Origin of the sequence: Neobacillus niacini, from assembly GCF_023715785.1 — a bacterium.
GTDB classification, from domain to species: domain Bacteria; phylum Bacillota; class Bacilli; order Bacillales; family Cytobacillaceae; genus Neobacillus; species Neobacillus niacini_E.
In genome coordinates this window covers 112,858-207,917 of sequence record NZ_JAMBOX010000009.1, presented here as the reverse complement: position 1 = coordinate 207,917, position 95,060 = coordinate 112,858, and the positions used below count along the sequence as shown (strand labels likewise).

Below are 95,060 nucleotides of genomic sequence, written 5' to 3'. Positions count from 1 at the left end.
CATACAATTTTACAATGAAAAACGACTACAAAAAAGACTAAACGGCCTCAGTCCCTTAGAATACAGGGCTAAAGCCGCCTAGTTCCGTTTTATTATTTCCACTGTCTACTTGACAGGGGGCAGTTCATTTTTTTAACAGATCCGCGGGAACATAGTCCCGGTTAATCGGGTTAATAACCGTTTAGAACCTAAAGGTGTTTCCAGTAACAACTGCCCTTTGCCCTTCCCAACAATGGTGCCGATGATAGCAGCGTCCTCCCCCTCAGGAAATTCCCGCAAGATATCAAGTACTTTCTCTTTTTCACCATCAGCAACGACAATAATGGCTTTTCCTTCGTTTGCAAGATAGAGTGGGTCAAATCCCAACAGGTCACAGGCGCCATGGACCTCTTGCTTCACTGGCAAACTCGTTTCATTGATTTTCATCGTCACATGAAAATCTTCAGCGATTTCCACCAAAGTGGTAGCAAGGCCACCCCGTGTTGGGTCACGCATAATCCGGACACCATCGGTTTGTTTGAGAACTTCCCACAACATTTTATTAAGTGAAGCGCAATCACTATCAATAGGGGCGGAAATCCCGAGTTCCTCCCTGGCGACTAACACAGCTACACCATGGTCTCCAATCGTCCCTGTCACGATGATAGCATCCCCCACCTCAAACCCTAGTGTACAGCCAATATTAGATTCATAGATTCCGATTCCGGTAGTATTGATATAAACACCGTCGGCACTGCCGCGTTCGACTACTTTTGTATCACCGGCAATAATCGCCACACCGGTTTTCCGTGCTTCATCGGCCATGTCCGCAACAATTTGCTTTAAATCAGAAACCGGGAAGCCTTCTTCAATTACGAATCCACAGGTAAGAAAGGCAGGCTTGGCTCCGCTTACAGCCAAATCATTTACAGTGCCGGCAACTGCGAGCTTCCCAATCGAGCCGCCGGGAAAAAATATCGGCTTGATGACAAAAGAATCTGTTGAGACGGCAATCCGCTTGGTGGGTAATTTAATTTCCGCAGCATCAAACATGGCAACTTTATTATCGCCAAAAGCTTCTACGAATAAATCGCGAATCAGGCGATGACTAAATTCCCCGCCGTCACCATGGGCTAAACTGATAAACTTTTCCATCAAAAGCTCTCCCTCATGTACTGATAATATGCCGCACAGCTTCCTTCCGCCGAAACCATGCATGGGCCGATCGGGTTCATCGGTTGGCAGGCTTTTCCGAACAATGGACATTGTGTCGGCAAGATTAAGCCGCGAATGACTTCCCCGCAGCGGCACTTTGTTTTTCGTGGTTTCCCAACTACAACATGAAACCTTTTTTTGGCGTTATACCGGTCATATTCAGGTTTTAAATCCAAACCGCTTTTCGGAATCACGCCAATTCCGCGCCATGCCTCGTCTGCTTCGGTCAAATATTTTTCCAGCCATTGATGGGTAACCCGGTTGCCGGTTTTGCTAACGACTGCAGGATGGTTGTTTTCAATCGCAACTTTTCCGGATAAAGCCAAATCAATTAATTTATAAATCCCAGACAACAATTCAGCCGGTTCGAAGCCGGTAATCACACCAGAGATATTGTATTCATCGACTAGATATTGATAGGAATCTTCCCCCAGCACTATCGAAACATGGCCTGGGAGCAGGAATCCGTCCAAATTCACTTCCCCAGCTTCCAGCAGGTAACGAAGCGCTGGCTCGACCAGTTTTGTTGTCATCCAAATTGAAAAGTTCTCTATACCGCGCCGTTCCGCCTCCCCAACCATTAGTGTCAATATCGGGATGGTGGTTTCAAAGCCGACTCCAAGGAAAATAACCTCTTTATCGGGGTTTTCCTCCGCCACTTTAACAGCATCGACCGGTGAATATAAAACGCGAATATCCTTCCCGGCAATCTTTGCATCCAGCAATGTTTTGGCCGATCCGGGCACTCGCATCATATCGCCAAACGTACAGATAATCTGATTCTCTCCTTCTGTAAGGGCAATCATTGCATCAATCGAACGCTGGTCCGTGACGCAGACAGGGCAGCCTGGCCCTGAAATCAAGTTTACATCCTCTTTTAGCAGCTGTTTCACGCCAGTGCGAGCAAGTGCCATTGTGTGGGAACCGCAAACCTCCATAAAGGCGGGCTTGCGGCCATATTTTCGCTGAAACTCTTTTGCTTTCCCAATGACAGCTTCGGCAAGTGGCCTGCATATTTCTGGATTACTAGACTGTTTCAGAATTTCGAGCATGAACGAGTTTCCTCCATTCTTCCACACTTTGTTTCGCGTATGTTTCATCAACAATACTCATCGCTTGACCGGCATGAACAATCACATAGTCACCCAGTTCCACTTCAGGAACAAAAATCGTTCCTACCGTTGTTCGTGAGCCCATTACATCAACAATCGCATTGTATTCATGCTTTTCAATTACTTTTGCGGGGACACCGACACACATAATTCCACCCTCCTTTTCGCTGCTGCAATGGCCAATTGGCCGTAAGACAGGCCGCCATCATTACACGGGACTTTTTCGGGGAGATATACTTTAAATGCATGATTCCTTAATTCCTCACTGATTCGTTTTCGTAAATACCGGTTATGAAAGCTCCCGCCAGATAGGACAACAGTTCTTTGAAAGTCTGGACGCTGTTCATGAACCAGTTTCAATGCTGCAACAATTGCCTGGACAACGGTTTCATGAAATCTTCCGCTAACCTCGGCTTTATCGATACCTGCCAAAATCGCCAATGAAATTTCCCTTAGCATTTTAGAAAAATCAATTCTTATATACTCTTCATCTATCAATCGGAATGGATACGGTTCGTACACAATCGTTTCATCGACAAGCTGGGCTAGATGGATGGCCGCCTCGCCGTCATAGCTTGAAATCCTAGTCACGCCACAAATGGCGCTAACCGCATCAAAAAGCCTGCCGCATGTTCCGGCATAAACAGTATTAATGTTTTTCTCAATCATTGCTTTTAAAATATTAATCTCGTGAGACTTCTCCGGGAAAATGGCATTTGCCAATTTAACGCCCTCATCACCATGAAGCGCCATCAGCATAGCCGCTGCATTGCGCCATGGTTCACGGATGCACCTTTCATTACCCGGCAACGGGGTGTACTGTAAATGAGCAACACGTTCAAACTCCGCACTATCGCCATGGAAAATTTCAAAGCCCCAAACATTGCCGTCAAGGCCATAGCCGGTACCGTCCAGAATAATCCCGTAAGCTTTCCCAGAAATCCTATGTTCATCAAGAACCGCCGCCATATGGGCATGATGATGCTGAACCTCAACCACCTCGGCAAACCAATAATCCCTCGCCAAAGTCTGCACCTGATAGCCCGGATGCGCATCAATTACAGCAGTCCGCCGAGGAGTATCGACCCACTTCAATAGATGCTCCAATTCCTGTCCGTAATGCTCGATCGTCTCCACATTTTCCAAATCCCCAATATGAGGCCCTACAAAAATTTGCTGGTTTCTCCCGATTGTAAATGTCGTTTTTTGCTGGCCGCCAAACGCCACGATTCCCGAAACATCGACAGTTGTCGAAAATGGGTCAGGAACATAGCCACGCGACCTTCGTAGGAAATCAAGCTTGCCATCATTGAGCTGAACCACCGAGTCATCCACAGGATGAAGAATCTCACGGTTATGTACGAGATAGTAATCGGCGATGCCCTCCAAATATTGCACGGCCATATCATCCTTATATAAAATCGGCAATCCTGAAGGATTGGCACTTGTCATAATCAGACAAGGAAGCTCCTGGTCGGCAAATAATAAATGATGCAATGGTGTATATGGCAGCATGACGCCAATCGTGCTCATTCCAGGCGCCACCTTTTCAGCCAAACCATAATCGCTGCTTTTCTTAAGGATTACGATAGGAGATTCAGGGCTGGACAACAATTCCCTTTCATCCTCACTTATTTCGCAAAACTCCAATGCAGCTTTTATAGAGGCAGCCATAACCGCCAGCGGCCGCATTGGCCGGTTCTTACGCGTCCTTAATTTAATGACAGCGTGTTCATTTTTGGCATCGCAAGCAAGGTGATAGCCGCCAATTCCCTTTATGGCGATGATTTTTCCTGCTTTTAATAGTTCGATTGTATCGGCAATCGGATTCTCCGAATCTAGCTGCCCACCGCTCCCATCGAGCAAACCCACCTTTGGACCGCATTTCGGGCAGGCGATTGGCTGGGCATGATGCCTTCGGTTTGTTGGGTCCTCGTATTCCTTGCGGCAATCATCGCACATCGGAAAGTCTTTCATTGACGTATATGGGCGGTCATATGGCAATGCCTCAATAATTGTATATCTCGGACCGCATTGGGTGCAGTTGATAAACGGATATTGATAGCGAAAATCGTCCGGGTCATTCATTTCCCTCAGACAATCGTCGCATACTGCCGAATCAATCGGAATCACTAGCATCGATGTCCCGCTCCGCTCACTCGGAATAATCGTAAAGTTACTGCGATCTTGAATTTCCGTTTCTTCAATCGTTATTTGATTTATTTTCGAAAGTCTCGGTGCCTTAGTCCTCAAATCTTGATTAAATAATTCAATGGACTTTCGGGAGCCTTCCAAATAAATCTTGACCCCATCCATGTTATTTTGCACGGTTCCCTCCAGCTGATGAAGGTCCGCAAGCTGAAACACAAATGGGCGAAACCCGACGCCCTGGACCCTGCCTTGCACCGTAACCCTTACTGCTGTACGCATTTTGCATAAGCTCCTTCAATCCAGAAAAACCATTCATGAAGTCCTTCCCGTGTTCGTGCTGAAACCGGGATAAGCGTTGACTCCGGATTTATCTCCATTAAGTCCTGTCTCGCCTCTTCGACACTGAAATCCAAATATGGCAGCAGATCAATTTTATTTAACAGGACAAGTTCGGTTCTCATAAACATTTGCGGATATTTCGGGATTTTATCATTGCCCTCAGGAACACTAAGAACCGCCACTTTATGGTTTTGACCAAGGTCGTAGCCTGACGGGCAGACCAAGTTGCCGACATTCTCGATAAAGAGGATGTCAATTTCTTCGAAGTCAAATTCTCCAAGCGCAGCTGCAACCATTCGGGCATCAAGGTGACAGCCGCCATGGGTGTTAATCTGGACCGCCTTTGCGCCCATTGCCCTGATGCGATCAGCATCCTTTTCCGTCGCCAAATCACCTTCAATAACGGCGATGCGGTATTTTCCGGAAAGTACCCTGACTGTTTCCTCCAGCAATGTAGTCTTTCCGGCACCAGGCGAACTCATCAAATTGATGACCAATGTCTTTGTCGTTTGAAACAAATCACGGTTGAATTCAGCCGCCCTATTGTTATTGGTTAACACGTCCGTTCTTAATGTTACTTTCATTACCGATTACTCCCTTCATATGATAGAACTTGGAACGTTTCTCCTGCCAGCACCTTGCCAGAGGGGATGTTGCAACTCGGACAAAGGGCAATTTTTTGCTCCGGCCGATATTCCGAATCGCATAACACACACTTTGCTTTTGCCTCTTCAAGGTGGATGACAAGTTCTGCCGTTTCAGAAAAAATATGCGGATTTTGATCCCGGAAAATATCAAATGCCATTTTTAAAGCATCCGGCATGGCATTGGCGATATCCCCGACAATCAATTCAATCTTTTCAATTTTCCCTAACCCGTTTACGGCAGCATCTTCTTGAACCAGTTGGATGATATCCCCCATTAATGACATTTCATGCATGTTCATCACCTACTTCTTAAACTTGGTTAATCCAATTAAATATTGATGGTCCTTTACTTTAATGGGCAGTGATTCAAGTTTTAGGTCCCCGGTACTCGTCTTAAAATTAAATTCCTTTTGGCAATTCAAACATTTCCCGCTCAGGTTCAAAGATGTCAGGATAATAATCGCGGAGCATTCTGGGCACACCCCGCTCCTCGCTTGAATGTTTGATTCTTGACGGGAGATTACGATCGGTTTTCCAGCAAAAAACTTCATTTCCAGGTCTGAATAAAGCTCACTTACGTTCATCAAGGGTACCCAGGTGATTCCCAATGCCCTGTCCGCTGCTTCTTCCACCGTTTCCAAGTCATCAGCCAGAAATGGTTCATAGGCCAATTTGACGGTGGAAAACAGGCTCCTGGCCATCTCTTTTAGGAAGTCCCCGCGTTTCATGGTACCGTACTCCAGGCTTTTACTTGATTAATGACAGCGTGCGCAAGTTCACCAAGTCTTGCCTGGTTCGTTTCCGTCAACCCGATTCCCAACTCAAGCGAGGTTGGCTGCATGCCATACATGACAATTTGGTTCGGGTATTGCTCCCGCAATTTTGCCGCAAGCAAGACTTCCTGGAACCCCATCTGGTGAATGGACATCTTGATGCCAAAGTACGCAGGGATTTCATTGCCCTCCAGCCTAATAATGGAACCCCCTGGTTTGCCGGCATTGATCGCATCAATAATAATCAGGTTTTCGGCGTCCTCCACAGGGCCAAGCAGCTTCATTCCATCTGTCAATCCTTCAACGATTTCAATATTTTCATAGTCTTTTAAGGCAGTTTCTAAAATCGGCAGAAGATAGATGCCAACACCTTCATCTGAAAATAATGTGTTGCCAATTCCTAAAATGGTAATTTTATCCGTATTCATCTGCATGCTCCGATCTATAAATTTGACCCTAAATTATTCCTACTTTTATGCTATCACTCTGATAAGGTAATAACTGTGAATAATTTTTAAACCTTTTTTGAAAAAATCAAAAAAATTTCACATTTAAATGGAAACAGCTAAAAAGAAATTGGAGCATCCATTATCCTATTCCTCGACCGGAAAAGGATAATGGCGTACTCCAATTCGCTTTATACACATTACTTATGTTTTTTTTCACCAACTGCCTTCTTTGGTTCAGTTTTATAGCCAGTAAACATGGATGAGATGGAACCGCAGCGTTCAAGGTAATCATCACGGAAGGCCAAGTAAACATGCAGCACGATAAACAACATGAAGGCCCACGCAGTCCAATGATGCCATGAACGGCTCAGGTAGCTGTCCCCGAAAATATATGGAACCCATGCAAACATCTTAGCCCATACTGTTTCCTTTTGCGGCTCAAAATACATATAGAAACCGGTCAGGATCACAATCAAGGATCCAAGATAGTTGAAAATCCAATAGCTTAAATATGCGAGCGGATTATGGCCCACAAAGTGCGGCTTTTTATTTGGCAAGAACAAATAAAACTTAATCGTTTCCCAGGTATCCTTCCAGAATACCCAGCGCAACGGGTTAAATTTAGAAAACTTGTTTCCCATAAAGCACCAATACATCCGATAGATAAAGGATGCTGTAAACACAAACGCGGTAAAGAAGTGAATGTATCTAGTCCAGCCCATTAGGTTTGAATAATAGGCTTCTTCCGGAATTCCCGCTCCGGCAAAAGGTTTTCCAATATAAATACCTGTTAACATCAAAATCACGATGCATACTGCATTAACCCAATGGTAAATTCTTATCGGCAATTCCCACACATAGGCCTTCACATCATTTTCCATAGTGGTATATTTGATTGGCTCTTCCGGGTGGTAGGAACTCTCGCTGTTTAAAACTGTAGGTTTCGGTAAGGTTCCCGGAGGCTGGGTCGGTAATTTAGGCGCACCCATTTGTCTCCCCCCTAACCTAAACGGATTTCGGTCATTTTATTAGTTTCCAAATCAGTCAAATGAACGGCACAAGCAAGGCATGGGTCGAAAGAATGGATAATCCGCATAATTTCAAGCGGCTGATCCTTGTCAAGCATCGGAGTTCCTTTTAATGCTGCTTCATAAGCGCCGATTTTATTTTTGTGATCCCTTGGTGATGCATTCCAAGTTGTCGGTACCACCGCCTGATAGTTTTTGGTTTTACCGTTTTCGATATCAATCCAGTGTCCCAGCGCTCCCCTTGGCGCTTCCATCCAGCCAACACCCTTGGTGCGCTCCGGCCATGTGCTCGGCTCCCATTTGCTTCTGTCAAACGTAACTTGATTGCCGTTCTTGATATTTTTCAATAACAAATCCATATCATTGCGCAGCCATCCAGAAATAAGCACGGTTTCAAGTCCGCGCGCCACAGTTCTGCCAAGTGCGGACTGCAATGCAGAAATTGGCAGATTCAGCTTTTGCAAAGTTTCATCAACAATGCTGACAATCTCTTCTTTTCCTGAGGCATAGCCAACAATCATCCTCGCTAATGGTCCGGTTTCCATTGGATGTTCCTTCCAGCGCGGCGCTTTTAACCAACTGTATTTATTTTCGGTATCCAATTGTTTATAAGGTGCTTTCGGTCCGGTATAATTAAATTCTGTCTCGCCAACAAATGGATGCTTTCCTTTTCCGGTTTCTTTGCCATCATAGGTGTACCAGGAATGGTCGATAAATTCCTGTACATGCTTAGGATCTTTAAGATCGACTTCCAATACTTCGTTAAGATTTCCGTTTAACACTACACCTCTTGGCATCCGATACAGCTTGTAATCGTAAATATCGCCGGTCGAGAAATCGCCATAGCAAAGATAATTATTCAAGCCGCCGCCATATGTCCAATCCTTATAATAGGAGCCGATGGCGAGTAAATCAGGAATATAAACCTGGTTCACAAATTCTCTAGCCTGATCAATGATTCGCGAGACATGCATAAGCCGTTCAGCATGGATTCCATTATCGCTATTGATATCAAGCGGCGTTGCCATCCCCCCGACAACATAATGCGGATGAGGGTTTTTGCCGCCGAAGATAGTATGGATTTTGACAATTTCCTTTTGCCAATCCAAAGCTTCAAGATAGTGGGCCACAGCAAGCAAGTTTACTTCCGGTGGCAGCTTATAGGCTTTATGTCCCCAATAGCCATTTGCGAAAATCCCCAACTGGCCACTTTCAATCAGTTTCTTGACCTTATTTTGTACATCAGTGAAGTAACCTGGGGATGATTTTGGCCAACTTGAGATGGATTGGGCAATCCTTGATGTTTCTGCAGGATCCGCCTGCGTCGCACTGACGACATCGACCCAGTCCAAAGCATGCAAATGATAAAAATGAACAACATGGTCATGGACAAACTGAGCTTCGTTCATTATGTCTCGAATTAAATGAGCGTTTCTAGGAATCTTGATTTTTAGTGCATCTTCTACAGCCCTAATCGAGGTTAAAGCATGTGTTGTCGTACATACACCGCAAATGCGCTGTACGAAAGCCCAAACATCCCGAGGGTCACGGTCCTTTACAATCAGTTCCAAGCCTCGGACAGAAGTGCCGGAACTATATGCTCCCTTAATGATACCGTTTTCATCAACATCCACTTCGACACGCAGGTGGCCTTCAATTCTAGTAATCGGATCGACAACTATACGTTCACTCATTCTTCGTCACCTCGTTTATCATCAAGCTTTCTTTTGACTACCGTTCCGGCCGCATGAACGGCAACACCAGCAGTGGCAAGTCCGACAACAGCCATACCGACCGCGTCAGGATTCATGGTTGTCTGCGTACCAGGGATTTTCGCCCTTCTAGTGAAGAATGGCCCGTTATCCCAGAAATCTTTTTCCGAGCAGCCAATACAAGGATTTCCAGACTGAATCGGGTAGCTGACTCCACCATTCCAGCGCATTTCCGCACAAGAGTTATAGGTAGTCGGTCCTTTGCAGCCGACTTTGTATAAACAATATCCCTGTTTTGCCCCCTCATCATCGAAGGATTCAACAAATAACCCTGCATCGAAATAAGCGCGGCGGTTACATTTATCGTGAATTCGGTGGCGATAAAAAGCCTTCGGGCGGCCAAATTGATCTAATTCCGGCAGTTTTCCAAATGTAATAATGTGAGCAATGACACCCGTCATAACCTCGGCAATTGGCGGACAGCCAGGTACAAGGATAATTGGAGTATCTTTTACAAAGCTAGTGACTGGCTTGGCACCGGTCGGATTAGGATGGGCAGCCGCAATGCCTCCCCATGATGAACAAGATCCATAAGCAACTATAGCCATTGCACCAGCGGCCATTTCTTTGAAAGTTTCTTTTGCTGATATCCCTCCAACCGAAAGGAAAGCATCATCATCAGGGATACTGCCCTCAACAGCCAGGACGTATTTGCCTTTGTAATCCTTTAAGACCTGTTTCATGGCCGCTTCTGCCTGATGGCCGGATGGTGCAGAAAGCACCTCTGAATATTCTAGTGAAATCATTTCCAGCAGTACACTCTCCGTCTTTGGCTGTGACGAACGAATAAAGGATTCCGAGCAGCCCGTGCAATCCTGAAATTGCAGCCATACTACAGGTACCCTGGTTTTTGTTTCCATGGCTTTTACAACCTCGTCTGACTGTGTGAATTCTAGCCCAAGCGTTGCGGCTAGTGCGGTACACATTTTCAGGAAGTCACGACGGCTAAAACCATGGTCGATTGCGGCTTCATAAACTGTTTTATGTCTTTTCATCCGCTACCCCTCCACATTATTAAAAATAGGAAAAAACTTGATTTCAAGGCAATTGTAGTATACTTTAGGACTTTCGTCTTAATTTTTCAAAAAAATACACAAATCCTTCTTAACTGCATTCTTAACATATTCTTAATTAGAATCATGAAAATCTTGGAAACTGTCCATCCCATAAAATTAGACTTATACATCAATTTGGTATAAAAAAGACCTTAAGACTTCTTAAGGACTTAGGGTGTTGAGAAACTCTCGAAAACCTTTATTATATTTATTATCTTTAACAATTGATTGCGTTAATTTGTTTTAATATTATTTAGAAATAGACTATTCGACATATCTGTTGATTTGCGCTCCAGGCACTTCGCTTTCCGCGGGCGTGCCTGGGAGCCTCCTCGGCGCAAGCGCCTGTGGGGTCTCCCCCTGCCCCGTACTCCCGCAGGAGTCTTCGTGCCTTCCGCGCAAATCAACAGGTGTTATTAATTCAACGAGTAACTCAACTAATTATTATTAAAAACAAGTGGATCCTGTTCCGCATTATTCTACGATTAGTTGGAGCCCTAAACAATCGCTTTACTAATATCTTTCAAGATATTTTTGATGAAATTGTTCTTCATGTATTGAATCACAAAATGGTTGGTGGGTGTTTATTATTTACTGATTCAACTCATTTAAAGTCAAACGCCAATAAACATAGTTTACAGAGGAAGAAATAGAAGCAGAGATTCGAAAATATTTTTTGAAGCTTAATAATATAGCTATAGAATAGGAAACAATTAAATCGCTTATCAATACCATGTGGAGAGCTATATAAATTTAGAAAAAAATTGAACGAATCATCGGGGACTCGTGAAGAGCTGCACGGGCTTCTCTACTGCCAGTTACGAGGGATAAAAATGCGAGTGAACATGCTCTTCTAACCGCAGCTTGCCAGAACATGAAAAAGATTGCGAAATACTTATTCATACTGAAAAAGGTGTGTTGCAATTCTTTAGGTTGATTATCTCCTGTTGATTGGAGCGGAAGGTGCGAAGACTCCTGCGGGAGTACGGGACTGGGGAGACCCCGCAGGCACGGAACGTGCCGAGGAGGCTCCCCGAACTGCCCGCGGAAAGCGAAGCACCTGAAGCGGAAATCAACAGGCTCATTACCAGGGGCAATTTTTAATAAAATCGGCAATTGAAATTCCGATAAAATAAAAATTGCCGAGAAAAATACCTTTCTCGACAATCTGAGACCTTGAGGCATCTTCCTCAAGGTCTTTTTTTATACTTCTACCAATTCATTTTCTTGTTCTTTTTTTAATTTCTTCCGATAGACGAATTTTGATAAATTAATGCTGATTTCATATAAAAGCAATAGTGGCATTGTGACTACAAAGTCTGACATAAAGTCAGGTGGGGTGATGACAACCGCGATTAAGACCAACACAAAATATGCGTATTTGCGAACTCTGGCCAAAACAAACGGGTTAATAATCCCAATTGAAGTTAAAAACATGACTACAACCGGCAATTCGAACAGCACACCAAATGGCAATGTCATATTCATAATGAAATTGAAATACCGTTCAGCAGTAAAGTTGGTAACAAACATATCTTGCCCCATGCTGATCAAAAACTTGAGAACCATCGGAAAGATGGCAAAGTAGCCAAAAGCAAGCCCTCCAATAAATAGCAGAAACAGTGCCGGAATATAGGATAAGGTGATCTTTCTCTCAAGCGGTTTTAATGCGGGTTTGACGAACAGCCAGATTTGCAAAGCAAGAACCGGGATTGTACCGGCAATCGCAACAACGCCGGCAAGCATGAAATAAATCCACATGATATCGCTTGGACCAAGCACCAAAAGCTTGGTGTCACCGACAAACCATTTATAGATATCACCCACGTAAATAAAACCAACGATAAAAAAGACTACAAAAGCAAGAGCTGAAATGATAATTCTTTTCCGTAATTCCTCTAAGTGGTCAACCAATTGCAATTCTTTATCTTCCATGTATTTCCCCTGCCAACTCGTAAATTACTACGTTTTCTCACATTCATATAGGTGAAAAACCGAGAAGAAAAGGTGCAAGACATGAAATCTTACACCTATTTGCTCAATTTTTCCTTTTCTTCTTTGATGTCCTCGATTACATCATCGGTAAGTTCACGCGTTGATTTTTTAAATTCCTTCAAAGTTTGGCCGAAGGCGCGTCCGATTTCAGGCAATTTTTTTGGTCCAAAAATGATAAGGGCAAGTGTTAAAATCAAGATTAATCCTGGAACTCCAATATTTGAAAACATACTGTCCATCCCCTTCAAATTTAATTGTTTCTACTACGATTATAGTATTGAAATATCAATTTGGGATAATTATTTGAAATAATTCATAGTAAATTCACATATCCAATAAAAATTTGGTTACTGTGATATTTGGCATTTCCAATTTCATGCTCTATTAAATTTAACAATATCCCTTGTGTAAGTCAATGTAGATTATCAAATTAAATTTTTAAAATATTTTGACAACTAATACATTTTTGCATATAATTGGAACATTAGAACCATTATTAAGGAATTTCTTAAGGATAAGGATGTGAGTTGGATGGAATTTTTTCTATGCAGTTTTGATGGGGCCTTGCCGGTTGAGGTAACACTAGATGATGACAACGGAAGATACACCATTCGGAAAAGCGATCGCAGTGGAGAATACTTTAATAGCCCAAAAGAATTAATAACCTGGATTAAAGCACATTTCCATGAGGAAGAATTTTGCCATCCACACGAATTCCGAGGCATGCTTGCGAAATTGGCAGAGTACGAATTGAATGGAGTTAACTGGTAAACAAAGAAGCACCAGCGTCGCTGTGCTTCTTTGTTTATTACGGCTTTGCATTTGTGCGCTGGTAAATTCTGAATTCATAATGATACGGGTTTTTTTCATCCTTCATTCCCTGTTCGCAGGAAATGAGTTCCCAGTCATGTTCAGGATATTCAGGGAAAAACGTATCCCCATCAAATTTTTCATGAATCAAAGTAATATATAGCCGATCAGCATAAACGAAGGTTGCTTTAAAAATTTCCGCCCCGCCAATAACAAAGATTTCATCATTTTGTTTTTTACAGTAGTTGATAAAGTCTTCTACAGAATGGACAACGGTACATCCCTCCGATTGGAAATCCGGCTGCCGGGTTATAATGATATTTTCTCTCCCAGGGAGTACACGTCCAATCGATTCATGAGTTTTCCGACCCATTGCGATCGGGTGTCCCATCGTCACCCGTTTGAAAAACTTTAAATCCTCAGGCAGATGCCATGGCAGCTGATTATTTTTACCGATGACGCGATTTTCATCCATGGCCACTATAAACGAAATCATACGCTTACGACTCCTTTAATATGTGGATGCGGGTCGTAATTTTCCAATGTAAAATCTTCAAATTGGTAGGAGAAAATGTCTTTTACATCCGGGTTGATTGTTAATGTTGGCAACTTCCGCGGTTCCCTTGTTAACTGCAGCTTGACTTGCTCGATGTGGTTTTGATAAATATGGACATCCCCAAAAGTATGGATGAATTCTCCAGGCTTCAATCCGCAAACCTGGGAAATCATCATAGTAAGCAGCGCATAGGATGCAATGTTAAACGGAACCCCAAGAAAAACATCAGCCGAGCGTTGGTAAAGCTGGCAGGATAATTTGCCGTCAGCTACATAAAATTGGAACATGCAATGGCATGGCGGCAGTGCCATTTTGTCAATTTCGGCCACATTCCAGGCGTTGACGAGCAGCCTGCGTGAATTTGGATTTGTTTTAATTTGCTGGACCAATTCGCTGATTTGATCCACAGTGTTTCCGTCCGCACCTGTCCAGGAGCGCCATTGATGGCCATAAATCGGTCCAAGTTCACCGTTGTCATCGGCCCACTCATTCCAAATCCGAACACCATTTTCCTGAAGGTAGCGGACATTCGTATCACCGTTTAAGAACCATAACAATTCATAAATAATTGATTTTAGATGCAGCTTTTTGGTCGTCACCAGGGGAAATCCTTCCTCCAAATCAAACCTCATTTGATAGCCAAATGTGCTGATGGTGCCCGTTCCGGTCCGATCACCTTTAACGGTGCCATTTTCCAATACGTGCTTGCATAAGTCTAAATATTGTTTCAAAATCCACACTCCTCTATCTTCCATTCATATTATCCTATTTTAAGTTACTCAAGGCTCTTTATCAATTCAAAAGTTAGCGGAGCTTTGACATGTAATAGATTCCTAGTTTCTTGGGATAAATAATACATTGCAAAAGCTTCCGCAAAATATTCCTCCGGATAAAGAAAATAGCTGTTCCCAGGGAACAATTGATGATGTTCTTTTTCCCAGATTTCGTGGAATAACTGTTTTTCACTGATATTATCATATATATAATGGTCAATTGAGTGCGCCATTTCATGCAATTCCAGGTTGATGGTGCCGTGTCCCCTACCTTTTTCACTTGCGCCGATTTTGACTAATACGACCTTCCCACCGCCGATGCCGGGGACGTCATCCCAGGTAGCGTTATTTTGATAGCCTCTGGGGGTTATTCCTTTTAAATGACTGGCGGTTCGATTATCGGTGAGCTTGCCGGTAAACATCTTTAGGGTGATTCCTTGATCATGTATTTTAGCCAAAAGGGAATCTGGCAATTTACTGATTCTATTAATAATCCCAGCTGCCTCGTTTTGATTAAAGGCTTGTTTGGGCAGGATGACTATTTGCTTCACGCTAGTGGATATGTTGTTGTTAATCGTATGGGAAAGCCGCGAACTTTTTGGAAAGTCAGCAAGCCTGATACCATCAATGGATGCTTGTGAAGTGGTAATCGAAATTAGGGACAAGCTGAGAATCAAAAATGCGATAAACCATTTACGCATGCTATCCCCCCATAAAAAAGTATATTAATAGAATTATAGCATGGTAAAACAATCGAGGGATTTGTATATAACAGGAAAGTCTGGATATCATTACAAAAGCCGCCTAGAAAGGCGGCTTCTCTAATCAATCCTAAACTTGCAATCCAAAATTGCGGCATAGGGCGGCAAGTCCACCGGCGAACCCGCTGCCAACGGCATTGAACTTCCAATCGCCGTTATGGCGGTAAAGCTCGCAAATCACTACCGCGGTTTCAACAGAAAAGTCCTCACCAAGGTCAAACCTTAAAATCTCTCGTCCAGTTTCTTCATCGACAACCCGGACAAACGCATTGCTGACTTGGCCAAAATTTTGGTTCCTTGCCTCTGCATCATGGATTGTCACGGTGATCGCAATCCGATGGATATGTGATGGAACTTTGCTGAAATCAATTTTGATTTGTTCATCGTCTCCGTCACCTTCACCGGTACGGTTATCTCCGGTATGCTCAACCGCACCTGAAGGATCCTTCAAATTATTATAAAAAACGAAATCCAAATCGTTTACTACCTGACTATTGGCATCGGTCAAGAATGCCGAAGCATCCAGGTCAAAGTCGAAACCGCCATGATACCGGTTTGTGTCCCAGCCCAGCCCGACGATTGCTTTGGTTAGACCTGGGTTTGTTTTCGTTAAATCAATTCTTTGCCCTTTTGATAAGTTAATCCCCATTCGTATCACCTCATACTAATCGATTAGCTATAAGAACGAACTACTTCACTTAAGCCTGACGCATTGTTCCCAGTTCCAATTGCCGCAAACTTCCATTCATTGTTGTGGCGATAAAGCTCTCCAGTAATTAAACATGTTTTTCCACTGTAGTCATCCGATAAATTATAATGAATTAATTCCTGATGATTGCTTGGATTTACCACCCTGATAAAGGCATTACGAATCATGCCGAAATGCTGCTTGCGCTTAACGCAATCATAAATATTTACGACGAAAACAAGCTTTTGAATATTAGCAGGGACCCTATTTAAATCAATGATAATTTGCTCGTCGTCACCATCGCCATCACCGGTCAAGTTATCACCTGTGTGCTGGACACTTCCGTCGGCACTTCGTAAATTGCCAAAATAAATGACATCTTTATTATTTTGCAGGCGGTCATTTGCTCCCAGCATGATGACCGAGGCATCACAGTCGATATTGGCCCCGCCGCCGCCGCCAAACAGAGAACCGAAGAAACCACCGCCGCCTGAGCTTTGAACAGGATCCCAACCTAAGCCTACCACAATTTTTGAAAGTCCTGGATTTCCTTTTGTCAGATCAACACGCTGGCCTTTTGTCAGATTAATTGCCATTATTCTTCACCTCATCAAAATAATATTAGTATTGCTGTTTAAGTTGCTTAAAGTTTTCCTGAAGCTGTTCCAAACGCCTTGTACCTTCTTGGCGCAGGCGTTTGTTTTCATCTTCGATTGCCTTTGTTTCCTGCATGCCTTTGATGATGATATTCCATGATTCTTCGATTGTTTCAATTTTAATGCTTGGCCCGCCGGCGAGTCTGGCGATATCCGCACTTTGCTGTGAAATATTTTGCGCATTTCTGAGCAGCATTTCATTGGTACGGCGGTCGAGCTCGCTCATCGAATCGGCCACAAGCTTTTGCCTTTTGGCGGCAACAGCCTGAATCAAGCCATTTTTAAAAATAGGGATGGTCGTCACAAAGGCGGAATTGATTTTCCCAATCAGCTTCGTGTTTCCTCGCTGCAGCATTCTGATTTGTGGTGCTGTTTGCAACGAGACCATTTTCGCCATTTCCAAATCGTAAATCCGTTGCTCCAATAACTCAATCGCATTGCGCAGCGAATCGAGCTGCATTGAAGCGAGCTGGTCGCCAGAAGCGGCTTTTGCTTCTAGTTGCGGGAGTTGGTTATTTTTCAAATCCTCTACCTTCAATTCCCCGGCAACTACGTATTTTTCAAGGGTTAGGTAGTACTGATAGTTTTGCTCATACATGGACTCCAGGATATTGGTGGAATCGACCATTTCCTGCCGGTATTTGGAAATCTCCACATAGACCTTGTCGATTTCCCCACCCATTGTTTGATATTTGCCAAACAGCTTTTCAACCATTTTCTCGCCTTTTTTAAACAGCTTGCTGAACAGGCCGCCTGATGACTTTTGAAAGTCCTTTGGATCAAATTTATCCATAATTTTTCCAAGCTGCTTTAAAAGCTCCCCGGAATCCTCTACCTTGGTTGAACGCATATTCCCGAGGATTTGATCGGAAAACCTGGAGATTTGCTCTGCCGGTTCCTTCCCAAACTCTAAAACCTGAATTTGATCCCGTTCATCAATTGACCGGGCCAGATTTTGAATTTCCGGTTCCTTTCTTAATGCAAACTTAATGTCAGATACTTTTGTTTCTGTCAGCAAGTCTTCCGCAGGCTGAGGCGTTAAACCACTGGATGAATTTGGTGATAAGTTCACTGGTTAATCTCCCCTTAAATTTTTTAAGATTCCTTGAAAAAGCCCTTTTTTAAAAATGGACACGGAAGGTTCCTTATATTCCAAATCAAAGACTACATCCTCAAGCCAATGAATATCAAATAATTGCTCATGTAAATAATTTTCAATATCGTTATGGCCGGTCGGATTGTACACAATAAGATCAATCCCAAACTGATTCAGCAGGAGCAGCAGCGCTGCATCCGATCTCGTAAGCATGCCCGTTTTTTCATTGTTAAAAATAATTAGCTTTGGCACCTGCTGTGAATAATCGAATTTCTCCAATAACTGAATCACTTTCTTCGGCATAAATATGGCCTGGGTAAATAAATAAATCTTTACCTCTTCCATGGTCTCCATCGGCAACGGCTTTAAACCCGGTTTGTCACAAATGGCCCTGACCGCATTGGCAATCCCTTTTTGCAGGCCCGACGGTAAAAACGAATAGGGCCAATAGTGTGCCGACAGGACTTTGTCAGGATTAATTAATCCGTCTTTACCCAGCGCATTCCGATAATGGAATCGGAAGTCACTGTTGCTTGGTATGGTAAATGGAAGCTGTCGGACCAATAAACTTTCCTCTTGCTCGTCAAGTGAATGCAGGCGTTCCCAATATTCCTTGCGATTTCTGCTGACGCCCTGGATTTTGGCAAACACGGATGGAATTTTGACCTGTCCGTTACCCACTGCAAAATCAGGACGAATCATCGCAATTTCTTTCGAGATGATAAACAATTCATCATAGGTTGTTTTTAATGTAATCGAAGAAGGGGTATAATCCCTTAACTGCCAAGGTTTATAGAGGCCTGAACCCTCCTGGTTTAAGATTGTTTCAATTTCTTTGGAGGCCCGGTATGCAACCGTTGTTTTCCTGCTCCGCTTCTCTTTTGGGAACGATTCGGGCGGAAGCAATTTCGGATATTGATGAACGAATGCCCCGTCTACCACCATCCCGGCCAAAATATCCTTACCCTCAGGATGAAAAATAACGATGTCACAGCCAAGATTAATTAAATAAAATAAAAAGTACTGGTGGCTTCTTTTAAAGTCGCCATACCATAAAAATTTGGGCATCTCCCGCTCTGGGTCGGCAATATCAAGCAGTGGCTGCAAATGGTTGATCGACCACTTGATTAAATCAACAAGAATCCGCCTTAATTCTTGATTTTTTAAGCCGCCGTTTTCCTGGCTCGAGTATAGTTCAAGGGTTGCAATCATCGCTTCCCTAAGTTTGCGATGTAGAGCAGGAACTGGTGATTTTAGCAGCAGCTTTTCTCCTTCTAAAAAAGCGGTAAAGCGATTTACTGACAGATTCTGCTCCTGGTTTATATTCAATACCCTTTGAATTGATTGAAACAATGCATTTTCAATCGATTTATCGAGCGTATCCGCACTTAATAAATGGAGCTTCCATTGCTTCTCCGCAATATAATCAAATAACTGATTATAATATTCATCCGTGTCAATGGGAACTCCGAGGAATTCCGCAATTACTTGACTGATTTCAATTGTCCCCTTTTCTATTGAAAAGTCAGGCCGTTCCGGAAGCGGCTTTTGCAGCATTCCAAGCCAATTTTCATAAGAGAGGGACCTTAACGGGCGGATGTTTAATTGATTTAATGATGGATTCATTTCATAATCCCCCCTACTAAAGCAAAACATGGATTCAAAGATAGCAGATTATGTAAGGTTCCTTATCATCATATCATAGTTGGCTTAATGGTTCATTTGTTTATACGAGTCCAGCAAAAAAATGTTTCACATTAAGCTGAATTTTCACCATTTTCACCTTTATTCTTGTCCCTACATAGTATTGAGTACTGATAATAAAGTAGGTGACCAATTTGCGTTTTTTATATAAACGTCCCCGAAGCGATGCGATACAGGAAGAACTGGATACATTAATGGAGGTCATGGCTTCCGAGATGTTTATTTATCTTGATTTATTTGTATTCAGTTTGATTTTTACCCTTTTTCTTTCCCCTGTCCTAAAATCACTGGCCTTGTCTTGTCTTTTCCTTACAGCCTGTTTCAGCTTATTTTCATGCATTTATTATTTTCTGGTCAGTCGGTTCTTCGGAAAGGATTAGCTTTTTAGACATACTAGATTTAGAAATTGCTTTAGAATTTCTTCACTGGCTGCTGCTCCGCTGCTTTTCGTGAGGATAAAGTCCTTACCTTCCGATAGGTTGGCAAGCTCGCCATGGTTGGGGACAAATCGATGTTGGCAGTGCTGCAAAAAGTCCCAATCGAGAATAGAATCCCCCGCTCCAGCAATCATTTTCATGCCTTCGCGATTGCTAATAAACTCAAGTGCCATGCCCTTGCTGACCGCTTTCGGGATAAAGTACAACTTCCTGCCTTGCAGGGACATTCTCCAGCCTGAACGGAATACTAATTCCTGAAGGTAAGTCCTGTCATTAACAAGTGGCAGAGATTCCAAAATATAATAGAAAAAATACCCTCCGGCCTGCTTTAATTGGCCGGTTATCTGGATTTCATTCCTTTCCAGAATCGACAGTAATTCTTCTTGTGAGACAGATTCCCGCTTCATTTTTTCGGCAATCAGCTCCGTCCAATCATTCAGTTGTTCCCCCTTGTATAAAATCACGGCACCATTGGCAGTAATCGCGTAGGGGAAACATTCCCTATCTTCAAATATAACAAACCGGTTGAACTGCTCAGTGATCCTCGTGGTAACAGGGATAAATAAACCGCTTTGAGCTACCTCTCGTAATGCATTGTAAGCACCCTCTGGCATATACGACACCCAGCGGCCATCTTTTTGTTCCACCGGTTTAAGTCTTATTGTCTCATTTTCGCCTAACTCAAGGATTGCCCGTTCTGAATAGACAATCGTCCTGTCAAGGTCAGATGCAAATATCATGACTGATTCCCCTTGACTGATTTAATAATGCCGCAGCAAAGATAGGTAAGGTCCGGATAATCGACTACCTCTACCCCTTTTTCTTTTGCAAGCATAAGAATGTGCTGAACATATGGACTTGACGAGTCTCGCATTAAAATTTTCCAAGGAACTCTTCTCAGCAAAACCCGGGTGGTTTCGCCTACACCTGGTTTAATGAAATTCGAATGATCAATTGCAAATCGAGCTTGAATTCGCTTCACATCTTCCATTCCGGTAAATCCAGCTGTCAGCTGCTCGTAATTTTTTTGCAACGCAATTTCTTCTGCCTTTTTGAAGATGGAGGGAAATTCATTCGCAATGATGTCGATAAAATCATTCGAGACATCTTCATCAATCAGATGCCGGTAAAACTTGGCGCCGTGGAAATCATCACTATTTATATATGCCTTATTTAAAACAGTTCGGCTTACAAGGCCCGAAACAGTTGAATTTAAGCAGGCACTAGGTATCAAAAAGTCTTCTCTCGTTCCAAACAGGGTTGTGCAGCGGCCCGGGTCGGCGATGACTGCCAGAGTATCATCCAGATTTCCCCCATGTTTTCGTTGATAATCTCGACACGCCTTGGTTAACTCCAGCGAAATGGCCCCTTTTCCTGTCCAGCCGTCAATAAACTGGATGTTTCCGTCCGGGTGCTCACTTTTAATATAATGAATGGCATTTTCGTCAATTCCCCTGTCACGAATAATAGAAATACTATAATGTGGCAGGGAAACCCCATATTTCATCGTTAAATACCGCTTAATCAGAATGCCCACCGGCGTGCCAGCTCGGGCAAGTGACACAAGAACCGTGTCTTTCCCCTTTATATGATAAATTTGCTCAGCGACAACTCCGATCGATGCCGCCACTTTTTGTTTATATTGATGCAAGGTTTTCCAAAACAAATCAATGTATTCTGCAGGAGGCTGATATTCAATTGGCAGCGTCTCGCTGTAATGGCCCCCGGATTGCATTTGGAGCTCTCGATTGGCGGCGGAATCCTCCAGATTGACCTCGCTTAAATCCTTTAGCAGAAATAGTACATCCTGTTCTTGATAGGTTCCGATTTTTGCAGGTTTGTTCCTTGTTTGCCGCATGTGTTCTCACCTTTCAATTCGAAAAAAAGACAAGCTTTACCGAATTCAATTGTAATTTTTTCAATTCATTTAACATTAGCTCTAGAGCGTCAGCCTCTGGTTCTCTCTCAAAAAACAAAAATATCTCATCATAGCAGCCTGGCGGGATATTATAAACATTATGGGATATTTGCAAGTCTTCCGGATTCGGAAAGCTAATCCCGTAGCGCGCTCCATAGTCTTCTCGATTTTCAACATAAATTGGACTTCTCGTCGTTGATTGATAGAATACCCCGCTCCCCATGGCAGCGGCAATTTTCATTGGCAGATACATAAACTCCCCAGTCCCAAGACAAAGGGTTCTATCTCCGGACCTTCTTGATTTTAATAGATTGGCTGCTTCCCATGCCTGTTGATGGAGCGATTTATTTTCGCTGCTGTTTAAACCAAATCTTCCGGTTTCTTTTATAAAAGGCACTTGATTCAATGGATTTTCCGAAATAAAAGACGTTGTATGAAATAGGGGTGATAGGGATATGGCTTCGACATTCAGCTCCCCTTGTTCATTGGTATCATTTGTCTCGGAATGGTCCTTGATTTCTTTTAGCTGCTTGATGTGAACATTTCCCGCTAATAAACTGACAGTATGTATCGTGATTCCGAGTTCTTCTTCAAGCCGTGAAAATTCTTGGCGATTGGCATTGGAACGCCAATCCAGAATGGAAACAACCGTGTAGTCCGTCCTAGGAAAGCTTGCATGAATCGATTGGATGATATTAAGCGCCGTTTTCCCCGTTGTCATTTCATCATCTACCAAAATAATCTCCCGATCATTTTGAATCATTTCTAATGGTATATAACATCGATGGGAGGTGGCATGTGAATGCTCTTCCTCAAAGGTAACCTCAGGTGCATGGGAATCAATTTCCTCCCGGGTGGTATGGAAAAAGTCCGCCTGATGAAAGCAATCGAAAAAAGCGTGGCCCAGAGCCGTTGCCGTTTCGGCAAAGCCAATCACGACCGGATTGATTACCCCAGGAATAAACGGGCCAACCTGATCTGGCTCGTCCTGCAAAAAGGAATGGATCAGCCTTTCCCTTTCTGTTGCTCCTCCCCCCTTTACCGACTCCAAATATCGTGCGGCTAACAAAGCTGCAGTCAGGAGTCCTTTATTAGGGTGAATCGGCAGATGTTTGCCAAGCACTTTGCTGACAAACAAAAATGAGCGCTTTTTATTTATTCTCGCCGCCATTGTAAATAAATCCTCCATTGGCAGCCCGTACGGATTCTCCAAAACTTCCATCTCCGCCTCAATCGCGTCAAGAATACGAAACGTAGACTTCTTTTTTAATAAGGTCAATGTTTGTGAATTCTTCATGTAACACCCCGAAAAGCTTTGATTTAAAAATCGTTTTTTGTGCCCAATAATAATGGGGCTTAATTTCGTTCATTTTATTGGCAAAATCGCTTTTAACGACCCCGATATTCCCAGTTGCTGCGTTTACGATATTGATGGCATCAATATATTCCTCATAGGAAACAACATTTAGGGCCTGAACCACTTTAATATGTGAAGGATGAATAATTGTCTTTCCCGTAATGCCATTAGCAATATCCAGCATCGTTTCCTCGATTAACCCATCGAGGTGGTCATCAATCAGTTTTCTGCGCCATTTAATGCCTTCATCCCCATAGCGTTCCCGAAATGGAGTTGCCCTGAGTTGCGGCTTTAACACCCTGTCTTTGGCGGAAAAATACTCCCAGACCGGACCCGATACGACATAGGGGCTTTCATGTCTCCCAAAAACATTGATAATATCAGAAATACAGTCTCTTAAAACGGCAATATCGTAAACGGTTGTATCGGCACTGCGGCGAATTCCATACAAGCCGCTAAAATCGGTGGCCCCTATGCGGATATTAAGGATATGATCCCTAGAGCAGTCGGCTATTTTTTTGATGCCCAACAATTCTTCCATTCTCGTTTCCTTATGGATGATTTTGGGAGATTCAAGTATCGGCATCGCATAGAAAGGATGCTGTTCGGTATGTATTTGCTGCACCTGTTTCAGAATTTCCGCGCCGCTTTCAGATGAAAACTTGGGAATTACCACTCCGGTGAGGAGTTTGGATGCTTCTCCCATCCGGTCTATCAATCTGGCAAACTGCTCAAGGCTGCGAATTCTTATAAACATCAGCGGCAAATCGGCCGTTGTAATAAACCCCTTATCATGCTCGACAAACAATTTTAACAGCTCATCAACGAGCAAGCCTTCCGCATGTGGCACCTGATGGTCACCGACAGCGTCCTCAAGGTCGATAACAAGTGAGGTTAATCCGGCATGCTTCTTTGACAGAATTTCTTGATGGATATTCGGGCGGGTTGCCGGCATATAGAGGGTTGCGCCCAAACCGAAAGCCAAAAGCTCCCGTTCGGTATATTTCGTGAACTCTTGCGGTTTTTGATAGAAAAACTGTTCAATCTCATCTTCATGAAAATATGTAAAAAACCTCATTTTTCGAACCCCTCAGTCAGGTAAAAAATAAGGGAGACAACTCGCGTCAGCCCCCTTTTTAGCTAGATTATGATTGTTGTCCTTTGCCGGCTTCCTTCTTTTTGTTCATAAAGTGAACGACAAACGTTACCGCAAAGGTAATTAATAAGATGATAAAGAAGGTAGTATGCTCTACATGAATTCCGATTTGAGGGATAGCAAGAAGCATTTTCAGAGCAATTAAGAGAATTAATATATAGGCAGTTGTTTCAAGCTCCGGTACACGGTCAATTAGCTTCAAAAACACACCTGCAATTCCCCGCATCATTAAGACACCGAGCATTCCCCCTAATAATAGTACCCAGACTTGTTCACTTACACCAAAGGCAGCCAGGACGCTGTCAACGGAAAAAGCAATATCCATTAACTCAACCGCTGCAACCGTTCCCCAGAAGGTACCAAATAACCTGATAAGCAATCCACCTTTATTGATTCCGTGTTCTTCCTCATCTTCCGCTTGTGATTCGTTACGTTTATCGATAAAGTACTTAATGGACAGCCAAGCAAGATACCCTGCTCCTATTAGCTTGACCCACCAAAGCTTAATGAGGAAAACACCGACGCCAATCGCGATAAAACGAAATATATATGCACCTAATAATCCATAAAATAATGCCTTTTTCCGCTGTTTTTCCGGCAAATGCTTAACCATAACCGCCAGAACCAAGGCGTTGTCGGCTGAAAGCAGCCCTTCAAGAATAACAAGCGTACCAATAAGTCCCCAAGAAACCGGGTCTGTTAATACCTCACCCCACATTTCCCAATTAAAAAATTGTGCATACGTATCAATAATTCCCTGTAAAACCGACATTAAAAAAATTCCTCCTGGATGTATCACGAATTTTTGTAAAAAGACCCAGCGAGCGCTGGGTCTCTTGAATTATCTACTATTATCCAACCTGCAAACCGAAGTCTGTAGCGAGTGCCGCCAAACCGCCTTGGTAGCCGCTGCCGATGGCACTGAATTTCCATTCGCCATTATGACGATACAATTCTCCAACAACGATTGCTGTCTCAATGGAGAAATCTTCCCCTAAGTCATAACGAATCAGTTCTTCCCCGGATGCATCATTGAAAATACGGGCATAAGCGTTAGACACCTGTCCGAAATTCTGATTTCTGCTAGCCGCATCATGAATCGTAATCGTAAATGCGATGCGCTGGATATTGGCAGGAACTGCTGACAAGTCAATCTTTACTTGCTCGTCATCTCCATCACCGGCACCAGTACGGTTGTCTCCAGTATGTACGACAGAGCCATTTCCACCCTGAGGATTGTTGTAGAAAACAAAATCTGTTTCACTTGTAACTTTTCCATTTTCGCCTAATAAGAACACTGAAGCATCTAGGTCAAAGTCATGACCGCCGTCATATTTATTTGTGTCCCAGCCAAGACCGACAACTACCTTAGTCAATCCTGGATTTGTTTTTGTTAAATCAACTTTTTGTCCTTTTGATAAACTTATTGCCATGTTCATTCCTCCTAATTTGGTAATAGTCTATTTACGAGTTTTTCATAAAAAGGTTTCACAAATAAAAGATTTTTTTATTTGGTGATTATTGGCATCAACTCATCCAGTTTGGCGGAGTATTTTTATCCCAATAAATTGACCCGAGATCATGGTGGGATTGAAACTCATCATGATAGGTATGATAATGGAAATTAAACCAGTATCCTGCTTGTGGCGGATTGTCGCGTCTTACATGGAATCGTAAAATATCTTTCCCTGTTAATCGGTTTTTTATATGAAAAATTTTCTCAGAAACGCCAGCGCCGGGAAATTCTGTTATGGCCAAATTTTTCAGGTCATTCTCCGGGAAAAGGGCTGCAGTTTCTGCAATCGCCATTTCTATTTTTGGCAAGATTACATCCCTAAATTCGTTTTCAATCACCGGCTTTATTTTACTGCCAAACTTTTGATAGGATTGGAGTTCTGCGGAAGTGATCATTTCCCTTACAAACTCTTCTCTATCAAACTCTGATTCTTCTAAGTATTCATGGACCTGCGTGAAGCCGTTCTCAGACGATGGAACTTCAAGGACATCACGTTCAGCCGGCCCTTCGGCATTAACAGCATTTAAGAGCTGGGTAGGAGTTACCAGTCCAAACGTTAAAACTGAAATTAAAACAAACAGTGACTTACGCGCCCAACTTTTCACTCACAGCTCACCTCACTTCGACCGACTTTATATTTTAACGCCTATACAAAATGTATTATACTCCTTTTTTTGTAAAATTGGAAAATACAGTTTCCAATTTTCCTGCTATTTTTCAATAAAACCAAAATGAAATTTGGCATTTTTTCTGACTGATACCTTAAATCCGAATTTTTCAAAACGGTCGCTTTTATAATGGTCCTTTAAGACAACCCGTGATTTCGTGACCCTTAAGGCCTCCATAATCAGCGCATCGTCAAATTCATCGTTAATGGCAAATTTCGTTAAGCCCCTGATTCCAAAAGATTCTCGAATATTTTCATCAAACATCGGGTCAAAGTATACGCAGTCGTACGAGGCATCAGGCAGGCTTTTTAAAAATTGAAATGCCGGAGCGCGAACAACCTCAATCCGCTCCCTCGCCTCCTTCATTTCGGAAAAACCAGGGTCCCATGTGCACAGGCCTTCTTGGACAATATAAGCCACATATTTTTGCCCTTCAATTCCTATAACTTGTCCACTCTTCCCGGTTAAAAAGCTGGCCACAATGGCATCGCCGGCCAGTCCAAGGGTACAGTCGAGGATTTTTTTCCCTTTTGACAGCTGCGCTGCTTGTGCAAAAGGGTCATGTTCCCCTCGCAATAGCCGCTTTATGCGGAACATGGCAGAGTTGGGATGAAAGAAAAATGGTTCTGTCTCGCCTTTTTTATATAATTCCAGCCGCTCTTTTCCAACTACTAGACAATCGCTGTCGCAATCATGCTGCAGCAGATGAATTGATTTTTTTCTTCTAGGAACATACATGACATCAAGGGCATCCGCTATTCCTTTTGCTTTATCAATCATGTATTGATTGGTGCGTCCTCCGGTTGTCACAAACATCGTATCAATCCATTCCTATTTGCCAAAAAAGGACGACTGATCATCGTCCTTTCTGTCAGCAATATTTTTCGATTGCACCAAGCACATTTTGCATGACGGTTTCCATCGGCATGCCTTCGATGTCGTGGCGCGGAATAAAGTGAACCACCTTTTTATCTTTTACAAGGGCCATCGACGGCGATGATGGCTCGATTCCTTCAAAGTATTCGCGCATTTTGGCGGTCGCTTCCTTGTCCTGTCCGGCGAAGACAGTTACCAAATAGTCCGGTTTCTTGCCGCTGTTCTGAACTGCCTGTGTCACCGCGGGACGGGCCAAACCGGCAGCGCAGCCACAAACGGAATTGACGACAACAAGTGTAGTCCCATCTGCAGTTTCCATAAATTTCTCTACTTCCTCTGCTGTGGTAAGTTCTGCAAAGCCTGCTCTTGTCAGTTCAGCGCGCATCGGCTGAATGATTTGTTTCATATATTCTTCATACGCATTTGACATATTTTCCAACACTCCATTCTTTATTCCTTTTCTGTTTTCCTCGCTTCTGTCATTTGTTTCCAGACAGAACCTTTTGCCTCTTCGCCGCCTTCGATTCGTTCAATCGCCATTTTGATTTGCATGCTGACCTCGAATTCAGGGTCATTTTCCACTGCCCTCAATGCAGGAAGCGCCCGTTCGCCGCCAACTTCGTAGAGAAACATGGCTGCCCGCCAGCGCACCAATTTGCTTGGATCTTTTAACGCCTTGGCCATCTCGTCCTGGGCTTCAGGGAATCCAAGATCTGACAAGCAATCTCCTGCGGTTCTGCGGACTGTCACCGTCTTGTCATTCAGCGCTTTATACAACAGCGGCAATACGAATTTATCCTCAATCATTCCCAAATAAACAGTCGCTAATCTGCGAATGGATGGCTTTTCATCTGAAAGGGCCTTTTCCAGTACAGGCAAATCTTCCATTTCCGGGTCATCCATTTGCTCGAGGAGCTGATAACGGATTTGCCAGTCAGGATTTTGCAAATCTTCCAATGTGACCTTTTTTCGAGGCCGTTTTTGCTTTAGCTCGGATGTAGAATCAGGTGTTTGCGCCTTTTGGACCAGTTCGTCAAGCCGTTCCATCGGATAAGCGGCAATTAATTCCTCTACTACCTCCGGGCCGACTTGATCCATATCGCCGTAGCGAACCCCTTTATTATCCCATTTCCGCAGCAAAATATAGTTATCTTCTTGAAGCTGTGCTTTTTCTCTAGCTTTTAAAAAATACTCCGGCATCCCGAACCTTTTTTCAGTAGTTCCATCGGTTAATTTTACTTGAAGTGGAATCCCTTTGAACATCTGGACCTCCACTTTTATCTCGCCGAAGTGGTCGTTGATGGCTGTTCCGGTCTGTTCCATCCCTTGTGCCTTCTCGCCGAATGCCTGACGGACCTGTGGCAGCAATTCCTTCCAGTCATACTTGGCGTTTCGTTCGACGGCCAGAAAATCAGCAACATGGTAAACGCCCTTGATGCCCTCAATTTGCAGTATGGCTTGAATTACTGCGGGTGCTCCCGATGCTGTTTCTTTTTTATAATTATGGCTTTTTCCCATTGGCAGCTCTTGGTCAAGATTGATTTTCATTGTATTTGGGCTTGGCGTCGGTTCGATAGACTTAATTTTCATCTTACTCACCTTATTCTCATAATATTCTTTTTACAAGTTTAACATAATGGATAAGGTTCATTCATGTATGATGCTTTACATACTTTCGGCTAGTTCTGCGAGGTATTCCCAGCGTTCCATTAAGTATTCAAGCTTTTCGTTAAGCTCTGCCTCTTTTTTCATTAATTCTTGTAATTTAGTGAAATCACTGCCGGCCGTCGCCATTTCGGCTGACACTTCTTCAAGTGCCGCTTCTGTCTCGGCGATGATGTCATCAATTTCTTCCCATTCTTTCGTCTCTTTAAAGGTCATTTTTTTCCTTTTTTCCTTTTCCGGAGCTTTCGCAACAGGCTTTGGAGCGGCAGTTGTTTTTTGCGCTTCCTGGGCAGCCTCTTTTTCTAAATACTCGCTGTAATTCCCATAGAAGTAATCAATAATCCCTTCTCCCTGGAGCACCAGCAGCTGTTCGGCCACTTTATCGAGAAAATAGCGGTCGTGAGAAACAGTAATCACAACACCAGGAAATTCTTCCAGATAGTCTTCCAGCACTGTCAAGGTCTGGGTGTCCAAATCATTGGTTGGCTCGTCGAGCAGCAGGACATTTGGTGCCGTCATCAATATTTTTAACAAATACAAGCGGCGTTTTTCTCCTCCCGACAGTTTACGGATTGGGGTGCCGTGGGTATAGGACGGAAACAAGAAGCGCTCGAGCATTTGTGCGGCAGATATCGTTTTACCATCAGAGGTCTCGACAATTTGCGCCGTTTCCTTGATATATTCAATCATCCGCTTGTTCTCGTCCATATCCTCGCCTTCCTGGGTATAGTAGGCAATTTTCACGGTTTGCCCCATGATAAACTCCCCTTCATCAATCGGAATTCGTTTGGCAAGGATATTCAATAATGTTGATTTACCCGTCCCGTTCTTACCAATGATGCCAATTCGATCGCCTGGTTTAACCAGTAAATCAAAATGGTTAAGAATTGTTTTCGAGCCGTAACGTTTGGATCCGTTCTTTAGCTCAAACACCTGCTTACCGAGCCGGCTGCCGTTTAAGGAGATATCCAGCTTTTCACCCGAAGGTTTACCGCTAGAAAGTTTATCATCCAACTCATCAAAACGTTGAATTCTCGCCTTTTGCTTAGTAGATCTGGCCTTAGCACCGCGACGAATCCATTCAAGCTCTCTTCTAAACAGATTTTTTTGCTTTTCATAAGTGGCCGCTTCATTCTCTTCACGAATTGCTTTTGATTCCAAGAAGGCAGCATAATTGCCTTTATAGCTGTAAAGATTGCCGCCGTCCAATTCAAACATGCGGTTTGTGACTCGGTCCAAAAAGTAACGATCGTGGGTGACAAGCAAAATCGAGCCTTGATATCTGCTCAAATAATCCTCAAGCCACTTCACCGTATCAAAATCAAGATGGTTGGTCGGCTCATCTAAAATCAACAAATCGGGTTCGGCAATTAAAACCTGGGCCAAGGCAACCCTTTTCTTTTGCCCGCCGGACATATAGCCAACCCTTTGGCTAAAATCTTCAATCCCCAATTTGGTAAGGATCGACTTTGCGTTAGTGCTGGCATCCCAGCCATCGATAGCATCCATTTGTTTTTGCATGCGGAAAAGGTTGTCTTGGATTCTGGTATCGTTGGGAGCAGCATTCAATTCTAATAAGGTATTTTCATATTCCCGCATCAATTTTAAGATCGGGGCATCGCCGTGAAACACTTGCTCCAATACCGTTTTATCAGAAGCGAAATCAGGCTGCTGCGGCAAGTAGGATATGGTATAATCCTTTCCGGAAATAACCGCCCCATCATCCGGCTGGTCGATTCCAGCAACAATCTTTAATAAGGATGATTTTCCAGTACCATTAACACCGATCAGTCCCACCCGCTCTTTTTCGGCAATTGTAAAGGAAATCTGTTGAAATAATTGTTTTTCGCCGTATGTTTTTGAAACATTTTCTACTGTCAACATTTTCATGACTCTTGACCATTCCATTCCCGATAAAATTGTGCTAAAAATGTCTCCATCATTCGATGACGCTCTTCGGCCATAACTTTGGCGGTCTCTGTATTTAACAAATCTTTCAATTTTAACAATTTTTCATAAAAATGATGGATGCTGCTAGATTTGCCTTTGCGATATTCTTCGAGATTCATGTCTGTTCTTACTTGAATCGCGGGATTATAGATTTGCTGGCCCTTTTTACCTCCATAGGCGAAAGCCCTGGCAATCCCAATCGCGCCAATCGCATCAAGCCGATCCGAATCCTGGACGATTTTCGCCTCAATCGAAGTAAGTTCTGCACCCTTTCCGCCTTTATAGGAAATCGTATTGATGATTTCTTTTATATGGTGTTTGTCACCATCAGTGAGTTGTAGGGTATGTAAAAAAAGATCGAGTTTTTGCTCCCCTTTTTCCACACTGTCATTTAGCTTTTCATCAGGGATATCGTGAAGCAGCGCTGCCATCTCGATAATGAACGGATCGCCGGTTCTTTCCTGTTTAGATATATATATAGCATTCTTGCGGACACGGTCCACATGGAACCAATCATGTCCGGTAGAATCTTCACTCAGTTCATTCTGTACAAAAGTTTCTGTTTTTTTAATGATTATTTCCTTCATTTCTATGCACCTGCCTCATACCTTGCTATTTTATCATGAAAAGCAACAGGAAATGAAAAATAACCCCGAAATTCATCGAGGTTATTGAAATCTTCTTATTTTAGACCGTTAAACCAGCTGATCCCAAGGGTATTTTCACCAGCATGGACACCAATTACAGCACCTAAAGGGGCGCAATACACCTTTAGCTCAGGATACTTTTCCTGCAGCTCCCGCTTCCAATCAGATGTATGCTCTTCATGGAGCCCATAAAGCAAATAAACTTCTTTAAACTGATGTTTTTCATAGTCCTGTTTAAAGTAATCGAGAATTTTTTCCTTTGCTTTCTTCTCGCTGCGTACCTTTTCTTTTACAAACAACGCACCATTATCAAACGAAATAATCGGCTTTACATTCAGCATGCTTCCAAGGAAAAATTGCAGCCCAGACATTCTTCCGCCGCGATGCAACTGTTCAAGGCTTCCGACAAGAACATAAGTCTCATTTGTAAGTTTAAGCGCTTCTAATTCTTTGACGACTGAATCCAAAGGTCGTCCGTTAGTCAATAACTCCATTCCCTTTTTCAACAGCGCTGACATTGGCATGGTAAGGATGTTTGAATCAACGATGGTAACTGGGATTTCTACCAGCTTGGCGGCCTGTTCAGCGGATGAAACGGTTCCGCTTAACTTTCCTGAGAGAAGGACGGCAACAATTTGATCGTAATCCTTAGATAGCTGTTCAAATAATGATTGAAAGGCACCAACTGATGGTTGTGAAGTCTTTGGAGCCTGTTTCAATTCTTTTAATTTTCCAAACAATTGTTGGGGGGTAAGGTCAATCCCGTCAGCAAATTCCTCCCCATCTAAAATAACCGATAATGGAACACTATATAAATCCGGGTGATTTCTTAACTCTACGTCCAAATAAGCTGTGCTATCTGTAACCCAAGCGGTTTTTACCACCGGTCATCTCCCCTTGTAATTTTAATTAGTACCTACTACTAATAGTAACTGTAATTTTTGAACTTGTAAATATCATAAAAGCCCAAAAAAAGAAACCAGTTATTTAACTGGCTCCTTTTGCAGCAATGTTTCAATATCTTTTGCAAGATCGCTCGGTTTGGTGGTCGGCGCGTATCGCTTAACCACTTTTCCGTCACGGTCAACCAAAAATTTGGTAAAATTCCACTTAACCGTATTTAGGCCTAAAACTCCGGGGGTTTGTTTTCTCAAATAAACAAATAACGGATGGGCATAGACGCCATTTACATCCACCTTGGCAAACATGGGAAATGTTACACCAAAATTTAATTCACAAAAGGTTTTAATTTCGGCTTCTTCCCCTGGTTCTTGGCCCATAAATTGATTGCATGGAAATCCTAGAACACTAAACCCTTGATCTTTATAAGTTTCAAACAGTCCCTGCAATTCCTTATATTGTGGTGTAAAACCGCACTTGCTGGCAGTATTGACGATGAGTAGTACAGTTCCCTCGTATGCTTTTAAAGATATTTCCTCACCATCAATTGTCTTGGCCTTAAATTTGTAAACAGACATCTGCTCCCCCCTATTCTCTGCCGTAAATATACTCCTGCAATCGCTGTAATGTGATTATCAAAAAATCAACCATTTCAACGATATCCTCCAATTGTTCCTCACCAATCAGCCGGTCGAACTCGACCGTGACAACATTCCTGATTTGATTCGGCTTGGCTAATGGATTATATTCGACAACTTGGGTGATTTTCCTTGTCTCTCCCCAGATCTCAGTGAAAATGGCTTCAATATCCTGGTAAACCTTGACTTCATCTCCATGTTCCAAAAAGAATTGCAGTCTGATAAAACAGCCGGGAAGCCGCCCCGCCTGGGAGCTGGCTAGCAACTCCGCCGCCAGATTTTCAAGCCCCGATTCCAGTTCGAGCTTTGCAGTCACTGACGGGCCACTTATTTCGGGCAGTGTCAAGAAAATATTAAAGAAGCGGGACATTTTTGCAAGGTTTATTATATCGTTCCGGTCTGTTATCACAATCTTCCCGGCACTGTCACGGTCATAAAAGGAACCTTCGATAACGACTTTCATATTATCGAAAGCAGTTGGATCAAACATGAACGCAGTCGACTCCTTTAGAAAAGTCCGATGGCATTGCCGTTTTCGTCAACATCCATATTTAAGGCCGCCGGTTTTTTTGGCAGACCGGGCATGGTCATGACTTCCCCAGTCAATGCGACAATAAAGCCCGCACCGATTGACGGTTTAAATTCCCTTACCGTAATGGTGAAGTCCTTCGGTCTGCCAAGCTTGGCAGGATCATCTGAAAATGAATATTGTGTTTTCGCCATACAAACGGCTAACTCTGACCACCCAAATTTCTCAAAATCAAGTAATTGTTTTCTAGCCTTTGCCGAAAACTCCACATCCCGGCCGCCATAAACCTTTTGCACGATCTTTCTAATTTTGTTTTCGATCGGATCAGACAATTCATATAATGGGTGGAAATTATTTTCCTCTTTTTCGATAACCTCAAGCAGTCTTTGAGCGAGTTCAAGACCGCCTTCGCCGCCTTTTTCCCAAACCTCTGTTAAAGCGGCGGAAACGCCTTCGCAATCGCACCAATCCAATAACGTTTGAACCTCAAGGTCTGTGTCGGTAATAAATTTATTGATCGCCACCACAACCGGTAAGCCAAAGCTTTTGATTGTTTCAATATGCTTTTGCAAGTTGGCAAAACCGAGGGTTAATGCCTGAATATTCTCTTTTGCCAGCTCGTTTTTTGGCAATCCGCCATGCATTTTCAAGGCCCGGATTGTCGCGACGACCACAACCGCTTCCGGTTTGATTCCGGCACTTCTTGATTTAATATGCAAGAATTTCTCGGCACCCAAATCAGCGCCAAATCCAGCCTCGGTAATGACATAATCGGCTAATTTTGAGGCAGCAACCGTTGCAATGACGCTATTGCAGCCATGGGCAATGTTGGCAAACGGGCCGCCATGGATAAGAGCTGGTGTATGTTCAATCGTTTGAACAAGGTTCGGTTTAACCGCATCCTTTAATAATAAGGTTAATGCTCCTTCTACCCCTAAATCCCCTACGGTTACCGGCTCTTTGTTATAATTATAGGCCACTACGATTCGGGATAAGCGCATTTTTAAATCTTTAATATCAGATGCCAGGCATAATACAGCCATGATTTCTGATGCGACCGTAATATCGAATCCATCTTCACGCGGTACACCCTGCAATGGGCCGCCAAGACCAATGACAACTTTCCGAAGAGCGCGGTCATTTAAATCAACTGCCCGCTTCCAAACAATCCGGCGCTGGTCTATTTTTAGCTCATTCCCTTGTTGGAGATGGTTATCGAGCAATGCGGCCAAGGCGTTGTTTGCGGTTGTTATGGCATGCAGGTCTCCGGTAAAGTGAAGATTTATATCTTCCATCGGCAATACCTGTGAATATCCGCCGCCGGTCGCCCCACCCTTAATTCCCATTGTCGGTCCCAAGGAAGGCTCACGCATGGCAATCATCGCCTTTTTGCCAAGCCGGTTAAATGCGTCCCCCAATCCCACTGTAACAGTTGACTTGCCTTCTCCGGCCGGAGTTGGGCTGATTGCCGTTACAAGAATTATTTTTCCGCTTTGTTTAGTCTTTAGCTTGCCAAGTGCTTCTGTAGAAAGCTTGGCCTTAAACTTGCCAAAAAGTTCGAGATCGTCCTCTGTTAATCCAATCTTGGCTGCTATCTCGGCGATAGGCTTCATTTTGGATGCTTGGGCAATTTCAATGTCAGACTTTACATTCGTTTCCATTACCACGTAAATCCCCCACATTCTGCAGAATTTCTTAATGCTACATTTATTTTATCAGAAGAGCGTTTACATTCCGATAAATTTTTGTGAACAAATATTATCTTTTCTAAATTTCAAATAATGCTTATAATATAAATATTGAATTTTTAACAACAGCTCATAAATTTTATGCACTGTTAATGTACGAATGTTATATAGAGTAATATTCATAAGGAAGGGGAGAAGGCAAATGCCGATTAACATTCCTAAACAATTACCTGCACGAGAAATTCTTGAACAGGAAAATATCTTTATTATGGACGATGAACGTGCCGTCAGCCAGGATATCCGTCCATTAAATATCCTGATTTTAAACTTGATGCCCGAAAAAGAAAAGGCGGAAACGCAGCTTTTAAGGCTTCTAGGCAACTCGCCGCTGCAGGTGAATGTGAAATTTCTAAAAACGATTTCATATGAGTCGACACACACAAGCAAACAACATCTTGAACAATTTTACACAACCTTCTCCGAGGTGAAACACCAAAAGTTTGATGGCATGATTATTACCGGTGCCCCTGTTGAGCTATTGGAATTTGAACAGGTAAAGTATTGGGCTGAATTAATGGAAATTATGGATTGGACTGTAGGAAACATTACCTCCACACTACATATTTGCTGGGGGGCTCAGGCAGCCCTATTCCATCACTACGGGATACGGAAATTTGAGCTATCCCAGAAATGCTCAGGCATCTATTCCCATCGGATTTTTGACCAGGGTGATATATTATTACGAGGGTTCGATGATCAATTTTATGCACCGCATTCCCGCTATACAGACGTTTCAATTGAAGCCATCAAAAACCACCCACAATTGAAGCTGCTTGCCGCTTCAGAGGATGCCGGAGCATTGCTGATTTCTTCCCGTGACCGGAAGCATGTCATGATCACTGGGCATTTGGAATATGAATCCGATACATTAGCACAGGAATATGAGCGCGATGTCAATAAAGGGCTGGAGATTCACGTACCAGTAAACTACTTTCCTAATAATGACCCGACACAGCCGCCGATTAATCGCTGGCGGTCTCATGGGCATCTTTTCTTTACCAATTGGCTTAATTATTATGTTTACCAAGAAACTCCTTATTTATGGGGGTAAGAAAAACAGAACCTGCCGGCTTGGCAGGTTTTTTCGTCTCCTTGTTTATTTTTCAAGAATTTAGAAAGAATAAGAGGGCAAAGGAGGCATTCTCTTGGAAACAATTGTTGCACTGCATCGTAATCATTTTGGGGATATTATCAGTTTTGTGACTTCGGAAGGAAGGGTTATTTCCTACCAAAAGGCGATAGTCGAAGCAGAAAATGGGGTTATTGCTGGGGTTCAAACATATTTGGATACAAATGGACATGTTTCGTTAATGCCAGAACAAGATCAAAGCTTTGACTATTTTCCAAATCCATTCTAAAAGCACCTGGAAACAATATTCCAGGTGCTTTCTATTTACTCTTCTCCAGCTCGTTTTTGAATTTCTAATAGTGCTTCAATACGTTGGTCATCTTCTTCAAAAAATTGAACAAGATCTCCGATTCGATCAATCGAATCCCAGCTTAAGTGATGCTCGATTCCTTCGACATCATTATAAATATTTTCATCCTTAACACCGATAATTTTCAGGAATTGTTCCAGTAAATCATGTCTGAAAACAAGACGTTTGCCAATTTTCTTCCCTTTTGCAGTTAACACTAGTCCGCGATATTTTTCATAGACTAAATATTCGTCTTTATCAAGCTTTTGAACCATTTTTGTAACTGAGGAGGGATGTACGGATAGCGCCTCGGCTATATCGGAAACCCGAGCGTATCCTTTTTCTTCAATTAAAATATATATTTGTTCGATATAATCTTCCATGCTAGGTGTTGGCATCCAATACCCTCCAAATGTCCATCATCATAAAAAGTTTACTATATAACAAAATGAGTGACAAGGACGTTTGTCGCTTTCCATTCATTTCGTCATTTTGCTGGTTCTTTTTCACAATCTTAATATAACGTTGCACCCACTATTAACTATGGAAATATTTTCAGAAAGGCACACCTTGCCAATAAGGCGGTGTGAGCAGAGCTAGGCTAAAATTTATTCTGTTCTAAATTCATTATAGACACTTTCACTTATCTAGTGTGATTCGCTTTTGCGACGCTCCACCCCTTCACCAAACAAGAATTTCAAGTTATGTTCCTTTTCATCTAAATAAAGCCTGGCATTAAATGTTCTGTCTTTGTTGGTAAAGCCTTCAATGAGCTCTGTTTTACCATCAGAAAGCAGCAGTTTTATATTTTTCTGGGTAATTGTTTTACCGAGAATTTTTTTTGAAATGGTAAAATTGCATTTATTATTCTGGTAATTGCTGCAGCCATAAAAATTTCCTTTGTCTACGATCGAACCATCACATTTTTTGCACGGCCCGAGTTTAGCCGGGGCCCGTCTCTGCCTCCGCTGTTTGCCGGGGGTAAAATTTTCGCTGACCTCCTTGGAAAAGACCCAAGTTGCTGACTGACCGACACTGGAGGTGATTAAGTGATGGACCATCTTTTTCGTCTGTTCCATAAATTGCTTCGGTGACGCCTGACCTTCGGAAATTTCTTTCAGCTTCTGCTCCCATTTTGCGGTCATTTCCGGCGAGGCGAGGATTTCCTTTCCGATTGCCTCAATCAAAATTTTGGCCTTTGCGGTGGCATAGACCAAATTCTTCTTTACATCGATATACGCGCGGTCCTTAAGCATCGTGATAATTCCTGCCCGAGTTGCCTCGGTGCCGAGACCTTCCGTTTTTGCCAATACCTTTTCTAGTTCTTTATCTTCAATATGTTTCCCGGCCGTTTTCATCAGCGTAATTAACTGGCCCTCCGTGTAGCGCTTCGGCGGCTGGGTTTGGCTTTCCTTGACGTCAACCTTCGCCGTTTTTCCCTGCTCTCCCTTTGCGAGCGTTGGGAGCGACGGATCATCATCCTGATCCCTTTGATTAATGACTTTTCTCCAGCCTTCTGCAATTTGCACTTTTCCTTTTGAGATAAACATCGCCCGTCCATCCACTAAAGTTGTCACATTCGTATATTCAAATACGGCTTTGTCATAATGAGCAGCCAGCAAGCTTTTTACAATTAAATCGTATAATATTCGCTCGTCAGCGCTTAACCGTTCGACATTCGGGATTTGTTCAGTCGGGATGATCGCATAGTGGTCAGTCACCTTTTTCTCGTTGACGTATCTTTTGTTGTCCGCAATGGAAGGAATAGGCAGGGGGAAATATCCTGCATAGTCTTGTAACTGACTTAACTTCCCCAAAATATCAGGGAAATTGCCGGCCTCTTCTTTCGTTACATAGCGGGAATCCGAACGGGGATAGGAGACGTAGCCTTTTTGATAAAGCTGCTGCAGCACGTCCAATGTCTTTTTTGGCGAAAATTTAAAACGTTTATTGGCATCGGCCTGTAGGGCAGACAAGTTATACAATAACGGCGGCAGGAATTCCTTCCGTTCACATTGGACCTCGCTCACTTCAGCGGGTTTTTCACGGCAAAAGGCAGCCACTTTCTCTGCCAGCTCTTTTGTATTGACCCTCGTTTCCCCATCATTCTGCCATTTCCCGCTATATTTTTTTCCATTTACAAGGAACTGGGCAATGACCTCCCAAAACGGTTCCGGTTTAAAGTTTTCTATCTCCAATTCGCGCTTTACAATTAACGCCAGGGTGGGAGTTTGAACTCTGCCGACCGAAAAAACATCGGCAAAACCTTGTTTTTTTAGGAGAAGGCTGTATAGTCGGGAAGCATTCATTCCAACAACCCAATCAGCGCAGGCTCGTGTGTAGGCTTCAAAATAAAGGTTGCGTGTATCCGATTCATCAAGCACCTTTTTAAAGCCTTCTCTGATTGAATTTGGGGTTAATGAAGAAATCCACAATCGTTTCATCGGTTTTCGGCAATTCGTTAACCTTAAGATATTGCGGATAATCAGTTCACCTTCCCTCCCGGCATCTCCTGCATGGATAATTTCCGTCACTTGCGGGTCGGTTACCAATTTTTTAATAACCGCAAATTGCTTGGCCTTATCCTTGGTCACCTCATATTCAAAGTGCTCCGGGATGATCGGCATGTTGTCCAATGACCATTTTTTCCATTCCTGTTGGTATTTTTCCGGCTGGACCAATTGGCATATATGGCCGATTGCCCAAGTGACAAAAGCACCGTCCGGAAACAGTTCATTCGGAAAGACCTCGATAAAGCCATTCTGGCGTTTGTGTTTAAATATGGATGCCAAGGTTGAACCTTGGTCCGGTTTTTCGGCAATAATTAATTTCACAAAAAGCAGCTCCTTTTTCCCTGCCTTTATTTTAACACTCCAAATCTATTATACATAAATACTTATGAAAACGGCCGGTCCAATTTATAGAGGCGGCGATATCGCTCCTCGGTTTCCAAGAGGTTATGATGGCTTCCTTGCATCGTAATGGTTCCCCGTTCTAAAAAGAGTACTTTGTCCATTTTTTCGACTCCGGCCAGATGGTGGGTTACCCAGAGAATTGTTTTTCCACTAAGTGTTTTAAGCATAGTGGCTAACAACCTTTTTTCTGTTAATGGGTCGAGGCCGACAGTAGGCTCGTCCAAAATTACAATTGGCGTATCTTGCAGCAAAATGCGGGCAAGGGCAATTCGCTGGCGTTCACCGCCAGAAAAGCGTTGACCTGTTTCCTCCATTAGCGTCTCATAGCCGTTTGGTAAATTAGCAATTATTTCGTCTAAATCGACCATGCGGCCTACTTCTTGCACTTCCTCAATAGTGGCATCAGGTTTGCCTAAACGGATGTTATTAATAACCGTTGTATTAAATAAATAAGGTTTCTGGTTTAGAACACCAACCCAGTTTGCAATAGATTCTATTCTACATGGATGGAGGCCACTAATTTTTACCTCTCCTGAAGACGGAGAGAGTGAGCCAAGGATTAAATGTAATAATGTTGATTTTCCGGAGCCACTCCTGCCAAGAATCGCCACCTTTTCACCCTGGTTAATGGACAAAGTAATCTCGTTTAACAATTGTTCACCAGGGCTATACCCGAATGACAAGCGTTCCATTTCAATCGAAATGGATTGCTGCTGTGCCGAAGGTTTTTCAGTGCCGACTTCTTTCTCAGGTGGTTTCTCCCGTTCAATCGCTTCAAGCCGCCTCAAGGAATCCTGATAGGCAGGCAGTTCACTTACACCTCCGGCAATCGGCAAAAACGATTCCAAAACCGTGAGTAGCGAAAGACCAAGCGCAGCGATTAAAACGGGCGCAATTCTCCCCTCGGCAGTCAATTTCCCTGCCCAGGCAACGGTAAGGATGACCATTCCCCCGAGAACAAACTGGTTTAGTACATCCCGGCCATTCGTAAACGCCAATTTCTGCCGCTCCAGTTTATAGGATTCTTGTTCTTGCTTTTGGTATTCTTCAGTGAACAAAAAATATTTGCCGCTAAAAATCCAATCGCTTATCCCCATTACCGTATCGGTAAGCTTGTCATACAGGCCGTTTTTCAGTCTTTTTAATCGTTCATTTCGAGCTTTCATGTAGAGTAACGAAAAAAGTGGCCCCACAAATAAAAGTAAACCAATCATCATCGCTCCTATGATGGCAAATGGAATCGAGAACCACCCCATCCAGATAATAAGGCCTGCATAAACGAAAATGGAAACAACCGATGGAAGGAAGGTCTTCAAGTAAAAATCCAGTAGATGTTCAATGTCACTGGCAAGAAGTCCCAGCATTTCACCAGTGCGAAACCGCGAGCGATGGAGGAAAGCCTGGGGTTCGGCAACCTTATATAGCCTTATGCGCATTTGTGAGAGGATCTTTAAAACAAGCGAATGGCCGGACAGTTTTTCCACATAACTGAACACGGCCCTGCCAATCCCAAATGTCCGTACACCGACAATTGGCACATAAACCATCAAGATGGATTCTGGACGGGTTGCGGCTTTGGAAATTAAATAGCCGGAAGTAAACATAAGGCCTGTACCCAGAAGGATGGTCAGGGTCCCAAGAATAATTGAAAGAACGAAAAACCTGCTGTATTGACAGATATAGGCAATAATCCAATTTTCCCTGTCCATTTACACTTCTCCTTCCTGTGCTTTGACAAGCTGATAATACACAGATTTATTGGCCAACAGCTGTTCATGGTCACCACTCTCGACAATCCGTCCATGTTCTAGGACGATGATTTCATCCATATCCCTCATCCAATGGAGGCGATGGGTCGCAAGAAAAACCAGCTTACCTTTAAAAAAGTCGAGCATTTTTTCCTTCAATTCCAATTCCGTTTCAATATCCAAGTGGGCTGTCGGTTCATCCAGCATGATGATTGAACGTTTTCCCAAAAAAGATCGCGCAAGAGCAATTCGCTGTTCCTGACCACCGCTTAAATGCCGCCCGCCATCACCGATCATTGTGGCCAAACCTTCCGGCAGTGATTCAATAACGTCTAGCAGCCCGGCGTACCTTGCCGCCTCGTAAACTTCATTTGCTTGAGCATCAGGATGATAAAAACGGATATTATTTAATACAGTATCATGGAAAATATAGGGATGCTGCGGAATATAACTAAGCTGTCGCTGCCAGCTTTTAGCAGCCAGCGTTTCCACTCTCTGCTGGTTGATCTGGATATTCCCTGATTCCTGCTTTAAAAAGCCGCTTAGCACATCGATTAACGTTGATTTTCCTGCACCGCTTGCACCAATTATCCCAATTGTTTTGGCCCCCGTTACATTTAGTTCAATATCCTCCAAGGCTGTTGCATAATCATCATATTGAACTGATAAGCCCTTTATCGTGAAATTTGTTGAGGAATCCCAAACTGGAACAAGAGTGTCTAATTCCTGAAAGGTTTCCCGCTCCAATAGTTCCATGATCTTCTTCCCGGCATTTCTTCCATCAAGGGTGGCGTGATAGTCCGAACCTAATTCCCTAATCGGCACGAAAAATTCAGGCGCCAAAATCAGAATGGTTAAGGCAGGGTGGAGATACATGTCCCCATTTATTAAATCCAGGCCTAAAAACACGGCAACGGTGGCAATCGATAGCATGGTAAAAAAGTCCAGCGCAAAAGAAGATAAAAACGCTATTTTGAGGGAAGCTAGTGTTGCTTTGCGGTACTGTTCACTTACATATGCAATCTTGTTTACATGACTTTTGGCGAGTCCCAAATATTTTAACGTTTCCAGACCCCTTAATGAATCGACAAAATGATTAGATAAAAGATGGTATGATTCATATTGGCGGTCTGCCTTTGTTTTTGCAGCCAGCCCAAGAAGAATCATAAAGATGACCAAGAGCGGCAACGCGAGGGTCAGAATGACAGCAGATCGGGCATTTAAGGACAATATAAAAATCATGATGGCCATTGGAATAAGCGCCATATTCAGCAGTTTTACCAGACTTAGTTCGAGGTAATGGCGATATTTAGTAATCCCTTCGATTACCAATGTTACTGTCTGCCCGGAACCTTCTTTTTTGACAAACCGCGGCCCTAATCGGAACAATTTTTCCAATAAAGCAGCATGGAGAGTTTCACTTGCATAAGCAGCAAAATGAAAGGCGATATGTTTTTTCCAAACAGCAGCTCCTTGACGAATGGTCAGTGCAAGAAAAAAGATAGCCAATTCTCTTGCAGTACGATGAAAAGAATCTCCTCCAAAAAGAGAGGAGATTGCCGCGGCCAAATAAAAGGCCTGGGTCATAATCATACTCGCTTGAATGACGGTTAAGGCGGCCAATTTGGCAAGGACCGCCCTAATCCCTTTCACTTTAAATAAAGCTTTATCCATTAGTAAGTCAAATGCTCCTTATCGGTTACTCGTTTACGGAACACATAATAGCTCCAAATCGTATAGCCCAAAACAAATGGCAGTATGGTTAAGGCAACAATCGTCATGATCTTCAAGGAATAATTCCCGCTGGCAGCATTGTACACGGTTAAATCAAAAGCCGTGTCGATCGAGCTAATCATAACCCGCGGGAAAAGCCCGACAAAAATGGCTGTTACGGTAAACGCCAAGCCAAGGCCGGTCATTGAAAAGGCCAAGCCTTCACGTTTTTGCCTATTAAACATGTAGGACAATCCATAGGCAGCGACAATCAATACAACCAGGATCAACTCTGGAACGAGCCGCACCTCAAAAATATCGGTCATCAGCCAGGAAAGTCCGACGAAAATAACTAAGGCTCCCAACACCGTCCAGACAACCTTTTTGGCCAATACCGCCGCCCGCTGTCTAAGCACACCGTCGGTTTTTAATGTAAGAAAATGCAAACCATGCAAGAAGCACAATAAAGTAACCGTAACTCCGCCCCAAAGTGAATACACATTTATAAAATCAAAGAATCCCGGTGTCATGTTCATGTCTTGCCCAATCGGCATTCCTTTCAACATGCTAGTAAACAGGACCCCAAGCAAAAACGGCGGGAATAAACTGCTAATAAAAATAACCCAGTCCCAAATTTCGGTCCACTTAGGGTCATCCACTTTACGCCGGAATTCAAAAGAGACGCCGCGGCCAATTAAACAAAGCAATACGGCCAAAAGCGGCAGGTAATAACCGCTGAACATGGTTGCATACCAATGCGGGAAGGCCGCAAAAATGGCCCCGCCTCCTGTCAGCAGCCACACCTCATTGGCATCCCAAAACGGGCCGATTGTATTGACCATCACCGTCCGTTCCGTCTGATTTTTTGCCAGAAGACGTGTCGACATCCCCACTCCAAAATCAAAGCCCTCTAGAAAGAAAAATCCTATGAAAACCAAGGCGATTAAGATAAACCATAGTTCGCTCAATTCCATCTTAGGCACCTACCTTAAATGGATCTGTCGGATTTTTCAATGCAAGTGCATCTTTGGCATCCGGACCCTTTTTAATTTCCCGAACCATTAAATACACCATAACAATTAATAGAATCGAAAACACGAGTAGATACATAATGGTCGAAAATAAAATCATTCCCGCGGAAACGTTAGGGGAAACGGCATCGGCCGTAGTAATCAAGCCAAATACCGACCATGGCTGGCGCCCGACCTCTGTCATTATCCATCCGGCTGTATTAGCCAAAAACGGGAAGGCGATTGCCAGAATCATCCACTTCATGAATATCGGGCTCGTTTCGAGACGTCCTTTTCTCCAGAGAAACATGCCGACGATGGGCAGGATCATCATTGCCACGCCAAAACCGATCATTAACCTGAAACTCCAATAAGTGGTTTTTACCGGCGGGATATAGCTCGTTCCTTCACCGACGACAGTATAATATTTTTCGGTATATTCCTGTTGCAGTGTTTCCATCCCTTTCAGGCTGCCCTCAAATTTCGAATAGGATAAAAAGCTTAAGGCATACGGAATATTAACTTCAAACTGATTTTCATGATTCTCTGTATCAATCCAGGCAAACATGGACCATGGAGCAGGGTCCGGGGTATCCTTCCAGATCCCTTCTGCGGCTGCCATTTTCATCGGCTGTGTATTAACGAGGTACTGTGCCTGTGTATGACCGGTGAGAGCGACACCGATACTGCCGATCAATCCAAAAATCAAGGCCATTTTTAACGATTTCTTATAAAAAGCGATACTCGTTTTTCTGAGAAGATTATAAGCGCTTATCCCGGCCACAAAGAAAGCGGCCGTACAGATGGCCCCGGTAATAACGTGTGGGAATTCGACGAGCAATTGTCCATTGGTGACAAGAGCCAGAAAATCATTCATTTCCGCGCGTCCATTCTTTATCGCAAACCCGACCGGAACCTGCATAAATGAGTTGGCGGATAGGATCCAAAGAGCGGATAATGTGGTCCCAAGGGTTACAAGCCAGATACATGCGAGATGGAGTTTCTTTGACAGTCGGTCCCAGCCAAATATCCATAGCCCGATAAAAGTTGATTCCATGAAAAAGGCGAGCAGCGCTTCAATAGCCAACGGCGCTCCAAAAACACCCCCGACAAATCTGGAATATTCCGACCAGTTCATTCCGAATTGAAATTCCTGGATGATCCCTGTAACGATCCCGACAGCAAAATTTATCAGAAACAAATGTCCCCAAAACTTTGCCATTTTTTTGTAGAGTTCCTGTTTTTTAACGACGTACAGCGTTTGCATGATCGCAACCATTAGGACAAGGCCAATTGACAGCGGAACAAAGAAAAAGTGAAAAATGGTTGTGGCCGCAAATTGGATTCTTGCCAATAAAACCGGATCCACTTTTAACACCCCTTTTAATTTATTTTTATAATGCATAAAACATTGCTCACGTTTTCACATATAAACATTATGTATTATTATTTTAGAATCATTTTAATCTCAACCTAATTTTACCAAACAAAGTAGGGCAACCTTGAAAGCTTTTTGTCAATTTTGTTACAATTATCAAAAAAAAACCGGGGTGCAGACTGCATTCCCGGTTTCTATCCTTTATTTAAAGCTGTTTCAATATTGGTTTTTGTTATACCAATTCTCTTCCGCAACAATGTTTGAAACAGTCAGGATTAGTGATGGAATTCGTTCGACATCAAATACAATGGCACCAATTTTTTGCGTGAACATAATAAAGGCGCTGCCATGCGGGAATTTCGCAAGATTCTCTCCAATATGCAGCAACGACAGTAAAATTGCCTGTTTTTCTGCTTCATCAATAGCTAATTTGGGAGAGAACTTTAAAATCCATTCTCCGCCATCGATTGAAAAACGAAACAAACGGCTCCACCTCAACATGAAAAAGGATATTAATTAAACATATGAGGGAAAGGTATTTTTATGTAGGCTAATTTTAATTTTTTCGAAAAAAATCACCTTGTATAATGCCTTCTGAATGCTGAAAAAAACCTTTTCGGCGTTCCTTGACTGTCCAAAGGCATTATTGTATATTTAAAGCATCATGTAATCGAATACATTAGCAATTCCGCTAAAACTTTCATTACATGACAAATATTTATCTTTGACACCAACAACAGGTGTTCTGAAAGGCTTAGGAGGAAGAAGTACATGCAAAATGGTAAAGTAAAATGGTTCAACAATGAAAAAGGCTTCGGATTTATCGAAGTTGAAGGCGGAGACGATGTATTCGTACATTTCAGCGCAATCCAAGGCGACGGGTACAAGTCTTTGGAAGAAGGTCAAGAAGTTTCTTTCGAAATCGTTGAAGGCAACCGTGGACCTCAAGCAGCAAATGTTGTAAAACTTTAATCTACTAATAAAAAATCAAGGCTGACAGCATGTCAGCCTTTTTTTGTTCTACTATTGCAGTTTTTTTCCATAATGTTGTATTTCTTCCCCTATGGTACATTGAGTAATACAAAACCGGTGTGCCGTTCTTCGGCCCTGGTCCTTTTTAATTTGCCGGTGTAAAAAGCAGCCCTCACAGTATTGATTCATAAGGCGTTCTACCTGTGTAAACAGTTCTTTTCTTGCCATATCCTTTTCCAGTTATTCTGCACCCCGTTCCTTATAGAATGATCGTTTTGGCAAATATCTCCTTTCCCTCCAGCGCCTGGGTTGCAAGTTTATCCGCTTCCCTATTATCCTTACGCGGGATTACGGTGTATTTAGGGTGAATATCCAGTGCTTTGATTTTTTCTTCAATACGGTCAAGCCAGCGATTTAATACATCTTCATAACACGGCCATTCTCCTTCTAACTGTTTTAACACCACTTGTGAATCACCCTTAAATTCACATGATAAATGACTTACCCCTAAATCCTCCAAAAGATTTAATGCATAATATAATGCGGCATATTCGGCCTCGTTATTTGTCTCCAGTTCATCAAAACGCTCATTGGCGCGAAGCCGGTATTTCTTCTTGCCCTGGTTGAAAAAGATAACAGCTCCAAGCCCGGCCTGATTAGTTTCCTTTTGAAAGCCACCATCAAAATAGACAATAATATCATGAGGGTCTTCCTCAATTTCTGCCAGCAGCTTTTTCATTTCCTTTAATATCCACGAGGTACCTTTTTCATCATAAAAATACAAATCACTTACCTTACCGGCTGCCTCAAGCTCTTCCCCCATTTGCAAGGCAGTTTCCCCAGTAACCCAATCGGCAGAACATTGAACCCTTTCATTATTTTTTAATTTATATTTCCATTCCAATCTATATTTCATCATTAGTCAGCCTTTCAAAGTTTTTCACGGATAGCTATATATATTATTCCCTTGAATGACATATTCCTTTCTGTTTTTTAAGAAAGACAAAAGAAAATGGCAAAAAATAGGACCCCCTAATGGTTTAGGGAGTCTTCATTTAAATGGCAAGCAATCGATTTTCCTTTACAAACCTTATTGCGTCTTTTCTAGTTTTGAGTTGATGCTTTGTAAATGTTTCAAGCAATGAAACATAAAAGCTGCCGTCAAAGGTTTTCTGTGCTTTTAAGGTCAGCTCAATTGCCGTTTTAATCAGTTCATCGTCAGCACTTGTATAGTGTTTCCCAAAGTAAATGAACCCGATTGCATCCTCTTGAAATAAAAAACCTTTCCCTCTCAAGTTATGCAAATAATCCTCTAACGTCAGCACTGAATTGTCAACCCTCTCCAAACTTTCGTTAAACATCCCTCTAAAATTTTAACTTAAATTTCGACAATTTTCTATCTTTTTTTGTGCATAGATGGCCAATAATACCAATAGCAATGCCAAGGATTGCACCGCCCAGCACTTCTTCCGGTTCATGTCCAAGCAGTTCCTTCAGCTTCTTTGGCGATTTTTCCTTGAATTCCAGTGATTCTTCCTTGTGCACCTTTTCCATTAACTCGTTCATTGAATTGACTTTCAAAGTCAGCTCACCAGTCTGCCTTCTGACTCCCTGGGCATCATACATGACAATTAACCCGTAAATGAGGGATAAGGCAAAGTCGACTGTCGGAAGCCCTCGTCTTAAGGCAATATAAGTGGTTAATGTAGATACACCAGCCGAATGGGAGCTTGGCATTCCGCCAGTTCCAAAGAACAATTCCGGCCGCCATTCCTTCTTCTTTATATAGTGAATGGGAATCTTTAGTCCCTGAGCCAGCCCAATGCTTAACAGGGCTAAATATACACCTTTGTTCATAGCATCACCCCTGTCCTTATTGTTCAAAAAGTTGAGTTTTATTATGCGGGCAGGAAATACTACCATTGTGGGAGGTGAGCATTATGAGCAATAAAGGCAGTGGAGCAAATAATCGCGGTACGAAAGCACCTGGCGTCAATCCGCAAGGATATGGGCAGGATGCCGAATTTTCCGAAGCACCAAAGAGCAAGCTGGAAAATCGCGCAAAAAAATCCAATACAAAAATTTAAAATAAATGAAAAGGGGTGCCTCATGAGAGACCACCCTTTTCTATGATATAAACGCTTCCTCAAGCGGCAAAAGGCGATGAACGCCCCTAAGTTCCAGTTCCTGCAATTTGCTTAACGCCTTTTCTTTTGCAATACGAAGACCGGCCTCTTCCAGTTTGCAGGTTACAGGGACATCACATTTTATTTCAGCTAGTCTGCGCGATAAATGAAGCATGTCCAAGTCCTGTTCGATTTTCGTTTTATGAGATTTGGACAGCTGATCGAGATTGGAAATAATCCCCTCAACATGCTCAAATTGCTTTAGGAGCTTTAACGCTGTTTTTTCACCGATTCCTTTGACTCCTGGATAATTGTCGCTTGTGTCCCCCATCAACGCCTTTAAATCAATCATCTGCCGCGGTGTAATTCCTTTTTCCTCAATGAATGTTTCCGGTGTATGGACAAGGTAATTTCCATAGCCTTTCTTAAGCAGGATGACTGAAACTCTGTCATCAAGAAGTTGGAGGATATCCTGATCTCCTGTCAGGATCGACACATCTGAATGCTCTTTTGCCTGATTGGCAATTGTACCAATGCAGTCATCCGCTTCAAACCCTTCCAAGCCGATATTAGGAATATCAAAGGATTCAACCACTTCCTTCACTAGATCAAATTGCGGAATCAACTCTACCGGGGCTTCGCCACGGTTCCCTTTATAATCGGGAAACAGTTCGGTCCGAAAGGTTTTGCTGCCCATATCCCAACAAACCGCAAGATGAGTAGGCTTAAATGTCGATACTGCAGTAAACATATGTTTAATAAAACCATGGATGCCGTTGGTCGGAATCCCTTTTGAATTTATCATAAACTGCCCTGTTACAGCCGTTGCATAAAAAGCGCGGAATAATAGAGCCATACCATCAACAAGCATTAATGAAGGTCTTTTGTTTGTCATTTGGAGCCCTCCCAAAAGTGTTTTTCGACAACACGATTCCCATTATAACACATTTTGGCCCCAATTTACTCCACTTTATTTTCCGGATAGGAGATCCAGTCACTGAAACTGCCTGGGTAGAGCTTGACATTTTTGTATCCGGCCTCCTTTAAGGTAAGAAAGTTAGGTGTGGCCGTCACTCCAGAACCGCAATAAACAATGATTTCTTGTTTGAGACTGATATCTGAAAACCGTTCTTTTTGTTCCGAAACCGACCTATATTCACCGGCGGAAAGCCCCAGCATCCATGGCTTATTGACTGCACCAGGAATATGCCCTGCTTTCTTATCAATCGGTTCTTCAATACCAAGGTAGCGCTTTTCTTCACGAGAGTCGATCAGTACAACATCTTCTCTTTGTCTAAGTGCGGCCTGCTTCACCTCGTCGACAGAAGCGACTATATCAGGCTTAAGGCTAATCGTGAATTCAGTCTTTTGATAGGAAGGAACTTCTGTTGTGATCGGGAAACCGGACGCTGTCCACTGAGTAAACCCACCATTAAGAACAAATACCTTTTCATGGCCCAAATAGTGGAGCAGCCACCAAAAACGAGCCGCAAACGCACCTTCGCCTCCATCGTAGGCAACAACAGTCTTCGTTTCATCAATCCCGGCGGCTTCAAGCTTGGTAATAAACTCATCATGGTCCGGGAGCGGGTGGCGCCCTCCATGCTCGCTCACCGGACTTGATAAATCTTTTTCCAAATCAAAAAACACAGCCCCCGGCAAATGTCCCGCCAAATATTCCTTCTGTCCTTTTTTTGAATCGGCCAAGGAAAAACGACAATCGGCAATAATAACGGTCTCATCATCTAAATGAGTCTTGAGCCATTGTTTATCCACTACATACTTCATCAAAAACTCCCCCAAACCAGGCAATTAGTTTTCAAGCTGACGAGAAACTTCCAGTAACATGTCAAGCGATACGCCGCCTCCCAAAGCCGCAAAAAGACTGAAATAAAAATCATCGCCTTCCGCCTTCATGTGCTCTACCAGCTGGTCAAAGTCTTTATTTAACTGTTCATCATAATGACGCTTAAGCCGTTCGCCCTCGAGCTTCAGATAGTCATCTGCAGGTGTTGTTAACACACGGTACAACTCCTCATTCATCAACTGCTTTTCATTTTTTTCAAAGAAAGCTTTAGGGTTTTTAAAATAGGATTTTGCCTTTGTAAAAAGCTGTTGCTCAAGCTCGACAAACGCCAGCGGGAAATCAATTTCCCCACCCGCTCCTCTTTCATAATTTGAAAAAGATAAGTCTTGGTTGATTTCATTTAATGACCGAGTAAGGGCTGCTTGATAATCGGCGAGCAGCTTATCGATAAATCGATCGATCCTGACGGTAGTTGCCCGCATTTCCTGGGCAAAATCAAACCCGAGACTTTCCAGAAATTCATCAAGGGCCGCCTGCAAAGCTTTCTTTAAATTGCGGCCATCGTCCCTCAGTGAGGATGGATTAAAGGCCTCCTTAAAGAAATCATTAAAGCGCAAGAAAACTCTTTGCTTGATGTAATAGATGAGTTCATCGGCTTCTTGGAAAAGCCGGGTCTTTAATGGCTCGACAGTTTGATTGGCAAACAAATCCTGAATGAGCCCTTTCTGTTTTTCCAACTCCAAACGCTTTTGTTCTTTTACGCTTTTATCTTCCTGTGAATTTTGAATTAGTTTCTTTACTAATAACCTTACCCGTTCAAGTTCCGTTTCCGCGGCCGCTATTGCCATTTCAGTCAGGTCATTGGCAATGAACCGGTAAAAAGCTTGTTCAAATCGGGGCAGCCCGGATTCTTGACCATCAAGCTTGTTTGTTTTTTCCTGCAAGCCGAGCAGGCTTGACAATGGAAATAAATGCGGGTTGCGGATGCCATATTGGATTAGCTGCCCCGAGACATAATCGAGGACTGAATGTTTTTCCTCTTCATCTTCCGCAAGGTCAATCGCATTGATAATAAAAAACATTTTATCCATTTGGAATGATTCCTTCACGCGGCCCAGTTGAATCAGGAATTCGCGGTCGGCTTTGGAAAACGCATGATTGTAATAAGTGACAAACAGAATCGCATCAGAGTTTTTAATATAATCAAACGCAACGCCGGTGTGACGGGCATTGATTGAATCTGCCCCAGGCGTATCGACAAGAGTAATCCCTTTTTTGGTTAACTCGCAATCATAATAAAGCTCAATCCATTCAACAAAACAAGACTTTTCTTCGTGAGCAACAAACTCATGAAATTCCTTCAAGTCGGTTGATTTAACGGTTCCAAGCTGATTGGCAAACCTGCCGCAGCCCCGATTAAAAGCCTGTAAAAAGGCATAATGGGTTTTCTCGAGCACTCCCTCCTGACCTTGTTCAAGCATAATCTTGTCAATTTGCTTAGCAGCTTCGGCAAAATCATTGGCATGAGAATCAAATACCTTAAGCGAACGGTTTAGATCGTCAAGCATCGCTTGTTTTTCCTTGAATTTGACAAGGACAGTGCCGTGCTGATATTCCTTAGTGACCGGCTTTATTTTATTGATTGCCGCAGTCGTGGGATTTGGCGAAACCGGCAATACCTTCTCGCCGATAAGCGCATTGGCAAATGACGACTTCCCGGCACTAAAGGCTCCGAAAAGCGCCACGGTAAATCCTTTATTTTCTAATCTTTCCGCTTTCTCAACCAATTCCAAGCCGAGCTTATGAAATCCTGGCAGCCCCTTTACTAGTCCTGAAGCGTGTCGGAGCCTGTCTACTGTCTGCATTAAATGCCCCACTGCACCATTGGAATGATCGTCCTCATGTTCATCAGGAAGATAAGCTGGGACTGCAGTTACTGTATTTACCATTCTTTTGTTAATACTAGTACTAACGTCCTTATTGGTGTCAGGCACCAATTGAGATTTTATTACATCAAACTCTTCTTCCCCTGCTATAAACAGCGGGTGGTGCATATCTGCCAGGCCGCCTTCCTGATTAAGCAGATCTTCGATTACTTGTTGGTTATTAGCAATGGCTTCTTTATATTTTTGCAGTTCGGCCAATGCGGTTACATATCTGCCCAATTTGCGATATTCTTCCTCATATCGCTCGCTCTGTTTGGTTGCTTGTTCCTTTAAGGCAGCTACATACATCGCTTTTATTTCGGCCAGAGAATTTCTTGCGATTCGCTTGATTTCATTCGCAACGTCATCAGTATAATGAAGGAGGTATTCACCGGAAAGCAAGGCACCCGATTTTACCACTTTTGTTAGTACATCCTTGGAAACAGGGATTGAATAGGATTGGGCTGCTAGAAGCAGCTCTCCTTCATCAAGCTCGCGCTCCTTTAACGTCCGAAGCAGAAACTCACGAATATGCCACTCAAGCTGTGATTTTGTTTTTTCCCGAATATCTTGATGAAAGCTTTCAAGCCTTGCGTTTCGTTCTTCCTCCGTCTTTTGTTTGGAAAATAGGAAACCGACTTTAAACCCCGGCTGACATGATTCCAAATATCGTTCTGCCAATTCTCTTGTCCCAAATGGCATTAGGTAAGCATTTTTTAACAGTTGGGCAACTTCGAAATCAAAGGTTTTTTCCTGCTCTTCTGTTCCCGCTCTCAAAATCTGCAACTTATTTGTAATCCTAGTATAGGAATCAAGCAGTTCAGATTTCTCCTCATCGGATAATTCATCCAGGATGGTTTCGGATGGCAATAATCGCTCCGCTTCCAGTTTTTCCACTTGGTCAAGATGATCTTGGGTAAGCTTTTTCAATGAATGAAATACTGATGGGATGATCAATTGATCCTTTGAGGCAAGCTTATCGGCAATAAATCTCTTTAACTCACCAAATTGGTTGTAGCGGTGGTCTTCATGCCTCAAGGATGTATAAAAGATACCTGCCGGTTTTACCCCCCATGAAGCGAATGACTCCGTGACACTATTTTGAAAATCTTGAAAACGCAATTCTTCTTCCTTATGTTTATCAATTTGGTTAATAACCAAGTAAACATCTTTTCCAGCCTGGGTCAGTTCTTTGGTGAACAGAAAATTCAGCTCAGCCTGAACATGGTTATAATCCATTACATAAAAAATCAAATCCGCAAGATGAATCGCTGATTCTGTTGCAATTCGATGGGCATCATCAGCTGAATCAATCCCCGGCGTATCCATGATCACCGTATTCGGAGGCAAATGCGAATCACTGTGACTGATCTCAATTTCTTCGATTTTGTCGCCGTCCTTGCAATAGTTCTTGACTAACTCATAATCATAAGGGGCTAAATAAAGCCGCGGTTTATCGTTTTTAAAAAACACTTTTGCATAATCGTCGCCACTCTTGACTTTAACCAGGTTGGCACTGGTCGGAATCGGGCTTGATGGCAATAATTTCTCCCCAATCACCTGATTGATCATGGTTGATTTGCCTGCTGAGAAATGGCCGCAAAAAGCGATGGCAAATTCGCGGTTTTCCAGTTTTTTTGCAAGCTGTTTCAGTTTTGCCGCGTTTTGCTCATCCTCATGGCCAATAAAATAGTCATATAATGAAACGATTTTTTGCTTTAAGGTCTCAATCGTTTCCTGTCGATTTGCTGTTTTTACCATTAAATAAATTCCCCTTAGCATCGTATTAATAGTTTTATTTTATACGATAATTCAAACATTTCCTATCTTGACACACTTTAAAAAGACAAAAAAGCCAGGGAGGTTAATCCCTGGCTTTAGATTATTATTAATTAGCAACATTTTTTAATACGTGTTTCATGACAAACGCATAAATGATTATTGTCCCGGCAACAAAAGCATATGCCATATGTAACACCATCCTTGTTGAGAATGATTTTCATCTTAAGCAAATAATAACATGGTTGAGAACTATTTTCAACGGGGCTCAAGAAATTGTCATAATTATTTAACAACCTTGGGAATTAACCTTGGGCAGTCCTGGAAAGCATGATTATATTCGGTAACACTTCCTAGTGCCTGCTCTTCCCTTGGAATGCGAATCGCTAACATAATGAAGTTAAGTATCGTAAACAGAACAGCCGTAAAGTAAGCATTATAGAGGATTGGGATCACGATTATTTCAAGCGAAACAACCAGATAGTTTGGATGCTTGATATATCGGTAGGGCCCCTTTCGAATCACAGAGGCATTCGGCAGGACAATTATTTTTGTATTCCAAAATCGGCCGAGCGATTGAATAACCCAAATTCTAAAAATTTGGGTTAAAACAAAAACAGTTAATAGAATTGGCCAGATTGGTGATAACCCATGTTTAAATAGCAGTTTCTCAAGGAAAAAACTGATTAAAAACAACATATGCATGAGGACGATAAATCGATAGTGAATCGCCCCTATTTCAATTGCACCCTGCCGCTTCATCCAGTGTTCATTCCTTTTTGCAATAACAAGTTCAACAATTCTCTGAAGTACGATAAAACCGAACAGATATGAAAAAGTAAGATAGTCGCTCATTCAAACCACCTCAATAACAAAAGCTCCGAACTAAATCCTGGACCAAGCGCCGTACAAAGCCCGTAAGAGCCCGGAGATATATCCAATTCCATCACACGCCTTAACACATAAAGAATCGTCGCTGATGACATATTGCCGAACTGTTTTAACACCTCTGAAGAGATTTCGGTCATGGCCTCCGGGATGTCTAAAGCCTTCCGGTAGGCATCCAATACTTTTTTACCGCCGGGATGGGCGATTAAGTAATCCATTTTTTCTAAATCAAGCCGCTTTTCGGCTAAAAATGAGGTAATGACCGGCTTAAGCCAATTTCGAATTATTTGCGGAATGTCTCTTGAAAACACCACAAACAACCCGTCATTTTTGACATCCCAGCCCATTACATCGAGTGAATCCGGCATAAGGGTCGATTCAGTTGCAATAATCGACGGGAATGTTGTTTTTTTGCGATAATTATCTATGTCGCTCGAATCACCGCATAACAAGGCACAAGCAATCCCGTCAGCAAACAGGGACGTCCCGATTAAGTTACTTTTTGAGCGGTCATTCCGCTGAAATGTCAAACTGCAAAGTTCAACAGACAATACCAGCACCTTAGCCTTTGGAAACGCCAAACAATACTCTGCAGCTCTTGATAATCCGGCAGCACCCCCAGCGCAGCCCAGCCCCCAGATGGGGATCCGTTTTGTATGCGGATTGAATGGCAATCGGTTCATAATTCTCGCTTCAATGCTAGGTGTAGCAATACCTGTTGTCGTAATAAAAAAGATGGCATCAATTTCGTCATAAGGAACTGTTTTTTTAAGAAACAGGCTATCATTCAAACATTTTGTGATTGCCTCCTTGCCAAGGGTGACAGCCGCCTCGACAATGGCAGCATTCTTTTCCTCAAATGAATGTTCATCCCCATACCAATCAATCTCTTTTACAAAGTGCCGTTTTTCAATTTGGCCGTTGGGAAAAGCCTGCAATAATCGCTCTATATCCTTAAAAGATTTGGCAAACAGTTTTCTAGCAAATTCACATACCTGCTCCTGTCTAATTTCAAATGGTGGAAGTACCTCTGCAACGGAAATAATTGAAGGCATTGTCATTCTCCTAAAAACACAAGGTACAGATATTTTTACCAATTACCGGATAAATATTCCAACCCATTAGGGCAAAAAAAGCTTCCCCAATCTGGAGAAGCAAACGTTTTGAAGGTTGTTGTTGCTGTGCTTCTTTATTATAGCGTGAATATTGTCTCCCTTCATTACGAAAACATTTCCAATTACAGATCATCAAAGAACTGGAAAGGCGATATGATTACTTTTCAGGCTGTTTTTGAACCTCAATATGAATTTTATTGCCTGCCAAACTGCCACATACTTTGCATGGCTCTTTTTTGTTATATAAAAGGCGGCATTGTTCACAATAATATTTCTCCATTTCCCCCACCGCTTTCTAAAAATAATAAATCGTTTGTTTTATCATATTTCCTTTATTTTTAAATGGTGACGAGCGACGGGGCATTGTTATTTTTGTTTGTGAAGAATTTATCAATTACATAAATCACACATTTGAGATGATTGTTCACACTTTATTCACAATTACAAAATGTTATTTGTGATTTAAATCACTGTTACACCAAGTTTTTACCATTAACATAGTAGTTATCTAAGGAATGAACATTTTGTGAACTCTTAAATTTCATATTTTTAATTCACAATTGTTTTGTATTATGAAAGAGAACTTATTAATTTTCTTCAAAAATTTGAAAGGGGTGTAAGGGGATGGCGAAGGCGGAACTAAAGGCAAAACAACACACACAGGTTGAAGACAGTTCCTCTTTAAAGGGGACATTGGCATCCGTTTTCTTGTTGGGACTTTTTATTATCGTTTCATGGGTAAGTGTCTACTACTTATTTGTAGATCGTTTTTAATTTTTGAAGGGGGAAAACATTATGCATATGCATAAATTTGAAAAAATCTGGCTGATTTTCGGTATCAGCTGCCTGGTCATTTTCCTGACAGTCGTTGGCGTCAGTGCCTTCTATATGGGAAACAAGCCGCCAAGCTGTTTGACAACCATCGACCCTGAAAAGGTCGATCAAACAAAACCGTTCGATAAACCAGGACTGCATAAAGTGGAAGGTAAAGAATGGGATTATGAATTGGTTTATGTAGCATCTGCATTCTCTTATCAACCGGCCCAAGTGGAAGTTCCTCTTGGAGCAAAGGTTAAGGTCATGGCAACGACAAAAGACGTTATTCACGGCTTTGAGGTAGCCGGAACCAATATTAATATGATGCTTGAACCCGGATATATCAGCGAGTATACCACTACATTTGATAAAGCTGGCGAATACTTAATAGTTTGTAATGAATACTGTGGTACTGGACACCACTTAATGTTCTCGAAGATTGAGGTGGTTAAATAATGATTAGCAGCGCAGCAGCAAAAGTAAAGGTTGACCCGCGTGATGCCAAGCTTTCAATGGCACACTTTTTCGTTGCCTTTGGCGCCCTCGCAATTGGCGGTTTGATGGGACTTCTTCAAACCCTTGTCCGCTCCGGAAAGTTTGAGCTGCCATGGGGAATTGGCTATTATCAAATTCTTACTGCTCATGGTGTATTAATGGGTCTTGTCTTAACAACTTTCTTCATTATGGGCTTTCAATACGCCGCGGTTTCAAGAACTGCAGGCACTCATTCACCCGCAGCAAGACGGACGGGCTGGATTGGCTTTTGGTTAATGACTCTTGGTACGTTAATGGCTGGCGTCATGATTTTATTAAATGAAGCATCAGTTCTTTATACATTTTATGCACCGCTTCAGGCGCACTGGATTTTTTATTTAGGATTGACATTTGTCGTTGTCGGCAGCTGGGTTGACGGTGCCGCCCAAATCATGACGTATGCAAAATGGCGAAAGAACAACCCTGGACAGCCAAGCCCGCTGTTAAGCTTTATGGCTGTGATTAACACGGTCATGTGGATTGTGGCAACATTGGGTGTTGCAGCTACTGTATTATTCCAGTTGTTGCCTTGGTCTTTGGGACTTGTAGATACTGTTGATGTTCTTGTAAGCCGGACTTTATTCTGGTATTTTGGACACCCATTGGTTTATTTCTGGTTACTTCCAGCATATATGTGCTGGTATGCAGTCATTCCCAAAATTATCGGTGGAAAAATTTTCTCGGATTCATTGGCCCGTTTATCGTTTATCTTATTCCTGCTCTTCTCGATTCCGGTTGGGTTCCACCACCAGTTAACAGAGCCAGGGATTGATCCGGCATGGAAATTTCTCCAAGTCATTTTAACGTTTATGGTTATTATACCATCATTAATGACTGCTTTCTCTTTATTCGCTACATTTGAAAGATATGGCCGCTCTAAAGGTGCAACTGGCCTTTTCGGTTGGCTAAGGGTTCTGCCTTGGGGAGATGCCCGCTTCATCGTGCCATTTATCGGGATGGCTTCGTTTATTCCTGCTGGTGCAGGCGGAATCATCAATGCTTCTAACCAAATGGACCAGGTAGTTCATAATACAATTTGGGTAACCGGGCACTTCCATTTAACAGCGGCAACTTCTGTTGTGTTAACGTTCTTTGGAATTTCCTACTGGCTGGTACCGCACTTAACAGGACGAAAACTAACAAAAGCAATGAATAAGCTAGGCATCATTCAAGCTTGGGTATGGTTTATCGGCATGGCATTCATGTCAGGAGCGATGCACTTCCAAGGACTGTTGGGCGGTCCAAGACGTTCTGCGTTTTCAACTTACGGGGATTCTCAGCAGGCACTGGATTGGATTCCATATCAAATCGCTCAAGCAGTCGGCGGAACCATCCTATTCATTGGCATCATTTTAGTTCTCGTGATCTTTATCAACCTTGCATTCTTTGCACCTAAAGGCGAGGAAGAATTCCCTGTTGGCGAGGCTGAAAATCTGCAAGAAAAAGCACCTATGGTATTTGAAAACTGGAAATTATGGCTTGGCATTGCTGCTGCCTTAATACTATTTGCTTACACCATTCCATTTATCGATATCATTCAAAACGCACCGCCTGGATCAAAAGGATTTAAAACTTGGTAGGAAGAAAAGTGAAAAACTCCATATACAATAAAAAGGGCTTCAATCAAACTCGATTGAAGCCCTTTTTGTTTTTGGAATGTTAATAACCGTTACGGCCAGCAGGATTAGAATAGAGCCAATGGCTTGGATTATACCAAAGCTTTCTTTATAAAGAAACACACTCAAGATGGTAGCAACGATCGGTTCCACAGTGGCAATCACTGCCGCTTTGCTCGATTCAATTTTTTCAAGTCCTTTTGTATACAATAAAAAGGCGATAACAGTAGGAAAGAGCCCCAATCCGACACCGTAGACCAGGACATCACCGGTAAATAATCCAGGTCCTTTTTTCCATAATCCAGTGATCGGCAGCAGTGTAATGGCCGCAACTAAAAACGTGTAGAAGGTCACTGTAAATGGCGGATATTTTGCCAAGGCGAATTTCCCAAAAATACTATATAAGGCATAGCCAAATCCTGCACCAAGCCCGGTAGCAATTCCGATTGCACTAAGGGAGGAGGTATCCGTCTGACTGACACCGGCAATCAAGATGCATCCGAGGATTGTCCCAACCACCGATACTAGCTTTACCTTAGTCAACTTTTCTTTCAGAAAAAGAAACGACAAAACCGCAACAAATGCCGGTGATGTATACAATAGTATAACAGCCAGCGATAAATTCATTGTGCTTACTGCGGTAAAGTAGCACCAATTAAATAAAACGATGCTGAAAATACCAGTTCCAATAAACAGCCTGATATCTTTATAGCTGATTTTCAATTGCGATCGATCATGAATCAAACCGATTACTCCCAGTATAATTGCCGCGGTTACCACCCTAATGGTGACAATCTCCATCGATGTAAAGCCGATATCAGCTAATTTCCGAACATAAATGGCAATAATCCCCCATAACGCTGCACTAATGGTAATAAAAATAACTGGCATAAGCTTATTCAATTTAATTGATAAACCTTTCGATATTTTTCATAAAGGTAATCGATTAAGTATTTGGCATTCAGCCCTTCGCCAGTAACATCCCGGATAATTTCAAGCGGTTTTTTCAGCTTTCCGTATTGATGAACATTGCTTGTCAACCATTCTTTTATCGGAAGTAAATCGCCAGCCTCCAACAGTTGGTCAAAATTTGGCAGGTCTTTTAACATAGCATGCTTAAATTGCGCGGCATACATATAACCTAAGGCATAGGAAGGGAAGTAACCAAAGCTCGCTCCCGCCCAGTGCACGTCCTGAAGCACACCCTCAGCATCATGATCGGGACGGATTCCTAAATATTCTTCATACATTTCGTTCCAAATCGCCGGAAGATCAGCTACCGCAATTTCGTCATTAAACAGCCTTTTCTCGATTTCATAGCGGATCATGATATGAAGCGAGTATGTTAATTCATCCGCCTCAATCCGGATAAGAGACGGTTTTGACTCATTAATGGCCCGGTAAAAATCTGCGATTCCCACACGATCAAACTGGCCGCTTGCATATTGTTTCAATAATCCATAGTTTTGTTTCCAAAATGACAGGCTTCTCCCAACCATATTCTCATAAAATAATGATTGCGATTCATGAATTCCCATCGATGTTCCATCACAGAGCGGCGTGCCAATCAGCTTTTTGGAAATGTTCTGTTCATACAATGCATGGCCGCCTTCATGTATGGTACCGAAAACGGCTGTCCGAAAATCGTGTTCATCATACCTGGTTGTCACCCTTACGTCACCAGGATTCAAACCGATTGCAAAAGGATGAACTGTTTCATCCAGTCTGCCGGCATTAAAGTTATATCCCATTTGTTCTAGGATCTTCAAGCTGAATTCGCGCTGCTTTTCCTTTGAAAATGGTTTGAATAGAAACTCGGTTTGCGGATTATAGACAGATTCCGAAATCTGCTTTACCAAAGGAACGATCTTATCTCTTAACTCTCCAAAAACCCGGTCCAATACATCTACAGTTACTCCTGGTTCATACATGTCCAACAAAACATCATAACTATTTTTTACGTGGTCGGCTCCCCAGTACTGGATAAATTTCTTTGTATAGTCCACGAGTTTTTCTAGATACGGCTTAAACAGATTGAAATCCGCCTTGTCTTTTGCCTCTTCCCAAACGATTTCCGCCTTTGATTGCAGCACAACAAATTCCTTATATTCTTCAGCAGGTATCTTTTTATTACGTTCATATTCCTTTTTGCATTCTTCCAGTGTCTTTTTCGAGATATCGGGTAGTTCCGCTTTTGACAAATTGGCTATGTATGCAGCCATCTCTTCAGATGTTGACATTTTAAATACTTCTGAGGATAGCATTCCGATCACTTCAGAGCGCTGGTCCACGCCCTGCTTTGGTGCGCCTGTCCGTAAATCCCAATAAATTAACCCGAGCGCCTCATGATATGCCCTCATCTTCCTTACATAATCCAAAAACTCTTTTTCAAGTTGTGCAACATTCATGGCATTTCCCCCTTTTTATACGATTAAATTTTATCATATTTTTCTGACAAAGGATTATAAAAAAACAACAGAACCCTTGGACTGGTGTAAAATATCCTTAAAAGATTCTTCTTCATACACCAAGTGCGTCCAGTCACATGCCAAGCATGATTTTATTCATAGCTCTACATCCAGGGAGGGAAATACAATGAGAGAATTGGTCGGTTCCTGCACACGCTGTAACAAAGAAATTTATTGCCTAGACGGGTTCTTTAATGGGGTCATTACAGAAGAAAAACAATTCTATTGCTTTGATTGTGATGAGAAAATATCAGAAGAGGAAGAAACTCCGCAAAGCTAAGCCTTGCGGAGTTTTTATTTGTGTTTTTAACTAAATTGTCACAGTGAGAATTATTTTCAATGAAATGGTCTCAACTATGATGAGCGTCACATATTCGCCGGGATTCCACTGTTACAATGTAACTAAATAAATCTTTGGAAGAGGCGAATGATAATGGAACAGAAAATGATTGAGCTGGATGTCCGTGAGGATTTGAAAAATAAAATGGAACCTTTTCAAAAAATTATGGAGGCAGTAAAGCAATGTAATAAGAATGATATTTTTATTCTTCATGCTCCGTTTAAGCCGACCCCGTTATTTGCTGTATTAAAAGTAAAAGGCTTTACCCATGAGGAAGAAGAATTAGAGAAAAAGCATTGGAAAAAGTGTTGAACATTTTAAACAAGAATTAGAAAAATATATAGATTACTACAATACCAAACGTATTAAGGAAAAATTAAAAGGCATGAGTCCTGTACAATACCGAGCTCATGCCTTGGAGGCAGCCTAATGAAATAAACCGTTTAACATTTTGGGGTCACTTCAATTGTGGCGAGTTTTCTTATTGTAATGGTTTTGTTGGCAGAACATCAATAATTTTATCCATAATAATGGAATCAAGCTCTTTATCAATTAGGATATGGACGCTGCCTCGATCGGTTTCAGTTCTGATTAACCGGCCCACACCTTGACGCAAGCGAAGGAGCATGTATGGCAGGTCGACTTTGCTAAACGGATCGACCGATGCCTCCCTTTTAGCAGTAAAGACGGGGTCATTGGGTGGAAATGGGAGAGAATAAATTATGACATTTTCCAACGATCTTCCCGGTATATCAAGCCCCTCCCAAAGATTAACGGAACATAACACTGCCTGTTCATCGCTCTGAAATTTCGCCACAAGCGTGCTAATCTCCTCATACCCCTCAAAATAAACCGGATAGGGAAACGTTTCCTTTTCCATTAGTTTTCCCTTCGCATCGATCATTTCCGCTTTATTGTTAAATAAAATTAGGGCTCGTCCCTCTGACTCGCGGATTTTTTCGATAATATATTCAAGTTTGCTATTGTCGTCACCTTGCGTAAATAAAGCCAGGAAAATGTTCATATTAGCATCATAGTCAAACGGCGAGGCAACCGAAAATGCAAGGAACTCAGTGATTCCAAGACTTCCGGCAATATAATCAAACGACTTCTCATTCGACATCGTCGCCGACGAGAAAATATACGGCCTTGCTTGGGAGAACACCTCTTCCCTCATGACATCTTCGACCATTCGCGGCATGATGACAAGCGTCCGTTCATTACCTGCACTCTCCAACCAGGTAATCCCGTTTATTTCTTGAAGAAACAGCGATAGAGAATAGGTTATTTGCTCAAGAAATTCCTCAACGATTTTCAAATCGTATTCGTTAATGACGTAAAGTTCACTCTCGAATACAAGCTCTTCCTCTAACTCCTGCAAGGTTGAAAGTAATTTTCGGCCTGTTTTTGCAACCAAAGGATGTTTTCTGATTGCTTGTTTATCTGACCCTTGTGCCGGTGAAGAAAATTGTGAAACCGCATCAAAAAATGTATCATTTTCCATTAATGCCTGTTCAATCGTATTCAATGTTTTCTCGCGAACATCATTTTCCATCAATCTCGTCAGCAGTGTCTCCAAGGTATAATCAGTAAAGCGATAGGTTAGCGCCTTCTGGGCAGCAAACTCTAGCAGGTGCCCTTCGTCAAAAACGACGGAGGAGTGCTCAGGCAATAGCGGGAGTTGGCCCTCCCGCTTCCTTGATTCTCTTGTCCAAATATACTCCATATAGAAATCATGGGAACAAATAATCAGGTCCCGCGCATGCCGGTAGTATTCCCTGTTTAGTGTCAAGGCGCACCGGTGCCGCTTTTCACAGGAAAAGCAATCCTGCAGTGAATCCCAGCTTAATTTATTCCATTTTTCATCGGAAAGTGAAGGATACTCCTTGCGGTCGCCATATTTTTCAAACTTCTGCATCGAGTTGACCGAGTGGACAAATTGAGGCAATGATTCATAGATAGTTAGGGCTTCTTCAAATAGATCACCACCCTGGGCAAGGTCGAGTTTTTTCAAACATAAATACTGGTCCTGCGATTTTGCCAGACGAACATCAATATTAAGGCCCAATATGTGTTCTAATTTGGCAAGGTCACCTTCTTTTTTTACTAGCTGTTCAATTAATGTTTCATCTGCACAGGCGATAACGGCTGGGCGATTCGTATAACGCGCATACATGATAGAATAGAGCAGGTAAACAATTGTTTTTCCGGTGCCGACGCCTGCCTCTGCAAACATCACCTTTTTTTGCTTAAATGCTTTTTCCAACTGGAACGCCATATAAATCTGTTCATCCCGGAGTTCGAAACCGGCTTCAGGCAGAATATCATAAAATACATCGCCAATCCATTCGCTTAATTTATCATAGAATGATTCGGTTTTTGAAACCGTAAAAGGCATTTGGTTTTGCATCTAATCTAATCCCTCCGAAAAAAAGAAAGCGTCCATTGACGCTGACATTAAGCTTTTTCTATATTGCCGTTAGTTGAGCGGGGCGGCTTTTTTCCCCAATATTGATAATAATCCGTTTTAATAAAACCATTAAACAGTTTTCTTTTCTTCGTAGCAGGTTTGCCGTAAAACTGCTCAAACTCCTCATGGGAAGTCAGGATATAAATCGACCATGTATCCAGCTTGTTAAACGCTTGTCCCATGTCCCGGTACATTTGCTCAACAGCCGGTTTGTCACCGAGCCGCTCGCCATACGGGGGATTTCCGACAATCACGCCATATTCCTTGGTGGTGGAAATATCCTTGACTTGCATCTGCTTAAACTGGATTAGGTCGCCAAAACCGGCTTCAAACGAATTTTCCTGAGCGATTTTCACCATGCGGTGATCGATATCAGATCCGGTTATATCAAGGGGCTGATCGTAATTGGCCACATCTTCGGCCTCCGTACGAACTTCGTCCCAAACTTTTTCCGGGATCCATTTCCATTGTTCTGAGACAAATTCCCGGTTAAAACCCGGAGCAATATTCTGGCCAATCATCGCTGCTTCAATGGGAATCGTGCCGGAACCGCAGAATGGATCGATAAACGGCTTGTCCGGGCGCCAGTTCGTCAGCATTATTAAGGCGGCAGCTAATGTTTCCTTTAATGGGGCTTCCCCCTGAGCGGCCCGGTAGCCGCGTTTATGAAGGCCGGTGCCGCTGGCATCGATGGTTATGGTCGCCACATCCTTCAATAATGCAACCTCAATGCGGTATAGCGCCCCATTCTCCTCAAACCACGTGTTTCGCTTGTAATGCTTCTTCATCCGTTCGACAACCGCTTTTTTCACGATTGCCTGGCAGTCGGAAACACTAAAGAGCTTCGACTTTACCGACTTTCCAATTACCGGGAATTCGGCATCCTCAGGCAAATAGTTTTCCCATGGCAATGCTTTGGTCTTTTCAAATAATTCATCGAAGGTATAAGCCTTAAATTCACCGACCTTGATTTTGATTCGGTCGGCCGTGCGAAGCCATAAATTGCTTTTTGCGATGGCGTATTCATCTCCGTTATAGGTAACCCGGCCATTCTCAACTTGACAATCATAGCCCAATGCCCTGACCTCTTGCGCAACCAACGCTTCAAGCCCCATTGCGGCCGTAGCGATCATTTGATATTTTCCCATTATTTCACCCTTAAACTTTATCGATTTACGTGACAGTACCATTATTGGCTAAAAATCCTGTTGGAATTCAATTAGTTATGTATACAAATAAAAAGCCCTCCTGTTGAGGAGAGCTGTATCATCTCTAACTACCCATTAATAACGTTCTATAAGCCATGTTCTGTACCAAGGTACTTCAAACGACATAGACTGTCTCGTACCAAGGCGGCAATCATCTATCTACAGATTCAAAGGTGAATCTGTCCTTCTCCTCGTTCAGTTCCTAAGAGAAAGTGCCCCTACCATAATTTGGGTTTCTCGCTCGTGGGGTTTACCCGTTCCACCCTTTCCATTTCTGGAAAGGCTACGTCACTGTGGCACTTTTACAGGTACTCATACCATATCCTTGCTGGACTTAGGTATTTTCCCGGCCGTCAACCGGACGTACGTCCGGCTGCCCTGGCTTATGAATTCACCAGGCACGAACACTACAGGCATCGCAGCCTGTGCGAGCATGGACTTTCCTCTACAATTCGCTAACGCTCCTTGCAGCGATTACCCGAACGTCATTAACGATACTTTCTTATTATATGCATATTCCTCCGACATTTCAATGTTTTTAACAGGAAATGGAGGAATACAATGTCATTCGTAAAGCTTATTGCCAAATACGTGCTTTTCAAGATTGGATAGACGCTTTAAGATATCAAAGTTTGTTGTCCCTGCAGGCTGGGCCACCGGCTGCCTCTTTGTCGCTTCTTCAAGCTGTTTGCGCAGTCTGAGGTTTTCTTGTTGCAGGTCTTCTATTTCCTGATGGAAGGTTCCATAATCTTTAATAATTAAATCCAAAAATTTATCAACATCTTCTTGCTTATAACCGCGTACTCCAGTTTTAAACTCTTTTTCCAATATGTCCTTTGCTGTTAATTTCACTTTGTCTGACAGCATTTCAATCACCTCAAGTTTCGGCCAATCATTACCTATTATTTTTCCAAAAATACGTTCGTTTGTCAATTTTCAATTCTCTGAAGGGCAAGCAAGCCCCTTTACATTATATTGGCAATCCAATAAAAAATGCTTACATATAAAAGTCGGTTTGTTTTAGCTGCTCCTCTTCAACAATCATCTGCAGGTCGTAAAAGGTAATTAATTCGATTTGATATGGATTATTATTTTGATATTGCAGTGCCAATTCATAAAGATATTTGGGACTGCCTTCTTTTTCGTGGTCGTACAAAAGCACCAAGCCATCTGACTTATCAATAAAAAACTGATTTTTCAAACGAAATTGCCATGGCTTTTCATAGCCTTTTTTTGTGACGGAATCGATGAAATCAGCCTGGGCAAGGATAGATTGATACCATTCCTTGTTTGTTTCGTTCCAGGAAGAATCCTGATCCAGAAATGGAGTGATAACAGCAAGCTTCAATTCCGGAAACTCCAGCTGGAGGTCAAACACAACCTCTGCGGCCCACAGCTCAACACCCAGTTGACCGCTAATCAACACCCACTCCAGGCCTTCTTCCACGAGGGGCAGCAATGCTTTTTTAATTGCGGCTTTTATGTAGAATACAGAAGGATGATCATGTTTAAAAATCCCCAGTTCAAATGGTTTATACCCAGAGATTGCCAGTACTTTCATCAAGGAAGTTCTCCTTTAAGAAAAATTTTAAAAAAGGACAAACACTTTTATATTTACAGCATAGTATAAAGTAGAAAAAAAACAAGGGCTTGACAGCCCTTGTAAAAGTTCAATTAAGGTCTGGGACCCATGAATGGTCCTGGGCCGAACCCTGGTGCACCCGGGCCAAAGCCTGGCGCCATATTTGGCATCATATTTGGCATTGCATTTGGCAACGCATTGGCTGCCGGCATCATGGCAGGCATCATTGCGGGCATTACTGCGGTCGGCGCACATGGATTACAGCAGTTAATATGCTGGTTGCATACCTCCTCACAGCATGAGGCAGTTTGCGGACAATAATGCTTATGCTCAAACATATGGTGGTTCACAGTAGTCGTATGAACCGGATGAATATGCGGCACTACCGTCGTTGAAAAAGTATGGTTCACATACTCCTGAGTTGGATGAATCACCGGTGGGGCAAAATTGGTTCCTAGATACATCTTATGCTCTCCCTTCAAGTCATATTTTGTTTACATTAACAGCCTATGAAAAGAGAGAAACTCTTGTACTAATGAAAACACCTATTTTTATGATAAATCCGAAAATACGGACCATTGTTCCTTACAACATGGAATAAAAGCTGTCTTTTAAGCTTGTGAAAACAACAGCAGTCAAACAAACAACGACAAAAAATAAAAATAAAATCGCCTTATACATTTTACCCACTCCATAATGTTTTTGAGTCATTTTGTACTCAACACAATTAAAGATTGTACCTTGTTTATGGGTGGATAACAATATGGAATTGCCAAGTAAATTGTGAACATTTTGTTACAAGGGTATTTTTCATTCTATATTTCGAGATTGCTTACGTTTCAGTCTCGCCAATCTAAATTGAAACTGCTCTACCGCCGGATCATCCGGACTGATTTTCTTACTTCCCTCCATGATTTCCAGGGCTCTCATGCAATAGTCCATCGCCAGTTTAAAATCCTTCAGCCGGTGCTCATGGATTTTTGCAAGCTCCAGACAAGCCTCCAAGGCAATTTGCTCATCTTCGATATCGGCAGCCTCCAAAAATAAAATTCGCGCCTGTTCCCAATCACGATTTTTTTTATGCTGATAAGCAAGGGTCAGCTTTGCCAGGCAAGAGGCAGAATCTGTCCCAGTTGTCAGCTTGCCCAGTACCTTTTCCGCTTGCTTATTTTCCCCGATAGCCGCATACCAGCGGCCAACTTCAAAAGTCTCCATCCTAGACTGCTTCCTGTCAATGCCGCATAGCTGAAAAGTAAGGTGTGTATACAAGGTAATGAGTGACAAGATATCCAGTTCATTATGCTTTAGGATGCCGAGAATGCCTTCGGGCTCTTTGCGTTCAATAAAATCGAAATAAATCATCGGCGCCAAAAATCCAGGGATATCATCGACTCTTTCCACACCTAGAACTTCCTTTTCGACAATGGCCAATTTCAAGCGCTCCAGCTTATGCTTCCACAATCTTCTCGCCGCATGGAACAAATCAAAATGGCCAAATGCTGGCAGCTTTGGGACATGCTCTCTTACCAGAGTATGTCTTGTCTTCACCTGAGGCCAGTCAAACGCTTTGCCGTTATAGGTAACCAATGTTTTATAATTGATTTTTTCCAAAAAGCTTTGGTATAAAGCGATTTCAGCTCCGGGATGCGGGAGAAGGTGCTGCCGCAATATCAGCTGGTCTTCATTCACACTCGCATATCCCAGCAAAAAAATCGTGTTGCCTACACCAGAGCCAAGACCGGTTGTCTCAGTATCAAAAAAGAACAATTCGTCGGCAGCATAGCCTTTTGCCGACAGCGGATGGCCGAACCCCTTGTCGTTCCAAATTTTGACTGCCTCAAGAAATTCTCCAAACCGATAATGGCCATGCTCATGGGAGAGCGGGAATTTCACTTCCCTAATTAGGCAGTAATCCTCGTCAAGAAAATAAGGGTAAACATTTTCTTGTTCCCACTTTTCCTTAAAAGGCACCTCAATTGTTGTGCTTCCCGGACCTGACGGCGGACTTGCCGCCGACTGGCTTCCGCCCGAGATATGTGGTTTTAACCGATTTAATTTATTTCTTAACGACATTTATTGCACTTCCCCGTTCAATCAAGACCTTTGTAAAAAGGAATCAATAATTTTGATTGCATCCTGTTTCGCTGTCTCGCTTACCGTGTCGGTCCCGATACAGGATGGGCACCCCGATTCACAGCGGCAGCGCCCAATCATTTGTTTTGCTTCCATGAATACCTCAGTCATACCGGAATGAATTTTTTCACTCAAGCCGATGCCGCCTGGATACCGATCGTAAAAAAAGATTGTCGGTTTTTCGTTATGGTCTGCCTTCACCTGCGGAATGACATGAATATCCTGCGGGTCGGCCATAACGAATAATGGCCCAATCGCCCCTAAAGCATGCGCTGCCCCGATGAGCCCTTGTTCAAGCCTGTCTTGGCCCAGCTCAGCAAAAGATTTATTCAGTGAGATCCAGGCGGCATTCGTATGAAGCTCCTCCTCAGGCAGGTGAATCGGACCCGAGCCGATGTTTTCATGGGTTTCAAATTTGATTTTTTTGAAGATGGTCGCCATTGCCCTGACACTGACATCGCCGTAGCCGATTTCGGCCTCCTCCAGAGGCTTCAGCCTGTCAACCTCTAATACTTTAAGCTGGACGGCCAGATTGGCATCAGTGAAATAATCGACATCCACTTCCCTGACGAATGCCTTCTTCTCCTCCCAATCGAGCTTCTCGACCTGATATTGTGTCCCTTGATGCAAGTAGATCGCTTCTTCATGGAGCAGCGTCATGGCCGAAAAGCGATCCATTTCCCCAATAACCTTTACATTGGCCACATCCGTCTGATCAACAATAATCACGTTTTCCTGGGAGGCAGAGCGCAAGCTGATATTATGGGCCGGGAATGAATCGTTCATCCAATACCACTTATCTCCGTTACGGTATAGGATCCTTTCCTCTGATAAATATTCCAGCAGTTCTTCCGTCCCGACTTGGCCAAATTGTTCACCTGCTTTAAACGGCAACTCATAAGCGGCACATTTCATATGATCAATTAAAATGATCAGGTTATCAGGATTAATGCGGGCTGTTTCCGGACTTTTATTGAAGAAGTAGTCAGGATGCTGAATGATATATTGATCCAGCGGACTTGAACTGGCAACCATAATAATCAGGGCTTCGCCATGCCGTCTGCCAGCTCTTCCTGCCTGCTGCCAGGCACTTGAAATCGTTCCTGGATATCCGGTCATAATACAAACCTGCAATTGCCCAATATCGACGCCTAATTCCAAGGCATTTGTGCTGACGACCCCGTATATTTCTCCTGAGCGCAATCCTTTCTCGATTTTTCTACGTTCTGTCGGCAAGTAGCCGCCGCGGTATCCCATAATCGATTTTGGCCCCAATTGGCGCTTTACCAATTCTTGCAGATAGGTAAGAATGATCTCGACTCTTACCCTGCTCCTGGCAAAAACAATCGTTTGGATTTTATTTTTCAACAGTTCACCAGCAATTTTGCGGACCTCAAGTGTAGCGCTTCTTCGAATATTTAATGGTTTATTAACGATTGGCGGATTATAAAACAGGAAATGCTTCGTTCCGCTTGGTGCCCCGTTATTATCAATCAGCGCCATCCGCTCCTCCGTCAGGTTTTCCGCCAGTTCCAGCGGATTGGCGATCGTGGCTGATGTGCATATGAAAACGGGGTTACTGCCGTAATAGCGGCAAATTCGCTTCAGTCTGCGAATCACATTGGCGACGTGGCTGCCAAACACACCGCGGTAAGTGTGAAGCTCATCAATTACGACAAATTTAAGATTTTCAAACAAGGACACCCACTTCGTATGATGCGGCAGAATCCCTGAATGGAGCATATCTGGGTTGGTGATGACTACATGGCCAGCCTTTCTCACGCGCTGACGGATATTAGCCGGGGTATCGCCATCATATGTATAGCTGTTTATATCAACCCCTGCCGCTTGGATGATTTCATTGATTTCACTTTTTTGGTCCTGGGCCAGCGCTTTTGTTGGGAACATATATAACGCCCGTGAATTTGGATTTAATAGAATCGATTGGAGCACGGGTAGATTGTAGCATAATGTCTTCCCGGAAGCAGTCGGGGTTACAGCCACAATGCTCTTTCCGCCCATAACTTTTTCATATGCGGCTTGCTGATGGGTGTAAAGCGCTTCAATCCCTTTACTTGAAATAGCTTGAATTAAAGCCGGGTGCAACCCCTCCGGCAATGGCACTGTTTGTGCTTCCCGCTCCGGTATCGTATTCCAGGCCACTATATTATCTTTAAAATCTTCGTTTATTTTCAACTCATCTAGTATATCCTGTAGACTTTTTTTCAGTTTCATCCTCTCACCTCATTATCTCTATTGTAGCGAATGAACGTTCGGATAAAAAGATAAAAACACCACTAAATACGAAATTCAACAAGAAAATTATTTCCTGCAATGGAAGGTGTCTCCGTTTTTAACGATAAATACAGTTAGGAAAGAGAATAAACTATTTCCCTATTTTTTGATACAATAGAATTGGTATTATTAATAGTTGAAGGTGATTAAATGAAAATTGAGGAGATAAAAAAAGTTCTTTCAAACTTTACCCTCTTCCGTGATTTGAATGACGCGGAACTGTTAAAAGTGACCGAAATTGCGATTGCACGTGAATGGAAGAAAAACAGTCTGGTTTTCCTTCAAGGGGACCCAATGGAAAACGTCTATTTTATTTATGATGGTAAAATAAAGATTTATAAAAGCGACGTGAACGGCAAAGAACAAATTGTGGCGATCATGAAAAAAGGCGAAATGTTTCCTCATGTCGGCTTTTTCCGTAAAGGTGATTATCCCGCTTATGCAGAGGTGCTTGAGCCGTCAACCTTGATTGCTGTACCGATTTCCCAATTTGAAAACGTACTGATTGAAAATCCAGAGCTTTGCATAAAGGTATTTAAGGTGCTTGGTGAAAAGATTGTCGACCTGCAAAACCGTCTCGAAGAACAAATTCTTAATAATACGTACGAACAAATTGTCAAGCTGTTAATCCGCCTTGCCCAAAAACATGGTACAGAACAGGAAGATGGAACAATCCTGTTAAAATCAGAATTTACCAATAAGGATCTTGCCAATATGATTGGGACGACAAGAGAAACGATCAGCCGGACGCTGACCAAGATGAAGAAGGATGAACTAGTCGAGGTCGATGACGATGGAAATATGATTCTCGATGTGGAAATTTTGATGGAAGAGATTAATTTCATATAAGCCTGAAACCGCAGTGTTATGTCCTGCGGTTTTTTATTGCGGAAATTATGTGCTTCAAGGTCACCCACCTAGGTCTATTTGCATATGATATCCTGTGAAAATTTCGAATGGGAGGGTATTGCCGTGTCATCTAATCTTCCGAGTGATAAGAATAATCCAAAACATTCCGTTCCAGAGCCATTTGGTGACTTAATGCGATCAATGAATGAGTTTTTTAACGAAAAACCAATTAAAGGATTTTTACAATCCATTGATGAATTCTTCAAAACACCATTTCCCTTTGAAGCGGCGGGATTTCATGTCGATATACAGGAAAAAGACAAGGAATATCTTGTTTCTGCCGAACTCCCGGGTGTAAAGAAGGACCAAATTCGCTTAAATGTCACGGGAAATTACTTAACCATTTCTTTGGAAAACTATGAACTCGAAACTGCGGAAGAAGAACGGAGCCGCAGCTATCGGCGCAGGTTTGTCCGCCAGCAGTCATCAAGAACCATTTCACTGCCGCATGCCATTAACGAAAAAAACATCAAAGCATCCTACCGGGATGGCTTATTACAAGTGAGAATCCCGCGTGAAACAGGAAAAATAATTGAAATTGAAGAGTAAAATTAAAAAGACGGCCAAATCGGCCGTCTTCTTTTATGCTTTAAATATGCCGCCGAAACCTTTGACTAGTGAAGTCACCTGTGTAACAGCATTGGCCATTTGGCCGGCCGTATTGATCATTTTATTAAAATCTACCGAACCGTCCTGTGACTTAAAGGAATTTAAAATCGACTGCATTCCCCCGGGTTGCTTGGGAATAAAACTCTGCTTAGGATAAGGGTTCATAATTGGATATCCATTTATAGGCATGTAAGGATATGGCATTATATCTTCCTTCGGCTGTAACGGGTTATGGAATAACGACTGCGATTCCTTTTGCGGAAAGTATTGATTAGGATACAAACCTTGTGATCCAGGCTGCATTTGCTGGGCATATCCCTGTGGATAGTAACCCCCATGCGATACAGGGTTCCAGCCATGACTTTGCGACATGGTTTGATAAGGCAAAGGTTGATTGCGAACGAAAAACGACTGATTCGATTGGGGGCCAAGCGGACTTTGACCCATGAATTGACCCGGATATCCATTATGAAAGTGATGTCTTGGTCCTAATTTACCAATCACGGGCAAACATCTCCTCCGTATTTATCTCTGTAACACAGTATGAACCAAGGCGATGAAAGGTGAGTAGCAGAAGCTGACTACAATTGTCAAAATGACGGGGATTTTGTCTGAAGTTTAAATTTTTTAAAAACTAAGGAATCGTTTTCATTCGTGTTACGATAGAAAAAACGATGAAGGAGGACTTTAAAAATGGACATCCGCGAACTAAAAAGTAGATTTAATCAATCCAGAGATTACAGTACAGATGACGTTAACGCACTAATGGATTTTGTAAAGAAGGCCTATATTTACAACGAAATAAGTATTATCGATTATCGCAATCTAGTTCGTGAACTCGAAAAGCTGGGCGCGGTAGTGCCAGAAGAACCAATACACTCCCTCATCGAAATACAGGATTAACGCCAAAAAGAGATGCCGCTATGCATCTCTTAGATTGTCGAGAAAGGGTCTTTTTCTCGACAATTTTTTAGTTTATCGGTATTTGAATTGCCGATTTTATTTTAAAATTGCCCCTGCTAATCGCCTTGTCATTTTCCCAAGACACGTCATAAGAAGCGCTCTTATAACGCGTTCGCTTTGATTTTTTCCTTAGACACGTCATAAGAAGCGTTCTTATAACGCGTTTCCTTTGATTTCTTCCTTAGACACGTCATAAGAGGCGTCCTTATAACGCGTTCGCTCTGATTTTTTCCCAAGACACGTCATAAGAAGCGCTCTTATAACGCGTTCGCTTTGATTTTTTCCCCAGACACGTCATAAGAAGCGTTCTTATAACGCGTTTCCTTTGGTTTCTTCCACAAACACGATATAAGAGGCGCTCTTATAACGCGTTCGCTTTGATTTTTTCCTTAGACACGTCATAAGAAGCGCTCTTATAACGCGTTCGCTCTGATTTTTTCCCAAGACACGTCATAAAAAGCGCTCTTATAACGCGTTCGCTTTGATTTTTTCCCCAGACACGTCATAAGAAGCGTTCTTATAACGCGTTTCCTTTGATTTCTTCCACAAACACGTCATAAGAGGCGTCTTTATAACGCGTTCGCTTTGATTTTTTCCTCAGACACGTCATAAGAAGCGCTCTTATAACGCGTTCGCTTTGATTTTTTCCCCAGACACGTCATAAGAAGCGCTCTTATAACGCGTTCGCTTTGATTTTTTCCCCTGGCACGTCATAAAAAGCGTTCTTATAACGCGTTTCCTTTGATTTCTTCCACAAACACGTTATAAGAGGCGTACTTATAACGCGTTCGCTTTGATTTTTTCCCCTGGCACGTCATAAAAAGCGTTCTTATAACGCGTTTGCTTTGATTTTTTCCATAAACACGTCATAAGAAGCGCTCTTATAACGCGTTCGCTTTGATTTTTTCCTCAGATATGTCATAAGAGGCTAATAAGGCTGGCGAGAAGTTTCTCGACAGCCTGAGAGATGCCGCTATGCATCTCTTTTCTTTTTTTCTAATTCTGTCAATACCTCAGCAAGGAAAAACTCAACGGTCCGCTGTGAATTTAAAAATCTTGTTTTACTGGTTTGACCAAAGAATGCCTGAACAGAAAGCTGTTCAATATGGCTGGCGGTCGTGTCTATTTGCTTTAGATGAATATGCTTGGGCGAGACTTTCGACAGCCATTGCCTCATCAGCTTTTGCCATTCATCGCTACTATCCTTCACTTCATTTACAAATGGTTTAATGGTCTTTTCAAAATCTTGTTTCTCTCCTGTTTCTCTCGCTTCTTGGTAGTATTGCAAAAAAAGACGATTATATCGGAATAGACTTTCTGTAAGGTAAATTAACCGCTCTAACATTTAACTTTTCTGCCCCCAATGAGATGGAATCGATGATTTTTTCTAAATGTACCATCTTTTGATTCATGTCAGCAATCTTTTCTTGCTGTTCCCGGTCTAAATCCATGCCAAGGTCGGAAAATGACACTTCTAAAGCCATGTCCAATTCCTCTAATTGATCATAGATTCTTGTAAGCTGTGTTATCAGCTGGTCTTTTTCTGTTAACGGTCTGGTCATTTAAATAATGCCTCCCTCACGAATTCTTATAGGTATAGTTCTCTCTTCATCACTTGCTTCCTGCCTGCTTGACAAAACTAGAAGCTATTCGTCAAAGAAAGTGCGTTTTTGGCATTCCCGAATGTCCAATTCGACATTCACACATCGCATAAAAATGCCAGACTCGTACAAGCTATAATTGGAGGTGTGTTCAACATGGCTAATAATAAAAAACAAAACAAAAAGCAAACTGCACAGCCAGATGCTGAGAACAGAACTGGTTATGGCGATAAAAAACTTGAAGGACCTAATCGTCCCGCAGAATGAACCGGGAAAAAGCAAGGAGACAAATTCTCCTTGCTTTTTTACTGCCATGGTCTTAAGTGAAATACTTTTTTTAGTGCGAGTACTAACTGCAGTTGGTCTGATTTTTCCATATACCAATCAGTTAAATGAATTGGGTGCTTATGCTTTGCAGGCAAGTGCAGCCATACAGGGGAAACAACTCGCTGTTTGCTCCAATCCTTATGCTCATGCTGATGATGGGAAATGACAGGAAAGGCCATTCTTAAAAAAGGTGTTTCCCCATCTGTCCTGACTTTAAAATATTGCTCGTAATCAAGTCTTGAACCAGTATGAACGGTTTTCTCGGCAAATTCAAAAAAATATGGAAATAACCGGGGATGAAATAAAATGGATGCCAATCTCTTGCCCAAATTAATTCTTTTTGAAAGGAAACGAAAACCGTTTACACTGGCTCCATAAACCTCCCCGCCACAGGTAGGAAACAAGACGACACTAAAATGAAGCCAGTCCTGAAAGTTAAAAATGAGGGAACGAAACACTTTATTTCTATATACAGGATGGTCGATAACTGGAGTTTGTATCACATTTTGCTCATTAATGATCAATGCTGTCGTGAGACGGTTGCGGTCCTTTTCCCTCCAATACCGATACCACTCTTGTTGAATAAAAGAAGAAACATGGAAAAATGGAAGCAAATGAAACAGAGGGCGGTTTAGTTTCGTCGAATATTGATAGAGCAGTAATTGCGGGAATACATCATGGAAGATTAGCCAATTTGCCCGCTCATAGGTTAAAAATAGCTGCTTTCTAAGCTGGGGTGCAAGAAGCTCGCGAAATGCCGTTCCCTCAAGGTCGCACATATTGTAGCCGCCATTTCTTGATACCATATGAGCAAGGAATGACCAAACAATATCCGGATTTTGTTTAAAATAAGAAAAATAGGCATCCGTTCTGGAAATATTATCAATGTTTTTCTTATCAGTTTGGGCTCTGATTTGACGAATAATTGATTGTTCCTGTATTGTAAGATGATTCATAAAATATGCATCTTCCCTTTGCCATCGGTTAATAGATTGATAATTTTATCTTCATTTCAGCTTTTATGAAGAAGGAATCATTTCATTTCTTGACAAGTTCGGTAAAATTATTATTAGGGTCTTCATGTTGAATTATTTTATTCATCCCATTAACCGCAGATTTGGTATGATAAGGTATGGTTTAAAGAGGTGAAAACATGACTGTTAATTATCCAAATGGAAAGAGATTTATCCGGAACGATCAGGAGAAAAAGCCAGCAGAGAAAAAGCGAATTAACCATGCTTACAGCAACCGGGGAATGACGTTAGAAGAAGATTTAAATGAAACGAATGAATATTATCGAGAAAGAAAATTGGCTGTTATTCATAAAAAACCTACACCAATACAAATTGTTCAGGTTGATTATCCAAAACGGAGTGCAGCTGTTATAAAGGAGGCCTACTTTAAATTGGCCTCGACCACTGATTATAATGGGGTCTATCAAGGGAAATATATTGATTTTGAAGCAAAGGAAACACAGAATTCCACCTCTTTCCCGTTAAAAAACTTCCACCAGCATCAAATCAGCCATATGGAAGAGGTTTTGAATCAAGGTGGAATTTGTTTTGTCATCATTCGCTTTACAAGGCTTGATGAAGTATATTTACTTGAAGCCAAACACCTGCTTTTCTTTTGGGAAAGAATGGTGACGGGCGGCAGAAAGTCTATTACCAAGGAAGAAATCGAGCAGGCGGGTCATCACATTCCGCTTGGATTCCGGCCAAGAATTGACTATATTAAAATACTAGATAAATTGAACCTTTAATAGGTGGGCAAGATGAGAAAGGAAGTATTTCAAATGTCCGAACAATTCCAATCAAGGGAGGAGCGCCGCAAGAAATCCCAGACCAAAGCTAAATCAAAAACCAAGAAAAAACAAGGCGGATTGGTAAAGAAAATCTTTCTCTCCCTCGTGGTTCTTGGATTTATAGGATTGCTTGCAGGTGTTGGCACGTTCGCCTATATGATTAAAGATACTCCTAAGCTAGACCCAAAATTATTAAAGAATCCAATCCCATCCAAACTTTTGGATAAGGATGGAAAAGTTTTTACTGAAGTGGGAGCGGTAAATCGGGAATATATTAATTATAAAGATATACCAGAGGTGGTGGAGAATGCGATTATTGCCACTGAGGATTATCGGTTTTACAAACACCACGGGATTGATCCCATTCGGCTTGTCGGAGCTGTATTGGCAAACTTCCGCGATGGTTTCGGTGCCGAAGGCGGGAGTACGATTACCCAACAGACTGTTAAAATGCATTTTTTATCACATGAGAAGACGATAAAGAGAAAGGCACAAGAAGCATGGCTATCCATCCAGCTGGAGCGAAATTATACGAAACAGCAAATCTTTGAAATGTATGTCAATAGAGTATTAGTTGGCGGCAATAATTACGGTATTGCCACTGCAGCAGAGGTTTATTATGGGAAAGAATTAAAAGACCTGACCCTGGCTGAAGCAGCCCAGATTGCCGGAATGCCGCAAAGCCCTAACAATTATAATCCTTTTACCCATCCTGACTTGGCGGAAAAACGCCGTAATATTGTATTGACTCTAATGGAGCAGCATGGATTCATATCCAAGCAGGAAATGGAAGAAGCCAAAAAAGTGTCTGTTGCTGAAACAGTATTAAAACCGGAAAAACGTACAGTGAACGATAAACCTTTTGACCCATTTGTAGATGCTGTCATTAAAGAAGTGAAGGAAAAAACTGATTTTGATATTTATACAGATGGATTGACGATCCAAACAACAATGGATCCAAATGCGCAAACTTACGTTGATAAAATTCTCAACACAGATGAAGTAATAAAATATCCGGATGATCAGTTCCAGGCCGGTATTGCCCTGCTCGATACGAAAACAGGGGAAATCCGCGCAATTGGCGGCGGCCGAAACCAGGAGAAACGTGGCTATAACTATGCCATTCAAGCAAAGCGTCAGCCAGGCTCGGTCATTAAGCCCGTTCTGGATTACGCACCTGCCATTGAATATTTGAATTGGGGCACCTATCAAATGATTGAAGATAAACCAATCACATATTCTACAGGTAAGAAATTTGGGAACTGGGATGGTAATTATAAAGGACCGATGACAATTCGAACTGCCTTGCAATTATCCCGTAATACACCTGCCGTACAGGCTTTACAACAGGTGGGGCTGGAAAAAGCAAAGGATTTTGCCATAGGTATTGGAATCCCATTGAAGGAAATCTTTGAATCCTATGCGATTGGCGGCTTTGGCGGAAAAACCGTTGGCGTTTCCCCTATGGAAATGGCCGGGGCGTATAGTGCATTTGGCAATAAAGGTATTTACACAAAGCCTCATGCGGTCACGAAAATTAAGTTGCGCGATGGCACGACGATTGATACCGCTCCGGAACCAAAGGTTGCAATGAAGGATTCGACAGCTTTTATGATTACGGATATGTTAAAAAGTGTACTTGTTTCCCCAGGTACAGGTACAAGGGCCAGCATTCCCGGATTGCCAATTGCGGGGAAAACTGGTACAACAAACTATACAGCCGAGGATAAGAAAAAGTACAATATCCCAAGCGGCTCGGTACCGGACGCATGGTTTACCGGCTACACGACCAATTACACCTTATCCGTTTGGACGGGTTATTCAAAGTCTAGTACTCCGATAACGCCTAAAGGGGATAATCAAAGAATTGCCCAATACATTTTCAAAAATTTAATGGCACACGTTTCCAAGGATATTGAAACACCTGACTTCGAAATGCCAAATAGCGTTCAAAAGGTAAAAATTGAAAAAGGTTCGATGCCTCCGGTTCTTGCCGGGGAGTTTACTCCAAGCAGTGAAACCATCACCGAGTATGCCGTTAAGGGGCATGCACCTAAAACAGTATCTGAGAAATATCACAAGCTTGAAGCGCCGGCAAATCTGAGAGTGACATTCGATGAACTCAATAAAAATATTGCTGTAGCATGGGATTACAATATTCCGAACCAGACAGACATTCAGTTTGACATCACGGTCGATAACGGCTCAGGGCCTAAACATCAGATGCAAAAGGAAACCAGCTTAGTGATTCCTGCAAATCCGGGTGATAAATATACAATTACCGTAGTGGCTCTCAACGGCAATAAGAAGAGTGACCCGGCTGTAAAATCGATTGATATTCCAAACCCGCAAAATAATAACGGGAACGGCAATGGAAACGGCAACGGGAATGGAAATGGAAATGGCAACGGGAACGGAAATGGCAACGGGAATGGCAATGGCAATGGGAACGGAAATGGGAACGGGAACGGCAATGGAAACGGGAACGGAAATAATGGTGAAGATGATGGAACTACACCGATAACGACCCCGCCCGCTGTTATCCCGCAAACCCCTTCAGGAGGCCAAACTTCCGGAAGAGGAAATTAATTAAGAAAAAAATCGTCTAGGCATCATGCCTGGACGATTTTTTTATGATGGTTTTTTTCACATATTGTTTTTCCTGCTCAACCATTAGTTCTGAAAGCTGGCGAAAGGAGTGGAATAAATTTGGCCTTGCCTGGATAAAGCCTAATCTTTCTTCTATGTTTACCGGTTTAAAGTGAAACTGACCAAAGGGAACTGGTTCACCTTCTATCGCAGTGCTCTCGTTTGTCAAATGCAAGAAATGAATAAACAGGGTAATCCCTTGCTCCATTAACTCTTTTGTCCCCTGTTGATTGCGCTCGCGGAAGTTATTTTCAAGCCTTATTTTTACAGTCTTCCATTCCTCAAGCAGGTTGGAAACAGCCAGTTTACTTTCCATTGACTGCCTTCAGTCCCTTCATCCGTTTCTTTCCTTCCCTGCACAACTCCAATAATGGACACGATGGACATAGCGGGTTCTGCGCCTTGCAGTGATACCTGCCGAAGAAGATTAACCGATGATGAGTGTCTGACCATTCCTGTTCAGGAACCTTTCGCATCAAGGTTTTTTCTACCTCAAGGACGGAATCCTTCCAGCGGCAGATCCCCAGACGCTTACTGACCCGCTCCACATGGGTATCGACTGCAATGGCTGGAATGCCAAAGGCAACAGACACCACAACATTGGCAGTTTTTCGGCCAACCCCCGGTAACTTGGTCAGTTCATCTCTGTCAGTAGGAATATCACCATCATATTCATCCAGAACCAGACGGCAAAGACTTTGAATATTTTTGGCCTTATTTCGATATAGTCCAATCGAACGAATATCATTTTGCAGTTCTTCAAGAGGGACACTCAGGTAATCCTCTGGTGTTTTGTATTTTTTAAATAAGTCCTTCGTCACCTTGTTGACGAGGGCGTCGGTACACTGTGCGGATAGCGAAACGGCTATGATCAGTTCAAACGGATTGGAATGGTTTAATTCGCAATGGGCATCGGGAAACATTTCACCGATTTTGTCCAGACAATAGCGAATTTGTCCATTGTTAAGCATTACATCTCCCTCCCATGTGCTAATACAGTAAATAAACGAGAGGAGATGTCTCTCGTCCGGGTTAAAATTATTGTTCAAGCCAATTGTAAAACGGTACGGCTGGTTGGCTGGAGCCCTCTTTGTTTCCAAGTTTTTGTACCTGTTTTTGGCGAAATTTACGCCCTTGGTTTTTAGCCTGTTCAATCGTTTTGATTCCGTTCTTTTTCCATTCAAACAGAATTCTATCAATATAGCGGAAATTTAATTTTCCTGACATAACCGCCTCTCTGAGGGCGGCCTTGATAATGACTGGGTCATGGTGGTCGTCATCCATCCACATTGCAAGCGATTCGCATTCGAACGGTGATAACGGCCGGCCAAACTCTTGTTCAAAGCACGAATATAAATCAGTTTCATCCGCCTTCTTGTTTTGTTCTTGATTTAGGCGATTATTATTTAGAAATTGGTTGATGAGCTTTTCCCATAACGGTTTTATGGAATACTTTTCAAAGCGAATACCTTCTTTTGAATATTCATCCATAATTTCCAAGCAGCCCCGCTGAATCAGCCTTCTTAGCATTTCATGACATTCGGAAATCGAGATTGTCATCCTTGCTGAAAGCTCCTCGGGAGTGGGAAATTCATTTCCTTTTTCCAAAAAAGTTAAGATATTTAGCAATAGGACAAGTTCTACTTCTGTCATATTAAGATTGCGATATTCAGAAAATAAAAGGGCTGGAACAGTTATTTGGCCTTCCTCAAGCCATGCTAATAGGTTTTCTTTCATTCATTGGACACCTCACTATTTAGTATATCATGAACCTTGACCTCGGGTAAGTGTATTAGGTATCCAAGGATGGCAAAGAAATCAAAAAGCCTGCGTCCCGCAGACTTTTTGATTGCATTAAGCTTTTACTTTTGCTGTCACGAAATCATTGATTCTCGTTACTGCTTTTTCCAGTTGCTGGAGCGAGGTTGCATAGGAAAGCCGGATATTTTCCGGTGTTCCGAAACCGGAGCCCGGAATCACGGCGACCTTGGCTTCCTCAAGGAGTCCGGAAACGAAATTATCCACCGTTTGATAGCCGGTCATTTCTGCCGCGCGCTTGACATTTGGATATAGGTAGAATGCCCCTTGTGGCTTTACACAAGTGAAGCCCGGAATGGAAACCAATTTGTCGTAAATGATTTCCAGTCTTTCTTCAAATGCCCGGCGCATTTCTTCCACTGCCTCCTGCGGTCCATTGTAGGCTGCGATGGCAGCGTATTGGGCAGTAGTAGTCGGGTTGGAAGTGCTATGGCTTGCCAAGTTGGTCATTGCCTCGATAATTTGTTTATTTCCGGCAGCATAGCCTATTCTCCAGCCAGTCATGGAATGGGACTTGGAAACCCCATTAATAATAATCGTTTGCTCTTTTAATTGCGGAGAAAGTTGAGCAATGGAGACATGCTTGGAACTGCCATAAACGAGTTTTTCATATATTTCATCTGATACGACTAGCACATTATGCTCAAGGCAGACTTTGCCCAACTCCAGTAACTCGGCTTCCGTATAAAGCACACCTGTCGGATTGCTTGGAGAGTTTATAATTACCGCCTTTGTCCTAGCTGTCATTGCATTTTGCAGCTGTTCGGGCGTGATTTTAAATTGATTTTCTTCTAACCCGTCAATGTAAACCGGAACACCGCCGGCCAATTTGACTTGTTCCGGATAGCTAACCCAATAAGGAGTCGGAATAATAACCTCATCCCCGTCATTTAACAAAACCTGAAATAGAGTATATAAAACATGCTTCGCCCCATTGCCAACGATAATTTCGTCTGGCTTAAAGCTGAGTCCTTGGTCTTCCGTAAATTTCTTGATAATTGCCTGCTTCAATGCCGGCAAACCTGCTGAAGGCGTGTACTTCGTATGTCCTTCATACATCGACTTTTCCGCAGCTTTCAAAATATGCTCCGGTGTATTAAAATCAGGCTCCCCTGCCCCCAAGCCAATTACATCTTCCCCTTGTTCCTTTAACTCTTTTGCTTTAGCGGTAATCGCCAGGGTTGATGAAGGTGTCAGAGACAACACCCGATTCGCCAATTGCACAGCCATAACTTCTCCTCCATTCATCGCATGGGCTAAAGATTTTCAATTTTCTTCAGCCATTCTCCTGTTTCAAAATGAATATAATAATAATTTATTAAATCATTGTCTGAACGATAATAAATTTCCCATAACGGGATATTTTTTTCTAAACCCAATCGGACTGATATGATTTTTTCAGGATTTTTTTCCTCTAGTAATTTCTGAACGGCTTCCTGCTTTGTCAGGCCTTCCGCTGCTTTCTTTACAATAATTTTGCCTTTTTTATCAGGAACCCATGCAATGATTTTCTTGCCGTCCTGATTTTTACCTTCAATTACATAGACAGTTTCAAGACCATTATAAATATGAAAATCCTCAACCTTGCTGAAATGCACTTGGGCGCTGGCACGGGCAATCGCTTTATCTTGAGCGTCCTTCAGCGGTTCAGTTGCACTGTGATACACTTTAATTGAAGTTCCCAATGCAGCAATAACAACAGCTATTAAAATAAGAATCCATTTTTTCACTTTATCACTTCTTTATGTACGATATATCGTAAAAATTGCTTTGTTTTGATCTTCTTTATCAAGGGCGAGTCCAAACATGAGGTCCTGATGTTTTAATGTTCGATTCAGTGCATCAACGATTTTATAAAGGTCGGAGCCATATTGAACCTTAACTGTTGAGAGCACTTCCATTTTGCTTTCCATTGATTCTCCTCCACTTTTCTCTTTTCAAGCTTGTTAGCAAAGATTCTAACCACTATTATAACAATATTACCTAAAACCTGTCCCCCATCAAAACGCTTACAAATAAATTTTTTTATTATACCGGCCTACTGTTCCGCTTCAGGCGGTATGGTAAACACCTCATACTTAGAATCAGTAAATTTTAAGGTGATCGTACCATGCCGTTTTGTAAAATAAACTTCCGACCATGAATCTTGCAAATGGTGAAGAATTTCGGGGTCGAGATGTTTTTCCTCCGGTGTAAACAAAACCGAAATTTGCGGATTTAAGTATTGTATCAATTTTTTAGATAAAGAATCTTCTTTGGTGCAGTTTGGGATTTTAAAAACGTTGATGTCCTGCAGATTCTTTTTAAACAATTCTTCCTCAGCGCGGTCACTATAGGAAGACATAAGAAAGACGCGCTGTTTAAAAAAGCTCAACACAATATCCATGCCTTCATCTTCACCTGTACCTGCGAATTCAACCTCCACGGTTAAATCGGGAAGAAGTGTTTCCTTGATTCCCTCCTTCCATACCAGTACAGGAAGAAGGTTTTGATGTTTCAACTCGCTGGTAACCAATGGTGCTATTTTAGAGGTTGTAATGATTTTTTTAATCTGATATTTCTCAATTAAATGATTGACATGCTGAGAGGAAAGGCCAGATCCGTCCGATGTCAGGATTAGCGTTCCGATCCTTTTAACATCATAAAGGCGGAGCCAACCTTCAAGCTCTGCCGCTGTATCTTCCTTTCCTGTATTAACAAGGATGTTTTCGTTATTTGGTCCCTGAATCAATGTCGCTTCTCCAGAAGACAGGCCGATAAATGTCACGGCCATCTCGTGGTCTTTTATATTTAACTCTATATTTTCAACCTTGCTTGAAATCGATGGTGCCCCGGCTGCCGCTGATAAAGCCGGAAGCATCAAGGAAAATAGTATTAGTAAGAGTCTCATCCTACATACCTCCCATACTATTAGTATGGGTGATTTTCCAATTTTTATCATAACCAAGTTTCAATTACTTGAATTAATTCGTTTATTGGCCCTTTTTTAATGTCAATCGGAGGAATTGAGTTCAAAAAGCACGTGCCGTATTTAGCAGTTACAATTCTTTTATCAAAAACAACCACGACACCTTTATCGGTTTCGGTACGGATTAATCGGCCAAATCCCTGCTTGAATCTGATTATAGCTTCCGGCAGCGAATATTCTGAGAACGGATTGCCGCCTCGGTTTTGAATCAATTGACATTTAGCCTCGGTAAGCGGCTCATCCGGCGGACTAAATGGCAGCCTGACAATAACCAAACAGGATAGATCTTCGCCGGGAATGTCCACCCCCTCCCAAAAACTGCTTGTTCCAAGCAGTATCGCCTTATCATAGCGCTGGAAATTTCTCGTGAGCCTCGTTCTACTACCGCTCGTAATGCCTTGGGCTATCAACACGTAATCATCTAGAAAGCCGCTCTCTCTGATTAATTCATACGTTTTCTTCAGCATATCGTAGGCTGTAAACAGCAGCAGCATTCTTCCCTTGGTTGCTTCAGCAATCGTAATGATATGCTCAGTGATGGCGATGACATATTCATCTAATGATACGCTGTTTATTTCCGGGAGGTCCTCTGGTACGAGCATCCGTACCTGGTCTTTGTATACAAATGGTGACGGTATCTGCAGCTGCATAGTGCATGCAGCATCGAGCCCCAATTCCTTTTCCATATAATCAAAGGATTTATTGACGGTTAAAGTAGCAGAGGTAATGACAACAGCTTTTTTGGCTGAAAAAAACTGCTCCCTCAACCGCTCTCCGACCGAGGCAGGCTGGGCAATAAACGTCGTCACGTTTTGCAGTGAACGAAGATCGATCTCAATCCATTTTACATCCCTTGACTCGTGGATGAAGCAGGCCTTCAGCCTAGTTCTTAACTCCTCCAACTCATTTAAAAAGATAAATAGCTCCTCAAGTTTGCTTCCTTGGCTCTTCGTCAACTTGTGGTTCTGCTCCCAAACCAACTGTAATCTTTCACGAATCGCCTCCTGTAAATCTTTGATTAAGAAGCTGAACCTTTCGGCACTGTGCAGCACAGCCTTGCTTTCTTTACTGCCTTCCAATGGGGAAAAGCGCACCTTGGAACGAAAATAACCATTTTTGTTGGCCAGCTTCCGTTTTGCAAACAACGCCAGCAGCTTGAAAAATTCATCCATTTCATAATTCAAGTTGAGCACCAATTGCTCAATTTCAAACACTTGCCAAACCATGTTGCCGGATACAGGGACACTTTTCAGGAGTTCCTCTAGTTCATAGAAAAGCTGTTTATGGTCAAATTGGCCGAATTGGGTAATTAACATTCTTGTCGACAAATAATCCAAAGAGGCACCAAAATAATGGACTGCAGCTTTTTCAAGGTGATGCCCTTCATCAATGACCGCATACTTATAGTCGGGAAGAATCGAACCCTTTTCACGTAAATCACTCAATAGCAAGGAATGATTCGTTATGATGATATTTGCCTTCTGTGCATCCTGCTTTGCTCTCTGATAGAAATCCAGTTCCTCGCGATCATGCTTTTGTGAATGAATGTCACCGTCATTCTTGATTTTATTCCAATAGATTTGCCCGCCGCTTGATAAATTTAATTCATCCTTGTCTCCCGTTTCTGTCTCGGTAAGCCAAATAAGAATTTGCATCTTTGATAGTGTTGTATCATAATTATCGTTCTCTTCCAGCAAGCTTTGCCGAAATCTTGCCAAACTGATATAGTGATTTCGCCCTTTCAGCAAAACAGTCCTGATTGGGAAGGGAAGAATATTCCTAAGTAGCGGAATTTCCTTATATAATAACTGCTCCTGCAGTTGGATTGTGTGGGTGCTGACGACAACCGGGCTTTGTTTCATTTTAGAAAAATATGCTGCAGGGAATAGGTATCCCAATGATTTTCCAACGCCGGTTCCCGCTTCAATGAGCGTGTGCTGTTCCCGCTCAAATGAGCGAAAGACAGTATCCATCATTGCAAACTGCCCTGGACGTTTCTCATAAAAATCAAAAGCTCTGCTGATTAAATCCGTTTTTTTCTCTTCATTCTCAGGGTAAGAAATAGCTTGTTCTGCCCTTCCGTCTTCCGGAGTTAAGGGAGATTTTTTAAGAGCCAAGCCTTTATAAAGTTCAATAGTATCGGGCAGTTCCATCTCAGATAGCTCCGGATCTTCCAATACCTCATCGAGCAATTGCTGCAAATCACTTTTTAATCCTCCGGATAACGGCAATAGGTGCCTTAACGTAATCAGGGGCAATTGAGTCAACTTTTTTATAAAGATAAGAAACAACTGCGCAGTAACCTCAGCATCACTGTCCGCCTGATGAGGGCGGTCGTGGTTTAGCCCCTCTCTCTCGGCCAAGTCGGACAGCTTATAGCCGTCTGCAGTCGGATATAGAATCCGGGCCATTTCCACTGTATCGAGAACTGAACCGTAAAACCCGTCAAATCCTGCTTGAAGCAATTCTTCCTGAAGAAAAGATAGATCAAATAAAACATTATGCGCCACAAAATAAGCCCCATCCAACAGCGCCATTACTTTGGCACCTATTTCCGAAAAAACAGGAGCATCTTTAACCATATCATCATTAATACCGGTTAATTCTTCAATAAATACCGGGATAGATTTTTGGGGATTGATAAGTGATGAGTATTTTTCCGTTATGATTCCATTTTCGATAACGACCGCTGCAAACTGAATAATCCTGTCGCCTTTTTTGGGAAGATTGCCCGTGGTCTCCAAATCGATTACAACATATTTATTATTTAACATTTGATTAACACCCCAAAGCTTCATTCCTTAAACGGTATCATAAAATAGTGAAAAAGAAAAACGAAATTGTGAGCCAAATAAACAGAAAGGTCCCCTAAATGGAGACCTTTCACTGGTTACATGATTGTATGTGCCGGTTCAGCTTTAATCAGTTCCTTGATTGTATTGTCTTCTTCCATAATCGCAACTTTTGGCTGATGGGAGGAAAGTTTTTCCTCCGGCACTATTGCATAGGAAATAATGATCACGATGTCACCAGGCTGGGCAAGACGGGCGGCGGCGCCGTTTATGCAAATCACCCCGCTGCCACGTTCTCCCGGAATAATGTAGGTTTCAAACCTGGCTCCGTTATTATTGTTGACGATTTGCACCTTTTCATTGCCAATCATGCCAACCGCATCTAAAATATCTTCATCTATTGTAATACTGCCCACATAGTTTAGGTTTGCTTCTGTGACTGTTGCACGATGGATTTTTCCATTCATCATGTGGCGAAACATGGATTTAGGTCCTCCCCTGGCGGTGTCTTTTATTCTAAATCAATAATGATATTGTCAATTAGCCGAACTGCCGTAAATTTTACTGCAAGTGCAATGATGATCCTGCCCTGTAATTTTTCCAGCGGCTTTAACTGCGGATAGGAAAGGATCTCAATATAATCAATGATTCCCTTTGATTCTCGGCAAATCATCTCGCTAATCATCTCAATGAGGCTGGCAGGATTTCGCTCTCCCTGCTGGATTGCCTCTTCTGCAGCCTGCAGGCATTTATAAAGGACAGGCGCCTGTTCACGCTCTGCAGGTAGGAGATTCACATTACGGGAACTTTTTGCCAGCCCGTCGGATTCGCGAATGATTTCCACCGCCCGCAGTTCAATCGGAAAATTAAGATCTGCAATCAACCCTTCAATAACCGCAACCTGCTGAGCATCCTTTTTGCCAAAATACGCCTTTGTTGGCCTGACAATGTTAAATAATTTGGTTACCACTGTGGCGACGCCATCAAAATGGCCAGGTCTTGATTTTCCGCATAATACATTTGTCCGTTCCCGAACCATTACTGTTAAGGATGGCGGTGCCGGGTACATTTCTTCAACGGCCGGATGAAACACATAGTCTACGTTCTCCGCCTCAGTCAGCGCCTGATCACGCGCAATGTCACGCGGGTAGGATTCATAATCTTCATTTGGCCCAAATTGCAACGGATTGACAAAAATGCTTACCACTACGATATTTGTTTCTTTTCTCGCTTGCCTGATCAGGGTTAAATGCCCCTCATGGAGATATCCCATGGTCGGAACAAATCCAATCGACTTGCCGGACTTTTTCTGCTTGATGATTTCTGCCTGCATTTCCTTTATGGTTGTAATGACCCTCATTCTTTGCCTCCATACAATGCCCTAAGCTGCTCTTCTTTCATGGTGAATGTATGTTTGTCTTCAGGGAACACCTTTTGCTTTACATCTGATACATAGGTTTGAATCGATTCAATCATAAACGGATTCACGGAATGATATTGTTTGACGAACTTTGGAACCCGGTCAACACCATAACCCAAAATATCGTGATACACCAAGACCTGTCCATCGACATCAACGCCCGCTCCAATACCGATTACCGGAATCGAGGTTAAGTTGCTCACTTCTTCGGCCAACTGTTTCGGCACACATTCGAGAACAACCGCAAATGCACCTGCCTGTTCACACTTTTTTGCATCCTCAATTAATTTTCTGGCCGCAGCTGCATCCTTTCCCTGGACTTTATACCCGCCCAAAACCCCAACCGATTGCGGTGTGAGACCTAAATGGGCACACACAGGAATTCCCGCTCTTGTCAAGGCAGTAATTTTTTCAAGAACCTCATCCGCTCCTTCGAGTTTAACAGCGTGGGCCCCAGTTTCCTGAATTAATCTTCCGGCATTAATCAGCGTATCCTTGACAGATAAATGGTAGGTGAGAAAAGGCATATCAGCTACAATAAAGGTATCCTTTGCTCCCCGTTTAACAGCTTTTGTGTGGTGGATCATGTCCTCCAATGTCACAGGGATCGTGGAGTCGTATCCAAGAACGACCATGCCCAGCGAATCTCCGACCAGAATCATATCGACTCCGCCCTGCTCAGCTTGTTTAGCGGAAGGGTAGTCATATGCCGTCAGCATGACAATCTTTTCATTGTTTTGCTTCATTTTCAAAAAATCGGTGGTTTGCTTCATCATTTCTCCTCCTTGTAGAGATGGGAGAGGTGACAAAACAAGTTTTAAGAGCATAAAAAAATCCCTCTGAAGGCAGAAGGATTCCGTTACTCTTGACATGTTCCATCCCTCTGTCCCGGTCCGATTCACGGATCTAGGCAGAAAACTTTAATTTTAAAAAACAGCATAAGGTGCAGTTCTGGTTAGATACTGCCCGTAAGAATTATAACAAAATTACCAAAATGAGTACAAGATTTAATTTCCTGAATTATAGTTCGATATCGGCAGAATAAACATGATGAATGGTACCGGTCTGATCCTCTATTCTCAACACCCCATCATCGGTTATCCCCAGGGCTCTCCCTTCTATGACATCGGTCAGTGTTCGAGCCTTCAAGTTTTTTCCGATACTGACAGCATAGCTTTCCCATAAGAGCTTTACCGGGAGAAAACCCTGTTCCAGGTATAGCATATATAGTTTTTCAAAATGCTTGAATATGCTTCTAATCAAGCCTGCTCGGGAAATATTCCCGCCCGCTTCAATAAAAAGCGAGGTCGCCGTTTCCCGAAGCTCTTCAGGAAAATCCACCGCTTGTTGATTTACATTAATACCAATACCTATAATGATTGAATGAATCCGGTCCGCCTCTGCCTGCAATTCGGTTAAGATACCGGTAATTTTCTTGCCATTTATCATAATATCGTTTGGCCACTTGATTTCCGGTTTAAGTTCGGTCACTTCTTCAATCGCCTGAACAATAGCGACCGCTGTTAACAATGTCAGCTGCGGCGATCTTGTCAGGGGAATATTCGGCCTGAGAATAAGACTCATCCATACCCCGGTAAATTTAGGCGAGTGCCATTTTCTGTTCATTCTTCCTTTACCCGATAGCTGTTCCTCGGCTAATACAACGGTTCCTTCCGGTACACCCTCGGTGGCGAGCCCGTGAGCGATTTTTTGAGTCGAGTCCACGGTTTCTTCATAATGGATATTTCTGCCGATAAAGGAGGTCTCAAGTCCCAGTCTGATTTCATCCGCCGTAATTTTTTCCGGAGTTTTGATGATGCGGTAACCTTTCTTTCGGACCGCCTCCAATTCAAAGCCTTCTTTGCGCAATTCCTCAATATGCTTCCACACTGCCGTCCTTGAGCAGCCAATCAATTCAGCGATATACTGGCCTGATAAATAGGAATCTTGACTATTCGTAAAAGCATCGAGCAGTTTTTTTCTTATTTCTGACTGCACTGTAAAAGCCACTCCTTAATCGTTGATTTATCGTTCTTGATTTGACCATCTAGTATAGCGTGTTCTATCTTAAGTATGGTGTCTTTTAACCATGGACCCGGTTTGCGATGAAGCCAGTCCATTAAGTCAGTTCCCGTTACCGCCAAATCTGAGCGTTGCTTGATTGGCAGACTGTCGTACACAGCAATCCATTTATGTACCGATTCTTCCTGCTTTATACCAGTAATGACAAAATAGAGGTTTTCCACCGATTGAACAGCTTCTCTTCCGGCCATGTAAAGATCATAAACCAACCAATCCATCTCCAACCTTTTTCTTAAGAAAAACATTATGTGCTTTATATCTTTTATTTCCTTTACAGGCAGCCGCCAATTCCTTAAAAACTCCTCGATTTGGGAGTCCGTTAACTCCAGACAGAAGATGAGCAATGACCATCTTTCAATAAGTCTAAGATGATCGCTGTCAAACCTTAGCAATTTTTCAAGCTGCTGCTTTCGTTTGTCCAGTCCCGGCAAAAAATTGTTCAGCCCGGACTCAAGCAAGATGGTAACCGCCTTGTGCCAATGCGTTCCCATCAGCAATTTTTCAAATTCAGCCCGTTTCCGTTCTACAGCGATTTTCTCAAGGAGAGGGCCTAGAGTTGACAGAGCAGAATGGGTTTCTCTATCCATCTGAAAACCGAGCTGGCTTACAAACCGGACTGCCCTCATAATCCGTAAGGCATCTTCTCGGAAACGGTCAGCAGCAAAGCCTACAGTCTTAATGACTTGATCTTTTATAGCCTGTTGCCCGTTGAATGGATCAGATACCTTCCCCTTACTGTCCATGGCGATGGCATTCATCGTAAAATCCCGGCGCTTCAAGTCTTCCTCAAGATTTCGGATAAACGACACTTCTGTTGGCCTGCGATAATCTTGATATTCCCCGTCCGTCCTAAAAGTAGTAATTTCATATGATTTTTGATGATGTAACACAAGGACCGTTCCATGTTCAATTCCAACATCAACAGTTTTTGGGAAGATCCGTTTTACCTCTTCAGGAGTGGCGGAGGTTGCGATATCGACATCGCTTATTTGTTTGTTCAGCAGATAATCTCTGACAGAACCGCCGACAAAGTAGGCCTCATACCCCGAATCTTCCAATTTTTTTAATAAAGGTACAGCAGATAGAAACGGCTCTCTCATCCTATTCACCTTCAAACCAGACTGAAATATAGATTTTCATATTGCTCGACAATTTTTCCGCCCTGAAATTTTGATTTGACTGTCTCAACGGACCTATTGGCAAATTGGCCATGAAGGGAGGCATCATTTAATAGTGAAATCGCCTTATCGGAATAATCGTTTATATCTCCAAGCTCACAAACATACCCTGTGACCCCATGCTCAATTACCTCGGGAATACCGCCTACATTAGTTCCGATACACGGAACACCGCAGGCCATCGCCTCGAGGGCGACAAGACCAAAGCTTTCTTTTTCGGATAGCAGCAGCATTAAATCACTGATAGAGTACAATTCCTCAAGATTTTCCTGTTTCCCGAGGAAAATGACTTGATCCTCAAGACCAAGATTGCGGACAAGTTTGGAGACAATCGTCATCTCCGGCCCGTCTCCAACGAGAAGCAATTTCGCCGGCAGACCCGCCGCGATGTTGGCAAACGTTTTTACGACGTCAGTCACCCGTTTTACAGCACGGAAATTTGATACATGAATAATGACCTTTTCATGTTGTGCAATCCCAAATTCTGATTTTAAGTGGCCGGTGTCACTTTTTCGGTAAATGCGGTCATCAATAAAATTATAAACTGTTTCAATTTGTTTATCGGGATTGATCAGTTCATGAGTCTGATTCACCAGAGAGTTTGAGACAGCCGTTACGACATCAGATTTTTCGATGCCAAATTTAATCGCTTCCGATAACGATGGGTCATAGCCTAATACGGTTATATCCGTCCCGTGCAAGGTCGTAACAATTTTAATATCCCGGCCCGACATTTGCTTGGCAAGTATCGCGCACACTGCATGCGGAATCGCATAATGGACGTGCAGGATGTCTAGTTTCTCCCGGTTCGCCACCTCAGCCATTTTGCTTGCTAAAGCTATATCATACGGTGGGTATTGAAAGACGGAATATTGGTTGACCTCAACCTGATGATAATAGATATTGTGATAAATCTTATTTAATCGAAACGGGATGCTAGAGGAAATAAAATGAATTTCATGGCCCTTTTCCGCCAGCAATTTACCCAATTCAGTGGCCACTACTCCTGACCCGCCAACAGTCGGGTAGCAAGTAATGCCGATTTTTAGTTTTTTCATTTGTTATTCTCCTATCAAATCACGGTCTATGAGCATCGGAACTTTTGTTATGAAGCCCTCGGCATAGCTAACCCCAACTAGTTTGCCAAACATTTTTTCTCTTGCTTCAACCGTCTCAATATAACCGTTCACAAGGGGCGTCTCAACACTTTCAGCCGTTTTTTCAAATTGACTTTTATAGGCCCTTAGGGAAGCCAGTTTTGGGGCGATAAACCCGGAAATATCGACAGTAACATCCGGTTTATGAAACCCGTTAATCATATAAAAATATACCCGTTCTACCCGATGTGCCGCAAAACCATTTTCGGTTTGAAAGTTTTTGATTCCGGCCGAAAAGACCGCCTCTTCTACCAGCCTGGCGCAATTCCCATGGTCAGGATGGCGGTCTTCATAATAAGGAGCAAATACGATTTTAGGCTTATATGTACGAATGACACCCGCTATCTTTCTAATATATTCCTCATGCAGAAGCAGGCCCCGATCCGGCATTCCCAATGAGGTCCTGACCCTTACTCCCAGCAATCCTGCGGCTCTGGCCGCTTCCTCTTTTCTGAGTGATACCGTCCCATTCGATGAAAGTTCGGCATCAGTCAAATCACAAATTCCAATCTGCTTGCCTTCAGCTGCGAATTTGGCAATCGTCCCGCCCATGCCGATTTCGACATCATCCGCATGTGCACCAAAGGCAAGGATATGTAACTGGTTATTTTTCATCCTTATCACCATTCTCCCTGGCGATATTTCTCCAATCGAGCAGTCCCTCATCCAGCCCTCTGATTAATAACTCGGCTGTTCCCATGTTGGTAGCAAGAGGAATCGAATAGACATCACAAAGCCGGACAAGTGCGGTAACGTCTGGTTCATGCGGCTGGGCTGTTAATGGATCCCGAAAAAAGAATATCGCATCCATCTTATTTTTAGCAATCATCGCCCCGATTTCCTGATCTCCACCGAGCGGCCCCGAATTGAACCGGGTAATTTCCAAACCGGTCGCCTCGTTAATGCGCTTGCCGGTTGTACCAGTAGCAAACAAACTGTGTTTGGCAAAAATATTCTTATAGG

The 95,060-nt window shown here is 42.6% G+C and carries 98 protein-coding genes, 1 other RNA gene and 3 pseudogenes (1 of these 102 running past the window's edge); 20 read left to right on the top strand and 82 right to left on the bottom strand.

Translation table 11 applies throughout. The annotated features are described in order from the left end of the window. On the top strand, nt 1–82 hold an 82-nt coding region (locus M3234_RS29715; protein ID WP_396953964.1), incomplete at its 5' end, for an IS3 family transposase. A 50-nt stretch (nt 83–132) separates the two neighbouring features. On the opposite strand, the gene hypE is transcribed toward M3234_RS29715, so the two are convergent. The 11 genes from hypE to M3234_RS17290 all read right to left on the bottom strand — a co-directional run bounded on the left by hypE (nt 133) and on the right by M3234_RS17290 (nt 10,460). After that, nucleotides 133–1,134 carry a hydrogenase expression/formation protein HypE gene (hypE, locus tag M3234_RS17340; protein ID WP_262305904.1) on the bottom strand — a complete coding sequence of 334 codons (1,002 nt, stop codon included), beginning with the start codon at nt 1,132–1,134 and terminating at the stop codon, nt 133–135. Continuing rightward, nucleotides 1,134–2,246, bottom strand: a complete 1,113-nt coding sequence (gene hypD / locus M3234_RS17335; protein ID WP_262305903.1) for a hydrogenase formation protein HypD — start codon at nt 2,244–2,246, stop codon at nt 1,134–1,136. Before hypD ends, hypE begins: the two co-directional genes overlap by 1 nt. Next, on the bottom strand, nt 2,221–2,454 hold the full coding sequence (locus tag M3234_RS17330) for a HypC/HybG/HupF family hydrogenase formation chaperone (RefSeq protein ID WP_262305902.1): 234 nt from the start codon (nt 2,452–2,454) through the stop codon (nt 2,221–2,223). Before M3234_RS17330 ends, hypD begins: the two co-directional genes overlap by 26 nt. Continuing rightward, nucleotides 2,427–4,736, bottom strand: a complete 2,310-nt coding sequence (gene hypF, locus M3234_RS17325; RefSeq protein WP_262305901.1) for a carbamoyltransferase HypF — start codon at nt 4,734–4,736, stop codon at nt 2,427–2,429. Before hypF ends, M3234_RS17330 begins: the two co-directional genes overlap by 28 nt. Further along, on the bottom strand, nt 4,721–5,380 hold the full coding sequence (gene hypB / locus M3234_RS17320) for a hydrogenase nickel incorporation protein HypB (RefSeq protein WP_262305900.1): 660 nt from the start codon (nt 5,378–5,380) through the stop codon (nt 4,721–4,723). The genes hypF and hypB overlap by 16 nt, the downstream gene beginning before the upstream one ends. Beyond that, nucleotides 5,380–5,736, bottom strand: coding sequence for a hydrogenase maturation nickel metallochaperone HypA/HybF (locus M3234_RS17315; protein WP_262305899.1), 357 nt, complete (start codon nt 5,734–5,736; stop codon nt 5,380–5,382). Before M3234_RS17315 ends, hypB begins: the two co-directional genes overlap by 1 nt. 9 nt (nt 5,737–5,745) lie before the next feature. Continuing rightward, complete coding sequence (locus M3234_RS17310; RefSeq protein ID WP_262305898.1) at nt 5,746–6,171, bottom strand: hypothetical protein; 426 nt, start codon at nt 6,169–6,171, stop codon at nt 5,746–5,748. After that, the gene (locus tag M3234_RS17305) at nt 6,168–6,644 is read right to left on the bottom strand and encodes a HyaD/HybD family hydrogenase maturation endopeptidase (RefSeq protein ID WP_262305897.1); all 477 of its coding nucleotides are present in this window, start codon (nt 6,642–6,644) and stop codon (nt 6,168–6,170) included. The genes M3234_RS17310 and M3234_RS17305 overlap by 4 nt, the downstream gene beginning before the upstream one ends. 218 nt (nt 6,645–6,862) lie before the next feature. Beyond that, the gene (gene cybH, locus M3234_RS17300) at nt 6,863–7,546 is read right to left on the bottom strand and encodes a Ni/Fe-hydrogenase, b-type cytochrome subunit (RefSeq protein WP_262305917.1); all 684 of its coding nucleotides are present in this window, start codon (nt 7,544–7,546) and stop codon (nt 6,863–6,865) included. A gap of 119 nt (nt 7,547–7,665) precedes the next feature. Next, on the bottom strand, nt 7,666–9,387 hold the full coding sequence (locus M3234_RS17295; RefSeq protein ID WP_262305896.1) for a nickel-dependent hydrogenase large subunit: 1,722 nt from the start codon (nt 9,385–9,387) through the stop codon (nt 7,666–7,668). Then, entirely contained in the window at nt 9,384–10,460 is a 1,077-nt protein-coding gene (locus tag M3234_RS17290) for a hydrogenase small subunit (RefSeq protein ID WP_262305895.1), read from the bottom strand. Before M3234_RS17290 ends, M3234_RS17295 begins: the two co-directional genes overlap by 4 nt. A 511-nt stretch (nt 10,461–10,971) precedes the next feature. Between M3234_RS17290 and M3234_RS17285 the strand changes: the two are divergent. After that, nucleotides 10,972–11,208: pseudogene (locus M3234_RS17285) on the top strand (transposase); the annotation flags it as partial. 55 nt (nt 11,209–11,263) lie between these two features. Next, nucleotides 11,264–11,418, top strand: a pseudogene (locus M3234_RS29710) (IS5/IS1182 family transposase); the annotation flags it as partial. A gap of 305 nt (nt 11,419–11,723) precedes the next feature. Here the strand turns inward: M3234_RS29710 and tatC are convergent. Beyond that, entirely contained in the window at nt 11,724–12,455 is a 732-nt protein-coding gene (gene tatC / locus M3234_RS17280; protein WP_262305894.1) for a twin-arginine translocase subunit TatC, read from the bottom strand. A gap of 95 nt (nt 12,456–12,550) precedes the next feature. Continuing rightward, the gene (locus M3234_RS17275; protein ID WP_066313200.1) at nt 12,551–12,745 is read right to left on the bottom strand and encodes a twin-arginine translocase TatA/TatE family subunit; all 195 of its coding nucleotides are present in this window, start codon (nt 12,743–12,745) and stop codon (nt 12,551–12,553) included. A gap of 301 nt (nt 12,746–13,046) precedes the next feature. On the opposite strand from M3234_RS17275, the gene M3234_RS17270 reads away from it, so the two are divergent. Further along, the gene (locus tag M3234_RS17270) at nt 13,047–13,286 is read left to right on the top strand and encodes a hypothetical protein (RefSeq protein WP_262305893.1); all 240 of its coding nucleotides are present in this window, start codon (nt 13,047–13,049) and stop codon (nt 13,284–13,286) included. Nucleotides 13,287–13,323: 37 nt separating this feature from the next. Here the strand turns inward: M3234_RS17270 and M3234_RS17265 are convergent, their stop codons facing one another. The 23 genes from M3234_RS17265 to M3234_RS17155 form a co-directional block, all read right to left on the bottom strand. Further along, nucleotides 13,324–13,821 carry a dihydrofolate reductase gene (locus M3234_RS17265; protein ID WP_262305892.1) on the bottom strand — a complete coding sequence of 166 codons (498 nt, stop codon included), beginning with the start codon at nt 13,819–13,821 and terminating at the stop codon, nt 13,324–13,326. Next, a complete protein-coding gene (locus tag M3234_RS17260) occupies nt 13,818–14,612 on the bottom strand; it encodes a thymidylate synthase (protein ID WP_285858505.1) in 795 nt (264 codons plus the stop codon). The genes M3234_RS17265 and M3234_RS17260 overlap by 4 nt, the downstream gene beginning before the upstream one ends. 44 nt (nt 14,613–14,656) lie before the next feature. Then, nucleotides 14,657–15,355, bottom strand: coding sequence for an anthrax toxin lethal factor-related metalloendopeptidase (locus M3234_RS17255; protein ID WP_262305890.1), 699 nt, complete (start codon nt 15,353–15,355; stop codon nt 14,657–14,659). A 130-nt stretch (nt 15,356–15,485) separates the two neighbouring features. After that, on the bottom strand, nt 15,486–16,064 hold the full coding sequence (locus tag M3234_RS17250) for a TerD family protein (protein WP_262305889.1): 579 nt from the start codon (nt 16,062–16,064) through the stop codon (nt 15,486–15,488). 23 nt (nt 16,065–16,087) lie between these two features. Next, the gene (locus tag M3234_RS17245) at nt 16,088–16,699 is read right to left on the bottom strand and encodes a TerD family protein (protein ID WP_262305888.1); all 612 of its coding nucleotides are present in this window, start codon (nt 16,697–16,699) and stop codon (nt 16,088–16,090) included. 25 nt (nt 16,700–16,724) lie between these two features. After that, nucleotides 16,725–17,831 (bottom strand): toxic anion resistance protein, encoded by a 1,107-nt coding sequence (locus tag M3234_RS17240; protein ID WP_262305887.1) that lies wholly within the window; start codon nt 17,829–17,831, stop codon nt 16,725–16,727. 3 nt (nt 17,832–17,834) lie between these two features. Next, nucleotides 17,835–19,481 carry a YceG family protein gene (locus tag M3234_RS17235; protein WP_262305886.1) on the bottom strand — a complete coding sequence of 549 codons (1,647 nt, stop codon included), beginning with the start codon at nt 19,479–19,481 and terminating at the stop codon, nt 17,835–17,837. A gap of 454 nt (nt 19,482–19,935) precedes the next feature. Next, nucleotides 19,936–20,736 (bottom strand): HAD family hydrolase, encoded by an 801-nt coding sequence (locus M3234_RS17230; RefSeq protein WP_262305885.1) that lies wholly within the window; start codon nt 20,734–20,736, stop codon nt 19,936–19,938. Next, nucleotides 20,733–21,854, bottom strand: a complete 1,122-nt coding sequence (locus M3234_RS17225; RefSeq protein WP_262305884.1) for a cysteine protease StiP family protein — start codon at nt 21,852–21,854, stop codon at nt 20,733–20,735. Before M3234_RS17225 ends, M3234_RS17230 begins: the two co-directional genes overlap by 4 nt. Before the next feature lie 13 nt (nt 21,855–21,867). Then, the gene (locus tag M3234_RS17220) at nt 21,868–23,211 is read right to left on the bottom strand and encodes a phosphoribosyltransferase family protein (protein ID WP_262305883.1); all 1,344 of its coding nucleotides are present in this window, start codon (nt 23,209–23,211) and stop codon (nt 21,868–21,870) included. After that, nucleotides 23,153–24,349, bottom strand: a complete 1,197-nt coding sequence (locus M3234_RS17215; protein ID WP_262305882.1) for an HpcH/HpaI aldolase/citrate lyase family protein — start codon at nt 24,347–24,349, stop codon at nt 23,153–23,155. The genes M3234_RS17220 and M3234_RS17215 overlap by 59 nt, the downstream gene beginning before the upstream one ends. Before the next feature lie 67 nt (nt 24,350–24,416). Further along, nucleotides 24,417–25,199 carry a TerC family protein gene (locus M3234_RS17210; protein WP_262305881.1) on the bottom strand — a complete coding sequence of 261 codons (783 nt, stop codon included), beginning with the start codon at nt 25,197–25,199 and terminating at the stop codon, nt 24,417–24,419. Nucleotides 25,200–25,278: 79 nt separating this feature from the next. Further along, nucleotides 25,279–25,860, bottom strand: a complete 582-nt coding sequence (locus tag M3234_RS17205) for a TerD family protein (RefSeq protein WP_262305880.1) — start codon at nt 25,858–25,860, stop codon at nt 25,279–25,281. Nucleotides 25,861–25,954: 94 nt separating this feature from the next. After that, on the bottom strand, nt 25,955–26,548 hold the full coding sequence (locus M3234_RS17200) for a YpjP family protein (protein ID WP_262305879.1): 594 nt from the start codon (nt 26,546–26,548) through the stop codon (nt 25,955–25,957). A 105-nt stretch (nt 26,549–26,653) separates the two neighbouring features. Beyond that, nucleotides 26,654–27,427, bottom strand: a complete 774-nt coding sequence (locus M3234_RS17195) for a class I SAM-dependent methyltransferase (protein WP_262305878.1) — start codon at nt 27,425–27,427, stop codon at nt 26,654–26,656. A gap of 55 nt (nt 27,428–27,482) precedes the next feature. Further along, nucleotides 27,483–27,917 (bottom strand): BrxA/BrxB family bacilliredoxin, encoded by a 435-nt coding sequence (locus M3234_RS17190; protein WP_262305877.1) that lies wholly within the window; start codon nt 27,915–27,917, stop codon nt 27,483–27,485. A gap of 20 nt (nt 27,918–27,937) precedes the next feature. After that, nucleotides 27,938–29,077, bottom strand: a complete 1,140-nt coding sequence (locus tag M3234_RS17185) for a conserved virulence factor C family protein (protein ID WP_262305876.1) — start codon at nt 29,075–29,077, stop codon at nt 27,938–27,940. 75 nt (nt 29,078–29,152) lie between these two features. Then, nucleotides 29,153–31,042: an ABC-F family ATP-binding cassette domain-containing protein gene (locus tag M3234_RS17180; protein ID WP_262305875.1), complete on the bottom strand. Its 1,890-nt coding sequence runs from the start codon at nt 31,040–31,042 to the stop codon at nt 29,153–29,155. Further along, on the bottom strand, nt 31,039–31,689 hold the full coding sequence (locus M3234_RS17175) for an HD domain-containing protein (RefSeq protein WP_262305874.1): 651 nt from the start codon (nt 31,687–31,689) through the stop codon (nt 31,039–31,041). The genes M3234_RS17180 and M3234_RS17175 overlap by 4 nt, the downstream gene beginning before the upstream one ends. Nucleotides 31,690–31,784: 95 nt before the next feature. Continuing rightward, nucleotides 31,785–32,633 (bottom strand): DegV family protein, encoded by an 849-nt coding sequence (locus M3234_RS17170; RefSeq protein ID WP_262305873.1) that lies wholly within the window; start codon nt 32,631–32,633, stop codon nt 31,785–31,787. A gap of 99 nt (nt 32,634–32,732) precedes the next feature. After that, nucleotides 32,733–33,227 carry a glutathione peroxidase gene (locus tag M3234_RS17165; RefSeq protein ID WP_262305872.1) on the bottom strand — a complete coding sequence of 165 codons (495 nt, stop codon included), beginning with the start codon at nt 33,225–33,227 and terminating at the stop codon, nt 32,733–32,735. Between the two features lie 10 nt (nt 33,228–33,237). Continuing rightward, the gene (locus M3234_RS17160) at nt 33,238–33,777 is read right to left on the bottom strand and encodes a hypothetical protein (RefSeq protein WP_262305871.1); all 540 of its coding nucleotides are present in this window, start codon (nt 33,775–33,777) and stop codon (nt 33,238–33,240) included. 17 nt (nt 33,778–33,794) lie between these two features. Next, nucleotides 33,795–35,477: a formate--tetrahydrofolate ligase gene (locus tag M3234_RS17155; RefSeq protein ID WP_396953963.1), complete on the bottom strand. Its 1,683-nt coding sequence runs from the start codon at nt 35,475–35,477 to the stop codon at nt 33,795–33,797. A 229-nt stretch (nt 35,478–35,706) separates the two neighbouring features. On the opposite strand from M3234_RS17155, the gene metA reads away from it, so the two are divergent. Both metA and M3234_RS17145 read left to right on the top strand, forming a co-directional pair. Further along, a complete protein-coding gene (gene metA / locus M3234_RS17150) occupies nt 35,707–36,615 on the top strand; it encodes a homoserine O-acetyltransferase MetA (RefSeq protein ID WP_262305869.1) in 909 nt (302 codons plus the stop codon). Nucleotides 36,616–36,709: 94 nt separating this feature from the next. Continuing rightward, nucleotides 36,710–36,922, top strand: coding sequence for a DUF3892 domain-containing protein (locus tag M3234_RS17145; protein ID WP_262305868.1), 213 nt, complete (start codon nt 36,710–36,712; stop codon nt 36,920–36,922). A 35-nt stretch (nt 36,923–36,957) separates the two neighbouring features. On the opposite strand, the gene mntR is transcribed toward M3234_RS17145, so the two are convergent. From mntR to M3234_RS17110, 7 genes are all read right to left on the bottom strand, one after another. Then, a complete protein-coding gene (gene mntR / locus M3234_RS17140; RefSeq protein WP_262305867.1) occupies nt 36,958–37,380 on the bottom strand; it encodes a transcriptional regulator MntR in 423 nt (140 codons plus the stop codon). Nucleotides 37,381–37,629: 249 nt separating this feature from the next. Beyond that, nucleotides 37,630–39,816 carry a DNA topoisomerase III gene (locus tag M3234_RS17135; RefSeq protein ID WP_262305866.1) on the bottom strand — a complete coding sequence of 729 codons (2,187 nt, stop codon included), beginning with the start codon at nt 39,814–39,816 and terminating at the stop codon, nt 37,630–37,632. 62 nt (nt 39,817–39,878) lie between these two features. After that, nucleotides 39,879–41,606, bottom strand: a complete 1,728-nt coding sequence (cydC, locus tag M3234_RS17130; protein ID WP_262305865.1) for a thiol reductant ABC exporter subunit CydC — start codon at nt 41,604–41,606, stop codon at nt 39,879–39,881. Continuing rightward, entirely contained in the window at nt 41,607–43,319 is a 1,713-nt protein-coding gene (cydD, locus tag M3234_RS17125) for a thiol reductant ABC exporter subunit CydD (RefSeq protein WP_262305864.1), read from the bottom strand. Next, a complete protein-coding gene (gene cydB, locus M3234_RS17120; protein ID WP_262305863.1) occupies nt 43,319–44,332 on the bottom strand; it encodes a cytochrome d ubiquinol oxidase subunit II in 1,014 nt (337 codons plus the stop codon). Before cydB ends, cydD begins: the two co-directional genes overlap by 1 nt. Nucleotide 44,333: 1 nt before the next feature. Beyond that, nucleotides 44,334–45,737: a cytochrome ubiquinol oxidase subunit I gene (locus M3234_RS17115; RefSeq protein ID WP_262305862.1), complete on the bottom strand. Its 1,404-nt coding sequence runs from the start codon at nt 45,735–45,737 to the stop codon at nt 44,334–44,336. Nucleotides 45,738–45,962: 225 nt separating this feature from the next. Continuing rightward, nucleotides 45,963–46,229, bottom strand: coding sequence for a hypothetical protein (locus M3234_RS17110; RefSeq protein ID WP_262305861.1), 267 nt, complete (start codon nt 46,227–46,229; stop codon nt 45,963–45,965). Between the two features lie 288 nt (nt 46,230–46,517). Here M3234_RS17110 and cspD point away from each other — a divergent pair, with 288 nt between their 5' ends. Continuing rightward, the gene (gene cspD, locus M3234_RS17105; protein ID WP_023627628.1) at nt 46,518–46,718 is read left to right on the top strand and encodes a cold-shock protein CspD; all 201 of its coding nucleotides are present in this window, start codon (nt 46,518–46,520) and stop codon (nt 46,716–46,718) included. 51 nt (nt 46,719–46,769) lie between these two features. Here the strand turns inward: cspD and M3234_RS17100 are convergent, their stop codons facing one another. From M3234_RS17100 to M3234_RS17085, 4 genes are all read right to left on the bottom strand, one after another. Continuing rightward, nucleotides 46,770–46,946 (bottom strand): zinc-finger domain-containing protein, encoded by a 177-nt coding sequence (locus M3234_RS17100; protein WP_262305860.1) that lies wholly within the window; start codon nt 46,944–46,946, stop codon nt 46,770–46,772. A gap of 31 nt (nt 46,947–46,977) precedes the next feature. Next, nucleotides 46,978–47,634 (bottom strand): reverse transcriptase-like protein, encoded by a 657-nt coding sequence (locus M3234_RS17095; protein ID WP_262305916.1) that lies wholly within the window; start codon nt 47,632–47,634, stop codon nt 46,978–46,980. Between the two features lie 139 nt (nt 47,635–47,773). Beyond that, nucleotides 47,774–48,043, bottom strand: a complete 270-nt coding sequence (locus tag M3234_RS17090; RefSeq protein WP_262305859.1) for a DUF6123 family protein — start codon at nt 48,041–48,043, stop codon at nt 47,774–47,776. A 40-nt stretch (nt 48,044–48,083) separates the two neighbouring features. Beyond that, nucleotides 48,084–48,575 carry a divergent PAP2 family protein gene (locus M3234_RS17085; RefSeq protein WP_262305858.1) on the bottom strand — a complete coding sequence of 164 codons (492 nt, stop codon included), beginning with the start codon at nt 48,573–48,575 and terminating at the stop codon, nt 48,084–48,086. Between the two features lie 83 nt (nt 48,576–48,658). Here M3234_RS17085 and sspL point away from each other — a divergent pair, with 83 nt between their 5' ends. Continuing rightward, nucleotides 48,659–48,805, top strand: a complete 147-nt coding sequence (gene sspL / locus M3234_RS17080) for a small, acid-soluble spore protein L (RefSeq protein ID WP_262305857.1) — start codon at nt 48,659–48,661, stop codon at nt 48,803–48,805. Between the two features lie 40 nt (nt 48,806–48,845). Here sspL and M3234_RS17075 read toward each other — a convergent pair whose 3' ends face one another. The 5 genes from M3234_RS17075 to M3234_RS17055 form a co-directional block, all read right to left on the bottom strand. Further along, nucleotides 48,846–49,739, bottom strand: coding sequence for a 5'-3' exonuclease (locus tag M3234_RS17075; protein WP_262305856.1), 894 nt, complete (start codon nt 49,737–49,739; stop codon nt 48,846–48,848). 65 nt (nt 49,740–49,804) lie between these two features. After that, nucleotides 49,805–50,632, bottom strand: coding sequence for a sulfurtransferase (locus M3234_RS17070; protein ID WP_262305855.1), 828 nt, complete (start codon nt 50,630–50,632; stop codon nt 49,805–49,807). 24 nt (nt 50,633–50,656) lie between these two features. Further along, complete coding sequence (locus tag M3234_RS17065) at nt 50,657–54,337, bottom strand: dynamin family protein (RefSeq protein ID WP_262305854.1); 3,681 nt, start codon at nt 54,335–54,337, stop codon at nt 50,657–50,659. 303 nt (nt 54,338–54,640) lie between these two features. Then, complete coding sequence (locus M3234_RS17060; RefSeq protein WP_262305853.1) at nt 54,641–55,210, bottom strand: isoprenylcysteine carboxyl methyltransferase family protein; 570 nt, start codon at nt 55,208–55,210, stop codon at nt 54,641–54,643. Further along, nucleotides 55,207–56,298: a type III polyketide synthase gene (locus M3234_RS17055; RefSeq protein ID WP_262305852.1), complete on the bottom strand. Its 1,092-nt coding sequence runs from the start codon at nt 56,296–56,298 to the stop codon at nt 55,207–55,209. The genes M3234_RS17060 and M3234_RS17055 overlap by 4 nt, the downstream gene beginning before the upstream one ends. Before the next feature lie 108 nt (nt 56,299–56,406). On the opposite strand from M3234_RS17055, the gene M3234_RS17050 reads away from it, so the two are divergent. The 4 genes from M3234_RS17050 to M3234_RS17035 all read left to right on the top strand — a co-directional run bounded on the left by M3234_RS17050 (nt 56,407) and on the right by M3234_RS17035 (nt 59,288). Then, complete coding sequence (locus M3234_RS17050) at nt 56,407–56,700, top strand: hypothetical protein (protein WP_262305851.1); 294 nt, start codon at nt 56,407–56,409, stop codon at nt 56,698–56,700. 282 nt (nt 56,701–56,982) lie between these two features. After that, entirely contained in the window at nt 56,983–57,132 is a 150-nt protein-coding gene (locus M3234_RS17045) for a cytochrome c oxidase subunit 2A (RefSeq protein WP_066313046.1), read from the top strand. A 21-nt stretch (nt 57,133–57,153) separates the two neighbouring features. After that, a complete protein-coding gene (locus M3234_RS17040) occupies nt 57,154–57,630 on the top strand; it encodes a cytochrome c oxidase subunit II (RefSeq protein WP_262305850.1) in 477 nt (158 codons plus the stop codon). Beyond that, nucleotides 57,630–59,288, top strand: coding sequence for a b(o/a)3-type cytochrome-c oxidase subunit 1 (locus M3234_RS17035; RefSeq protein WP_262305849.1), 1,659 nt, complete (start codon nt 57,630–57,632; stop codon nt 59,286–59,288). Before M3234_RS17040 ends, M3234_RS17035 begins: the two co-directional genes overlap by 1 nt. Nucleotides 59,289–59,327: 39 nt before the next feature. Here the strand turns inward: M3234_RS17035 and M3234_RS17030 are convergent, their stop codons facing one another. Together M3234_RS17030 and M3234_RS17025 are read right to left on the bottom strand one after the other, a co-directional pair. Beyond that, a complete protein-coding gene (locus M3234_RS17030; RefSeq protein ID WP_262305848.1) occupies nt 59,328–60,227 on the bottom strand; it encodes a DMT family transporter in 900 nt (299 codons plus the stop codon). Continuing rightward, nucleotides 60,224–61,732, bottom strand: a complete 1,509-nt coding sequence (locus M3234_RS17025) for a carboxypeptidase M32 (protein WP_262305847.1) — start codon at nt 61,730–61,732, stop codon at nt 60,224–60,226. The genes M3234_RS17030 and M3234_RS17025 overlap by 4 nt, the downstream gene beginning before the upstream one ends. 187 nt (nt 61,733–61,919) lie before the next feature. On the opposite strand from M3234_RS17025, the gene M3234_RS17020 reads away from it, so the two are divergent. The 3 genes and pseudogenes from M3234_RS17020 to M3234_RS17010 form a co-directional block, all read left to right on the top strand. Beyond that, the gene (locus M3234_RS17020) at nt 61,920–62,072 is read left to right on the top strand and encodes a hypothetical protein (RefSeq protein ID WP_262305846.1); all 153 of its coding nucleotides are present in this window, start codon (nt 61,920–61,922) and stop codon (nt 62,070–62,072) included. A gap of 153 nt (nt 62,073–62,225) precedes the next feature. Next, nucleotides 62,226–62,444 carry a DUF2249 domain-containing protein gene (locus tag M3234_RS17015; protein ID WP_262305845.1) on the top strand — a complete coding sequence of 73 codons (219 nt, stop codon included), beginning with the start codon at nt 62,226–62,228 and terminating at the stop codon, nt 62,442–62,444. Then, a pseudogene (locus tag M3234_RS17010) lies at nt 62,434–62,562 on the top strand (IS3 family transposase); the annotation flags it as partial. The gene M3234_RS17015 and the pseudogene M3234_RS17010, both read left to right, overlap by 11 nt. Nucleotides 62,563–62,613: 51 nt before the next feature. Here M3234_RS17010 and M3234_RS17005 read toward each other — a convergent pair. The 8 genes from M3234_RS17005 to M3234_RS16965 form a co-directional block, all read right to left on the bottom strand. Further along, a complete protein-coding gene (locus tag M3234_RS17005) occupies nt 62,614–64,542 on the bottom strand; it encodes an ATP-dependent DNA helicase (RefSeq protein ID WP_262305844.1) in 1,929 nt (642 codons plus the stop codon). Between the two features lie 47 nt (nt 64,543–64,589). Beyond that, entirely contained in the window at nt 64,590–65,750 is a 1,161-nt protein-coding gene (locus tag M3234_RS17000) for a THUMP domain-containing class I SAM-dependent RNA methyltransferase (protein WP_262305843.1), read from the bottom strand. Between the two features lie 144 nt (nt 65,751–65,894). Further along, nucleotides 65,895–66,296: RNase P RNA component class B (rnpB, locus tag M3234_RS16995), an RNA gene on the bottom strand. 78 nt (nt 66,297–66,374) lie between these two features. After that, nucleotides 66,375–66,677 carry a cell division regulator GpsB gene (gene gpsB / locus M3234_RS16990; RefSeq protein WP_066313010.1) on the bottom strand — a complete coding sequence of 101 codons (303 nt, stop codon included), beginning with the start codon at nt 66,675–66,677 and terminating at the stop codon, nt 66,375–66,377. 130 nt (nt 66,678–66,807) lie between these two features. Next, complete coding sequence (locus M3234_RS16985) at nt 66,808–67,371, bottom strand: SLOG family protein (RefSeq protein WP_262305842.1); 564 nt, start codon at nt 67,369–67,371, stop codon at nt 66,808–66,810. A gap of 113 nt (nt 67,372–67,484) precedes the next feature. Further along, entirely contained in the window at nt 67,485–67,856 is a 372-nt protein-coding gene (locus M3234_RS16980; RefSeq protein WP_262305841.1) for a spore coat protein, read from the bottom strand. 346 nt (nt 67,857–68,202) lie between these two features. Continuing rightward, on the bottom strand, nt 68,203–69,465 hold the full coding sequence (locus tag M3234_RS16970) for a ribonuclease H-like domain-containing protein (RefSeq protein WP_262305840.1): 1,263 nt from the start codon (nt 69,463–69,465) through the stop codon (nt 68,203–68,205). Nucleotides 69,466–69,486: 21 nt separating this feature from the next. Next, entirely contained in the window at nt 69,487–71,760 is a 2,274-nt protein-coding gene (locus M3234_RS16965) for a DEAD/DEAH box helicase (RefSeq protein ID WP_262305839.1), read from the bottom strand. Between the two features lie 210 nt (nt 71,761–71,970). Between M3234_RS16965 and M3234_RS16960 the strand changes: the two genes are divergently transcribed. Both M3234_RS16960 and M3234_RS16955 read left to right on the top strand, forming a co-directional pair. After that, nucleotides 71,971–72,669 carry a Crp/Fnr family transcriptional regulator gene (locus M3234_RS16960; RefSeq protein ID WP_262305838.1) on the top strand — a complete coding sequence of 233 codons (699 nt, stop codon included), beginning with the start codon at nt 71,971–71,973 and terminating at the stop codon, nt 72,667–72,669. Between the two features lie 123 nt (nt 72,670–72,792). Beyond that, nucleotides 72,793–73,278, top strand: a complete 486-nt coding sequence (locus tag M3234_RS16955; protein WP_262305837.1) for an Hsp20/alpha crystallin family protein — start codon at nt 72,793–72,795, stop codon at nt 73,276–73,278. A 33-nt stretch (nt 73,279–73,311) separates the two neighbouring features. Here M3234_RS16955 and M3234_RS16950 read toward each other — a convergent pair whose 3' ends face one another. Continuing rightward, nucleotides 73,312–73,842 carry a YppG family protein gene (locus tag M3234_RS16950; protein ID WP_262305836.1) on the bottom strand — a complete coding sequence of 177 codons (531 nt, stop codon included), beginning with the start codon at nt 73,840–73,842 and terminating at the stop codon, nt 73,312–73,314. A gap of 189 nt (nt 73,843–74,031) precedes the next feature. Here M3234_RS16950 and yppF point away from each other — a divergent pair, with 189 nt between their 5' ends. Continuing rightward, nucleotides 74,032–74,241 carry a YppF family protein gene (yppF, locus tag M3234_RS16945; RefSeq protein ID WP_262305835.1) on the top strand — a complete coding sequence of 70 codons (210 nt, stop codon included), beginning with the start codon at nt 74,032–74,034 and terminating at the stop codon, nt 74,239–74,241. A 1,033-nt stretch (nt 74,242–75,274) separates the two neighbouring features. Here the strand turns inward: yppF and M3234_RS16940 are convergent. The 3 genes from M3234_RS16940 to M3234_RS16930 form a co-directional block, all read right to left on the bottom strand. Beyond that, a complete protein-coding gene (locus tag M3234_RS16940; protein WP_262305834.1) occupies nt 75,275–75,646 on the bottom strand; it encodes a YppE family protein in 372 nt (123 codons plus the stop codon). Then, the gene (locus M3234_RS16935) at nt 75,600–75,863 is read right to left on the bottom strand and encodes a hypothetical protein (protein ID WP_262305833.1); all 264 of its coding nucleotides are present in this window, start codon (nt 75,861–75,863) and stop codon (nt 75,600–75,602) included. The genes M3234_RS16940 and M3234_RS16935 overlap by 47 nt, the downstream gene beginning before the upstream one ends. 344 nt (nt 75,864–76,207) lie before the next feature. After that, the gene (locus tag M3234_RS16930; RefSeq protein ID WP_262305832.1) at nt 76,208–77,185 is read right to left on the bottom strand and encodes a DUF2515 domain-containing protein; all 978 of its coding nucleotides are present in this window, start codon (nt 77,183–77,185) and stop codon (nt 76,208–76,210) included. 197 nt (nt 77,186–77,382) lie between these two features. On the opposite strand from M3234_RS16930, the gene recU reads away from it, so the two are divergent. After that, complete coding sequence (gene recU, locus M3234_RS16925; protein ID WP_262305831.1) at nt 77,383–77,991, top strand: Holliday junction resolvase RecU; 609 nt, start codon at nt 77,383–77,385, stop codon at nt 77,989–77,991. 12 nt (nt 77,992–78,003) lie between these two features. Beyond that, on the top strand, nt 78,004–80,622 hold the full coding sequence (locus M3234_RS16920; RefSeq protein ID WP_262305830.1) for a transglycosylase domain-containing protein: 2,619 nt from the start codon (nt 78,004–78,006) through the stop codon (nt 80,620–80,622). A gap of 16 nt (nt 80,623–80,638) precedes the next feature. Here M3234_RS16920 and M3234_RS16915 read toward each other — a convergent pair whose 3' ends face one another. From M3234_RS16915 to mgsA, 16 genes are all read right to left on the bottom strand, one after another. Further along, nucleotides 80,639–80,998: a YpoC family protein gene (locus tag M3234_RS16915; protein ID WP_262305829.1), complete on the bottom strand. Its 360-nt coding sequence runs from the start codon at nt 80,996–80,998 to the stop codon at nt 80,639–80,641. Beyond that, complete coding sequence (nth, locus tag M3234_RS16910) at nt 80,988–81,653, bottom strand: endonuclease III (protein WP_262305828.1); 666 nt, start codon at nt 81,651–81,653, stop codon at nt 80,988–80,990. Before nth ends, M3234_RS16915 begins: the two co-directional genes overlap by 11 nt. Nucleotides 81,654–81,720: 67 nt before the next feature. Continuing rightward, the gene (locus M3234_RS16905; protein ID WP_262305827.1) at nt 81,721–82,419 is read right to left on the bottom strand and encodes a DnaD domain-containing protein; all 699 of its coding nucleotides are present in this window, start codon (nt 82,417–82,419) and stop codon (nt 81,721–81,723) included. A gap of 117 nt (nt 82,420–82,536) precedes the next feature. Continuing rightward, nucleotides 82,537–83,724 carry a pyridoxal phosphate-dependent aminotransferase gene (locus M3234_RS16900; protein ID WP_262305915.1) on the bottom strand — a complete coding sequence of 396 codons (1,188 nt, stop codon included), beginning with the start codon at nt 83,722–83,724 and terminating at the stop codon, nt 82,537–82,539. A 32-nt stretch (nt 83,725–83,756) separates the two neighbouring features. Continuing rightward, a complete protein-coding gene (locus M3234_RS16895) occupies nt 83,757–84,230 on the bottom strand; it encodes a cell wall elongation regulator TseB-like domain-containing protein (RefSeq protein ID WP_262305826.1) in 474 nt (157 codons plus the stop codon). 12 nt (nt 84,231–84,242) lie between these two features. After that, complete coding sequence (locus M3234_RS16890; protein WP_262305825.1) at nt 84,243–84,413, bottom strand: YpmA family protein; 171 nt, start codon at nt 84,411–84,413, stop codon at nt 84,243–84,245. A gap of 125 nt (nt 84,414–84,538) precedes the next feature. Continuing rightward, complete coding sequence (locus M3234_RS16885; RefSeq protein WP_262305824.1) at nt 84,539–85,390, bottom strand: ComEC/Rec2 family competence protein; 852 nt, start codon at nt 85,388–85,390, stop codon at nt 84,539–84,541. Nucleotides 85,391–85,437: 47 nt separating this feature from the next. Further along, nucleotides 85,438–88,242 carry an ATP-dependent DNA helicase DinG gene (gene dinG, locus M3234_RS16880; protein ID WP_262305823.1) on the bottom strand — a complete coding sequence of 935 codons (2,805 nt, stop codon included), beginning with the start codon at nt 88,240–88,242 and terminating at the stop codon, nt 85,438–85,440. Between the two features lie 116 nt (nt 88,243–88,358). Continuing rightward, entirely contained in the window at nt 88,359–88,742 is a 384-nt protein-coding gene (panD, locus tag M3234_RS16875; protein WP_262305822.1) for an aspartate 1-decarboxylase, read from the bottom strand. Between the two features lie 29 nt (nt 88,743–88,771). Continuing rightward, nucleotides 88,772–89,620 (bottom strand): pantoate--beta-alanine ligase, encoded by an 849-nt coding sequence (gene panC / locus M3234_RS16870; protein ID WP_262305821.1) that lies wholly within the window; start codon nt 89,618–89,620, stop codon nt 88,772–88,774. Beyond that, nucleotides 89,617–90,453 (bottom strand): 3-methyl-2-oxobutanoate hydroxymethyltransferase, encoded by an 837-nt coding sequence (panB, locus tag M3234_RS16865; RefSeq protein WP_262305914.1) that lies wholly within the window; start codon nt 90,451–90,453, stop codon nt 89,617–89,619. Before panB ends, panC begins: the two co-directional genes overlap by 4 nt. 247 nt (nt 90,454–90,700) lie before the next feature. After that, the gene (locus M3234_RS16860) at nt 90,701–91,678 is read right to left on the bottom strand and encodes a biotin--[acetyl-CoA-carboxylase] ligase (RefSeq protein WP_262305820.1); all 978 of its coding nucleotides are present in this window, start codon (nt 91,676–91,678) and stop codon (nt 90,701–90,703) included. After that, nucleotides 91,663–92,862: a CCA tRNA nucleotidyltransferase gene (locus tag M3234_RS16855; protein ID WP_262305819.1), complete on the bottom strand. Its 1,200-nt coding sequence runs from the start codon at nt 92,860–92,862 to the stop codon at nt 91,663–91,665. Before M3234_RS16855 ends, M3234_RS16860 begins: the two co-directional genes overlap by 16 nt. An 11-nt stretch (nt 92,863–92,873) precedes the next feature. Then, a complete protein-coding gene (gene bshA, locus M3234_RS16850) occupies nt 92,874–93,998 on the bottom strand; it encodes an N-acetyl-alpha-D-glucosaminyl L-malate synthase BshA (protein WP_262305818.1) in 1,125 nt (374 codons plus the stop codon). A gap of 3 nt (nt 93,999–94,001) precedes the next feature. After that, nucleotides 94,002–94,712: a bacillithiol biosynthesis deacetylase BshB1 gene (gene bshB1 / locus M3234_RS16845; protein ID WP_262305817.1), complete on the bottom strand. Its 711-nt coding sequence runs from the start codon at nt 94,710–94,712 to the stop codon at nt 94,002–94,004. Then, nucleotides 94,702–95,060, bottom strand: partial view of a methylglyoxal synthase gene (gene mgsA, locus M3234_RS16840; protein WP_262305816.1) — the 3' portion only. Its footprint extends 61 nt past the window's final position; 359 of the gene's 420 nt are visible here — the last part of the coding sequence; its start codon lies off the right edge, out of view; its stop codon occupies nt 94,702–94,704. The genes bshB1 and mgsA overlap by 11 nt, the downstream gene beginning before the upstream one ends.

Bases quoted from the DNA above. Each gene is read 5' to 3' on its own strand.
- hypE (WP_262305904.1), bottom strand. From the start codon at position 1,134: ATGGAAAAGTTTATCAGTTTAGCCCATGGTGACGGCGGGGAATTTAGT.
- hypD (WP_262305903.1), bottom strand. From the start codon at position 2,246: ATGCTCGAAATTCTGAAACAGTCTAGTAATCCAGAAATATGCAGGCCA.
- M3234_RS17330 (WP_262305902.1), bottom strand. From the start codon at position 2,454: ATGTGTGTCGGTGTCCCCGCAAAAGTAATTGAAAAGCATGAATACAAT.
- hypF (WP_262305901.1), bottom strand. From the start codon at position 4,736: ATGCGTACAGCAGTAAGGGTTACGGTGCAAGGCAGGGTCCAGGGCGTC.
- hypB (WP_262305900.1), bottom strand. From the start codon at position 5,380: ATGAAAGTAACATTAAGAACGGACGTGTTAACCAATAACAATAGGGCG.
- M3234_RS17315 (WP_262305899.1), bottom strand. From the start codon at position 5,736: ATGCATGAAATGTCATTAATGGGGGATATCATCCAACTGGTTCAAGAA.
- M3234_RS17310 (WP_262305898.1), bottom strand. From the start codon at position 6,171: ATGAAACGCGGGGACTTCCTAAAAGAGATGGCCAGGAGCCTGTTTTCC.
- M3234_RS17305 (WP_262305897.1), bottom strand. From the start codon at position 6,644: ATGAATACGGATAAAATTACCATTTTAGGAATTGGCAACACATTATTT.
- cybH (WP_262305917.1), bottom strand. From the start codon at position 7,546: ATGGAAAATGATGTGAAGGCCTATGTGTGGGAATTGCCGATAAGAATT.
- M3234_RS17295 (WP_262305896.1), bottom strand. From the start codon at position 9,387: ATGAGTGAACGTATAGTTGTCGATCCGATTACTAGAATTGAAGGCCAC.
- M3234_RS17290 (WP_262305895.1), bottom strand. From the start codon at position 10,460: ATGAAAAGACATAAAACAGTTTATGAAGCCGCAATCGACCATGGTTTT.
- tatC (WP_262305894.1), bottom strand. From the start codon at position 12,455: ATGGAAGATAAAGAATTGCAATTGGTTGACCACTTAGAGGAATTACGG.
- M3234_RS17275 (WP_066313200.1), bottom strand. From the start codon at position 12,745: ATGTTTTCAAATATTGGAGTTCCAGGATTAATCTTGATTTTAACACTT.
- M3234_RS17270 (WP_262305893.1), top strand. From the start codon at position 13,047: ATGGAATTTTTTCTATGCAGTTTTGATGGGGCCTTGCCGGTTGAGGTA.
- M3234_RS17265 (WP_262305892.1), bottom strand. From the start codon at position 13,821: ATGATTTCGTTTATAGTGGCCATGGATGAAAATCGCGTCATCGGTAAA.
- M3234_RS17255 (WP_262305890.1), bottom strand. From the start codon at position 15,355: ATGCGTAAATGGTTTATCGCATTTTTGATTCTCAGCTTGTCCCTAATT.
- M3234_RS17250 (WP_262305889.1), bottom strand. From the start codon at position 16,064: ATGGGGATTAACTTATCAAAAGGGCAAAGAATTGATTTAACGAAAACA.
- M3234_RS17245 (WP_262305888.1), bottom strand. From the start codon at position 16,699: ATGGCAATTAATCTGACAAAAGGCCAGCGTGTTGATCTGACAAAAGGA.
- M3234_RS17235 (WP_262305886.1), bottom strand. From the start codon at position 19,481: ATGAATCCATCATTAAATCAATTAAACATCCGCCCGTTAAGGTCCCTC.
- M3234_RS17230 (WP_262305885.1), bottom strand. From the start codon at position 20,736: ATGATATTTGCATCTGACCTTGACAGGACGATTGTCTATTCAGAACGG.
- M3234_RS17225 (WP_262305884.1), bottom strand. From the start codon at position 21,854: ATGCGGCAAACAAGGAACAAACCTGCAAAAATCGGAACCTATCAAGAA.
- M3234_RS17220 (WP_262305883.1), bottom strand. From the start codon at position 23,211: ATGAAGAATTCACAAACATTGACCTTATTAAAAAAGAAGTCTACGTTT.
- M3234_RS17215 (WP_262305882.1), bottom strand. From the start codon at position 24,349: ATGAGGTTTTTTACATATTTTCATGAAGATGAGATTGAACAGTTTTTC.
- M3234_RS17210 (WP_262305881.1), bottom strand. From the start codon at position 25,199: ATGTCGGTTTTACAGGGAATTATTGATACGTATGCACAATTTTTTAAT.
- M3234_RS17205 (WP_262305880.1), bottom strand. From the start codon at position 25,860: ATGGCAATAAGTTTATCAAAAGGACAAAAAGTTGATTTAACAAAAACA.
- M3234_RS17195 (WP_262305878.1), bottom strand. From the start codon at position 27,427: ATGTTTGTGACAACCGGAGGACGCACCAATCAATACATGATTGATAAA.
- M3234_RS17190 (WP_262305877.1), bottom strand. From the start codon at position 27,917: ATGTCAAATGCGTATGAAGAATATATGAAACAAATCATTCAGCCGATG.
- M3234_RS17185 (WP_262305876.1), bottom strand. From the start codon at position 29,077: ATGAAAATTAAGTCTATCGAACCGACGCCAAGCCCAAATACAATGAAA.
- M3234_RS17180 (WP_262305875.1), bottom strand. From the start codon at position 31,042: ATGAAAATGTTGACAGTAGAAAATGTTTCAAAAACATACGGCGAAAAA.
- M3234_RS17175 (WP_262305874.1), bottom strand. From the start codon at position 31,689: ATGAAGGAAATAATCATTAAAAAAACAGAAACTTTTGTACAGAATGAA.
- M3234_RS17165 (WP_262305872.1), bottom strand. From the start codon at position 33,227: ATGTCTGTTTACAAATTTAAGGCCAAGACAATTGATGGTGAGGAAATA.
- M3234_RS17160 (WP_262305871.1), bottom strand. From the start codon at position 33,777: ATGTTTGATCCAACTGCTTTCGATAATATGAAAGTCGTTATCGAAGGT.
- M3234_RS17155 (WP_396953963.1), bottom strand. From the start codon at position 35,477: ATGGAAACGAATGTAAAGTCTGACATTGAAATTGCCCAAGCATCCAAA.
- metA (WP_262305869.1), top strand. From the start codon at position 35,707: ATGCCGATTAACATTCCTAAACAATTACCTGCACGAGAAATTCTTGAA.
- mntR (WP_262305867.1), bottom strand. From the start codon at position 37,380: ATGCCAACACCTAGCATGGAAGATTATATCGAACAAATATATATTTTA.
- cydC (WP_262305865.1), bottom strand. From the start codon at position 41,606: ATGGACAGGGAAAATTGGATTATTGCCTATATCTGTCAATACAGCAGG.
- cydD (WP_262305864.1), bottom strand. From the start codon at position 43,319: ATGGATAAAGCTTTATTTAAAGTGAAAGGGATTAGGGCGGTCCTTGCC.
- cydB (WP_262305863.1), bottom strand. From the start codon at position 44,332: ATGGAATTGAGCGAACTATGGTTTATCTTAATCGCCTTGGTTTTCATA.
- cspD (WP_023627628.1), top strand. From the start codon at position 46,518: ATGCAAAATGGTAAAGTAAAATGGTTCAACAATGAAAAAGGCTTCGGA.
- M3234_RS17100 (WP_262305860.1), bottom strand. From the start codon at position 46,946: ATGGCAAGAAAAGAACTGTTTACACAGGTAGAACGCCTTATGAATCAA.
- M3234_RS17095 (WP_262305916.1), bottom strand. From the start codon at position 47,634: ATGAAATATAGATTGGAATGGAAATATAAATTAAAAAATAATGAAAGG.
- M3234_RS17085 (WP_262305858.1), bottom strand. From the start codon at position 48,575: ATGAACAAAGGTGTATATTTAGCCCTGTTAAGCATTGGGCTGGCTCAG.
- sspL (WP_262305857.1), top strand. From the start codon at position 48,659: ATGAGCAATAAAGGCAGTGGAGCAAATAATCGCGGTACGAAAGCACCT.
- M3234_RS17075 (WP_262305856.1), bottom strand. From the start codon at position 49,739: ATGACAAACAAAAGACCTTCATTAATGCTTGTTGATGGTATGGCTCTA.
- M3234_RS17070 (WP_262305855.1), bottom strand. From the start codon at position 50,632: ATGAAGTATGTAGTGGATAAACAATGGCTCAAGACTCATTTAGATGAT.
- M3234_RS17065 (WP_262305854.1), bottom strand. From the start codon at position 54,337: ATGGTAAAAACAGCAAATCGACAGGAAACGATTGAGACCTTAAAGCAA.
- M3234_RS17060 (WP_262305853.1), bottom strand. From the start codon at position 55,210: ATGAGCGACTATCTTACTTTTTCATATCTGTTCGGTTTTATCGTACTT.
- M3234_RS17055 (WP_262305852.1), bottom strand. From the start codon at position 56,298: ATGCCTTCAATTATTTCCGTTGCAGAGGTACTTCCACCATTTGAAATT.
- M3234_RS17045 (WP_066313046.1), top strand. From the start codon at position 56,983: ATGGCGAAGGCGGAACTAAAGGCAAAACAACACACACAGGTTGAAGAC.
- M3234_RS17040 (WP_262305850.1), top strand. From the start codon at position 57,154: ATGCATATGCATAAATTTGAAAAAATCTGGCTGATTTTCGGTATCAGC.
- M3234_RS17035 (WP_262305849.1), top strand. From the start codon at position 57,630: ATGATTAGCAGCGCAGCAGCAAAAGTAAAGGTTGACCCGCGTGATGCC.
- M3234_RS17025 (WP_262305847.1), bottom strand. From the start codon at position 61,732: ATGAATGTTGCACAACTTGAAAAAGAGTTTTTGGATTATGTAAGGAAG.
- M3234_RS17020 (WP_262305846.1), top strand. From the start codon at position 61,920: ATGAGAGAATTGGTCGGTTCCTGCACACGCTGTAACAAAGAAATTTAT.
- M3234_RS17015 (WP_262305845.1), top strand. From the start codon at position 62,226: ATGGAACAGAAAATGATTGAGCTGGATGTCCGTGAGGATTTGAAAAAT.
- M3234_RS17005 (WP_262305844.1), bottom strand. From the start codon at position 64,542: ATGCAAAACCAAATGCCTTTTACGGTTTCAAAAACCGAATCATTCTAT.
- M3234_RS17000 (WP_262305843.1), bottom strand. From the start codon at position 65,750: ATGGGAAAATATCAAATGATCGCTACGGCCGCAATGGGGCTTGAAGCG.
- gpsB (WP_066313010.1), bottom strand. From the start codon at position 66,677: ATGCTGTCAGACAAAGTGAAATTAACAGCAAAGGACATATTGGAAAAA.
- M3234_RS16985 (WP_262305842.1), bottom strand. From the start codon at position 67,371: ATGAAAGTACTGGCAATCTCTGGGTATAAACCATTTGAACTGGGGATT.
- M3234_RS16980 (WP_262305841.1), bottom strand. From the start codon at position 67,856: ATGTATCTAGGAACCAATTTTGCCCCACCGGTGATTCATCCAACTCAG.
- M3234_RS16970 (WP_262305840.1), bottom strand. From the start codon at position 69,465: ATGTCGTTAAGAAATAAATTAAATCGGTTAAAACCACATATCTCGGGC.
- M3234_RS16965 (WP_262305839.1), bottom strand. From the start codon at position 71,760: ATGAAACTGAAAAAAAGTCTACAGGATATACTAGATGAGTTGAAAATA.
- M3234_RS16960 (WP_262305838.1), top strand. From the start codon at position 71,971: ATGAAAATTGAGGAGATAAAAAAAGTTCTTTCAAACTTTACCCTCTTC.
- yppF (WP_262305835.1), top strand. From the start codon at position 74,032: ATGGACATCCGCGAACTAAAAAGTAGATTTAATCAATCCAGAGATTAC.
- M3234_RS16940 (WP_262305834.1), bottom strand. From the start codon at position 75,646: ATGTTAGAGCGGTTAATTTACCTTACAGAAAGTCTATTCCGATATAAT.
- M3234_RS16935 (WP_262305833.1), bottom strand. From the start codon at position 75,863: ATGACCAGACCGTTAACAGAAAAAGACCAGCTGATAACACAGCTTACA.
- M3234_RS16930 (WP_262305832.1), bottom strand. From the start codon at position 77,185: ATGAATCATCTTACAATACAGGAACAATCAATTATTCGTCAAATCAGA.
- recU (WP_262305831.1), top strand. From the start codon at position 77,383: ATGACTGTTAATTATCCAAATGGAAAGAGATTTATCCGGAACGATCAG.
- M3234_RS16920 (WP_262305830.1), top strand. From the start codon at position 78,004: ATGAGAAAGGAAGTATTTCAAATGTCCGAACAATTCCAATCAAGGGAG.
- M3234_RS16915 (WP_262305829.1), bottom strand. From the start codon at position 80,998: ATGGAAAGTAAACTGGCTGTTTCCAACCTGCTTGAGGAATGGAAGACT.
- nth (WP_262305828.1), bottom strand. From the start codon at position 81,653: ATGCTTAACAATGGACAAATTCGCTATTGTCTGGACAAAATCGGTGAA.
- M3234_RS16905 (WP_262305827.1), bottom strand. From the start codon at position 82,419: ATGAAAGAAAACCTATTAGCATGGCTTGAGGAAGGCCAAATAACTGTT.
- M3234_RS16890 (WP_262305825.1), bottom strand. From the start codon at position 84,413: ATGGAAAGCAAAATGGAAGTGCTCTCAACAGTTAAGGTTCAATATGGC.
- M3234_RS16885 (WP_262305824.1), bottom strand. From the start codon at position 85,390: ATGAGACTCTTACTAATACTATTTTCCTTGATGCTTCCGGCTTTATCA.
- dinG (WP_262305823.1), bottom strand. From the start codon at position 88,242: ATGTTAAATAATAAATATGTTGTAATCGATTTGGAGACCACGGGCAAT.
- panD (WP_262305822.1), bottom strand. From the start codon at position 88,742: ATGTTTCGCCACATGATGAATGGAAAAATCCATCGTGCAACAGTCACA.
- panC (WP_262305821.1), bottom strand. From the start codon at position 89,620: ATGAGGGTCATTACAACCATAAAGGAAATGCAGGCAGAAATCATCAAG.
- panB (WP_262305914.1), bottom strand. From the start codon at position 90,453: ATGAAGCAAACCACCGATTTTTTGAAAATGAAGCAAAACAATGAAAAG.
- M3234_RS16855 (WP_262305819.1), bottom strand. From the start codon at position 92,862: ATGAGAGAGCCGTTTCTATCTGCTGTACCTTTATTAAAAAAATTGGAA.
- bshA (WP_262305818.1), bottom strand. From the start codon at position 93,998: ATGAAAAAACTAAAAATCGGCATTACTTGCTACCCGACTGTTGGCGGG.
- bshB1 (WP_262305817.1), bottom strand. From the start codon at position 94,712: ATGAAAAATAACCAGTTACATATCCTTGCCTTTGGTGCACATGCGGAT.